The following is a 115,343-nucleotide window of genomic DNA, read 5'->3' on the forward strand; positions in this document are numbered from 1 at the left end:
GTGCCTGTACCAGGGGCACAGGATGGATCCACAAAATCTATATCAAAACTCAAGAAACATGGTGTATCCCCAATGGTCTTCTTGACTTCCTTCAAAACATCCTTGATGCCTCTTTCCTTCAGTTCAGGCGTAGTTATCACGTTGTATCCTAGATCCGTGCTGGAATCTATATCTCCTGGATGATTGAGCGTCCCTCTAATTCCAATTTGGAAAACTTTATCCGTTTGGAGCAAACCTTCCTCATATGCACGGATAAAAGGGGAACCATGCCAATATTTCTCTTCATAATAGGTATCCCAGGTATCAGTATGTGAATCAAAATGGAGCATTGCAACAGGTCCATGTACTTTTGCGGCAGCTCGCAGGTTTGCCAATGTTACTGAATGATCCCCGCCAATACCTATTGGAATGATTCCTTCTTTCATTAAGTCTGTCATTGAACTTTCAATTAGCTCATAGCTTCGGTGTATATTATGGGGAATCACTGAAATATCCCCAATATCAATGGCATTACAATCGTCAAATGGGTACACCTTGTGTATCGGATGGTAAGGAAACAAGGTCATAGATGCCTGGCGGATTGCCTGTGGGGCAAACCGTGCTCCTACCCTGAATGAAGCAGCTGTATCAAAAGGTATACCTAATACTGCCAATTTGGCATTTTCTCTTGAGGCAGGTAAGCGCATAAATGATCCGGTCGTACAAAACTCTGGTTTTACGTCAGGAGATAACGGATATTTCATTTTTGTATTCCTCCATTTTCTTATTTCTTTCATTGTAGAGAAACAATGCAATTATCATGCCAAGTCCCTATTAAGTGATATCTATATGTTCTAACTAGATATTATTTGCAGGAGTTATGAAGGAGCGCATAATCTATGAAAAATTGAATCGCTTATCGGAAGGCGATGTACTACTTCATTCTTGTGAATAAAATTCATTACGCTGTCTAATATTGCATAATTTAAAAGCTTATTATTACGAAATTCATGTATTTAAGTGAACAGTAAACATTTGGCACAGAATTTGCATTTAGATATTTTTGAAAATTTGAAAAATGGGGAGGTCTTTAAATCTATTAAAGATGTGTTAATCCTAATAAATGAAAGCGATTACAAGGAGGAATGATAGGTGGAAAATGGTGCTAAACTGAAAAGAACTCTAAAATTATGGCAAATTGTTATGATGGGGTTAGCTTATATGACGCCTATGGTCGTATTTGATACATTTGGTATTGTATCTGGAATTACGGGGGGGCACGTCCCAACAGCGTATATCGTTGCATTGGTGGGTATGCTTTTTACAGCCGCAAGCTATGGGAAACTTGTAAAAGTTTTCCCGACAGCTGGTTCTGCCTATACTTATACGCAAAAGGCAATTAACCGACATTTAGGATTCCTGGTAGGTTGGTCTTCGTTGTTAGATTATCTATTTTTGCCTATGGTAAATGCATTGTTGACCAAAATCTATCTCACAGCATTATTTCCAGAAGTTCCAACATGGATATGGGTAGTATTGTTTGTAGGGATTGTCACCATTCTCAATCTCCGGAGTGTTAACGTACTTGCTAACTTTAATACCCTTTTTGTTTTAATTCAGATTGTCATCATGGTGGTGTTCATTATTCTTGTTGTCAAAGGCTTGCATAATGGAGAAGGTACAAGCGAAGTATTTACAATTCAGCCTTTCATAAATGGAGGAATGGACAATACGGCAATAATAACTGGAGCAACCATTCTTTGTTTTTCCTTTTTGGGGTTTGATGCAGTAACAACACTTTCAGAAGAAACACCAGATCCGAAAAAAACGATTCCGAAAGCGATCTTTTTAACAGCCCTTTGGGGTGGAATTATTTTCATCACCTCTTCATTCTTTATTCAGCTCTTTTTCCCGGACATGTCCCGTTTTAAGGAACCAGATGCTGCTTTACCGGAAATCGCCCTTTATGTAGGTGGGAAGCTGTTCCAATCCATTTTTCTTTGTGCAACTTTCGTCAACACGCTAGCATCAGGACTAGCTTCACATGCCAGTGTCTCACGTCTTTTATATGTTATGGGCCGGGATAAAGTGTTTCCGGAAAAATGGTTTGGATTTATCCACCCTAAGTGGAAAACACCAGCTATTAATGTTGTCATAGTTGGAGTCATTTCATTGTCGGCTTTGTTTTTTGATTTAGTGACTGCCGCATCACTGATTAACTTTGGTGCATTAATGGCATTTACTTTTGTAAATCTGTCAGTGATCAGCCATTTTGTCTTCAGAGAGAAGAAGCATCGAACTATAAAGGGATGTTTCAATTACTTAATTATGCCTTTAATCGGAGCTATATCAATTGCTATACTCTGGATCAATCTAGAGACTAGCTCACTAATAATGGGGTTAGGCTGGTTTATAATTGGTTTTTGTTATCTAATATTTATCACGAAGGCATTTCGAACAGCTCCACCTCAATATCAAGTTGAAGAAATTCAGTTATAGAGTTTGAAAGGAAAAACGCATTTTAAAAAGGATGCGTTTTTTTCTATTTGTTTATTTCATCATCATATTTTAACATTATGCAAATTTGAATTGCTTATGAATGTATACATATGGTCTGGATGAATGAAGTGTGAAACCATGTAGGAAAGTGGCGATATACTGCCAACCAGCAACATTGGTAAAGCTGGCACGGAAATTGCTTTATACATTTATAAGAATAAAAAATGAGGTGCTAAAATGGCAGTTAAAACTGAGGGGATTAAAAAACGCGAAAAGGATAATTCTCTGCAAGAATTCCAGGATATCTTAAAAGAAGCAATTGATGTTTTGGACTACCCAGATCAGGTTTTTGATTTTTTAAAAACACCAATGCGCTTTTTAGAAGTCTGTATTCCAATCCAAATGGATAACGGTGAGACAAGGATGTTTCAAGGATATCGGGCTCAACATAATGATGCAACCGGTCCAACGAAAGGAGGGATTCGGTTTCATCCGGATGTCACTCCTGAAGAAGTTAAGGCTTTGGCGGGTTGGATGAGTTTGAAATGCGGAATAACAGATCTTCCATATGGAGGAGCAAAGGGTGGCATTGTCTGTGATCCCAGACAGATGAGTTTGTCTGAGCTAGAACGATTAAGCAGAGGGTATGTCAGGGCAGTCAGTCAAATAGTTGGGCCGACCAAGGACATTCCTGCACCGGATATGTATACAAATTCTCAAATAATGGCCTGGATGCTAGATGAATATGATCATATCAGGGAGTTTGATTCACCCGGCTTTATTACGGGTAAGCCATTGTCATTAGGAGGATCGAAGGGCAGAGAAACAGCTACTTCCAAGGGAGTATTATATACTCTTCAAATGGTAAGTGATTTAAAGAAAATGCCTATTCAGGGTATGCGGGTAATTATTCAGGGATTCGGGAATGTTGGCAGTTATTTGGCAATGTATTTGCATGAATTGGGAGCTAAGGTTGTCGGGATATCGGATGAGCTTGGCGGATTATATGACCCAAACGGCTTAGACATTCCTTTCCTTTTGGAAAACAGGGATTCGTATGGAGTCGTTACGAACTTATTTAAAGATTCATTATCCAATCAAGAATTATTGGAAAAAGAGTGTGATGTGCTAATTCCCGCAGCTATTAGCGGAGTGATAAATAAAGATAATGTCGAACGACTGCAATGTAAAATCCTAATTGAAGCAGCAAATGGACCGACAACAAAGGAAACAATCAAAATTCTCGATGAAAAAGGTATATTACTAGTCCCGGATATTTTGGCGAATTCAGGAGGAGTGATTGTTTCATATTTTGAATGGTGCCAAAACAATCAAGGTTATTACTGGACAGAAGAACTTGTAGATAAACGTTTAAAAGAAAAGATAACAGCCAGCTTTTTGAATGTCTATCATACTTCTCAAAAATTTTCCGTGAACATGAAAATTGCTGCTTATATAGAAGGGATTCGTAAAATAGCAGAAGCATCCCGGCTCCGAGGGTGGGTCAGGTTCTAAACTAATTAGGGATTTACAAGAAAGGAGGCAATCAGTTGAATTTTGATATTATTTCCGAAAATAAAGAAAACCAGGCTATTCATCATTATTGCTTATTGTCAAAAAATTATAGATATGATGTGACTATTGCCTACTCGGCTCAGTTTTTAGGTAAAGCAATGGTCACCTCCCTTCAAAGCGGGAGAATGATCCTACTGTGTGCCGATGATATTCATTTAGATCAGTACTGGGCTCCGAAGCTTGGCATTGAACAAGAAGATATTTCTGAATTTCAATACTTTCTCAAGTCAGTCTTACAATCCCAATTTCATTTTGAACAATATTGAAGGAAGGAGTGATATAGATGTACGTTGATGTGATTCTTAGTCCTTGTCATGGTAAAGTTGAAAAAGTTTTAATAACCAAAAATTCCGGATTCTACGAATGGGAACCACTGTTCCATATTAAGACGGCAGAAGGACGTGAGGAAATCATCCATATTGGTGTCAGCGGTGAGGTAGAATCATTGGAGGTACTGGAGGGGGAACAAGTGGAAGCTGGCATGGTCCTCGCCTATTTTAAAGAAGATTTATTCGTGACCGGTAGCGATTAATATATAGATAAAAGAAGATGAACTGAATCATCTTCTTTTTTTTATCTGCTTTCTGGATAAGGGCAGTGTGAAATTACATATGAAGCAATAATGGGGTTGGACATATGTTTGCAATTTCTTGAAGTACTTTCTTTCTGGAAGATATTCTATCTGGATGTGCGGACCAGTAAAACAACCAAACTCCGCCCAGTGGAGTCGTAATTTGATACGACGGACATATAGGATTAATTATTCTAGTGTTATTTTAAAGTTTGATATCTTTTCGTTATCCTTCTGTGATATCTGTCATCGATTCTTTATCTGTTTGTTCTTTGTATAGCAAATAACTATGCTATTATTGAAAAAATTAGCTAACTTACTAGCTTACAAGGAGGTAACAACATATGAAAAAATCAATCTTATCGTTAGCGGCAGCGGCTGCAATATCCGGTGCATTCACTATTCCGGTACAAGCAGAAGATGTCAATGTGAAAGATGGAGACACATTATGGGGGATATCTCAAACGTATAAAGTATCAATAGAAGATATTAAGGGTTGGAACCATTTGTCTTCAGACACGATTTATTCAGGAGAAACATTACATATTTCTCAAGAAAAGCATTATAAGGTCAAGTCCGGGGACACACTATGGGAAATTGCAGACAAATATCATGTATCAGTAAATGACCTTAAATCTTGGAACGGTTTAAATTCAGATACAATCCATCCGAAACAGGAACTAGTTATTAAACCTGGGACAAACAAAGATGAGTCAGCAAGCGTATTGCCTGAACAGAATTCTGAACAAGCAGCGCCAGCTAATAAATCTGAAAAAGAAAAAACAACATCAAAAAGTCAAGCTACGAATCAGTCAGATATAGAAAAAGAGATTACCGTAAGAGCAACTGCATATACTGCTGATTGTCAAGGTTGTAGCGGCACTACAGCTACTGGAATCGACTTAAAAGCAAATCCGGATGCAAAAGTAGTAGCTGTTGACCCATCTGTCATCCCACTTGGATCAAAAGTGTATGTGGAAGGCTATGGCTACGCAACGGCAGAGGATACCGGCAGTGCTATAAAAGGAAATAGAGTAGATATCTTTATTCCTAATGAGCAGGATGCTTTAAATTGGGGCGTTAAAAACGTGAAAATACAAGTCTTGAATTAACTCATTCATATAATTGATTGTTTAGAAAATATCTTTTTCTTCGTTGCGGCGAGGTACAAAAAACGACTCATTTTTTCTAATAGGCTAATATCACTCAATAAATAACATTACATGCGTAATTAAGTGAAAGGGGGAACATCGTGAACACAGATCAAGCATTTGACCTGTTAAAGGATGCAGGAGTAACAGAAAGTATTAGCATTCAAACTGTTAGACGTTGGATGCGTGAAGGTAAAATTAAATACGAGGGGGGAAACAAGAATAGAAAAACTGGATACATAATTGATGACACAGATCAAGCATTTGACCTGTTAAAAGATGCAGGAATAACAGAAAGTATTAGTATTCAAACTGTTAGCCGGTGGCTGCGTGAAGGTAAGATTAAATACGAGGGAAACGGGAATAGGGAAACTGGATATATAATTAATGATACAGTCTCAAAGGTGTCTATAAATGATCGTATTGATCAAAATAAGGACGAGATCATTCACCGATTAAAATTAAAAATACAAGCACAAGATAAGCATTTAGAAGGAATTGAAGAACTTCATGAGACTTCAAAAAAAATATTAATCCAGCAAAGAGATATGTTTAAAAAGGAAGTTGTACTACTAAAAAATGAGAAAAGTAAATTACAAAATGAAACAAAGGATTTATTAAAAGAAAATATTGAATTACGTAATGAATTGATAAAAGTAAAAGAAAACAAAAGAGACAATTACAATTTAGACTCCAATAATCAATCAAATGATTATAGTGAAAAATTAGGACTTGCAAAAATGGCGAGTAATAAAGACGTGATAGCAGAATATAAAGGGTTATTAAAATTAACTCATCCAGATCATGCCGGCAACGCAAAGGTATTTCATTACATTAAGACTGATTACGATAATTTCAGAAAATTTATCAAAGGCAAATGATGAGTAGTGTAGTAGTGTTTAATTTCCTAACATAAATGTTGAATAAGGAAAAGAAAAGAACGAAGTGAAAGTTAATCAGAATTTGAATTTCCATGCTGTTGGATGACAATAAATCTGTTACTTTTTAGTTCTTTATGAAACAGGTGGCGGTTAAAAGAAGTCCGAGATCCGTAATAAAAAAACACCCGATTACTCGGGTGCATACTTAATCATTCCATGTAAATAAACCGAGCACTCTTTTTGAATACATCCTCTTAAATTGATTTTTCCTTCACTTTCTATTTCTTTAACCAATTCTTCAATCTTATTTTAGTATCTTTAGGAATCTCTATTGAAAGAAGCATTCAAAGATGTTTAAATAGTCTATTTTTATTCATTAGACCATCTCCCTTTAACTACTTTCTTTACCATAAAGTAGTTTTTTTCTGTGAATTCCCATTGATTATGTAAAAATGAACATAATATATCAGCATTGGTGACCTAGTAAACATAGTAGAGGGACCTTGCTATTTAATGAATTATTTTAATAACATTTAACAAAGCCTTGTCAATATCTACCTACCAAGTGATAGACGTATATAAGAAATGTTTTGTTGTTATCTCCACATACTATATAAGCATATTGGATGAGGTTTTTGACCAAGAACAAAATGAACTAGTCATAAATAAATAGATAGAGTAACGCTTGTCCAAACATTTGCATAATATATATAAGACGTGAGGAAGCACCTGACGTCACATTAGACTGGCTTTTTATAGTCAGTCTCTTTTTTTGAACTAACCTTACCTAAAACATAAAAGTATAGGCCACCCGTTTTGATAGTGTAGTAATGGTAAGGTATTGTGTGGTGTCATAAATTAGGGTCATAAATAAAGTGTAAAAGTGGGATACGCCAAGAAATATGGACATGCTAGGGTAAGTACAATTAGCTAATATTTGGTAGTTAACTTCAAGAATTAGAAAAAATCAACTCTAAAATTGAATTTGTTTGATATTCAAGTCAGTCTGTCTGAAACCTTTGACTACTAGAGATATAGAAAATCAAACAATTAACGAATACATTAACAATGATGAGGAAGGAAAGCCGCCATTTATGATCTGAACCCTAAATAGTAATCACACAAAGAAAAGCATGTTTAAGCAGTTACATGATAGGGCTGTATATAGCTTGCTAGGAGCCATAAAATAGATATTATTGAGTAGTTATTTGTATTTGTTAATTAAATCTAATATGGCAAGTTCTATTATGTCGGATTTATTAAACTTCTGTTGATCTGCGAACCTATCAAGCAAAGTCCCAACTTCTTCGTTAATGACAATCGTTTTTCTTACTTTGTTGCCTTTTTCTAAAGTGACTACCCTTTGATAAAGATCATCTCTTTGACTATCTTGCTGATCATCAAGAACATATGCCTTTATCAGTTCCTTTAATATCGTAACTTCTTCAGGTGTGAAAACGGTGTGAATATATTTTTCACCTTCATTTCTTACACTCTTCACATCGAGTGTAATAGGTTGTGAACTTCTTGGTAAAGTGTCATTCAGGTCGGGTGAACTTTGTTTAACAATAGGTAAACTATTTTTTGATTCAATGAACTCAAACACTGACTGATAAAGGGGTTCTTTCCCTTCTTTTGCATAAAACCAGCCTTTCGGATTTTTGTTCCTGTATTCATATCCTGCATTGTGTAACGCATTCTTTAATCGTTTCTCTCCAATGCCAACCTTGTCCTGTGCGATTTTTGCTATTGTATTTCCAGTTACGGATAGCTCATCTAACAGCTCTTTTATTTTCATATTTCACACTCCATTATGACTATTATTTACATATTCTCCATACTTGTGTGAATTACCTCCATTTTATTTAACCTCTCCTGTAAATGAACGGTGTACGTGAAACTAAGGAAAATGAGTCGTGAACGGATAGTAAAGGAATCCCAAAGTGGGATATGTTTTATAGCTAGGATCTTCTTTTAAAGCTTTAAGGGTTGTCTCTATTGTTCGTACAACTTATCCTATTCTGTGGTCCTTCTGGTGACTATGTTTGTGTAGCGGTTTCAAAATAAACAGGACATTTGTCGGAAGGGGAATATAAAATCTAAGGGGAATTAGTAAGGTGGATTGAATAAACAAAAAAAGAGGGAGATGGAGCTATGAAGAAATTACTTACTGGTTTGGTAGTATTAGCAATAGCCCTGGGTGTATCATTTTCCACCGCTTCAGCATCTGCTGGAGGATTTCACCACCCGCAAAGCTGGGATAAAAACTCGATTTTGCGGAAGGACTCTCTTGGGGTGGAAGTCAGAAATATGCAGTATATCCTCAATGTAATGGGTTTTTATACTGATTCAGCAGTGGTTGACGTTGATGGGATTTTTGGGCCGAAAACCGAAGCGGGTGTAAAGAAATATCAAAAAGAAAACCATCTCAATGTGGATGGTGTGGTTGGCCCCAAGACATGGGCCAGTTTTTCACAATATATTAAAAAGAATGGCGAGAACACATATGGAGCAGGCGGGAACATGGGTCTCAGAATCAAATGGAAGTACGACGATTCTTCCTATACATCCGGCTCAAAAGCCTATATTTACGGTAATGGAGATACATTAAGTGACCAATATCGATTGTATGCGAATTAAAAACCCAGGAAGAAGGCCCTTTAAAGTTAAATGAAGATAAAACGATGGGGCAGCCTTGCATAAATGGTTTACTAAGCGTAAGCGATCCAGTATCAAAGAAGGAGAGGGGATAGTTCTATTAAATTTCCTCCTTATTATTAGTTTCAGGTTAATTGTAAAAAGCCGATGATTCCTACGTAGGAATCATCGGCTTTATTCATTTAGAAATATGTGTTTTCTGCGTTTGTGAATCAAAAACTCAATGAGTAAAATCTTTATAAAGCGAGGTCTCCCATGCTTAACCACTCCGAGGATTATACCTCAACAGAGTTGAAAATTGAGGTAAATGAAAATAATGCTCATTCGGGGAGTGAACATCACTGAGCACCACCATTCTAGTATAACCTGACTGTTATAATCTAATATTAATGAGATTTATTAGGTAAGCGTTTTAGTTCAGATTCTTTTTTCTTTTAGGGAGCTTGATCTCGAGTTTCGATAGGTATATGGCATCAATCGCTAGCGTCTCAAGTGGTTTCCTGCTTAGATTCCCTTGTAAATAGGAGAAAAACTTGTCAAAAAAAATAGTATGGCTTTGAATAAACGTTTTTAAGGAGAGGTCCACATGCATTAAGGGATGTTATCATTTTTGTAGATTCTTCAGAAATTTACATATCCTGATAAAACAGTTGCCCATGTGCGAATAAAATTTGGGGACAAGAATAAGTTTCTAAACGTTTGATAAGTTGTCTCGAGAGGAGTAAGTATGAGTATCAGGAGGTTCAAAAAAGAATGAGCAAAATGATAGAAGAAAGTATAAGGGGAAGGGTCTGTAGGAACTAATATTATTCGTTTCCAGTATGAATATCCTTCCGTATAACTCACAAATATAGAAAAATATTAAGTAACTGATATATCGACATCGCAGACAATCATTTTAGAAGTAAATTTAACTAGCTTGACAACATACCCCCATAGGTATAATATGAGGTTATAAATTGAAACACAGGTGGTGGATTTGATTTTTTATTTGCTTCTAGTAACTGTCGTGATTTTGGTCCCGAGTTTGTATAAACGTTATGTTCCTGTTAAAAACGTTCCTTGCGAAAAGAATAATAGTAAAGATCATAGCGCTATTTTATTAGATATAAGGGCTTATAATCAAAAACAGGATGATATCAATAGAGATGCTTTGAATATCCCTTATGCATATTTGAAACGTTTTAATAAAGAAATCCCACATGAAAACATTCATGTAATTGCTTCCGATAAATTAGAAGTGAACTTGGGGCTGCGCTTCTTAATTGGAAAAGGAATTAAGGTAACCAGTTATGAGATAAGTGATTGTGTTTGTAAATAGATGGGTGGGTAGAATATGGAATACGATAAAAGCGTCATCAATCGGTTAAAGCGAATTGAAGGTCAAATTAAAGGAGTTCTAGGAATGATGGAGCAGGGAAAAGACTGTAGAGATATCGTCACACAGTTGTCTGCTGCACGAAATGCAATTGATAGGACTATGGGCGTTATTGTAAGTGCAAATCTAGAACAATGTGTTCGGGAAAACATAGAGAAAGGTGAAGGCACTGAACATCTTGTAAAAGAAGCTGTAAATTTATTGATAAAAAGCAGATAAAAGAAGTAAAGTAAGCTGTCAGCAACGGTAAATTTAGGTGATATTCCGGAAAATGTACTAGGTAGTGTCTTTGTACCTCGATTAACACAAAATCTAAACAAAACGAATTTATTAGTTATTTAAAAGGGAGTGTTAAAAATGGCTTATATCTTACAAGTGGATTTTAAAATGGATGGACCATTTGGTAATGACATGGTTGAACAATTTACTGAATTAGCAAAAAGCATCAATGATGAAGAAGGGTTGATTTGGAAAATTTGGACTGAAGATAGCGAGGCAAAGGAGGCTGGTGGTATTTATCTGTTTGAGTCAAAAGAATCAGCTCAAAAATACTTAACTATGCACACTGCTCGATTAAAAGGATTTGGTATTGAGACAGTTAACGGGAAAATATTCGAAGTGAATGAAGGATTAACACAAATCAATCATGGTCCGTTTAAATAAGAGGTGTCTGTTAATCTAATCAAGATAGTTTACCTATATGTATGGTTTAAAACATACAGGAGGATGTGGTTAAGGAACCTATCCTTCTGTATTGTTACTTACTGTTCCAGGGATCTCTCAAAAAAACCTGGTGTATCAGGTTCCTTTTATAACATTTCAAAAGAAGAGGGTTGACGAAATAAACTTTTTACTATAACATATACCCTTCGGGGTATTTGAAACTAAACTACCAAAGTATCCATATAAAAGAATATTTTTTTAATGAAAAATATACCCATACGGGTAATTAGGAATCAAGGGGGAAAACAAATTGACTGAAAAGAAAAAAACAACGATTATTTTATTTAGTGGTGATTATGATAAGGCCATGGCGGCCTATATTATCGCAAATGGTGCAGCGGCTTATGATCATGAAGTAACCATCTTCCATACTTTCTGGGGATTAAATGCTTTACGAAAAGATGAGCCATCGACATTAAAAAAAGGCTTCCTTGAAAAAATGTTTGCAAAAATAATGCCTCGAGGTTCTGATAAGATGGGGTTATCCAACATGAACTTTGCTGGAATGGGCCCTAAAATGATTAAACATGTAATGAAAAAACATAACGCCATGTCACTGCCTCATTTAATTGAGTTGGCTCAAGAACAAGAGGTCAAATTAATAGCTTGTACGATGACAATGGATTTATTGGGCTTGCAACAAGAGGAATTATTAGATGGAATAGAATACGCGGGTGTGGCAGCTTATCTAGCAGACGCAGAAGAAGGTAATGTAAACTTATTCATTTAAGCAATAAAATGTGAAATAGGGTAAATTTCATGGTAAGGAGGGGAGGACATTAAAATGGAAACAGCATTTAATGTCATAATAATTTGGGCAATTGCTTGGTTTTTATTTCAGCGCTTTGTCCCGGCAAAGGGAATTAAGAATATTAATACGAGTGAGTTAAAAGCTCAATTAAGTAACAAAGGAAGTAAGCAATTTATTGATGTCCGTACACCTAATGAGTATAGGGGCAATCATATTAAGGAGTTTAAGAATATTCCCTTATTCGAACTTCATAAAAGAGCACAAGAACTTTCAAAAGATGAAGAAGTCTTTGTCATCTGCCAAAGTGGGATGAGAAGCAGTAAAGCAAGTAAGTCATTAAAAAAACTTGGATTTAAAGAAGTTACCAACGTAAAAGGCGGCATGAGTGCTTGGCACAATTAAAAGGAGGTATTTAATCATGAAAGAAATCTCACCAAATGAAGTGAATGCATTATTAAAGGGAAACTCGACAATTAATATTATAGATGTTCGGGAAGTAGATGAAGTAAAGGCTGGGAAAATACCCAATGCTATGCATATCCCATTGGGCCTCGTGGAATTTCGAATGCAAGATTTGGATAAATCAAAAGAATATATCATGGTTTGCCGTTCAGGAGGCAGAAGTTCAATGGCAGCAAAACTACTTGAAAATCATGGATATAAAGTGCTAAATATGACAGGCGGTATGCTTGAATGGAACGGTCCAATAGAATAATTTTTAAATTCATAAATACCCCCATCTGTATTAGCAAAAAAGGAGGAAAAAAACATGATTAAAACAAATTCCGTATTAGATGCAAAAGGATTAGCATGTCCAATGCCGATAGTAAGAACGAAAAAAGTAATGAACGGCCTGGAAGCAGGAGAAGTGCTAGAAGTCCAAGCGACGGATAAAGGGTCAACTGCCGATATGAAAGCTTGGGCAGAAAGTACAGGTCATCAATATTTGGGTACAGTTGAAGAAGGAACCGTTCTTAAACATTATCTTCGGAAAGCAAGTGGTGAAGAGCATGAAGAAAAAAAGCATGAAAAAGTCATTTCAAATGAAGAACTTCTACAAAAAATAGAAGAAAATCAAAAAACGATAGTACTTGATGTACGTGAATCGGCAGAATATGCGTTTAATCATATTCCATCTGCTAAATCCCTTCCAATGGGTGAATTAGAAGAACGTTTTAGTGAACTGGATAAAGAGTCTGAGATTTTTGTCATATGCCGAACCGGTAGCCGAAGTGACCTGGCTGCACAAAAACTAACAGCTGCAGGATTTAAACAAGTGGTTAATGTTGAACCGGGCATGAGCCAATGGAATGGTCCTACAAAAAAATCAGTGAACGAATAACATATAATCCTAAAAATGGAGGGGCATATCATGTCTAAAAAAGTAGCGATAATAGCTAGTAACGGTGGTTTATTTGACGCATATAAAGTATTTAACATTGCAACAGCAGCAGCAGCAACGGATCAAGAAGTAGCTATTTTCTTTACATTCGAAGGCTTAAATTTAATCCATAAAGTAGCGAATCAACAACTACCGATGCCAGAAGGTAAGGAACATTTTGCAGAAGGATTTGCGAGGGCTAATGCACCTTCTATTCCTGAGTTACTTTCTATGGCACAAGAAATGGACGTCAAGTTTATTGGATGTCAAATGACCATGGATGTTATGGGCTTGGATAAAGAAGCTTTCGTTGATGGCATCGAAGTCGGTGGAGCTGTTACATTTTTAGAATTCGCGAAAGATGCGGATGTAACTTTAACCTTTTAAGTCAGGTAAAAAATTTTGAAACACTAAATACTATAGGGGGTATATTTTATGACGTTAAATGAAATGACAGCCAAAGAGGTTTCAAAGAAAGTAATCAATAAAGCTGAATTATTTATTTTGGATGTTCGAAATGAAAGTGATTTTAACGATTGGAAAATTGAAGGAGAGAACTTTGAATTCCTTAATATTCCTTATTTTGATTTACTGGATGGCGTTGAAGAAATCATCGATAAAATTCCAGCAAATAAAGAAATTTTAGTTGTCTGTGCAAAAGAAGGCTCATCTATTATGATTGCTGAAATGCTATCTGAAGCAGGGCTGGATGTTTCTTATTTGAAAGGCGGAATGAAAGCATGGAGTGAACACTTAGAACCAGTGAAAATTGGGGATTTGAATAATGGCGGAGAAATCTACCAATTTGTACGTCTCGGTAAAGGTTGTTTATCTTACATGATCATTTCTAATGGTGAAGCAGCCGTTATTGATTCTACAAGAATGACTGATATCTACGTTGATTTTGCCGATAGTATTGGAGCGAAGATCACTCATGTATTTGATACGCACTTACATGCTGACCATATTTCAGGTGGAAGAAAAATAGCAGAAAGTGCAAATGCAACTTACTGGCTACCACCAAAAGATGCAACAGAAGTAACTTTTGAATATCAGCCATTAGAAGGCGGTAAAGTGGTTACGATCGGTCACACAGCTATCAATATTCATGCTCTATACTCCCCGGGCCACACGATTGGTTCCACTTCATTTGTAGTCGATGAAAAATACTTGCTTTCAGGAGATATTCTATTCATCGATTCCATTGGTAGACCGGACTTAGCCGGATTAGCTGAGGATTGGGTAGGAGACTTGAGAGAAACACTTTATACTCGCTATAGAGAATTGTCAGACGAGTTGATCGTACTGCCATCTCACTTTATGATCATTGAAGAATTAAATGAAGACGGCAGTGTTGCGAAGAAATTAGGAGAGTTATTTGTAGAAAATCATGGTTTGAACATTGCTGACGAAACAGAATTCAGAGAGTTGGTTACAGGAAACTTACCTCCACAGCCAAACGCATATCAAGAAATCCGTGAAACGAATATGGGGAAAATCACCCCTGATGAGGAAAAACAGCGCGAAATGGAAATTGGACCAAATCGTTGTGCGGTTCGTTAAACTTAAAAAAAGATTATAAATACTACGAAAACAGGAGAGATGTATGATGAATTCAGATAAAATGTTAGATGCTAAGGGACTTGCTTGTCCGATGCCGATCGTTAGAACAAAGAAGGCTATGAATGATTTACAATCTGGTCAAGTGTTAGAAATACATGTGACAGATAAAGGCGCTAAAGCAGATTTAGCTGCTTGGTCAAAATCTGGTGGTCATGAGCTAGTAGAAACTGCAGAAGAAAATGAAGTTCTAAAATTTTGGATTAGAAAAGGCTGATAATGATAAGGGAACCCTATTGGTTCCCTTCTTTTCAAGGAGGCAATAAAAATGGATATTACTTTTATCATAACCATCTTTTTGATAGGATTTATAGGTTCCTACATTTCAGGAATGCTAGGTATAGGCGGATCCATCATTAAATACCCAATGCTTTTGTATATACCACCACTTTTCGGTTTAGCGGCTTTTAGTGCTCATGAAGTCTCAGGAATAAGTGCAGTACAAGTATTATTTGCATCCATAGGTGGTGTCTGGGCTTATCGTAAAGGTGGCTATTTAAATAAGACGCTCATTATCTATATGGGTGTTAGTGTACTAATTGGTAGTGTCATTGGGAGTTTTGGTTCGCAATCCATGTCTGAAGACGGGATAAATATCGTGTATGGCCTACTTGCTCTAATAGCAGCTGTCATGATGTTTATTCCTAAAAAAGGAATAGATGACGTTCCTTTGGATCAAGTAACCTTTAACAAATGGCTTGCTGCAATTTTAGCCTTAATTGTCGGTTTGGGTTCAGGGATTGTCGGTGCAGCCGGTGGATTCTTATTAGTTCCTATTATGCTAGTCGTCTTGAAAATCCCAACTAGGGTAACAATCGCCTCTTCCTTAGCGATTACATTCATTTCATCGATTGGCGCAACGGTAGGGAAAATCTCAACAGGGCAAGTTGACTTCTATCCTGCCTTAATCATGGTTATAGCTAGCTTAATAGCGTCTCCACTAGGAGCGATCTCTGGTAAAAAAATGAATACAAAAATACTTCAAGTCATCTTAGCTTTATTAATTTTGGCAACGGCTATGAAAATTTGGATGGGGATTTTGTCATAAGATTTTTGGGGATATTGGACCCTTAACTTGATAGGGTCGGGGTCCTGAGTTCGAATCCCTCTCAGGTCATCAACTACCAAAGGCTCAAATCCTTGATATCACAGGGGTTTGGGTCTTTTTTTGTTTATAAAAATATAGTTCATTTTGTATTATTTACTCAAGTGATGGCGTATTGGTGGCGGATAGAGAAGCATTTAAATGTATTACAGGACAATGATTTGTAATAATTAATATTTCAAGGAACTTTGGATAAAGCTTTTTGCTTATTCAGCTAAAGATTGTGGTTAAAAATAAGACCATCACCGATTCGGTGTTAGTCTTATTAAAATTAATTGTTAGTGTAGAAAGTGTAAAATCAGCCCAACTTGTCTTCGAATTGTATCGATAATCATATGAGTCAATGCAAAGAGAACTGGAAATTTTTATTCAGAAATTGGTTGAACTTTTTGCTTCCGCTGATGTTTAACTTTTTTGCTTCCAAAATGTGGTGCCTGCAAGAAAAAAGATAATTCCCCGTGAATATACTTATCAACATCTTGACGTAAAAGTGCTCACCATCTGGTATTATGGAAGTGAAATAATCGTTTTCATGTTCATTTTTTTTGAACCGAAAATTTTAGGCAAAAAAGGTGCTCACAATAATGATGAGCGCCTTTTTTGTTATGCCTTTTATGGGTTCCATCTTCTATATAAAAATATCAATGCATTGTTCTACCGTTGTAGCAGTGGCTAACTGTTTAGCTTTTGCTGCCAATACATCTGCCGGTTCTGTATCGAGTATAACACCAAATAAGCTTTCTATTTCATCCAAGCTTTTTTCTAAGCGGGTAGAGATGATTGAAATCGCTATTCCTTTGACAAGTCTGTGTTCTGCCATTTTAATACTCACTTGAATCACCCCATCTAATAAACTTAAATACCTATATTCGCTTATCTAAGTATTGATTCCTTCCTTTTAAGAAAAGAAAATGTCGAAAAATAAATCGACACCATTTACTTAACAATTGGCTATGTTAAAGTTATTGTTTGTTTTTAAATAATACAGAGTCAATTTTGGTATCCTGATTGCATCAAAATAAAAGGGTCAATCTATTATGACTGTGGCGACTATACTATCTGATAATGCTTCATTAAGCGAGGGAAAGAGAATATATATAGGGGTGTTGACTCGCTATTCCGCGCCCCCTACTTCTCAACAAGAAAATTCTTAAAATAAGAAAAGGCTGCGAAAATGTTGAGTTTTACAGATGTTTTTTTGTTGATTTGGTTTTTAACTTTTTTATTCTATTGAAGATTTGAAGAAAATATAATTAATATAAGATTTAAATGAGGTGTTGAAAATAATGAAAAAAGAAGAAATAAAACAAATTATTCGGGATACCGGTGACAAAGGAAACCGGTCATAAGCCATTATTAAATTACCTAGGTGCTCGAACAACGAGGTATTAGCTGTTAGCTCTTTAACCGATAAATAATTTTTTACCAAGTAGAAAGGAGCCTTGCATGGTCCTTTTCTTATGTCTTGTCCGTTCAAAATCAGCAATTTTATAGAATACAGCCTTTAAAACATGTTTATTAAACATCCTCCTCTAAACCATCTGCATATTTTTATCTATCCCAATCTGAATTTGATTTTTTTAAAAGGCTCTTTTCGTAAGGATTGTTGCTTTCTCGATAAAATAAGGTTTTATTTACTTTTTATGGTAGTGCATTTACAGGAGCCTATTCAACTAAAGAGCAGATTTGTTTAAGAAGAAAGGATATTAGGTTAAGAAAGGAGTGGATAGAAATTAGTAAAGACAATGATTCTGTTTTATATCGAGAAGTTCAACGACCAAGACAATTATTATATATCATAGTGATAATTTTGGTTTCAGGCTTTTTTTGGTGGGGGTTTATCCAACAGGTTATTTACGGAATTCAATTCGGAGACAAACCGATGTCGGATATTGGGTTGGTAATAGCTTGGGTTTTGTTCGGTTTGATAATACCCTTGTTAGCGTTCCAAGTTAAGATGATAACTGAAGTACGTGGAGATGGGCTGTATATAAAATTTGTCCCCTTCCATTTTGGATACCGAGACTTTCGTTATCAAAGTATTTGGGATTATAAAAGTGTTTCTCTTAGTTCGCTAAAACGGTTTGGAGGTTGGGGGATTCGTATTAATCTAAATGGAGAACGCCTATATAATATTGCAGGAAGCGAGGGTGTCGAATTAAGGTTAGCTTCAGGAGACATTGTTATAATAGGCTCAAAAAATTCTGATGAGCTCAAAAAGGCATTAGATTTATCTTTCATAGATAATACTAAATAATCTTTGTGATATTTACCAATTATCAAATTTTCAATTTTTCTTCTTAAACAAAAGGAGACTTTTATTGAACGAATACAGCCGTTTCTCAATGGAATGGCTGTTTTTTATACCTCACGCAAAAAATTCTCCGTAATACGATTTGAATTTTGGCAGGCATTAAGCAACATCTGATTTATCTGCTCCTTTTCCGCCATCTTCTTACTATGCTGAAGAGAGCTGAACCAATAGAGGTAATTGTCCAAATACTTGGTGGCTACTCCTTGAAACCTATCCATCCAGATCTTTAAGGTCTCATCACTTTCGACAATCCCTTTTAACGTTTGAAACCCCATAGACCGAAGGGAATACAGGATTTTGTGCCGCCAATAAAAGGTGGTGGATAGGTGGATTTTTAGACGTTTTGCGATTTTTGGCAAGGAATATCCCTCGACCATCAATTGAAAGTATTTCGCCCATTTTCCCAGATACCGTGTTCCTGAGATTGGGGAGCCCTATTGGAGAAGATGATGTAATGGTAGTAGGTAAGAGAAAACCGTTCTTAAATTCTAAAGTTGATGTGAAAAAGTTACAAAAATACGAAGAACAATTCAAAGCGTACCAAGAAAAGTATAAAAATTAAACTAAAAAGCAATGGGAAACCAATTCCATTGCTTTTTCTATTGCTAATTTAATGTTGATACCAATACTGATTTTAATGTTAAATGGGGTTCCAATTAAAGTTTTCTACTTCAAAAAAACCGAACCCGTTAACAATATAAGCGGTCTTCTTTATTTGTTCAAAAATCAACATTAATGTTTAACAAAGCTATCGCAAAAGAAAAATCTACCATAAATTGATTAATTTGTTATAGTTTAAAGTGATTTATTAATTATATAAAGTTATGTATCTGAAAAAATGTTGTTATTGGAAAACATAATAATTCGTTCATTCCCTAAGTAAACTTTTCAGGAGAAATCAACCAATCCGAGGAGGTTCGTTCATTATCGGTGAATTATTATCATTAGCATTAGATTTTTTATTCGTTGCATCATTGTCATTACATAACAATACAAAACATACGGATAAACACATTGAAGAATGCGAATGGTTTACTACTTTGTATTACAACCCTAAATATACGAGGCTTTTTAACCACAACAAACAAATTCGTGGCTATTTAGGACATCGATTTTCAATTTATAGGATGATTAAGAAAAAGAAAGCAAGTGAAACACTTTATCTTGCTTGATAAACAAGCAAAAAACAAAACGTGTAATTGCATATTCGAACCTCATTCAAACACAACATTCCTTAAGAATTTGACCGGGTTCCTTAACAACCATTTATACAAACATATCTATATATAAATAACAAACAAGGGAGAGATTGATATTTTTTTATACGTATATGAAGCAGGCATCATATTAGGTATTGTGATGTGTGGACTCACCTATTTATTCATGAGAAAGATAGAAGAAAACACGCGACTCGTACTTCTATTCTCTCTTGGTATATTGATTTTAGTGGCTTCCTTTAGGATTGGCGGGTTCGAGGGGATGCCGTATGGTGTATTGAGCCTTGGTGTATTGACACTGGCGATTCTATACTTTTTCTTAAAGAGATTTGCTATAGGTAAGAAAATACTCTTTATTGGGGTTCCGCTAATCATCGCTGTTCATATATTCATCGGATTCATCAATCAAGTGGACTATCTAGTAGTGGATAAAGAAAGACTGATGGATGTTGAAACTAAACAGTATATTGGAAAAATTGAAAAAGATACTTCCATTGTTGGTTACAAAAAGTTTAAAGGTGGTGAAGGGGAGGACTTTTTATTAATATCAATGGGCGGTGAAAAAAAGGGAAATACGATTGAGGTTCTGGAAGTGAAAGAAAATTATGATGAGACTATCATCCGCATTCGGACATCTTATAATAAAAACCCTGAGCCAAATCCGTATATAGCTGTAGCACTTACTCGTATAAAATCAAAGGTAGTCATTTTGGATACTGATGGAACAAATTATGGAGATGGTTTATTGGATTAAATCTTTATAATTTGCTCTGTTTAAAGAAGTTGTTGATTTTTGCTTGTTGAATTATTAGGGTGGATAGTTCAACAAGGATTGTATATTTTTTATCATTTAAAAAGAGATATTATTTTGTTTTTGGAGGGAATTATGAGGGAAATTACTTTGTCTAATGGAAAAACAGTTGAAGTCGAATGTTTAAGTTGTGCTTTAACAAGTGGGGAAATAGAACCGGATGGTGGTGTAATAGTCGAAACTGAATATTTTCATGCTCACCAAGACGTTGCATATCCCATTAAAGGTTTAGTAATTTTAGCATCAAAACGCCATATTAAGTGCTTTGACGAATTAAATGATTTAGAAAAGGTTGATTACATAAACTTATTATCTAGGATTAGAAAAGCTCAAAGGGAAGTGTTAGGGATAGAACATGTTTATTACTTTTACAATGAAGATACTACCCACCATTTTTTGGATGGTTCCTCGATATGAATGGATGTACGATTTGGGACGTTCGGTGGAATCTGTTAGACCAGTTTTACTCCACGCAAGAGACAAATTAAATAATGATGAAAATATAAAAAGTGTAATTGACGGGATTAAGGCTTTAAAAAAAGAACTAAACACTTAACCCTTCCTTGTTCCGATAATAGGCGCTTTACTTCAATAACAGTGGTTTCTGCCGTGCCTTTTTCAAATGAAACCAAAGGGGCAGGATAGTTGAAGATGGAAATGGTATAATTTAGAGAATGGTAGAGGAGAAATATGGAAATTTTAAAAAGCACTAAAATATTAAATACAATCTGTATACTTCTTGTTACTATTCATATGCTTGTTTTGTATGCATTGGTTTTTATGACAGATAAATTGGATACAAAGTTTGGACAAATATGGTCTCTAAGTGCATTGGTGTTAGGGATTTTGTTTTGCTATATAGTCTTCAAAATAAAGTCACCATTACGCCATACCTTGCTAATCACAACGTTTTTTATGACGTTATTAGGTGTGCTAATCCTTCTTGTATTCTTGATTGAATGTTTTTAAAAGGAGTGTTAAGCCCCCTTATAGCAACAATCTATACGAAAACACCCAAAATAAAAAGCATAGCTTTTCAACTAACAGATGCGTTAGCTTACGTCAGCCCTTTCTTTATTAAACTATCGGATTTCTTATTAAAATATGGATAGCCAAAACGGTGAAAGGATGATGTAAATATGAAAAAATTTATCTTAATCTTATTGCTCCTGATTAATGTTATCTACATAGCGAATTATCTTATCAATTTTGAAACTTTTACATTAAACAATCTATGGATTGTCTTTTTTATTATCAGTTTAAGCTTATCTATTCTTTATTTGTTTCAGTCGAGAAAGAAATCTGGTTATATTTCTTATTTATCAATTGCGGTTATATTTGCGAGTTTTAGTTCTTTAGGGGCTTATGGTTTTCTATACATTTTATCTAACCTTATGGGATAACGGATATTTAACTGACAGGCGCTCTACTTCAATACGAGGAGGTGTTCAGCAGCTATGGAACTAAGGCGCAGTTTAGTTCAACTAGTGATAATGCATTTGAAATAGAATTTATATTGTACGTCAAATAAAGGGAGAAGGTTAGATGTTGATTAAGATTGATACAGTTTTTTCATATGTTCTTCTCGGTGTGATAGTTTTTTACGCCTTGGAGTGGGTAGCTGTTGGTTCAGGTTTTAAGGTACTTGTTGGCGGGGGTTTTGGTTTACTTTTATATATAGCTAATCATATTAGTAAGAATCAAAAATAATGGGTGATATGGAAGAGCCCGATGACAGGCAATAAAAATTATTTTAATAAGCTAACGGGTTCGGTTTTGAAGTACAAAACTTGAAATTCACAACACGAATAACATTAAGAAACAAATAATTATTAGCAATAGAAAAAGCAGTGGAATCACATCCAACTGCTTTTTTAATTTTAAAATTTCCAATCAATAATACGAAACAATATTTTCGTATTGTTCATCTTTCCGTACAAAACCTTTTCATTAATGAACGAATATTTTTTCTCATGCTCTTACTATTTTTAGTTAAATACACATAGCTTGTACCAGCATTTTGTACCCGCGTTATGTTAAAATATCTGTTTTCTCTTAACTCTCTAACATAGCCATGATTACTAATTTCACATTTTTCATCATAACCTATAATGGATACCATTTATCACCATATGTCATATCACTACAACGTTTACAAACATAACCTTTTTGAACTCTCCCCCTAGTCATATGGTGATTACTATACATATAAAAATCATTTTCAAGTTTTTCTATTTTACAAAAAGAGCATTGTTCCATACTATTTTCCTCTCTTACTTCGTTATAATAGTCTACTGTGTATCTTATTTACCGTTTAATTTTACATTAAATGTACTTTTTGTGATAAAAAATGAGTCTTAAATTTAATATGGTCTACGGATTAACATTCAAATTAATAACCGTTTTATACTAAGTCAGCTGTCTATCAGACTGTTGCCAATTTGTTTGATAATTATGGTGTCGTTTTGTCTATCAAAGCTGAGTAAACATCGATATACCAACAAAAATAAAGTAACGAATTTATATATTAAATCCGTGCTAATACTTATGTGAATTCTCTTTTTGTACTCGAAAACTGAACCCGTTAAACACAAGCGGTCTCTTTTATTTGTACAAAATCAATATTAATGTTTAACAATGCCTAATCAATAATAAATTGGATAAGTTAAAAGGGGACCATCATAATGAGGTCCCCCTTAGATAATAAATTAAGGCAAAAACGTTTTGTATTGTTCCATTAAATCACCATAATATCTGCTTGTTAACATTAAGAAAATTGCGAGTCCAATATATAATGAGAACCAGATGATTTTTGTTTTTAGACTCGATGAGTAATAGGATTGTTCTTTATCCCTGATTTCTGTTTGTTCTTGCACTTCTTCAAAGAAAGTTGCAACCGTTCGTTCATACGTGCCTATATTTTCAAAATCGGTCGGTCCGTACTGATATTCATTCGAATTAGCAGCATCAACTAATGACCTATATATATTTTCTTTTAACTCGTTCAGTTGTCTTTCTTTTAGCTTATTATCTTCTAGGAGTGGGATATGCCAAGTCTTCGTTTTGTTTAGCTTCTGACTTAGTTGATTTAATTCCACATTCCAAATATTAAACAGGCGAATTTTTTCTTCTTCTGTCGCACCTGCATATTCCTCTAGCTGCTCTAAACCAAATTGATTGAATTCGATTACGATATCTCTTTGATTTCTAGTTATCTCGCTGCGGAATTCTTTCCACCACTTAGTAATACCTAATAACAAGAAGAGTATTAAAAATGGATTTGGATGGAGAAACAAATATACAACCATTCCGATAATCCCTAATACCCAAAGCTTTGTGGAGATGACTCCCACTATACGTCCTCCATCAAGAGGATGCACAGGCATTAGATTAAATAGGTTAATCATGGCTCCAAGTGTAATAACTAAAAGCCAAAACGGATTTTCGGTCATCATAAATAGGGGGATGGCTGGTAGAAATGCTAATGTACCTAATAAAGGACCTCCGAAGGCAAGATAAGCTTCTTGGTTAGCATTCTTGGGTTCTTCTTTAAGGGCAATTAAGGCTCCGACAAAAGGGATGAAAATGGCATTGGATGTTTTGATGCCTTTTCTCTTAGCAGCAAGTAAATGCCCCATTTCATGGATGTAAATTAGATAGACTAGGGCTACGGCAAATTTCCAACCGTAAACCAAGGCATACGCTCCTAATGAAACGAAAATAGAAATCAGAGAACCTACTTTTGCTATTTTCAATAGCGCAAACAACCATTTCATTTTTCCTAGGAAAAATAACCCGATTGCCCCCAAGCTTAACCATCCTTTATTCGATTTAGATTCTTTCAAAATGTACCTCCTAGAGTAAATGGGAAAACAGATGACCCCAGTGACACTATGTCTATCTGAGCTCCTTCTTGATTTATCATCTTGCTAATATCCTTATTATATCGTATTTTTTCTTTTCCTTTTAGGAATATTTTTCTAGAATATTAACTTTCAAGTATTACATTTTTTTATAATTAAGATAGAGTGCACCTATCACAGAAATACTAGATGGAAGTAATGAACATGATTTTTGATAAAGAAGCTGTTGATGATTCAGAAGACTATAGAAAATTAGTCCCTGAAAAAGAAGTGCTATAGAAAGTATATTAGAAGAAAAAAGTATGTTTTTCCTACCGGATTATAAGGACGGAGAGTAAAAAAGGCTGAAAAAAATGAGGTTAGCAATGCGAAAAATGGTGAGAAAAAGTAATACAGTCCTGGTATTGTTTAGTGGAGTTATAGATTCTACTGCTGGAGAAGACTTTCCAACATACAAAGACTATGCTGTGGAACCTGTTAGAATGTATAGGACAGCATACCAAGATTGGAAAAGATATTGAACTTATTTTTAATAACTCAAATAAATTTATTGGGATATGTACGAACCGCCGAAACGATTATATTTTCTTTCAGTAAATATATAAGTAAATTCTATAGTTCCCTTTTAACGGGAGACACTACGAGAGTAAATCGTAGCCGGGGCAGACGGGATACCCAACGGAAAGCTTTTACATCATATTACAACCGCATATTTGCCTTTCAAACATACTGCGGAGCGCTTAGCCACATTTATAATTGGGATTAAAATAGTTCAAGATGGATTGTTTTATCCATGTTTATCGTTTTAAAGTAATTAAATACCTGTTCATTTATTGTGTTCATATTCAGTTGGGGGATGATGTTGCATGTTAGTTCAAATCAAAGTAGAAGAAAATGAATCAAGTAAAATGAAAATCAAGAAAAACGAATGTGGAATAGCAAAGGTAACATACAAAAGCTTGGGGCTTGTTGAAAACGCTTTGGAAGAATTCCTGCAAGAGAATATTGAAATATTAACTCAGGAAGAAGATTATGAATTAAAAATTATAGGGAAACAAGTCCGGGATAATTCCAACAAACGGACGGATTTAGTTGGTGTAGATAGCAACGGCAATGTTGTAATTATTGAAATCAAACGCGATGCAGACGACATGAAAATTAGAAGAGATAATTTCGAATCTCAAGCTATAAGATATGCTGCGTCTTTTGCGAAAATCAATAGCATAGAAGAATTAGTGGAGAAAGTCCATGCCGAGTATCTTATACGATATATGGGCGTGGAGGAAGAAAAAGCTGTTGAACAAGGTATAACAGATATTTATACCTTTTTGAAGGAGCATGGAACATTTAATGATTTCAATGCGGACCAAAGAATTATTCTAGTTGCCTCAAGTTTTGAACCTAGTGTCTTATCCGCTTCTGCATGGTTGCTGACAAAGGGTGTTGATATTTCATGTTTTGAAATCGCTCCACAATTGATTGAAAGAGAGACGGAGACGGATAATGAATATTTGTTGGAAATCAAGAAATTATTGCCGTTGGGTTCAGATGACGATTATTTTTCAGAAATTATAAAAAGTGAAAATAAACGACCAACGACTAGGAAGCGAAAAAGTGGTGGCTCAAGAATGAAATACCCAAAACTAAGCCACATGATAGAGGTTGGTCTGGTGTCTGAAGGGGACGATTGCTTTTATAGAAACAAAGAAGAAGAATCGAAGGCGAAAATTTACGGTGGGGACAATGTAGAATTCAATGGAAAAATTATCTCCTTAAATGAGTGGGCGAGTCAATTAAATGGCGGTAAAATAAATGGCTATGAATATTGCATTGTGAAAGAAAAAAACAAAACCTTAGCAGAATTGAGAGTAGAAAATAAAGAGTTATTCTATGGTATGGGTTTTGATTCAATTTACGATATTTAATTTCATAAGGGTTAATGAGTCAGCGGATGCTGGCTTTTTTAGTGTCAATTCACATTTCGAGTTAGTAAAACATGATTTCAACATTCACTATTTCAGCAGTTAATATAAATGGGCTAAATGGTGGCGGATTCCAAAGAATCGGAAAGGATCAGAGGGTAATTTTACTGATGAAAAGTGTAATAAACCCATACGTATCAGTATTCCTTGGAATGATAAAGAACTAGAGGAAAAGAGTGAAATAGTTTTGACTGGGAAGGGGTCGGCGGTTCAAGTCCCTCACAGGTCATCTTCAAAACAGAGTTCAAATCCTTTTCAAGGGTTTGGGCTTTTTCTTTTTTTTGACATCTCCATTTTATCCCTTAATTTTATACATTGCACAAAGACTGCACAGATATTGCACGAGACTGTTGCTCTGTTTTAAAAAGACTATGATAATTTTTTTTTGCGCTGCCCAGTTAATTCATCAATCCCGGCCTCAATTCGAAATGCCCATACTTACCTACTTTTCTGACTAAAAACCTCCATTTTGAGATGGAGCTAGGGTGTGTTAAATAGTATGGGTCTGCAAAACTATTTTCAAATAAGGTGTGTATTTAAATTAATTCAACAAATCTGATTAGGAGTATGATAATATTTTAAAAAAAGAGAGAGGTTATCATATGAATTCAACATACTCACCGACAGAAACAACTAAAACAAAAGCCTTAGTCATCAATGCACTTTTCATCGCACTTACCCTAGTAGCCACAATGTTCATCAACATAAAGCTCCCAATAATGGGTAACGGAGGCCTAATCCATCTGGGTAACGTTCCTCTTTTTATAGCAGCGTTGGTTTATGGCAAAAAAACAGGAGCCATAGCAGGCGCCTTAGGAATGGGCTTCTTCGATCTTATCTCTGGTTGGGCAGCATGGGCACCGTTTACATTCATCATCGTAGGTACAATGGGCTTTTTAGCCGGCCTCATATCCGAAAAGGTACCCGGCAAAAGAGAACTTGTATACACACTGGCAGTTGCCGTTGCACTGATTATAAAAATCGTGGGCTACTATTTTGTCGAAGTTATCCTTTACGGTAACTGGATACAGCCATTCGGCTCCATCCCCGGAAACGTTATGCAGGTCGTATTAGCCGGTATAATTGTAGTACCACTGGCAGGACGTCTAAAGAAAAGAGCTGGACAGGTATTTGAGTGAAACATATTTTGGTTTCTTCTTTTGGTCTTTCAGCTGTGGATCAAACTGATTCCTTTTTTCCTAATTATTAATTATTTTTCTCTATTTTCTTTACCTGTTGTTCAGCTATATGATAGTACCCTTTAGATGATGAACTACGCCCTAAATTTCGGACAGTTTAATAAAAGACACCCTGCTAATTAAGCAGCGATTAAATGAATTCAGTATTGTAAAAAGTACCCTATAGAGTAGATACTTTGAAAAAAGGACTACTCTATAGGGTACTATTTTGTATTATGAGTTAAAAATCGAATTGGGGAATTTCAAATGAAAAACACTTAACTGAAAAAGAAATAACTTTTCGAATAATCCTTGTGTTAAATCTGTTATTTCAAAGTCAATTACATATACAGATGAGTTTATAAGAAAATTTATCGCTGAAAGTGAAAAAGGAAAGCTACCACATCTTATTTTTGAAGAGTATGGATTTGATATTGAAATCATTGTTGTTGACAGGGTTAAAAAAGCAGCCTATAGAAGGCGTACTGCCTATAAAAAATCGGGTGTTTTGGGATTGAGTGATTCACGAATAAACCATTCAGGAAGATCTCGTAAAAAAGAAAAAACATTGGAAGAGAAAAATGCTAGATTAGAAGCTGAAGTACAACTATTTTAGCATTATATGTTTTTCAATTTCTTGTAGGCATTCATCAAGTTCTCCTGCTTCTATAGCTTTTATGAATAACAAACAAAAAATAGTTTTTTAATGCACATTCTGTTGATAGACAAAGTAGGCCACTCACTTTGATTATTAATTTGCTCGTGGGGAGGCATCTTAAAATCTTTTGAATGTCTCGTTCGTTGCATGACGTCAGCCTCTTTGGTACACTATGCAGAAGTACTTTTCACTTTGAGTGCTAGGATTTATTATGGAATGGCATAAATTATATGTTTGATCTTCATAAATCATTTATTAAAGTCCTTGTAAGCAGTGTGGTGCTCCCAAAAGAAACCTGGAAATGTGGAGCATTTTATCCTGTTATTACATTCGCCTAGACTAGTGAAAGAAGTAACGAAGTTTAGTTCAACCGATTTATAGGGGAATAAAGGGATACAGCTTTATAAAAAGAAACACTCCATGTATCACCACATAGACTTCGCACATGTGGAGTGTGTGTCAAAGTTAGTTTTAAAAGTGTAACCCAATAATAACCGCTTCCGATTTTAACTCTAATTTCGTGAAAATAGGCATTTCCGATTTTGGGATCTTTTTTATGTCAATCCCTTTGCCATTCCTATCTTTTCTTTCTCTCCTCTCTCAAAAAAAGTCTTTTGAAATAAAAAAGGAGCAAAATAGGGGTTCAGTCGGAAATCTTTATTTTAATTCGAACGGTGGGAATCGGGGAACTTCGGAGAAATATTTTTTGGTTGTACAAAAACACATTACAATATAATACAAAGACCAATAACACCTTAACAATTTGTTGTGTTTTTAAGAAAAACTGATATGTTCCCTCATACAGCAGGAGTTGTATGGGGGGCTTGTATTTTATCAAGACTTTTCTGTTTAGAAGACTATAAGGTAATAAAATAAGGAGGAAGAAATGAACAATTATAAATTGACAATTCAATATGATGGCGGGCGCTATAAGGGCTGGCAACGACTCGGTAATAGTGATGATACGATTCAAGGAAAAATAGAAAATGTATTAACGGAAATGGTAGGGGAAAAAATTGAAATCATCGGATGCAGCAGAACAGATGCCGGTGTACATGCTCTTGCTCAAATCGCCAATTTTAAGATTGGTGAAAATCTGACTGAATCTGAAATCATGAATTATTTGAATAGATATTTACCCCAAGATATCAGCATTGTGGAGGTTATGTTAGTACCTGAACGTTTTCATGCCCGTTATAATGCTAAGGATAAAACCTATTTATATAAGATCTGGAACGAGCAATATACAAATCCTTTCATGAGAAAGTACAGTATGCATGTTGAGAAAAAGCTAAATATCACAAGAATGAAAAGAGCATGTCAATATTTTATAGGTGAACATGATTTTACTGCTTTTTCAAATGCAAAGTCTAAGAAAAAATCCATGGTGCGTGAAATATATTCTATTGATATAGAAGAAAATGCCGGCTTCATCCAAATTACAGTGCGAGGGGATGGATTTCTTTATAATATGGTTAGAAAGATTGTCGGAACGTTGATAGAAGTTGGGTTGGGTGAAATAGATGCTGAAAATATACCAAGTATTTTAGAGTCAAAAGAAAGAATCCAAACGGGTCGTATGGCGGAGGCAGCTGGGTTGTACTTGGTAAAGGTTGATTTTTAGACCAAATATAGATGCACCGTCTATGCAAAATGCGCCTGGATGGATGTTGTAAACCATTACCGATATTCCGTGTGTTGTAACATACACTCTGGATATGTGGAGTGTTTCGCAAAAAAAATACACCATACCCTCATCTCAATTATTATTCAAAGATAAAAAATTGCACAGAATTTCTAGAAACTTGAATAATTGGAATTAATGTATTCTATTCTTGCAAAAATACTGTTTAAAAGATAGTTTGGAAAATTGACAGGGGTGAGGTCGGGGGTTTAAATCCCTCACAGGCCATCAACTATCTAAGGCTTAAATCCTTACAAGGATTTGAGTCTTTTTTCAAACAATGGAATTAAGAGAATCTATTTGCATAAATAAACATTGTGTTGTTGTATGCTTCGGGCGATTGCGGTTGATTAATGATCTGCTCACATTGTTATTTTTAATTGAAAAGCTATTCGCTAATACAAAATTTTTATATTAACCTATTGAAAGCTGGGCAGGGTCTATGAGAATATGTGGGTTTTTTAGTAGTTATGTTCGCAGTAGGCAGATTAGCATCACGTCTAGTGAAACATAAAACGTCTGGATTCCGGGAGTTTTTTTGTTAATTAAACCTATGGACCAGTTGACATGACAGTCTAAGTGTATTTTTTTTCATGTTTTGCCTTTTTGCAAAACCTTAAGTATCAGGAATTTAGTTCAATTAATTAAACGGAAAACATATTTTGAAAATATTGAAAATTATGAATATAAATGATTTAATATAAATATGTCCTTTTTACTGGTTCGGACGACGTGATGTTGAGGGCGGTAGAGATGCTAGCAAGAATGAAAATGCGCGTGTATGTTCGTCTAAAACTTCTCAATTCATTTAAGAAAGGATGTGTTTTATGGCCACTATTTTCCCTTGAAAAAAAATTCTCCCCGCCAGAGTAACTGCTAATGTAACTGCAGACCATAGTGTCATTGCAAAAGAATCTTAACGGAATGATGAAATATTTAAATTAAAAGAATAGAGGGATTTTTTATGATTAAAATCGATCTTTTATTTAAAAATGCCAATGTACTGACTTTAGATAATAGGAATCGTCGTGCTGGGTCTGTGGCTGTAGCAAATGGCAAAATTGTTGGTATTTGGAGAGAGTGCGAGCCTCCTAAAAGTGCCGTCGAAGTGACAGCAAGTACAAATGTTGTTGATTTAAAGGGATCTACTTTAATTCCAGGATTTATTGATACACATAATCACATTTTGGCGTACGGCCAAATAATGAGACAGGTGAATTGCGGCACACCGCCAAATCAATCCATAAAAGATATATTGGAGGTAATTGGTGCAAAAGCAAAAGAAACTCCCAATAGGGAATGGGTCAAGGGATATGGATATGATGATACCCTTCTGTATGAAAAGCGCCATATAACACGGGAAGACTTAGATAAGGTTTCGCCAAATAAACCTGTTATCATCACACACACCTCAGGACACATATCCGCATTTAATTCACTCGCTTTACAATTATCTGGTTTAACAGATGATGTTTCTGACCCTCAAGGCGGCCATTACGGGCGGGATGAGAAAGGGAGACTGAATGGCGTAATCTATGAACCAGCAGCTATGATACCGATTAATAAACAGATTCCTCAAATGACAGTAAAACAACAGATTGACATGCTAGGGAAGGCTTCAAAAGATTATTTAGCTCAAGGGATTACAACGAATACAGATGCAGCTGTAGGCTTCACTAGTGATTTGCAAGATTTAGAGATTCATCTTAAAGCGGCTGAGCAAGGGATTAATCCGATGCGTACGCAATTAATGATTATGCACCAGCAGCTTCGTGAAGGAGAAGCTTTCGGAGGATATTCTCCTGCTCAACTGGACAAAGAGTTCCAAGAAAGATCTGGAGGTCGGGCTAAATTAGATAGCGCTAAAATGTTCCAGGATGGCTCCATTCAAGGCTTAACAGGAGCATTGCGGGAACCGTATTATCAAAATCCAGATGTTTATGGAGAACTCATCCATCCGCAAGAAGCATTTAACGAAGAAGTTTTAGACCTGCACAGTCGAGGATTTAGAATCACAACCCATGGAAACGGGGATCGTGCCATCGGATCGATTTTAGAAGCATACGAATATGCTTTATCCAAGAGCCCACGTGCAGATCACCGCCATCGAATCGAACATGTCCAAAGCGCCACCGCTGAAGATGTGGTGAAGATGAAAGAACTTGATGTAGCAGGATCCTTTTTCATCAATCATGTATATTTTTGGGGAGACAGGCATAAACAAATTTTCTTAGGACCAGAGCGGGGAAGGCGTATTAGCCCTTTAGCTGAGGCTGTAGCTCATAATTTACTGTTTACCCTGCATTCTGATTGTCCAATTACTCCAATCTCACCGCTGTTTTCTGTGTGGGTAGCAGTAAACCGAATAACGAGAGAGGGCCATGTTTTAGGCCAAGAGCAGCGTATTGATGTCGAAACTGCATTAAAGTCCATGACTATTTATGGAGCAAAACTAAATTTTGATGAAGCGTGTTCAGGAAGCATCGAAATTGGAAAACATGCAGACTTTGCCATTCTCGAGGCTGATCCTACAGCCATTCATCCGGAAGAAATTAAGGACATTTCAGTTCTGGCTACTTTTATTGATGGAAAACCAGTATATGGTCAAGAAACTGTAAGGACTTCTTAACTTTTTATTGCATCTTTAAAAGGCGTTAACAATTGAGCTTAATGTTTAAAATATCAACATCTATAATTATTTGAAGAGTGCGTCATTCTAATTTCCCTTCCATAATATAAATTCTGATCCTAGAAATAATAGAGGAAAACTACTGATTAATAAAAAAGGGTTGATGCCCATTATCGTTTAAATATTTAGCCTCGTTATTAGTAAAATAGTTTTAAAGTCCATTTTCCTGTTGCCCTTAACTAAAGGACTTGTGATGTGAAAATTAATAATTTACTAAGGAGGCTATGCAAGTGAACAAATTAACATACGTTCAAAATCCAAAAATGATTTTGATATTACTTTTTGTAGGTAATTTGTTCTCGGCAATGGATCGTTTTGTCATTAACTATGGGATTGTCCATATTTCCGATGACCTTCAATTGAGCGCATCCTCAACAGGTATGATATTAAGCGTCTTTTTTTTAGGTTATGCGATTATGCAGATTCCCGGCGGGTGGATGGCCGATCGCTTTGGTGCAAGAATCGTCCTTATTTTCTCAGTCTTTAGTTTTACCATTTTCACTAGCTTGACAGGAGTAGCATGGTCTTTAGTCTCGTTATTGATTATTCGTTTTATGTTTGGATTGGGGGAAGGCAGCTTTTTCCCTGCTGGTGCCAAAATGATTTCAGTGGCCATTCCGCAAGAAAAACGTTCCCAGGCAATGTCTGTGTTTCTTTCTGCTCTCACGGTTGCAGGTGTGATTTCCCCTATACTCGCAGCAACTCTGCTCGTTAGTATTGGGTGGAGGATGATGTTTGGTATTATTGGAATTTTCGGGTTTACGATTGGATTATTATATTGGTTCTTATTAAAACCTAAAGTAGGGAGTCAAAGTGAAACGAGCTCGCGAGCAGAAGATTCCCAAACTGAAGTTCCTCCAAAAGGTTCTTTTATAAAGCTGTTTAAAACTCCCTTGGTTCTTAGCTTGATGGTTGCTTCTTTTGCCTTTGGTTTCATCAGCTGGGGAGTCATGTCATGGATGCCGACATACTTGGTGCAGGAACGTGGCCTTAATTTAATATCTATGGGTTTATTACAGATGATTCCGGCCATGACATCGGTTCTTTTCTATATTATCGCTGGATATGTACTAGATAAAGTAAGAAAGGGACGAGAAAAATGGATAGGGGGTTTTAGTGGATTAGGTCTTGCATTATTCGTTTATCTCATGTTTAATGCACAAACGTTAACGGGAGTGATCATCTATCAATCCATTATACCTATATTTTCAGCGGCATTATCTACTATTATTTTTAGCTTGCCACTAAAACGCTTACCAGAAGCAATAGGGGGTTCTGCGGTAGGGGTGGTCAATCTAGGGCTTCAGGTAGCTGGCTTTATTGCTCCTTTAACTCTTGGTTTTGTTATAGACGCTTTTGGAGGATCATTTAAAGGAGCAGTTTGGTTATTGGTTTCATTCGGGGTTGTTTGCTTTATCGCTTTTATGACATTAAATTCGGGTAAGGAAAATTATACTACTGAAAATCCTCCAATAGTTCCTGCTGCAAAATAGAATGATATGAATGAATGCTTGATTTTAAAGTGGAGAATTCACATAAAATGTAATTCTTCATATTTTTTTTTGTTTTTTTAAAAGGCAAGATTATTCAGGAGGCATTTTTCACTACAGGCAATCTGAAGGTCCCTCATTCAACTTCTTCCACTTTTCGGCACTGTTGCAGGCATCCAGACCTAACAATAGTAAGGCGGTAATACATTCTTCAAATTCTTCCTCCTAAAAAAAACAGATAAAATAACTTCTTTCAAACATTTACAAGACAAACAGTTTTTTATCGGGTTTAATATACAACTTTGATATCATTTAGGTGTCTCGGTTAATCATTCACAGTTCATGTCTGAGTGAATTAAATTTCTGATTAAACAACTTCAAGGGATGACGATTTGCATACAAAAGAATTGCATGCAAACGTCTTCTGCCCATACGATAAGTTTTAGAGGTGACCAGTAATTCATCACATTAGAAGTAGCAATATACGGAATCGTTGCAATTAAACCAATCTGAATATTCGTTATAAGCTTCTCTTTACTGCTTTAGTTCGGCATAATTAGTTCTCTACGCATCCCCTGAACGGCCTTTCAAATAGAAGAATGTAATAAACCCTAAATAATGGCCTGGAATCTTCCAACAACGAACAACAATACCATCCGGCTGGATTTTTTTTATGCGATATTCCTATTAAACTTTTTACATTCTATTATTAATAGTAAAATTAACAAATCGTCTCAAGTACATTTTTTAATTGTAAAATATTGTTCTGCTTACTTTCATTCTTCTTATAAATGAAAACGGTATTAAGGACATTGTCAAAGTTTAAATTGTAATAGTGAATGTTTGTATAGTTGTATAAGTCAATAAGCTTAGTATTTAATACAGCAATGGTATTACTGATTTGTAAAAAATCTTGAATACTACTAATAGATTTTATTTCCTTTAAATTATATTGTAGTTGAGTATCCATAAGCCAATCAACTACAGCTCTTGTATACATACAACCTTTACTTAAAACAAGCAATGTAATAGGTGTTTTCTGATCGAAATTGATTATATGATCATTACTTGAAATAATCTCAAATGTTTCAGTGGCAACAATATCGTATGCTAAATCGGGGTATTTTTTAATAGGTTCACTAATTAGTGCACAATCCAATTCGGAATTGTGTACTTTTTGATTTATGGCATTACTAGAATCTACTGCGAAGTCTACATCCAATTGAATGTCTTTCGTATTCAACATATTGGCGAGAGGGGCTCCGTAGATTTTTAAGGTTGTATGTGATGTGCCAAAGTTCACTTTAGAGTTAAGCTGATAGGCACCAATGGATTGTAAAAATTCTTCGTACTCTTGAGTAATAAGTTGAAGATAGTTTTGATACTGGGTACCTACGCTAGTAATTTTCAATCCTTGGGGTGTTCGTTTAAAAACGGGTTTTCCAATTTCTGACTCCATTTTTTTCACTTTAGCAGTAAGTGCGGATTGAGTATAGTTTGTGATTTCTGCGGATTTACTTAAATTTTGTCGATTTAATATTTCAATTTTTAATGCAATTTCTTCGATGTTCATTTTGTTTGTCACACACCCTATAAAAAAAATTTATGGATCCTATCATTTTCCTCCATTTTACGCTTCTCAGTAGTGAGAGTAAACTCTAGTTAGCTTAATAAATAAGGAGTCGAGATGATGCTACAAGTTAATAATAGATTACGAGACTATTCACTCTATAATAAATATCCATAGCCGAATTTTACTGATTGAATACATATGTAATAGCAAGATATTGGAGGGGCATTAATGAATACATATTATAAATGGTTAATCGTATTAGTGGCTACACTATCACAAACTGCAGCAACATTTGTGACATATGGCATGGGACCCATCGCTACATTCTATCAAATTGAATGGAACTTAACACCACTGCAAACAGGCTTTATTGTTTCAGCTGTAAATATTGGTCCGATGTTTTCAATGTTAGTGTTTGGTTACTTAATGGATAAAAAAGGGGAAAAACAAATTATTGGATGGGGGACAATTTTATTAGGGCTCTCAGCATTAACACTCGTTTTTGTTAACAATTACATTGTATTGCTGCTTTTATTATTATTGGTTGGGATATGGTACGGCAGTGCTCAAACTGGTGGTAGTACTGCTATCGTAAAATGGTTTCCCAACAAACATAGAGGTCTAGCTTTAGGAATAAGACAGACCGGTATACCAATAGGAGGGGCTTTAGCCTCTGTAATGCTAACCTATACATTTTATCATTTCAATTTGTCAGTCGCGCATGTTGTACAAGGAGTTGTAGCAATTATAGGAGGTCTACTCTTTTTATTATTTTATCATGAGCCAGAAAGTACTAGTCCTACAGAATCGAAATCGGTATCCTTTAAGGAGAAAATGAATGCTATCAAAAATAATAAAGAATTATATCCGATGTACATTGTAGGTGTTGTAATGATGTCATTACAAATGATTATCATTGCACATTTTATGAGTTATTTTCATCAAGAAGGTAGCTATTCCCTAACAGAGGCAGGGAAATATTTAAGCCTTGTTTTAATAGGTGGAATGATTGGGCGGGTAGTCATCGCATGGATGAGTGATCAATTCTTTGAGCATAATAGAGAAAGATTATTGCTTATTGTGATGGTTTTTACAGTAATTCTTACATTGATGTTGCCACTAATCATTCATGTAGAAATAAAAATATTGATGCTGCTATTCTGTTTTCTATTAGGGTTTGTTGCAATTGGTTGGTATTCAATTTTTATTGCTTGTGTCACAGAGCAATCGGATCCCCGTTATATAGGCTTAACGGTGAGTTCAGCTTTGACATTAAATCAATTATTTATTGTTATAGCACCTTCGTTATTCGGTTTAGTCGTAAATATATTGAATAGTTATCAGCTAGCATTATATATTGCTGGAATCGCTGTAGCTTTAGGAGCGATTAATTTATACAGAGCAAAAATAAAAATAGAATGGTCAAAGGGGTCATCGCAAAAGTGCGATTTTTGAGCGACACAGGTAGAAAATAATTAAACTTTTTATAAAAGAATCATTTAATTGAATATGTTAAGAGCATGTTTTGAATAATCTTCTTTCAAAACATGCTCTTTCTATTTGCCCAAATATCAAGCGGTTTATTTCTAATAATGTGACTTGTTCTTCTTCAATTTGTTGATCTTTTTTCTTTAAAGTTAACGCCAGGGAAAGAGAATTTTAAGCAAATACTAGTGCTACATAGTATACAGTTTGTACACCTTTAAAATAAATTTTTGAATTTTGGAAATGTCTCGGAATGTGGTGTATATAAAGAGTTGAGAGGAGTAATTGGGGTTAAATAATATTAAATTCTGAAAAAAGGGCTTGACCATCGGATGTTATCATACTATAATTTCGTTTATTATTCAAAATATTTAATGAGCGAAGAAAAGAACATTATTAAGCCGGTCTCCCTGTTAATAGAGAATCAGTGGTTGGTGCAAACTGATACAAAGACTTAGGTGAATTTCATTCTTGGAGCTTTTTTATACTGCAACATTGAGAAAGTAGTATAAAACGGATTAAACCGTTATTTTAACAAGTGGGAAACATGTATTGTTTCCAATTAGGGTGGTACCGCGTGAACAGCCACGTCCCTATCGTTAACGATAGAGACGTGGCTTTTTTTGTTCTTTACTTTGTTTTGTAGAGGACGTAATAAAAATAGATTGGATTGATTAGCATTCAAACATCAGAGCAATGGTCATCGAAGATTGGTTTTATTTTATCAGCAGCAGGATCAGCTATAGGAGTAGGCGCAATATGGAAGCTTCCTTATGTAACTGGAATAAGCGGTGGGGGCGCATTCTTTCTTCTGTTTATTTTATTTTCTTTGTTTATAGGTTTTCCATTGTTATTAGCAGAGTTTGTTATTGGTAGAAGTACACAAAAGGAAGCAGTTAGTGCTTATCGCAGTTTAGCTCCTAATAGTAAATGGCATTGGATTGGTAGGTTAGGGGTATTTACCTGTTTTCTTTTATTGTCTTTTTATAGTGTAATTGGTGGTTGGATTGTTATTTATTTTGCAAAAGGTTTATTTGGTGGAATAATTAGTGAGGGCGCAGATTATGGATCTGTTTTTAACGAGACGATTGGAAATCCTATCTTGGTGATTGTAGCTCAATTTGCATTTTTGGCGATTACCGTTTTAGTTGTAGCAAAGGGGATTCAAAATGGCATTGAAAAAGTAAATAAAATTTTGATGCCCGCTTTATTTTTACTATTTTTTGTTCTAATCATTCGCTCACTAACACTCGATAACGCTATGGAAGGTGTGAAGTTCTTTCTAGCACCTGATTTCTCGAATATTACATCTCAAAGTATTCTGTATGCGATGGGTCAAGCGTTTTTCTCCTTAAGTGTCGGCGTATCAGTAATGGTTACTTATAGTTCATATCTTTCAAAAAAAGAAAGCTTAATTCAACCGGCCATTTCAATCGTTACAATGAATTTATTCATTGCTTTATTAGCAGGATTAGCAATCTTCCCAGCTGTATTTTCACTAGGTTTAGAACCAGCTGAAGGACCTGGTTTGTTGTTTGTTGTACTGCCTGCTGTGTTTAATCAAATTGTTTTTGGAGAAGTTTTCTTATTAGGTTTTTTAGCATTATTTTTATTTGCCACATTAACTTCGGCTTTTTCTATGTTAGAAATAATTGTCGCATCACTAATTAAAGGAAAAGTGGAGAAGCGAACAAAATATGCATTTATTATTGGTGTTTTAATTTTTGCAGTAGGAATTCCCTCTGCATTATCCTATAGTGTTTTTGCTGATATGTTAATCTTCTCGAAAAATTTATTTGATTCAGCCGATTATTTAGTTAGTAATATATTAATGCCACTAGGAGTGTTTTTAATCTCTATTTTCGTACCACTTAAGATTAAGAAAAGCACTTTGAGAGAGGAACTATTACAGCATTCTCGTTTAGGGGCTTCTGCATTTAATATATGGTTTTTTATAATGAGGTTCATTATTCCTTTAGTTATTATCATCGTATTTCTTGATAGTATTGGAATACTTGATAAAATAGTTGCGATTTTTTAGTATGAAACCACTCACTTTTTGAGAGCTTATTATGAGTGAATCAAAAGCTCTGAAAGCTAGCAGAGATTCTGCCTAACTTCAGCACTTTTTTATAAAAAAACGGATAAATAAGGGGTATGGCGAAGCCAAAGTGATATGGGCATCAGAAATACCGAAAAAAGCTTAAAAAAATGAAGATGGGAAAGATGGGCTTGGTTATAAGATTGACAAGGTTGGGGTCGGCGGTTCGAGCCCATCACAGTTCATTTAATTGGAAAGGTTGGAATCCTTGATTTATCAAGGGTTACAGCCTTTTTTGTTTGTACTTTTTTGTGGAGGAAATGAGATAGAAAAACTACAATTTTAGATTGTATAGCAGGTTCGTTTAATAGAAATACAAGAACTGTTAGGGAAAATGTGTGTTTTGATAGGGGAATTGGTCAATCTATGGCATAGACGATGATGGCGAATTATTCCAGACCTTTCAGATAAAGAACGTGCTTCAACTTGAGTAGAAATCAAGAATCTTGGGTCAACAAACCATAGGGCTTCTGTTAACATGCATATGGGTTTTCCCTGTAATAATTCCGTGCTGATGCAGTCCTGCTCATTGTAAACTTTCAGCTGTTTTCAAGTGTTACTTTGATTTTCATCCGTGTCCTGCATAGCGGAAAAGGAACCGAATATTTTTGCTGAAATATGATAAAAACAATCTCTGCTTACCTCACGTATTTTCCAATGAATGGTTGGGAATAACAATTTGGATCCCTACGATTGAAGGAACGGCTGCTCATTTTGCCATCTTTGAACCTGAACTTTAGCAAGTTTTGAGCTAAATCGTAAGTTTTTGTTAAAAGATTTACAACCTCAGTTAACTTTGGTAGTTGCTCCACTAAAGTAGTTAGTGATTCTTGAACTTCAGGTTTTAATAATTGATCAAGTAGATCCGTTTTACCAAATGCTTGTTGAGCTTGAGTCAATTCTTCTGACATATCCAATTTTCCTTTTTATCTGTATTTCCGCTAAGCTTATTTGTTTTAATAACTCTTGTAAAACATATTCCGACAATCGATTAGGATTAGATATTAAATTTTTTCTTCCAAGCCATAGTAGGAACGATGACAGAAGAAAGAACCAGAAATCATATACCCTAATCAAGTCGATGAAGAAAAGAACGACATATTCAGGATTGGAGACTGAATATCTCAAAAACCTTATTATGCTTTAGCTTAAGCACTTTGAGATGGCTTTAGCTGTCGACGTTTATGTCCAAATCCACCTGCTTTAGCATGTGGTTGTTTAAGGCGTGTTAGGGGTACATTATGATGCCGACATTTCTAATTACCTAATTATTTCATTTCTTTGAGCAAAAACGTTTTAACCGCTTTTGGACCGTTCAAGACACGCGGGAAGCCTGTATATGGAATCAAGAGCACGACAGTTCCAACAATTTCATTTGGATTGATCCAATGGAAGTCCCGACGCGTTTTTTCCATGTTATTTCATCCCAAATATTATTTGTATTTGACAGAAATAAGTATAACGCAGTTTTTTAAGTCGTCAAATACATATTATTCATTCAAAGTATTCCTATTTTTCATGATTAAAAGGTAAATCTGCAGAAATATACTGGATAAATTCACGAACTGCAGGTGAAGGGTGTTTCTTTTTTTTCGATATCAATTCTAAATTCCAAGGTAAGCGAGGATTATCGATGGGAATGGCCTTGATTAAATCCTGATCGAATTTTTTTGCAATGGGTTTTGGGCAAATCGAAATCCCTAAGTTTTCGCCAATCATTCCATTAATAAAACCCCACTCAGATACTTCAAAAGCAATTTTCGGACGAAAACCGGCTCGTAGGCATTCTTGAATAATAAGGTCATGAATAAGCTCTTGCTTAAATAGAATGAAAGTTTCGTTTTGTAACTCTTTCATTTCAACTTTATCCCTCTGGGCTAATGGGTGGGAATGATGGACGAAGAGCGACAATTCTTCATTCACAAAGGGGACAGCATCAAACTCCTTTTCATCCGCCGGCAACATAACCACACCAAGATCTAAAATCCCGTCTTTGACGTCCTGTTTCACCTTTTTTGAATCATCTTCAGAAATTTTTATTGTGATATCGGGGTATAGATTATTAAACCCCTTAATGATTTTGGGGAAAAATAGAAACCCAATAATTGGAGGTATACCAATTTTTATTTTTCCCTTTTTTAAGTTCATTAAATCATATAGGTGCATCGATAAATCATTTAGCGATTCCATAATTATTTCCCCTTCGGCTAAAACAATTTCGCCTGCGTCCGTTAATTCAATTTTCTTTGCGGAACGGTCAATCAGTTCTACAGTTAATTCTTCTTCCAAACTTTTAACTACTTTACTTATTGTAGACTGCGACAAATGGAGGGATTTGGAAGCCTTAGTAAAACTTTTGTATTTGGCTACTTCTATAAAGTAAGTGAGGTGACGTATATCCATAAAGGTAATCTCCATTCTATGAAATTTATATATTATTTTTATTCCTTTCATTCATTTTACTCATACTAATTTGAGATGTATACAAATAAGAATACATTTTAATCCATCTTTTTCAAAATGGATTCTTTTTATTTCTCTTAAATGCTGGCTTTTGGATATTTTTGTTGTTTCGTTATTCCAAAGCGACACTAGCTACCGCAAGTACTTGCGCTTAAAATGTGAATTTATCTAGTATGTTTCAGCTGAATTCCCTTCTTAATCATGAAAAAAAGGAATGTATGTCATGAATTATATATATTGTACGAATGGTGAAGCCTAAGTTATAGTTGTTTCTGTCAAGTGCACTAGATATTATTTCAATATATCTATATTTATTATTAAAGAAAGGGTATACATGGTGTAACTAAAGCTAGGGAAAAGAGATGAAGTTTTAAGGTTAAATATCATTATAGGTATCTTTGGTTATCGTATATTGAGAAGAAACCTTCCACTAAACAAATAGAGAATAAAGAGGTAGAAACGAAATGGATATATTGGGTATATTTGGGATATTGTTAGGTATATTAACAATTATTCTCTTTATTATTAAAAAGTTCAATATCATAATTGCTGCACCCATAGCGACGATTGTCGTGTTGCTGTTTAACGATGTACCTATACTAGAAACAGTATTTGGCAAAGAAAATTCTTATATGACGGCACTTGCTGGGTTTGTTGAATCAAATTTCGCGATATTCTTATTAGGTTCTATATTAGCGAAATACATGGATAAAAGTGGGGCAACTATTTCAATTGCAAATAAAGTACTGTCCGTGGTAGGAACCAAGAACCCGTACAACGCATTAGTAGCATTATTTATTATTTCTGCAATTCTTACTTACGGTGGTATTAATGTATTCGTCATAATATTCGCATTAATTCCAATGGCTAAACCTATCTTCAAACAACTTAATATTTCGTGGAAATTAGTTACCATTCCTGTGTTTGGTGGGACTTCAACGTTCACTATGACGATGTTGCCTGGGGCACCTTCATTACACAATATTGTGCCTTCAACGGCTTTGGGCACCACATTAACTGCTGCACCGCTTATCGGAATCGTCACTTCCATCGCAGCAATTGTCTTCTTACTAGTATTTATGAAATTTTCGTTGTCCAAAAGCTTGCGTAATAACGAGACATTTAATGTGGATGAGAAGGTTGAAAGTAGTGATGCGACATCTAAACGTAAGCTCCCATCATTCATTATCAGTTTACTGCCTATCATCGTGTTATTAGCCATAATCCTAATATTTAGTTCTGTGAGCAACATTATCATTGTCGCTTTGATTGTTGCGATCTTATTGAGTGCGATCTTATTCGGTAAACAAATCGCTCAGCAAAAAGAGGTATTAAATCAAGGTGCTGCCGAATCGGTATCATCAACGATTACAACTGGTAGTACGATTGCATTTGGTAGCATTGCAACAAGTGTACCGGCGTTTAAGGGTGTATTTCAATTGATTCAATCAATCCCTGGACCTCCCGTACTCTCATTAATGATTGGTACAGGTCTTATAGGCGGTATTACTGCTTCAGCTGTTGGAGCAATTGGCATTTCTGTTGCGAATTTTGCCCCGTACTATCTGGAAATGGGACTAGATCCGGAAACGGTTCACCGCGCAATCGCAATCGGATCTGGAGCTCTATCAATTGTTCCTTACTCTGGATTCTTGATTATATTTAACAATTTAACAGGATTAACTATGAAAGACACTTTCAAAAATGGATTTATCAGTATAAGTGTTACCCACTGGATCGCAATGGCCGTTATCGTTATCATGGCCCTCTTAGGTTTAGCTTAACTATGTAACTGTAGCAAGTTTTCATACTTGTTATGAATGAAACAACTACAACGAAACATTCAAAACTTTATGCTAAAGTTTTTTATGTGATAGATGTAATTACTACGATTAAAAAGTATAAATTAGGAGGAATTTATCATGAGTAAAAAAATTGGATTTGTAGGATTAGGAACAATGGGCTTCCCGATGGCCGTTAATTTAAAGAAAGCTGGTTTTGAAGTAATCGGTTATGATGCCTTTAAAGGTGTTTATGAGAAAGCAAGTGCTGCTGGAATAACAATGGTAGAAACTTTAAAAGAAGTGGCGGAACAAGCTGACGAAGCGATTATCTCAATGGTTCGTGACTATGCCCAAAATGTTGACATTATTTTTGGTGAGAACGCTATATTATCTGCCCAACCTAAAAATAAAACAATTATTGTTATGAGTACACTTGACCCTGATACAATGAATCAATTAGGCAAAAAAGTCGAAGAAGAAAGTGATTTGAGATTAATTAGCGCTGCGGTAAGCGGTGGTGCTTCAGGTGCTCAAGCTGGAACATTATCGATTATGACATCAGGTTCAGAAGCCATCGTGAAATCTTTCCAACCATACTTTGATGCTATTGGATCAAACACATTCTACTATGGCGAGGAACCAGGCAACAGCCAAGTAGCAAAATTAGTTAATAATATGATTTTAGGTATTAACATGAATGCTTTAGCTGAAGGACTTAAATTAGGAGAACACTATAACTTACCTCAAGAAGAGGTATTAAACCTATTACAAGTTAGTACAGGTGATAGTTGGGTAGTTAGAAATTGGAGCGATATTTCTGAATGGACAGCAGACACTGCCTTGGCTGTTTTACTTAAAGACTTAAAAGCGGCTTATAACGAAGGGCTTAAACACAATGTAACTTTACCATTCAATGCCTTATCATCTACACAATTATTTGACTCAATGGGAAAAGAGAAACCAAAAGCCAAATAATCGAATAAAGTTACCACTTAATTGGTTTATTATACATTCTCTCTAATAGGAAAGTGTTCTGTGTTAAACAGAATGCTTTCCTTATTTATTTAGCGTGAATATTAATGAAAAAATAATTAAAATTGCCTTTTAGAAGCAATATAAAAAAATGTCTCTTATGAGATGCTTTTTTTATTAAAAAGTTCAATAGGTATGTTTTTGCCATGCCCTTTTACATGGTAAAGAGCATTAAAAGAAGATAGAATAGGCCTCTCGGAAAGGTATTTCTACCTGTATAGTAACAAAAAGAAGTTAAGGTAGCGTTAGGATAATGATTGACTCGAAAAAGAAGTAACTTTGAAAAACATTTGGGCATGTTTAAAGTCAGGGTTACAAAGAAGTGATATACACCGATTTTGTGTAGATAAATTCAAATATGACAAATGGTGTTATTCATTTAGGAAATCATTGTGATTCGATTTTAAACTTTAATTAATGTTTGGTAAAAACACCAAAACTTCTCCATATAGCCTCCTCTATATCTCCATATAAACTCCTCTATATCTCCATATAGACTCTAGATTAGTCCTGTACATTAGAGATATCAAGGAGGTAATAAAAATGAATTTTATCAAACGCGCACTTTTAAGTGTACGAGCAAGAAAGGGAAAATCCCTTATCTTATTTGCTGTTTTTTTAGTTGTTACTAATTTAGTATTAGCAGGATTCGCCATGCAAAATGTCACAGACACAGCGAGTGATCTCGCTAGAAAAAAATTGGGAGTTGACGTAACGCTAGGATTAAATCAAGAAAAGCTTCCAAAATATATTGAAAAACAGAGAGAAGAAAATCCTAATGAGCCAGTGCAATTTCCAGAAATTTCTTCAGAGGAAGCAGATAAGTTAGCTAAATCACCCTATGTGAAAAATTTCAATTATCTAAAAGAAACTCAGGGTTTAGCAGATGGTTATATTCCCATTAATATTGATGGAAATGAAGACGTGATGAGTGGCTCCATAGCTGGTGGAGGCAACCCTGATAGAGAAATGCCAAATCTATCAATTACCGGCGTGAGAAGCTCTGATTTATTAAAAGAATTTACAGAAGGAACGGAGGAAATCATTAAGGGTCGTGAAATAACAGAAGAAGACAAAGATAAGAAAGTAGCCTTGGTTGAAAAACAGTTAGCTGAACATAACAAACTTAAAGTTGGTGATGAGATAAAAATCAAAAAAGACGATGGGAAATCGACAATAAAGTTAGAAATAATAGGGATTTATGAGACATCCAACATCACTAGCCAAATGGAAACAGCACCACCGCTGTTTCATCCATCTAACAAAATATATGTTTCGTACGAATCGTTAAAAGAATTTTCAGTAAACAAGGATATGAAGGGCACGCCAATTGATAAAGCAATTTATTACTTAACTGACCCGAATCATATCGATGCTTTTAAAGCAAAGGGAAAGAAAACAGACATTGATTTTGACCTTTTTAAACTAGATGCTCATGATGCCTTATATAAAAAAATGATAGGCCCTATTGAGAACATGGCATCCACTTCAAAATGGATTATCTACCTGGTTTCAATTACAGGATCCATAATCTTAGGTCTTATCATTATGTTGACCATAAAAGAACGACGGAAGGAGTTAGGAATCTTACTGTCGATTGGCGAGAAAAAAGGGAAATTAATAGGCCAACTCTTAGTAGAAGTATTATGTGTAGCTGTTCTAGCATTTAGCCTCTCTATATTTACAGGTGGGACAGTGTCTCAAAAAATGGGAGACAGTTTATTGCAGAAAGAAATTACCGCTGAAGAGCAAGAAAATAATCCTAGGGAACAAACATTTATGTTTGGGATGAATGATGACCAAGGTCAAGAAGTGGATCCTATTGATAATATTGATGTAAGTGTAACATCCCAAGATGTGCTGAAAGTAGGTGGATTAGGTCTATTAATCGCAATCTTATCAACCATTATTCCAGCATTATCGATTCTTCGATTGAAACCAAAAGAAATTTTATTAAAAGATTAATAGGAGGGATATACACATGGACACTATTTTACAGTTTAAAGATCTGAATTACCATTATCAAAGCAATAATAAAAAAATCACTATATTAGATAATGTAAACTTTGCGTTTCAAGCTGGACACTTTTATACCATTTTAGGACCATCGGGATCAGGAAAAACAACAACCCTTAGTTTAGCAAGTGGATTAGATATCCCAAGTAGAGGGAATGTAGTATATAAAGGAACAGATATAAGGAAGATAGGTTTGGATTCCTATCGAAACCAACATGTCTCGATTATCTTTCAATCATATAATCTCATTACGTATATGACTGCTCTTCAAAATGTAGTCACTGCGATGGAGATTACAGGAGTCGATGTGAAAGACAAAAAAGCAAAAGCACTTGAGTTATTAGAAAAGGTAGGGCTGACAGAAGGAGAAGCAAAAAGAAAGGTATTACAGCTTAGCGGTGGTCAGCAACAGCGTGTAGCGATTGCTCGTGCATTATCTTGTAATGTAGATTTATTAATAGCTGATGAACCAACTGGGAATCTAGATCAAGAAACTTCCATGGAAATTATCGAGTTATTTAAAGAACTTGCTCATAAAGAAAATAAATGTATCATTGTCGTCACTCATTCACAAGAGGTGGCTAAACAATCTGATAAAGCGGTGTATCTCGAAAAAAGAAATTTAGTAATCAAAGAGTTGTAAGGCAAATAAATAGTAGAAGTTACAACTCGTTTCGGTAACGCTGTTAGATAAAAAAAGAAATATAACTAAGTAATATAAATTTAATTAGAGAAAATGTTCAACTACATGAAAAAGGAATGAGAAGATGTGGATGAAAGTATGGATTAAAATTGCAACATCCATTGGTTTAATAACAATAGGTCTTTTAATTGGTTCGTTTACAAACTTGATGAATTTAGGGGATAATCCAGAATTGGATGACAAAGAAAAAGATAGTTATCAAGATTTATTTCAGGATAATCCAGAGGTGTTTTTCCCTTCCAATCAAGATGAAATGGGACCAAATCAGGGAGACATGTCCCCTCCTAATCAAGGAGGGTCTGAGGAAGGCTCTACAAAGGGGGAAGCAAAGCCCTATTAAGGTTCAGAGGATACGCAAAAATAAAAGAAGAGCATTAGGAAATATTCAGAAGGTAAAAATAATGAAGTCTCCAATGAATGAGTATGAGTAAAAAAATACATGCTTAAAGATTCTATATTTTTAAATATAGAATCCAGACTGTAGACAAACTCGATGAAAATCGAGTTTGTCTACAGTTTTTTTGAGGGGGTGTAAAAATTCGAACGTTGATTGGAACGTAGGGCACTCGCTTTCCGCGGGCGGTCAGGGAGCCTCCTCGGCGCCTTTGCGCCTGTGGGGTCTCCCTTGGACACGCTTTTCCCGCAGGAGTCTCGCACCTTCCGTTCCAATCAACTTTGTTTTAACAATTAGATATAACCACTTTTGCCTACAGTCTTTTTTGTTTTAATATAAGAGTATTAAAACTAGAGGTGATGACGATGCTTTCGAAACATAATTCTATTCAGCGAGATCAACTTGAAATGATTACTTTGGATAACTGGTGCCAGCGAACCATTTGGTTCGTAAAATTGAGGGGGCATTGACTTCACTTTCATTTATGACTTGGTGAAAGAGATGTATTCAGAGATAGGGCGCCCAAGTATTGATCCAGTTATTTTAGTTAAATTGACATTCATTCAGTATACCTTCGGTATTCGTTCAATGCGTAAAACGATTGAAGAAGTTGAAACGAATATGGCTTACCGTTGGTTTTTAGGTTACGGTTTTCATGATAAAGTACCTCACTTCTCAACGTTCGGGAAAAATTATGAGCGTCGCTTTAAAGATACAGACCAATTTAATTCAAATAGACATAACATCACTCATGTTTAGTTATGAGTGTTTATGATTATGTAAATTCATTGAAATTAAATAAAAGTCTGAATCTCATTTCATCCTATAGAAATGAGATTCAGACTCTTTTTTGTTTACTTTATGGATAATGGAATGGTAACTAAAAATTGTACACCCTGTTCAGTATTATTCATAGAATACGTGATAAAAAGGGCTTCAAAAATTTGCTTTACAATATATAACCCTAAGCCACTCCCCCCAGTATTTCGATTTCTTGATTTTTCAATTCGATAAAATGGTTTGAAAATATGTTGTATATCCTCTTCTTTAATTTTTACACCTGTATTGATGACTTGAATTTGGATGTGGTGTTGTTTTGAATCCTGAGTTAGCTTTATATATACTTTCTCGCCATGCGGTGAATACATAATCCCATTATGAATAATGTTTTTACAGGCTTTTTCTAAAAGAGCACGATCTGTAAAAACAGAAAGGTGAGAATCAATCTGTTTTATTATTTGAATGTCTTTTTGAGAAGCAAAAAAACCGAGATTTTTTGTGATTATATTAATTAATTCCGCGAGATTTACTTCTTCTAATTTTAGTTTAAAGGTATGTTGTTCCAATTTGGAAATACCTAGAATCTCACGAACAAGTTGTTCCATATCCTGAACGGTTTGAAAGTTTTTTTGTAAATATGTGTCCCGGTCTTTATAGGGACCGATATTATACATCATTCCTTCTAAGTGTCCTTTCATAACAGTGAGAGGAGTCTTTAATTCATGTGCTACAATTGAAAAAAATTCCCTGCGTTTTTTTTCTATTTCTCTTTCTTTTTCAATGTCGCTTTGTAATTGCTGATTCGCTTTCTGTAAATCAAGCATAGTTTGTTGTAAATTAAGTGACATATCATTTAAACTATTGGATAATTCCCCTAATTCATCATTGGAACGAACCTCAATTTTTTCGGAAAAATCCAAGTTCGCCATCTTTTGTGCCCCTCTATTAATATAAATGAGTGGTCTTGTAATAAACCTCGAATATAAATAAGCACTTCCAACACCAATAACAACTACAATGATACTGATATAAGGAAGGAAACGTACCAAGACCTGTGAAGCTTCATTAATAGGCTGAAATGTTGCGGATACTACGAGTGTTAAGTTACCATCTTGGAATTGAATTGGCATGGTAACATCAAATGAATTGGAAAGGTAATTTGAATTTCTTAATGGCTTTGTATTATCGAATTTTACACCAGGTAATGCTTGAGTACTACCTTGAATAAAAGATAAAAAAGGAGAATAAATTATTGCTCCTTCATTATTTTGAAGGTAGATCATTGCGTTATTTTTTTGAGCGTATTCATCAAAAAGTGGTATTGCATTTTGAAAAGAAAGATCCTTAGATTTATCAATTATTTCTTCTATTCCTGTTTGAAGCTGGTCTGTTTTATACTGCTCATAAAATGTAGGGAGAAAGAAGTATAAAGTTAAATAGATCAGGACTGCAAAGGCTAACAAAATAAGGGATGTAACCAAAAAGAGTTTATAGGTAATCTTCTTCATCTTCATGATTTTTAATATCTTATTCATCGATTTTGTAACCAATTCCCTTTACTGTTTTAATGTAGGGTATTTCTAATTTTTTTCGTATGTTTTTAATATGTGTATCGATAATTCGTGTTTCTCCGTAGTACTCGTATCCCCAAACTTTTTCTACGATGCTTTCTCTTGTGAGTACTTTTTTCTCATTTTGAAGGAGTAGTTGCAGCATCTCAAATTCTTTTGTTGTTAAAGGTATTTCAACTTTATTTACATATACTTTATATGCATCACAATCGACATGAATTTCTTTAAAAACTAAATGATTAGCTGTACTTTGATCATAGCTTCTCCTCAGTACTGCTTCGACTCGTCTAATCAAAACATGAAAAGAAAAAGGTTTAGTTATATAATCATCGATTCCAAGATCAAAACCTTTCATTTGATCTTGTTCTTCTTCTAAAGCGGTTAGCATAATAATTGGTACATTTGACTGGTTTCGAATCATTTTGGCAACTTCAAATCCGTTAAGGTTTGGCATCATCACATCCAAAAGAATTAAATCAAAGGATTGCTTATTATATTGTTTCATTCCCTCTAATCCATCTGATGCAACTTCAACTGTATAGTGTTGTGTCATTAAAAATTGTTTAATTAATTCCTGAATCTCTTGATCATCCTCTACTACAAGAATATGATAGTTCCTCATGGTATCACCTCTTGTATCATTATAACCGTGTTATATGGAGTTAATGTGGAGAAGCATTCGATATTATACATAGAATAAATAAGGAGACTTAATAGGAAAACTATATTTATTTTTTACCAGCTAAATTCTTTCTTTATTAAATGCAAAACTGCTGTTGATGGCTCATCATTAAGATGAGAGTCGAATAAAAGTAGAAAAAATCAGCACCGTATTTAACTAAAGCACTCAATTGTTAATTGGAGAATGCAAAACAAGTTAGTTAATATTAATGAAGAAACTAGGTTCTTAACTCCATCACCACCATAGAAAGGATATGTTTCTTTTCTAGTATTCATCAGTATTATAAGGATGGATGAAGCCAGTACAGAAATCCCCTCTCTTTTTTTAACTAACGGGTGCAAGAGTTTAATAAGTTGCTGCTGATGATCCCTTTCTTATCGAGCTAAAGGGGCAGAAAATTAATTTCATCAAATAACCATTGATTTTAATTGCTGGTTAATATAAAATAATTCAAAATAATCTAATTTTAAAAATTCTATGAAGAGAAAGAGTACGTTATAGTTTCTGTTCCAAAGAGAGCTGGTGTTTTGCTGAAAGCCAGTGTCCAGATAATAACCGAAAATCATCTCTGAGAAGTAAAGCCGAATGTATTAGTAAGCTTTATCGGTTTCCTCCGTTACAAGGAACAACGTATGATTGTACGTTTGTAAGGGTAGTAAAGTGCTTTCGAAGCATTTTATTAAACAAGAGTGGTACCGCGAGTTAATATCTCGTCTCTTAATGAGACGGGATTTTTTGTTTTTTATTCCTTTTTAAATCAATGAAAATAAATGTAAAGAGGTGAAGGTGTAATGAAGACACTATTATTCGTAACAGATTTATACTATGAAGCAAAAGGAAGAAATTATTATGAGGAGGATTTGTTCCTTACTTCGAAGCTTAGAGAAGATTTTCAGGTGGTCATTTGTCATCCTGAAGATACCGAAACGTTTGAAAAAGATTTTGACTTAATTGTATTTCGAAATGCTGGTCCAGTAGCGAATTTTAAGGATAAGTATCAAGCATTCCGAAATAGAGTAGTTTCTGGTTATTTGAAAACATACAATTCATTTAACGGAAAGGCTGATATGAACGGGAAGGAATATTTAATTGAATTAACGAATGCTAAATTTCCTGTTATTCCAACTATCGATACTCTTGATTCTTTAGATAAACTCCCTAATGTAAAAACGTATATTGTAAAGCCGAAAGATGGTGCAGATTCTATCGGTATGGAATTTGTCACGAAAGATGAATTGAGAGATAAAGTTGATTCAGAATCAAAAAAAACATTGGTACAACCATTTATCAACTTTGAGTATGAGGTTTCATTTTATTTTATCGATAAAGAATTTCAGTATGCTCTTTATGCACCAGATAAAGAGCAAAGATGGGAATTAAAAGAATATGTGCCTACTGAAGAAGATTTAACTTTTGCTAACCGATTTATTGAATGGAATAATCTTGATTGGGGGATTCAACGAGTTGATGCTTGTCGGAATGAACAAGGTGAACTTTTATTAGTTGAATTAGAAGATTTAAATCCCTATCTTTCCTTATTAGAATTATCTGATGTAACACGTCAGAACTTTGTAGAAGCAATGAAAAAATCATTACAGAAAGCTCTTCAAGCTTAAATCAAGATGTTTTACCAAGGGACCTTATTAATATGGTCCTTTTTTCTTTGTGAAAAATCAACAGCATGTTATAACAGGTTTTTAAATCTCTTATTCCACTACTGAGTGTTTTCGTATAAAAGCACTTTATGGAGGCGTTCAAATATGTGGCAAGAGTATAAGGTTGTTTTTCCGGATTATCAAATCAGAGCAAATGACACTGTTTTATGTTATGAAGGGTAGATTTTTCCCCTGATGTCCCTGATAAAATTACATAACTCTGAAAAGTATCCGTGAAACACGTTTTGCTTAGGGGAGGGGTCTCGGAGTCATTTATTTATAAGTTCAGTCGAGTATATTTTTTAATTCATACTTGACATATATGTTTAATATAATTTAGTATAAACTTAAATATTCATACTAATAAAATGTGCTGACTAGATTACTAGAGGCTCTCTATTCAAGATGAAGTGTATCTTGGACAGAGGGCCTCTTTTGGCTATAGAAATCAACGGTATGGAAGGAGGTGGAACAGGAAGAAAACGCGTTTTACAACTAAAATTAACGGTATAATTCTTTGTTTTATACCACTATTCAACGAAATGATTTGATTATAAAAGGAGGCTACATCTTGGGGGAATTATTACGTAATGCTCTAAATAATAAAAAGGTTTTCCTGATAAACAAGTTAATAAATGAAGGGATTTATAAGAAAAATAACACTCATTTATTTGAAATGACTATATCTGATTTACAGGAAGAATATAATAAAATTAGTGATAAAAAAAGATGAGCGTTTGAAGCATTAAACGTATTCCGATAATAACCCAGAGTAAGATCATCTAATTTTAGTTAGTTTTAAAGATTATGGGGATATCTACCTTTTGAATTTCAGGTAATTTAGTGGAGTATTTTTTCTTAGGAGTTGTTTGTTTACATGAATTTACTTTGTAAAACTTATTCAGAGAGGTGATGGAAAAGGGCCTTTGAAACTTCTAGCAAAGATTTTTTTAGAATTCCGTGCTACCACAATCTAGTTTAAGGCGTACCTCTCATTCTTGAAGAAGGTTTTTTAAATCCTTTACAATTCTACAAACGATGAAAAGGAGAAGGTCATATGGGGTATAAAATTTGCGAAGATATGGAAGAAATAAGGCGGAAATTAATTAATAAACTGATTGTCTTTAATGTATATAAGAATAAGGAACAACTGTTGAACTTATCTTTAAAAGAGTTAGAAAATGAATACAAAAGAATTCAATTAGATAGTCATCCTCATTGTGATACGGGTTCGATACATTGGACTAATAAAAAATATTAAATGAAGCTGTCGGGTAACAAAGGCAAAAAAAATAAAGAACTGTATCAAAAGATAAAGAGAACAATCCAAATGAATGAGATTTTATTAGTCCTTTCGATGGAAAGTCGGATTTTCTTTGATGGTAGTATTGTACCAATGATTTAGCTTGTTCGCTAATTTTACTATTAGAATATATGATTGGATGTTCATTAGGACTTGTACTTGTTGTTGTTCTATTTGATATGTATCCTTTACATGTTGCTCAATGGTTGTCCGGAGTTATGTCTATAGTTGTTAATTTTTTATTGTTGGATTTTGGGGAAAATTACCTTTTATATGTGCAGCAAAAGTTGAAGAAAAGTGCATAAGGTGTATTGACAACGTGAAGTATGCCCGCTAATATAAAACATAGTAATAACATAGGAATAGTTAATATATAGTTTGCCGGTCAACCGGAGACAATTTCTGATTTTGTAGAAGATGTCTCTGGTTTTTTGTTTTTTTTAAACCTTTTACTATCAAATATTTATTGTATTATCAGTTTTCAAAAAGTCAGAAAAGGAGACAAAAAAAATGAACAAAAAAAGAATCTTATTAAATGCATTTGATATGAATTGTGTTGGCCATCAATCACCAGGTTTGTGGGTACATCCTGAAGATCAATCACATCGCTATAATGAGATTGAATATTGGGTGGAGTTAGCGCAAACATTGGAGAAAGGACGGTTCGATGGTTTGTTTATTGCGGATGTAATCGGGACTTATGATGTGTATGGTAAAGATAAAAAAACTACAGTTCGTGAAGCAACACAAGTTCCGGTAAATGATCCAATTCTGCTCGTTTCAGCAATGGCTAATGAAACTAAACATTTAGGATTTGGAATCACATGCTCGACAACGTTTGAACACCCATATACGTTTGCAAGAAGAATGTCTACATTGGATCATCTAACGAACGGGCGAATTGCTTGGAATATTGTTACTTCCTATTTAGAAAGTGGAACGAAAAATATCGACATCGGTAATAAATTTCAACATGCGGAAAGATACAATATAGCCGATGAATATTTAGAAGTTTGCTATAAATTGTGGGAGGGTAGCTGGGAAGACGATGCAGTTGTGAAAGATAAAGAGAAGCGAATCTATACCGATCCAACAAAAGTTCACGAAATCAACCATCATGGTAATTATTTCGATGTGCCAGGCATTCATTTGTGTGAGCCATCACCACAAAGAACTCCTGTTTTGTATCAAGCTGGTGGATCTGCAAGAGGCCGACAATTTGCAGGCAAACATGCAGAATGTACATTTATTTCTGGTCCTGGAAAAGAAGCGATTTCTATATATGTTAAAGATGTTAGAGCACAAGCTAATTTGCAAGGAAGAGATCCAAAAAGTGTGAAAGTTTTCGCATTACTTACACCAATTGTGGGACGAACAGAAGAAGAGGCATGGGCAAAATATGAAGAGTTATCGAAATATATAAGTTATGAAGGAGCCCTTTCCCTACTAAGTGGGTGGTCAGGAGTTGATTTCTCTGAATATGATCCTGATCAAGAAATTGAATATATTGAAACAAATGCAATTAAATCAATGCTCGAAAGTTTGACAAAAGCAAGTGCAAATAAAAAATGGACAGTACGTGAGTTAGCGAATTTTGCTGGTATAGGTGGAATGGGTCCCGTGGCAATCGGAACACCAGAGCAAATTGCTGATACGCTTGAAGATTGGATTGAGGATACGGATATCGATGGATTTAATCTTGCATATGCGATAACACCAGGAACTTTTAAAGATTTTGTTGAACTTGTCATACCAGAACTTCAACGAAGAGGATTAGTGAAAATGGAATATGAAGAAGGGACTTTCAGAGAAAAGCTATTTGGAAAAAAAGCTCGTTTACCAGAAAACCACGTAGGGAATCAGTATAGAAAAGTTGGTCTTCAAGAGAGCTCAAAATAATTTACTACATAAAAAGTATTTGATTAAACAAAATGATGAACGTCATCCTACTGCATGTTATTGATGCTTTTGTCCTGAAAGGAGCTACACAGTAAGATGAGCAAGCTTAATACTATTTAATTATTTTTTTATAAATAAATACGACTAATATGATGCGAATAATCATATTTAAAATTAAAGGAGTTATTTAAAAAATGTCTAATCAAAAACAATTAAATTTAGGTGTTAACAAAGATCGTTTAACTTCACTAAATTTTACTGAACCAGTAAAAGTTGGCTCTGCTGAATTAGATCAATTGATTACAGATATTGCAATAGATGCTGAGAACCGTCGGAGTTCTGGTAGCGAAGCTCGCCCATATTATGCAATCGATTTAATCAGACGAACCCGACTTGGTGCTCTTCGTTTACCGGTTGAACTAGGGGGTGGCGGTGCTAGTATTCGTGAACTTTTCTATGTCATCATTCGATTAGCTGAAGCCGATCCAGATATCGCGCATAGCCTTCGGTCTCATTTTTCCAATGTGGATGAATTACTTCGAAATCCTGCAAGTGAACAACGTGATACGTGGTTACAAAGAATAGCAGATGGAGCAATCATTGGCAATGCTTTTACTGAGCTTTCATCGAAAAATGTGGGGCATTTGGCCTTTGAAACAACTTTGTCCCCTGAAGGTGAGGGTTACCGATTGAACGGCACGAAGTACTTTAGTACAGGTACCATGTATGCTGACTGGGTACTTGTTACGGCATCTACCTTAGATGGAATACCTGTATCCGTGATCATCCCAACTGATCGTGAAGGTGTCATAATAAAAGACGATTGGGATGGAATCGGACAAAGATTGACTGGGAGTGGCACGACACATTTAAACAATGTTTTCGTTAATAAAGGTGAAGTGACTGTAATCCGTGATGACAGGACGCCATTCAATTCATATTTACAGCTTTATCTCCATGCGGTTATTTCAGGCATATTACGTAATGTAGTGGCAGACGCATCAGCTTTGGTTCATAAACGAACTCGAACATTTAGTTTTGCTGCTGCAGACACTGCATCTGCAGACCCGCAACTACAACAGGTTGTTGGACAGCTCTCAAGTAGTGCGTTCGCGTCCGAAGCGATTGTTCTCGCTGCTGTAGATGCACTGGACATTGCTGTGAATTCAGCGGTCGACGGCGTGATTGACTATGATTTAAGTCATGATGCTTCACTTCGGGCGGCTCAGGCTAAGGTTATTGTGGACGATCTTGCATTGCAAGCTTCTACGTTACTTTTTGAAGTGGGAGGAGCATCTGCAACGAGAAAGTCAGCGAACCTCGATCGTCACTGGCGTAATATCCGTACCATAGCTTCTCATAATCCAACTGTCTACAAAGCACGTGCTATCGGTAATTACGTTGTGAACGGTACTAAGCTTCCGCTGAAGCAAATTTACTTTTAAGTAGATGGGTTGCTATGGACATTAAGCGATCTACTAAAAGTTTTCTCCTTATATTCATTATCATATAGAGTTTGATATAGATAAGTCTATAATTGTGAGTTTTCTATCTATAAACAAAAAGTTGGAGGATATAAAAATGAGCAATGCAGCATTAGAAAAAAATATATATTCAAGAGCGTACATCCAGGAAATTAGAGAAAAAATTAGACCGATTGTTGAAAAAGTAATTAAACCAAATGCAGATATGATTGATAGAGAAGGCATGTTTCCACGAGGGAATTTACAGGCCCTAGCAAAAGAAGGCTGGACCTCGGTAACGATTCCTGAGAGATGGGGGGGCTTAAACTTAGGTTATGTAGGTTTGTCCGTTGTGGCAGAAGAAATTGGCAGGGTAGATGCGTCTACAGGTCTTGTATATGCGATGCATGTTGGTGCAGCTCAAGTAATTAATATTTTTGGTAATGATAATCAAAAAGATCGGTGGTTATTGCCTATTCGTGAAGGTGTTATCGGTACTTTTTCAGTAAGTGAAAAAGCTACTGGGGGGCACGTTTGGTATAACTTAAGTCAGGCAGAACGAGACGGTGAAGATTTTATTCTAAATGCTGAGAAGTCATTTACTACAAGTGGAGGACAAGCGGATTTTTATGTCGTACAAACCCGTACCGCAAATAGTGACGACCCGAGTGATCATAGTTTTTTTATTGTGAATGGTCATGATGAAGGGATAAGAGCAAAACCTTGGAAAGCATTAGGTGTACGCGGAAATCATAGTGGACCACTTACGTTTAAAGATGTGAAAGTAAGTCATCGAGATTTATTGAACGCTGCTAGCGGAGATATATTGAATGGCACCGGTACTGTCCTCGGTTTAAGCGCAGTATGGCTTGGTGTGGCGCAAGGTGCTCTAGATGCCGCGGTAGCACATGTAACAAAAACGATTCATAAAGGTTTCAACAAAAGCCTAGCTGAATATCAAGTAATTCGTCAAAAATTGGCTGAGATTAAAATTCAAATTACAGGACTAAGAGCTTGGCAACTTGATTTAGCTAGACATTATGATGAATTACTTGAGACTAACCAACCGTTAACTCAACTTAATACTGAGGTAACAGAACTTAAAGTTCAATCCACAGAATTAGCAGATTCTGCAGCTCGGGTTGCAATGGATGTAGCAGGTGGTTTTGGTTACATCGAGGGGGTTTTTGAACGAATTTACCGCGATGCTAGAGGTGGAATCCCGATGGCTCCTTCAAATAATTTGGCCCGCGAACAAATAGGTAGGGAGTTAGTTAATTTACCACTTGAGCTGTGGGGAGACGGAAAATAAATTAAAAAATTTGGTAGAAAGAATATGTATTCTAATAGTAGAAAAATCTGCTATTTGGATAGATTTATTTCTTTATGTTTTAACAACTACTAAATTTGGAATTTAATATTTTGTTTACTGGATAACCAGAGACAGTTTCTAAATACGGAATTCGTCTCTGGTTTTTGTTTATTTTCTTCCCAAAATTTGCAAATAGTTTGGCGGATGAAAGCTTTATACCAACATAAAACCATTTATTAATGGCCAGATGAACAACATTTGTTTTGTAATAATTATCTAAAGAATTGGAGGAGCGATAATGGCAAAAGTCCTTGATCGAGTTTATACAGTGAAAGAAGAAATGATCAATGTTCGAAATAAAATTGAAGCTAAGTCAATTGCTTTTGATTATGACGGTGTAGAAATTCTGAAAAATATAGACCTAACGATTAAAGAAGGGGAATTTGTCGTCTTTATGGGTCCTAGTGGTTCTGGAAAAAGTACTCTTCTTCGCTTATTAACAGGGTTAGCTCAACCAAAGAAGGGTGAAATACTTGTCAACGGACATTCAATAGCAAAATCCTTACCAGATAGTGCAGTTGTATTTCAGGATTATTCTTTGTTCCCTTGGCTAACGGCAGAAGAAAATATAATTCTTGCTTTAAAGCAGAAATTAAAAAAATCAAAAACAAAACAGGAATTGGAGCACTTAGCCCAAAGTTATCTTCTATTAGTCCAGTTAGGTCATGCGTTTAAAAAATATCCAGGAGAAATGTCAGGTGGGATGAGGCAGCGTGCAGCAATTGCGAGGGCGCTATCTTTAGGATCAGATTTAATGTTCATGGATGAGCCTTTTGGTGCCTTAGATCCAGTAACAAGAATTCAGCTACAAGATCTGATTCTCCAAGTAAATTATGAACAGCAGCGTACTATCGCATTTGTTACACATGATGCTGAAGAGGCTATTATTTTAGCGGATCGAATTGTGATATTTTCACCAGGACCACCTGGAAGTCTTGTTGAGACTATTAATGTACCTTTTCCTAAGCCAAGAAATCGTAAAAAGTTAATAGAGAGTTTAGAGTTTATTGAATTAAGAAATTATATTTTAGACATTATGAACAAAGGAATCTTTGAAAAATTAGAACAAGGCCATGAAATCCGTTCAGCAGGAGAAGGAATATAAATAATATTAAAAATGATTAGGAGGATGGTTGCGTGAGAAAGCGAAAGTGGTTATTCGGTATTGTGATGCTCTTTGCTTTAACGTTAGTAGCTTGCAATGGTGATGAAGAAAAAGCATCTACGCAAGAGAAAACATATAAATTAAAGGTTGGATATGGTCAATTATATGGAGCTCCTCTAGCAGATATTGCTAGAGCTGAAGGGTTTTTTGAGGATGAAAATTTAGAGGTAGAAATGGTTTCCTTTACTAGTGGGGGATTGGACGCTTTACAAGCTGACAAAATAGATATTGCATTAACATTTGGTACAGCAACACCTTTAAACTATATTGCCCAAGGTGCAGATTTTAAATTTGTTGGAGGTCATATGGAAGGTGGACAGCCGGTTGTCACAAAAAAAGAAAATGCAAGTCAATATAAAATATTAGAAGATTTCAAGGGAAAGAAAATTGCGACTATTCGTTTAGGAACACTTGATGTTGTCTTTAAGTCAGCGCTAGATGATGCTGGAATTGATATTCATAAAGATGTTGATTTTGTAGAAGTAAAAAGTGTGGCAGATGTACTTGAAGCTGTTAATTCTGGAAAAGTAGATGTTGGACTTTCCAATACAGGGCATATGACAAAAACAGAGGCATTAGGATTAACCCCTATTTTTTGGAGTAATGATCTAAGTCCAAATGATCTTTGCTGCCGAGTTACCGTAAGAGGCAATATAACTGGTGATAAGGCAGTTGCTTATAAGAAATTCATGAAAGGGCTAATAAGGGCAGAACGTGTAAAATTAGAAAATCCAAAGAAAAATTTAGAAGCCTCGAAACCTACTTTTAAACAATTACCTGAAGAAAGAGTGAACGAAATAGTTAATGAGAAACATTTAATCAATTCTGCAGACCCAAACAAAAGGGAAGTAATTAACACGTGGAAAAAAATGCAAGATATTGGGTATATTTCAGACGTAGAAACTATTAATCTAGAAAATCACTTCGATCTTTCTATGTATGAAGAAGCATTAGATGAGCTGATTAAAGGGAATCCAAATGATGAATATTATAAACAAGTATTACAAAGATATAATGAGCAAAACTTAGACTTCAAATGATAAGGAGAATATGATGAAAAAGTTTTTTTCTATCTATATATATACAACGATAATTACAATTGCTTTACTCGCCTTATGGTTTTATATAACAAATTTCACGGGATGGTTAAGCCCAATTATCTTCCCATCTCCAGAAATAGTTGTTATGGCATTCTTTAAAGCATTAATTGAACTATTTCAAGGATTTGTAAGTTCTATGAAATTATTAGTCCCAAGTTTTGTGCTAGCTCTAATACTAGGAATTGGCGGGGGACTGTTCTTTGGTCTTCATCCAAAATCAAGGAAAATCTTAACACCATTTTTTAATGCTTTTAGTCCACTGCCTTTAACATTATTTATTCCATATGCTATTGCTTTGTTACCAACATTTGAATTAGCGTCTATTTTCATTCTGTTCCTTGCAGCTTTTTGGCCTATTTTTCTAGGCACGATTCAAGGTGTGTTATTGGTTGATAATCATTTTTGGGATAATGCAAAAACAATCGGGTTACAGCAGAAAGATTTGATTTTAAAAGTAATCATTCCAGCAAGTTCGCCATTTATATTAAGTGGTACAGGAACAGCACTTAATTTATCTTTTCTAATTTTAATGACCGCAGAAATGTTTGGAGCTAAATCGGGGATGGGCTACTTTATCCAGTTCTACACTGATTTTACTCAATATGATTATGTTTTAGCTGGATTAATTTTTAATAGTATCGTTATCTTATTGGTTATGTTTACTTTTGAAAAAATCAAAAAACGTATTCTTTTTTGGACAAACTTGAAAAATGAGGCCAATTAAGAGAAAAGAAAAAATACGAAGAGGAAACGAAGAAGACTAAGAAGTTTAGTTAAAAGAAAGATGATGAGGTTCTCTCTGCAATTTTAATTTTAATAGATTATAGAAGAGAATTTACTTTTGATGAAGGAGCTATTTTGTGAAATCGATAATATTTATACTATCAATTTTTTTGTTAATAGGATGTTCCGATTCAGGTAATAAACAACAATTAGAGCAACCGAAATCGTTGAAGGTATTATTGGAAAGTAATCCTAAAAAAATTAAGATCAATGAAGCTGTCGCTTTTACTGCAGAAGTGAAATATGGGAGCGAAAATGTTAGCAAAGAGGCTGAGGTTCAATTTGAAATTATTGAAAATGGAATATCAATTGGATCAGTCTTTCCTAAAAATAAGGGAGATGGAAAGTATTTGTTAGAAACAAAGTTTTTTGATCAAGGACAGAAAAAAGTGATTGCACATGTTAGCTATAAAACTTTGCATGAAATGCCGGAACTATCTTTCCAGGTAAGTAATTGAGAGGGGCCAGGTCATTCTAATGAGTAAAGAAAAAAAGCCAGTGAACTTCTTTATAAAAAGTTTAGTGACTGCGATTTTAGTGTTAGGACTTGGTTATACAATTTACACGAATTTAATTATTAAAAAAGAAGCAGTAACTATAGATCAAAGTAATCTTGCTCCTGATTTTACTTTGCAAGATTTAAAGGGTAATGAAGTAAAACTTTCGGATTATCGTGGAAAAGGTGTGATACTTAACTTTTGGGCAACCTATTGTCCACCTTGTGAAAAGGAGATGCCTTATTTGAATAACGTCTATCAAGAATATGAAGATAAGGGAATTGAAATTCTAGCTGTAAATGCGCAAGAACCTAGAATCATAGTCAGTCCATTTGTCTTAGAAAAAAAATTGAGTTTTTCCATTTTACTTGATCGGACTGGGGAAGCTATTGAGCAATATAAGGTTAATAATCTCCCCGTTACATATTTAATTAATGAAGATGGTGAGATTACTCAAACCATTTCTGGAGAACTGACAGAAAAGAAGGTTCGTAGTTATGTAGAAAGCATTATTCCGAATTAATGACTAGAGAGATTGTATTGATGCAAACCAAACACGTGTTTTATGGCTTGTGAAAAATGAAATTGTAAAAAATGAATAAATAATTTGAATAATTAGATAGCAGTGGGTAACAAAAGAGAAAAAGTCTCAGAATTATAGATTTCAAATATAAAATGGCGTTTTGAAAATAAAAAAATGAATTTATTTCATAGAATGGAGACGAATTAACATGACTAACCCCCTATCATTTTCTGCTTTTGTTATGAATACAGCATCTCACATCACTCACGGAATGTGGCGTGATGAAGAAGGTCATCAGTTGAACTTTAACGATGTAGATCTTTGGGTATCTTTGGCTAAGCGGCTTGAGGAGGGTGGTTTTGATGCCATTTTTTTCGCAGACGTAATCGGTTTGTACGGTGACCACCGTGGCGGTTGGGATTTTCATGTTGAAACCGGTTTGCAAATTCCCAGTAATGACCCAATAGTATTAATGTCCGCTCTTGCAGTGAATACAAAACATCTAGGATTAGCTTTTACGGCAGCTCCACTGCAGGAACCTCCCTTTAATTTTGCTCGCCGAGTTTCAACGCTAGATCATATCTCTAAGGGTCGCATTGCTTGGAATATGGTTACTAGTTCTTTGGAAAATGCTTTTCGCAACTTTGGTTACGATGAACTTGTCCCACATGATGAGAGATACAAGTGGGCAGATGAATATGTAGATGTATTGTATAAACTTTGGGAAGGTTCATGGGATGAGGGAGCGCTTTTACAAGATCGAGAGAGTGGAATTCATGCAGCTCCAGCAAAGGTTCATAAAATAAACCATGTTGGTGAGCGCTATAAAGTCGAAGGTCCGCATCTTGTTTCACCATCACCACAGCGAACGCCAGTGTTGTTTCAAGCAGGATCATCGCCTGCCGGCCGAGACTTTGCTGCTCGAAATGCTGAGGCTGTCTTTATTGTAGCCCCTGATCCTGAAAATGCTCGTAAGTTAATCAATGATACTCGACATCTAGCTATTCAAAATGGTCGGGATGGTAATGATATTCACTTTTATCAAGGGTTGTCTTTCGTCGTTGGGGAGACCGAAGAAGATGCTCGGCGTAAAGAATTTGAACTAGATAATAAGGTTGATTTCGATATGATGATCGCTCATATGGCAGGAGGTATGGGGGTTGACCTAGGAAACGTTGGGCTTGATACACCGCTTGAAAATATCGAAACTGAGGGAATAAGAAGCACATTCGAATGGTTAAAGCAAAGCACACCAGGACGTACGCCTAATGTTAAAGACATTGCCCAAATGCGTAGTAGAACGACACGTATCGTAGGGACTCCTGAAACAATTGCTGACCAGCTAGAGCTGTGGAGCAATGCAGGCGTCGATGGAATCAATGTAATAAATGCAACCATTCCAGGGTCTTATGAAGAGTTTATCGATCAAGTAATGCCTGTTCTTCGCCAGCGTGGTTTAGCTCGTGCTGAGAACGGTGAACCAGCTACACTTCGTCATAAGCTTTTTGGAGAAAATCGTCTCAGCGAGCGTCACCCTGCTGCACGATATAGAGGTGCTTTTGCCTCTAAAGAAGGTATTCAACAGTAATTAAGGAATTTTCAGATGACATTAGTGCTCAACCGGATGACGCATAAATAAATAGACAATTTTAATTTATAGTCTGAAAAAGGTATGAGGGCAATCACCTCATACCTTTTTTGATTTTATTGCAATTGTTATTATGCTGTTTTTTTTTGAATCCTATTTATTCATATTAACAACATTAAATGTGAACATTGTCATGATTTTAATAAGGGGGCACAAAAAAACCTTGAGTAAGTAGGCGGTGAAACCGTACATTGATACGCCATTTTTTACTCCCAAATCAAAGCAGATATATAAATATTGGACCTGCTGTTAATCAAATTTGCTCATTTTACTAGTAATAAAAAGATAAACAGCAATGCCTCCAAAACTAATAAGTGTACCTACTATTAATTGGGTGTCATCATGAAGTGCAAATTGACTTAGCAAATAATCCGGTAATGTTAAAAGTGCTAAAATAATTATGACGACCCATGATCTAGCCCACCACGAGATTGCAATAAGAAAAACAAAAGTAATAATTGCTGTAATATTCGTCCACGTAGTCCCAAATTGAATCACAGGTGTTTCAATTATTCTATTAAAGAAAATCAAGCCAATATACAGACCAAGCGGAAGCATCCCAAGTACATAATAAATTGCAAATTCTTTTCCTCTGGAAATATTATTTGCAGAAACATACTTAAACGCACTAAAGATGCCCAATATGAAAATCGCAGCAATACATACATGACCGATTAATTCCAGTAGTGAATAGGAAAGGTTTCCTTTGAATAAATCATTGATAATTGTGAAAGAAAAAGCACCAAAAATGATAATGACGATATATTTAAACCAAGATCGGTAATCAGTAGTCATCTCGTTTGATATCTGATCCATGTATTCTTTAGGTGATTGGCCAATAATGTTGTCGATTGACTTCCCTTTTTTCTCTGCTTCCATAAGATGAACCTCTAATTCTTCCACAATACTTTCAATTCCATCTGAATTCTTTCCACTGGAAAATAAATAAACTCGAAGATCCTCTAAGAAAGATTTGCTTTTAGAAGATAGATTTACAGCAGTACTTTTCAACTCTTCATCCCCTTTTTGGATTATTAAAACTAATCATTTTTTGCTTCATGGTTTAAAACCCGATTGACATTGCCCTTCAAATATTCCCATCGTTCCATAAAGTTTATTAATTCCTGTTCTCCTTTTCGGGTCAGGGAATAATATTTTCTTTTAGGCCCAGCAGTTGATTTTTTTAATGTAGATGTTACCAGTTCTTCTTTTTGCATACGCATCAATAAAGGGTAAATGGTTCCCTCACTAAATGAATTAAATCCATATCCCTCTAATTTTTCAGCTAACTCATATCCATATACTTCTTTATCTTTGATGATTGCCAATAAACACCCGTCCAATATCCCTTTCATCATCTGTGTAGTGGTCAAATGAATGTCACCTCTTTCCATGTCTTGCAATACAAGGTATATGATTATTATGAAGATTAATACCTTGTAATGCAAGATAATATTTAATTATTTTTATGTGAATTGCGGTGAGTTACAAAATTACTTACACGCTAAGGATTATTTTATAAGTGGTTTATAAGGTAGTATCGAAACGACAATTAAGGGATACTCAACCATGATATCGTCGTCTGATATAACCAAAATCTTTTTTTGAAAAATAATTAATTATCCGCATTGTACTCATAAAGAAACAGGATTACCTGAAAGTGATTCACTAGGTACGTAAATATTAGATGTGAGGGGATCTTGTGCATTGAAGTTAATTGAAGTTTCTTAATCCCCGAATTCGAAAGAAATGAATAGTACTAAGAAATCTTTTTACACTAGAACCGTGTTTTCTTAATATTCCATATAAGTGTATCAACACCTTTAGAGAAATGAAAAATTGGTTTGACTTCAGTAAGGTCAAAATTAAAGGGAGTAAAAAGTGTATTCCTACATATCTCTGCCTCTACTGTTTGTAACGGCCAAGGACGATGGTGTATTTCTCCGCAATAGATATTGACTCCATTATCCGTACTATACAAGCAATATCGCTCAGTGAGCCAATGGTCTAAAGTTCCTTTTTTAGGAAAAAAAACTTCTGGTAAAGGAGTGTATTTTACATTAAATCTAATTGGAGTATTTGTTTTTCCTTTACGAATACTTTGACAATGAAAGGTTTGTCCTTTTTTTTCAAAAGAGATTTGTGCAGAATAATAGGGCAAACGAAACCATTTCTTGGCTATTGTATAGGAGGCCCAGTCCTCGACATCAAGAGACATGAAAAAGATACCGGGTTTACCATCACATTGAACATATGTTCTTACATTGATTTCTGAAAATTTAGGGGTTAGTGATACAGATGACAATCCACGAGGATAAATTCCCTCCATAACGAAAAGAATAACTCCCAACCAGGCATATCCATTAAAGGTGTCAATTTCTAAATGTGGAGGAATATGTGGTCTCAGTGTTTCAGCTGGAATAGGCCAATGGGAAAACAAAAGATTTCTCCAAGGTTGTCGCATAATCCATTTTTTTGAAGGAATTGGCCAAGGACGGTGAGCGTTATCATCTAGTAAGTTCATGAAAAGTATCTCCTTTATTTTTATATTAACTTAGCTAAGGGTCAAAAAAATTCAGAAAATCATTTGGTGTTGCTTGTAAAAACTACAGGTATTTTTCAATTGCTCGTGACTTACCCCCTATAAAGCGGTGAGTGATATCATTATAAAATAACACAATTTACCTTTTTTCGGAAATAACAACAATATTGAACCGTTTAATTAAATTGAATGTGGAGAAGTGAACATGTCGAACATTCTATCCTATTTATCTTTTGTTATGATTGCAATAATATTTGTCCTATTTTTATTTATGCTAGTTGGTTGGCGTTGGATTATGAAACGTATAGTTAAGAAGATGGGAAAAATCATTTTAACCGACAGCTATCAAGAAAATATTATGGAGTTGATGCCAGGCCTAAGGCATATGGGCGTTCAAAATATGCTTGAAAATAGCTTGCGTGCAGAAACAGGCGACTTACTGCATCGCCCGCTTGGCTCTTCAAAAAAATGGCCACATTTGGATCCAATTACCTTTATCCCTGCACAAACGACACCGTTTCCTATTGATGGTGAAGAAGACGTTGATGTCAAGGTAACCATTGGACCAAAAGCAAAAAAACCAATGAAAATAAAAATTCCTCTTATGATTACAGGGATGGCCTATGGTATCGCACTTAGTGAACAAACGAGGCTTTCTTTGGCGGAAGCAGCAAAAAATGTAGGAACCGCGATTAATTCCGGAGAAGGCGGAGTAATACCTGAAGAATTAGATAAAGCAGGAAAATATATTTTACAATTTTCAAAAACAGAATGGTCAAAGGAAGAAGATCTTATTAAGCGTGCCGACATGATTGAAATTAAGTTCGGACAAGGAGCATTATTTGGGATGGGTGGGAAAATTTCACCCAAAAATTTAACAGGTCGGGCTCGTGAAGTGATGGGGCTAAAAGAAAATGAGGATGGAGTCATTTTTGAACATTTTTTTGAAAATCAAACATTGAAAGATATTAAAAAACTCGTTAACGAACTTCGGAGTATAACTGGTGGTGTTCCCATTGGTGTAAAAATGGGGGCAGGGGGGAAAATTGAAGAAGATATAGATCATTTAATTGAACTTGGTGTTGATTTCATAACGATTGACGGCGGCCAAGCAGCCACACATGGTGCACCACCGATTTTATCCGATGACATGGGAATACCAACATTGCATGCAGTTGTCCGGGCTGTTAATCATTTAGAAAAGAGAAAAATGAAGGGACAAATTAGTTTAATTGTCTCAGGAGGGCTATTAGTACCTGGGCACTTTTTAAAAGTACTTGCCCTCGGTGCTGATGCTGTTTATGTAGGATCTGCTATATTATTTGCTGTCTCCCATAATCAAGCATTGAAGTCTCTTCCCTTTGAACCACCTACACAAGTTGTTTGGAATCAAGGTAAATTCAAGGATCAATTTAAGATAGAAGATGGAGTAAAAGCAGCAGAGAAATTCTTTACAGCAAGTATAGAAGAAATGAAAATCGCATTAAGAGCGATGGGGAAACGCTCTTTAAAAGAGTTGTCAAAAAAAGATTTAGTTTCCTATGATGAATTGACTGCTAAAATGGTTGGAATTCCATTTTCATTTGAACCTTGGGAAGACAAACAAGAGAAATAAGTGAATACGTGCGTATGTACCTATTAGCAAATTTACGAAAAATAGGAAAAGAATTATGTATACCAACTTGTTTCATAAGCTTTTTGGGCAGAGGGATCCTGAACGACCTTATCGGAAAGAAAAAAAAGCTGCCTCCTCGGCAGCTTTTGCTGTTCCATTATAATAACCAACATAGGTTTACCTTTATCATGCATATAAAAACATGGACAAGGTAAAGATGGAATAATTGATGACTAAACAAACTCTTTTTTAGGAACTATGCTTTTTAAAGCCGTATGATTTACAAAGGTATTTGGATTTGTAATTACTATTTTTACTAAGGTTCTGACTGATTATAGATTTTATTTCTTTTTTCAACTATCTTACTAAGTAATTGTAAGCAGTGATATATCTACCCCATCTACTTATAGGTATTTTGATTAAGTAAACTAAAATATCAAATTAGACTAAGGTTTATAGCAAAAGCTTGTCTCCATTCATAGGATAAAGAAAGGCTGTAATCAATGTTATTGGATACAGCTTTCCCAAACGGGTTTTAAGTGTGGATGCCCTCATTTGTCATTACAAAAGGCGGTGTTTCTGCCCGTTCTAGGGTTTATATGAAGGGAGAGGCTAGAATTGCCAAATGTTCAATTAGTACCCTTCCAAGTAGAAGGAATAACAGAAAACACTTCGGAAGTTCCAAGAGGTATTAAAATGATTCGTGCACGCTCTATTTGGAGAGAAGGGTTTAAGGGTGAGAACATAGTAGTAGCCGTAATAGATACAGGATGCCAACCAGATCACCCTGATTTAATTGGTCAAATTATTGGAGGGTATAATTTCACTGAAGATTATTATAGTGATCCTTTCAACTTTGCCGATAATAACGGACATGGGACTCATGTCTGCGGAACCATTGCAGCAGCAGAAAATGGTTTTGGAGTTGTAGGTGCCGCACCTAAAGCGAAGTTGCTGGTACTTAAGGTTTTAACTGGATCAGGAGAAGGAACAACAGAAAACATTACTTCAGCTATTAATTACGCTGTCAATTGGACAGGTCCTAATGGCGAAAAGGTACGGGTTATCTCGATGTCATTAGGGGGACCGGATGATGACCCGGCCTTACATTCGTCGATTATAAACGCCGTTCAATCTAATATAATGGTCGTGTGTGCCGCAGGAAATGAAGGTGATGGAAAGGCCGAAACAAACGAGTACAGTTATCCAGCTGCATACCCGGAAGTTGTGGCAGTAGGCTCAGTTAACCGGCGTGAACGGATTTCTAGATTTAGTAATTCTAATGGTGAAGTGGATTTAGTGGCCCCAGGAGAAAAAGTTGTATCAACCTTTCCTGGTAACCAATTTGCTGTCTTATCAGGTACATCCATGGCTGCCCCACATGTGTCAGGGGCTGTTGCGCTTTTAATAAATAAATTTGAAACAAAACTTGGCCGAAGATTAACAGAGTTAGAAGAATTTAATGAACTCTTAAATAATACAGTTTCGCTGGGGAAACCAAAGACTCAAGAAGGGCATGGAATGCTGAAACTAAATCATCAGAAATTAGAAAAAATAAAAAAAGTTTTAAAGGAGTTTAGCTAGCCTTACAGATAGAGAACAGGTATGTATATGATTCTAATTTCATTGCATATTAGTTTAGGAACTCGCATGCAAAGAAATACAAACCCTCTGGGAGTAACTAAGGGGTTTTTTTTGTGAATTTTTTGTATATTGAACTACCATGAAAATAAAACTCTAGGTCTTACAAGCTGCTTAGAACTATTATTAAACCTAAAAAGCTACTTCAAAGTTTGAACTCTGAAGTAGCGTCTACTTTATAACTTTCTATACTTCTCTGGTACTCTGGAATCGAATATAGGAACTTCTTTTCTTATTTGCGGTACTTTCTCTAAATCTAAAGTGGCCTTTAATTCACCAACTTCTTGATTTAATTTCTGAACAACGTCTCCCCAGGGATCTACAATTTGTGAGGAACCTGCGAATTCTACTCCTAACTTTGTTCCCACCACATTTGATGCAACAACATACATTTGGTTCTCAATTGCACGCGCACGAAGTAATATATTCCAATGTGTTTCCCTTGCGAGTGGCCATTCTGCTACGATATGTAATACTTGAATACCTTGTAATGCTAAGTCACGAATAATTTCAGGGAATCGTAAATCGTAACAAATAATAATCCCCATCTTCACACCTTCAAGTTCGAATACTTTAACTTGATTATGACCGCCCGTTAAAAACTTGGGCTCATCTAACATCGGAACAAGGTGCATCTTGTCATATGTGTGAACAATCTCACCCATTCGATTTACAATAACCGCACGATTAAAGATATCTTTACCGTCTAATACGGCAATCGAGCCACCTACCAAGTTTACATTAAACCTCTTACCCAGTGATTGTAAAAATTCAATCGATCGATTACCATCCTCTTTGCAGATTTCTTTCAATTCTTCTAACGCATAACCCGTAGACCACATTTCAGGAAGTACTACAACATCCAAATCATCACTATAGTTAGCTTCTAACCAGCGTTCAATGATTTTCCTATTCTCTTTTGGATTCCCAACTTCTAAACCCATCTGAAATACTAAATAATTCATATTATTCACTCCTCAATACTATTAAATAATGAAGTAACTGGTTTCACAAACAACCATAAGATAGCTGCAAAAACACAAGGATTACAGTTACTCCTAATGTGATATGCCAACCCAAAATTTCTGCTAACCATCCACATAATAACGGTGAGACAAATGCTCCTAGATTTCTCCACAAGTTCATCCAACCTGATATGGAACACTCTAACTTTAGCGGTTTCGACAAGTTCTCTGTCTTCAAGTATATATTCTTTTTCTTGTTCATTCACTAACTATTAGTACAAACATGAAAATTCAGTCAATTTAAAGTAATAAGATTGTTATACATATCCTTCTTTACATTTATTAAGCAGTTAAAATATATCTTGATCAATTTATGATGCAGATTCTCTCTTTTGTAGGCTAAGGGGTGGTTCGTATTATAATGTTAGAACGTTTTACTTAATGAGCTTTTTAGACCGGTATCGATATCAAATATAGAGGAAATATACATTTTTACTCATCACTTTGAAGACCATACTTTTAAGATTTTATTAAGTCACTCCTATTAAATGATGAAGAAAAGAATGTAAAAAAATATATGATGCAGAAAAGGGAAATAAAGGGAAATGGAGGGATATGGCGTTTACATGCACTGAATGAAGACCAATCGTTCAGAAGCCCGATTATCAGTAAATATAGGTCCAGAGCAGTTTTGCATGTTTTCTCATTCAATGATAGGATGTGTACGATATTAAATATAGAAAGGATTGATTCTTCATTAATTTTCTCGATTTAACGTACACGTTGGCAATGGAAAAAGCTATGTTTCGGGCTCATGGGATCGGTTATGCACAATATGCTCAAAAACTGGAGCAACGTATAAAGGTTGAACAAGAACGGGAACAAGATTATTTACAAAGCAGACGTATATTAGAGGTAATGAGAGCCAATCTTTTTATGAAATGAATAGATTTATATACAAACTCAGTTTGCAAATAGAATATAAAAACTCATAAACAAAAGAGAGAGTAATCTTAAGATTGCTCTTTTTGTCTTGTAGTAAATAGCATCCGGTAAGCTATTTTTAACGCTCAGACCATTGTTGATAATCTTATCGTTCAATAATTGACTCAAGTCCTGAATAAAATCTCAGGATTAAAGAAATCTTGATATATCCTCTTGAAAAGCTATGAAAATGTGTAAAGGAAAAACACAAGGATAGATATTAAATGACAAGTGAAGCCTTGAATGACAAAGGGTTTCGCTTTTTTTATGGCAATGATATTCTTGTTTATACAATCTTTCAATGAGTTATTAGGTTTAAATTTTAAATGTAAATAAATATGAGGCGCTTCTATGTATATAATCGCTAAGAAAATTCGAATAAATCTGTTAACTCAGCTGACTTTGCTCATTACATTTGTTGTGTTTATTAGTACATTTCTCGTAAGCACACTTTTTTCTGGAATGATTGATGAAATAATAGAGCATTACATAGGTCAAGAGGCGATGACCGTTGCAGAATTAACTGCTAATAATAATACGATTATCCAGGCTTTTGATGAACGGTATCCTTCAGAAAAGATTCAGGCTGTTGCAGAACATATTCGTAAAACGACTGGAGCAGATTATGTTACTGTTGCTAATTTGAATGGAATACGCTACTCACATCCTAATCCTAATTACATCGGTAAACATACCGTAACAAGCAATGATGCTACGCTCAAAAGACACGAGTCCGTTATTTATAAGGGTAATGGGATTTCAGGTCCTGCAATTAAAGCAAAGACCCCTATATGGAATAATAAGGGAGAGGTTATTGGCGTTTCTTCCGTAGGATTTTTAGTGAATAATATAGAAAAACAGGTGTTTGAGTATAGGGTGAAGTTTATAAAATTATCCTTGATCCCACTTATATTCGGAGTGATGGGGGCTATATTTATTGCTCGACGCGTTAAAAAACTTATTTTCGGGCTCGAGCCCGAAGAAATCTCCTATCTTTTTAGAGAAAAAGAGGCAACACTTGAATCCATTCGGGACGCAACAGTTACTGTTAACATTGAAGAACGAGTTACTTCAATGAATAAAAGAGCACGTGAATTATTTCGTGATCATTCGCTAGTAGTCGGTGGGATAATTAAAAACGAGCATTTAAATGAACTCATTAAAGAGGTAATTAATAAAAAAGCAGGTCTTGCTAATAAAAACTTATTACTTGGCCATCAGCTCTATATTTTGGACTTATCTCCTATCTTAAAACAAAATGAAGTAAAAGGGATCGTATTAACAATTAGGACGATATCCGAAATTGAACAGTTAACTACTGAAGTTTCAAAGATTAAAACTTTTTCGGAGAATATGAGAGCACAAAATCATGAATTTCTTAACAAATTAAACACAATTTACGGATTATTAATCTTAAAGCAATACGATAGAGCAAGGGAAATAATCTCATCAGAGGTAAAGGAACGGCAAGATATAATTTCTTTCCTTGTATCATCAGTAAAAGATCCATTAATAGCTGCATGTTTGCTTGGTAAGGTCAATCGTTCCAAAGAATTAAAAGTGAGTCTACATTTTGAACATGAAAGCAACTTAACGAGTGTTTTAACTATTGAAGATTCTAAAAACTTAGTCCCTATTATAGGGAATATTATTGACAACGCATTAGAAGCTGCTAGGGTAAAGAATGGAATGAACGGTCAGGTTAAAGTTTCATTTACTGACTTAGGGAAAGATATTATTTTTGACGTTGAAGATAATGGAGCAGGAGTACAAAAAGAAATGGCATCTACTATTTTTATAGACGGATACACAACTAAGAATGGAGAAAACCATGGGATTGGCTTAGCCATTGTAAAAAGTTCAATTGCTTTATTTAATGGTGAAATTTATATCGATAACAGCCCTTTAGGAGGGGCAAGATTTACAATCGTGATACCTAAGAGAACATCGTTGAAAAAGGAAGAGTGATTATGTCTAAAAAGCCTATTACGGTTATGATTGTGGAAGATGATGAAGTTGCAGTAAAGATATACGAGCAATTCACTCGTAAATTAGACCATTTTAGTGTAATTGCCACAGCAAGTTCAGGAGAACAAGCATTAGAGTTATTACAAATTTTTACCCCGGAATTAATTTTGTTAGATGTTTTTTTACCGGACATCAATGGGGTCGAGCTTCTTAGGGAAATTAGAAAGAAGTATCGAGGAATTGATGTCATTCTTATCACAGCTGCAAATGATACTGAAACAGTAAGTGAAGCTATTCGAGGGGGTGCATTTGGTTATTTAATCAAACCTATTATCATTGACAAATTTTTATCTACACTTAAGCAGTACGAGCTTACGAGAATCCACCTCCATAGCGATAAATTAATTGATCAAGATAAAGTGGACTTCTTTTTTGGAAGAAACAATAAGCAGAACAAAAAAGAAGAAATTAACATAGAAAATTTTCCAAAAGGGATCGATAAGCATACCTTAAAGATAGTCAGAAATAAAATTCAAGAGATAACGGGTAGTTTAAATGCAGATGAACTTGGACAAATGGTTGGCATTAGTTATTCAACGATGCGGAGATATTTAGAGTACTTAGTTTCTTGTGATGAAATGGAGATTGAAATCACTTATGGAACCGTTGGTCGTCCAGAAAGAAAATATAAATTGAAAATCACAAAAGAATAGATACTACGAATTATAACTCGAGTAATGGATGACTATAAGTGATCTATTACTCGTTTTTTTTGTATTCAAAATATGCGTTAGTTATTTATTTTACTTTTAGAAACCATCAGAAAACAAATCATAAACCGTTTCATGAAAAAAATAAAAAAAACTATCTTTATAAAAGATAGTAAACTTATTTATCTTTTATATTCATAAAAAATTATCAATGATAATCTTCTTATTAGGAAGCGCTTTCAAGCTAGATGATTGTACTTAATACTCATTATTTTTCATTTTACAAATTTACATTTATTCACTCGGATTTAAAAAGAATGATGTACTAATTAAGTAGAAAAAGTCATCTTGCGTTTTAAAAAAAGAGTACATTTTTATTTTTTTTTGAAAGAGTTATCAACTATAAAGGAGGATATACACTAATGCTATCTTTTTTGGGATTTTCTATGGTTGCAGTTTTTATGTATTTAATTATGACTAAACGACTTACTCCACTTGTGGCCCTTATGCTTGTACCCATAGTATTTGGGTTAATTGGTGGTTTTGCTAAAGGAATGGGACCTATGATGGTGGAGGGAGTGAAAGATATAGCCCCTACAGCCATTATGATATTTTTTGCCATCTTATACTTTGGACTTATGATCGATTCAGGATTATTCGACCCTCTTATTGCTCAAATATTGAAAGTGGTAAAGGGAGACCCTTTAAAAATAGTTGTGGGTACAGCGGTCCTCTCTATGCTCGTTGCCTTAGACGGAGATGGGACCACTACATATATGATTACTGTGTCGTCATTATTACCGCTTTATAAACGGCTTAATATGAACCCGCTAATACTAGCAGCAGTGGCCATGTTATCAATGGGCGTAATGAATATGACACCATGGGGCGGGGCTTCTGCAATGGCCATGAGTTCATTAAATATAGAGGCTTCTGAATTGTTCATTCCACTCATTCCTGTAATGGGCTTTGGTCTTCTATGGGTACTTTTTGTAGCATTTACTTTAGGCAAAAGAGAACGGAAGAGATTAGGAATAATGGAAATACAATATTCCACTCAACAAGATACCAAATTAGAGTTGGCAGCAACAATAGAGCAAATAGATTATCGTCGCCCTAAACTAGTGTGGTTCAACTTTCTATTAACCTTGGTACTAATGGTTTGTTTAATAATGGATTTTATGTCGTTTATGATTTTGTTTATGGTTGCTTTTGCAATTGCTTTGTTGGTGAATTATCCACTTGTAAAGGATCAACAAAAACGTATCTCTTCCCATGCTAGCAATGCAGTAGCAGTAGTTTCAATTGTTATTGCGGCAGGGATTTTTACAGGAATTATGTCAGGAACGGAAATGATTGATGCAATGGCTAATACATTAGTTTCATTAATTCCGGATGCATTAGGACCTTACTTACCAGTAATAGTAGCATTTTTAAGCGCTCCGTTTACCTTTTTTATGTCAAATAATGCTTTTTATTTTGGAGTTCTTCCAATTATAGCTCAAGCAGCCGAGGCTTATGGAATTAGTGCTGCCGAAATTGGGCGTGCCTCTATATTAGGTCAACCCTTACATGTAATTAGTCCTTTAGTTGCAGCTGCACACTTGCTAATAGGGATGGTTGGGATTGAATTTGGAGATCTGCAGAGATTTGCTATAAAGTGGGCGTTAGGAACCACTGCAGTTATGACTATTGCGGCATTAGTTTTAGGGGTTATTTCCATATAAATATAAATATTGCGGAATTGTTATATGTTGAACTTTATAGGTTTTTACAAAGAAAGGTAAGGATATCGTATCCTTACCTTTTAATGGCTAAGTTCCTAATATTGTCTATATACATATGGATCCTTAGGTTCAACGGTTTTATTATATGATGATACTTTGAGTATCGGAATGGTTTTCTTAAATGGCTGATAATAAATGGTTTCTAATTCTCCTGTCACGGAATACCACTCATCATTTTTAGGATTCATCCCTTCCGGAAATTCAATTAACATACCGAATGCCCCAGAATCTGCGACACAGTGAATGATACCGAAACGAAACAGAAATACCTGGTTTTTGGCTACATCCTCTGAATTATAGGAAAATCCGGTTAACGTAATTTGTTTACCGGTGAACTTTCCAGGAGAGTAGTAGATGGCTTCTAAATCGGTAAGGTAGTTTTCGTCGGTTAAATGAATTCTATTATGTTCGACTAAGCTTTTGAGTGACTGGTCCATTAAAGTTAAATAGTCATCCTTACCATAATAAAGACTCGTATCAGGCTGCAGAAATTGATGCTGACTATATTCATCTGTGTCATCGTATACTGGGAAATGAAATCCTTTTTTTTCTACGATATTTGAATCCATCGTGGCAACAGGCAGAAAAAGGCCGGTGAAAATGGGAATCAAAAATAGCGAGTAAGTAAGGATTTTTTTCCATACCTTGTTTTCATGAGAGTGATCATGTCCTTGATGACACTCTTCACACTCTTCTTGATCTCCTTCTTTTAAATAAAGGTAAGAGCCCATTAACGTAAAAATAGCAAGGATATAGATAGCAATCTGTGAAACATAAGAGTACTCCATATTAATATATTTCGATATATTCCCTGAGGCGTGTAAATGCATAAATAAAAAAGTAAGTCCAAGTAATATAAATAAACGAACCATATATAACACCCTCTTTAAGAAATAAACAATAATGTTAAGCCAAGTACGGAAATAAATATATAGGCCATCAAGCATAAAACAAATTTTGTTTTAAACGTACCTAAAAGCATTATCGTATTTTTGATATCGAACATGGCCCCAAATACAAGAAAAGCAACTAGGGAAGAGGTCGAAAAGGTACTTCTAAAAGAACTTGCAACAAAGGCGTCTGCTTGAGAACACAAGGACATGACATAAGACAAAGCCATCATTACTACATTCCCTGATAGATTTCCTTGACCAATTTCAAGCAATAGGGATGTTTTCAAAAAGGTTTGAATGGCGGCTGCCAGAAGTGCGCCAATAATTAAATATTTTCCTACAGAAAAGAACTCTTCAATCGAGTGTCTAAACATTCCTTTTACTTTGTCTGTAAATGTATGAGAATGGTGATGGGTATGTCCTATATGATCATGTTTCAGTTGATTAGTTTTAAATTGAAAGGATAGGATGCATGCAATAATAATGACGACCAAAAATGCAATTCCGCCACGATAGAAAACCATACTCCAACTATTCCCAAACGCAATATAAGTAGAAAACAGAACAATGGGATTAAGAATAGGTGCAGAAAGCATAAAGGCAATGGCCGCTGAAAGAGGAACACCTTTAGCAATTAAGCGGCGGGTAATCGGGACAATTCCACACTCGCATGCAAGAAATAAGACTCCTGCACCTATTGCGTATAAGACAGACAAGACTGGGTTTTTTGGTATAATCTTTGCAATCATCTCTTCAGACACAAACATTTGGATTATTCCAGATATAAGGACTCCCAATAGGATGAAGGGAAGGGATTCAATTAGGATGCTAATAAAAATGGTATTCATTTGCAAAAGTGCCTGATAGTTCATCATAAACCACCTTCCATAAAGCTGACTTATCCATATTAGTTTTGTTATAAAGGGAAGTCAATTTTTTATTTCTGGAATAATAGTCTAGAACTCGATTGAGTAAGAGAATATAGGTAAAGTAGGAATATTGCGGAATGTATCCAGGTTTAAAAGAAAGGTTAACAGGTATACGAGAGAAGCAACTTTTTACCGCTGGAAGGGTCAAAGTGGTATTTCCTACATCAAAGCATAATTTTGCAAAGTTCTGTAAACATTAGGATCAGTCACGCAGAGCCATTTCAACAATCTATGAATCGGGAGGATTATAACATTGGTTAACGTTGAGAATGTATAGAAAAGCTATAATAAAGACGGTAGCTTTTTATGAAGTCTAGACTTACTTTAATGAACTCTATTTATTCAATTCCACTACAGGACTACTTATTGGAAAGGCTGAAATCCTTGATGCATCAAGGGTTTTAGCCTTTTATTTTTAATATTTACTTTCAGCTGATTGTTGCTGACTTTGCTCCTTGGAAGTAATTAACAACTAATATTATTGAGGAGAAGTTGTAATGGCTAACATACTGTAAAGGAGATGAATTGATGGTGGGAAAAATATTTCCTTCGTTAATTATCTGAAAAAATATATTAATATAATAATTCGGATTATAAGAAAGTGTATTGTATTTACAAATAAATTAATTTACAATGTTACTCATTCCTATAAAACGCGTTAAATTAATATCCTTGTATAATATCAGTGTAAATGGTCTGATAGTTTCTACCTGGCTGCCATAAAAATGCCGGACTACAGGGAAGTATGAAATAAAAGAGGCCTAACAGGTATTTAGTCACTCGTTCCATAAGTAAGTTTGATATTGCTGCTTATAAAAGGTTCTTATTTGACTCAAGATACTTTGTTTTTAAAAGCTCTTATTTTTCATTCTTTCTGTCCTGTGGCTGAAAGTGTGAAAAATAAGGGCTTTTTATATTAAATAATGCTTTTTATATTAAAAAATTGGAAAAGATAAATCAAAGGGGATGATAGCATGTATTTTTTGTTGAATATACTAGGTGTTTTAGTTGTGATGGGCATCGTTTACCTTTGTTCACCTAATAAAAGAAATGTTAATTGGAAAGCCATTCTTAGCTTGTTAGTGTTAGAGTTACTTATTACTTGGTTTATGTTATCGACTAAAATAGGGGCATGGGTCATTAATCAAATTGCATCTTTCTTTACTTGGTTGATTTCATGTGCAAATGAAGGGATTTCTTTTGTCTTTCCGTCTGTTATGGCAAATGAGCAAGTTGATTTCTTTTTCAGCGCCTTAATGCCAATTATTTTTATTATAACGTTTTTTGATATTTTATCGTATTTCGGTATACTCACATGGATTATCGATAAAGTAGGATGGCTCATTTCAAAAGTGTCTAGGTTGCCAAAACTTGAAAGTTTCTTTTCCATCCAGATGATGTTTCTTGGAAATACAGAGGCACTTGCCGTTCTCCGGATTCAACTCGCTGCGATTAAAGATCAGCGTTTATTGACATTTGGAATAATGAGTATGAGTAGTATCAGTGGTTCCATTATTGGAGCATATTTATCCATGGTACCTGCAACATATGTATTTGTCGCCATTCCTTTAAACTGTTTAAATGCCTTGCTGATTGCAAACATGCTCAACCCAGTCAGTGTCAGTAAAGAAGAAGATGTCGTTTATGTTCCTACTAAAGAGGAACGTAAAGATTTCTTTTCCACCATTTCTAACAGCATGCTAGTGGGAGCCAAGATGGTTTTCGTCATCATGGCAATGGTTATCGGTTATGTGGCGTTAACAGCAAGCTTGAATGGGATATTTGGTTTCTTTGTGGATGGCCTGACCATTCAAAAAATCTTCTCTGTGATTTTTAGTCCATTTGCATTCCTGCTTGGATTAACTGGACATGATGCCATGTATGTCGCTCAATTGATGGGAATCAAGCTTGCCACGAATGAGTTCGTTGCCTTGCTCGATTTAAAAGATAAAATCAGTACACTACCCCCGCATACAGTAGCTGTTGCTGTCACTTATCTGACGTCATTTGCCAACTTCAGTACAGTAGGCATGATTTATGGAACATTCAATTCCATCCTTAATGATGAGAAATCGAACATCATCGGAAGGAATGTTTGGAAGTTGTTACTTAGCGGGATGGCTGTCTCCTTGTTAAGTGCTATGATTGTAGGATTATTTGTTTGGTAATCAATAAAAAACATATGACTTTGTCGTGTAATCAACTAAAAGGTACGTAGTAAGACCACTCTTTATTTGAAAACAAATATATCTATTAATTTCGGTGTGTTAACTACAATTTTAGAACAGACAACCAACTTGCAGGTGAAAAATAGAAACCCGTTGAACTTAATCGGGATTATTCCAGCCTAGGGTAGTAGGACCTAAAAACACTCATTTCTCCGGAGATGAGTGTTTTTATTTGCATCGCTAGAAGACTCAGGTAGTTCAACCTTTTGTTTAGCTTCACATGGGGTATTTTGTGTGTGGTTTTGTTAAACAGATTTCTAAGGAATAGATATCCTTCAAAAGCAAAGAATAAAGAAATATTAACATAATATTGACACATAAGCTTCTTTCTTTGCATAGGATAGGGGGGTATGGTATTATGATTTAAAGGAGGGGTGAGAGATGGATAAAAAAATAAATGAGCAAGATTCATTCATTGAAAATGAAAATGACGAATGCAGTATTACCTCTTCCCACGGCCGAAAAAGTCATCACTCTGAAGTAGTGAAAAAGAATTTAACGACCCGCTTAAATCGTATCGAAGGTCAAATTCGAGGTATTAAGGGTCTTATCGAAAAAGATACTTATTGTGATGATGTTATTACTCAGATAGCTGCCACACAAAGTGCCATGAATAGTGTGGCAAAGATTTTATTAGAAGGTCATTTAAGAAATTGTGTGGTAGACCGACTGAATGATGGGGATACCGAGGTCATTGACGAAGTGCTAGTAACGATACAAAAATTAATGAAAAAATAAAGGAGAAGTGGTTAGGGTGGAAAACGTAACATTGAAGGTAACAGGAATGTCATGTGGTCATTGTGTGAATGCAGTTGAAGGGAATGTAGGAAAGCTTTCGGGTGTAGAAAGTGTAAAAGTACATTTAGACGCAGGAAAAGTAGATGTTGCGTTTGATAATGAAAAAGTATCACTTGAAAAAATAAAAGAAACCATTGATGATCAAGGCTACGATGTTGAATAAGGAATAAGGGTGCTTTTAAAGCACTTCTTTTTTACAATAAATTATACCCCACGGTGGTATAAAGGGGCGGGAATAAAAGTGAGCAACCATATAAAAGAAACAAGTATGCAAATTTCAGGAATGACCTGCGCGGCCTGTGCAACACGAATTGAAAAAGGGTTAAATAGAATGGAAGGTGTTGAAGAGGCCACTGTTAATTTGGCCCTTGAAAAATCAGTCATTACTTATGATGCAGAAAAGTTAAGTACCCAGGACTTTGAAAAGAAAATTCAAGATCTTGGCTATGATGTGGTAAAAGAGAAAAAAGAGTTTACCATTACGGGAATGACCTGCGCGGCCTGTGCAACACGAATTGAAAAAGGGCTAAATAAGATGGATGGAGTATCCAAGGCCAATGTAAACCTGGCACTTGAAAACGCGACCGTTGAATATGATCCTTCTGAAGCTTCCCCAATTGATATTATTCAACGAGTGGAAAAGTTGGGTTACGGGGCGATCATCAAGGATGACAACAAGGAATCGGTGGATTTTCGCCAGAAAGAAATTCAAAAACAAAAGAGAAAATTTATTTTCGCCGTTATTTTGTCATTCCCGTTGTTATGGGCGATGGTAAGTCATTTTAGTTTTACTTCGTTTATTTATATGCCGGATTTCCTCATGAACCCATGGGTGCAAATGGCGTTCGCAACGCCTGTGCAATTCATCATTGGTAAGCAATTCTATGTAGGGGCATATAAGGCTTTGAAAAACAAAAGTGCGAATATGGATGTTTTAGTTGCAATGGGAACGTCCGCTGCCTATTTTTATAGTGTCTATCAATCGATCATCGCCATTGGAGTCCACCACCATACTGCACAACTATATTTTGAAACTAGTGCCATCCTTATCACCCTCATTCTTTTAGGGAAGCTCTTTGAAGCAAAAGCAAAAGGACGTTCATCAGAAGCCATTAAAAAATTGATGGGACTTCAGGCCAAAACGGCTTTGGTGCTGAGGAATGGTGAAGAGCGCGAAATACCTCTAGAAGAAGTCATTGTTGGAGATACAGTTTTGGTGAAGCCAGGTGAAAAAATCCCGGTGGATGGAGAGGTAGTCGAAGGGAACTCTGCCGTCGATGAATCCATGTTAACAGGAGAAAGCATTCCAGTAGATAAAAGCATGGGAGATACTGTGATTGGATCAACCCTGAATAAAAATGGTTTTCTCAAAATGAAGGCCACAAAAATCGGCAGAGATACCGCTCTTTCACAAATCATCAAGGTGGTAGAAGACGCTCAAGGGTCTAAAGCTCCAATTCAAAGGCTCGCTGACCAAATTTCTGGAGTTTTCGTACCCATTGTTGTCGGAATCGCCCTTTTAACTTTTCTCGTATGGATGATCTGGGTTAATCCTGGTGAATTTACACCAGCTTTTGAAGCGATGATTGCGGTGCTTGTAATAGCTTGCCCCTGTGCTTTAGGTTTGGCTACCCCAACATCAATCATGGCCGGGTCAGGGCGTGCTGCAGAGTTCGGTATTTTATTTAAAGGCGGAGAACACCTGGAAACTACTCACCATATTGATACGGTTATTTTAGACAAAACGGGAACTGTTACTAATGGTACACCAGTGTTAACCGATGTCCTCATCGAAAATGGAATGGGTGAACAACACTTTTTATCTCTTATCGGGGCCGCTGAAAAACAATCTGAACACCCACTTGCACAATCAATTGTTCAAGGAATTCAAGAAAGAAAAATATCACTTGCATTGGCTCAGGAATTCGAAGCTATTCCAGGTTACGGGGTAAAAGCTGTTGTGGATCAAAAAGTGTTACTGGTGGGTACACGGAAATTAATGAAGCAAAACAACGTGGATATTACAAAAGCACTACCGGCCATGGAAGACCTTGAAGGGCAAGGTAAAACCGCGATGCTGGCTAGCATTGATGGTGAATATGCAGGTCTTATTGCTGTGGCGGATACCATAAAAGACACTTCTCAAACAGCCATAAAAAGGTTAAAAGAGATGGATATTCAGGTCATCATGATAACGGGTGATAATCAAAGGACTGCTCATGCCATCGGAAACCAAGTTGGCATTGACCAGGTCATTGCGGAAGTACTTCCTGAAGGGAAAGCGGAAGAAGTGAAAAAACTTCAAGCAGCTGGAAAGAAAGTGGCTATGGTTGGAGATGGAATCAATGATGCACCAGCACTTGCCCTAGCTGATATTGGTATGGCTATCGGGACGGGGACAGACGTGGCCATGGAAGCTGCGGATATTACTTTAATTCGTGGGGATTTAAACAGCATTGCCGATGCTATCCTCATGAGTAGAAAAACCATGCGGAATATTAAACAAAACCTGTTCTGGGCCTTTGCCTATAACGTAATAGGAATACCGATTGCGGCTATTGGGCTACTTGCCCCTTGGTTAGCAGGTGCTGCCATGGCATTTAGTTCTGTATCCGTAGTAATAAATGCACTTCGACTACAAAGGGTAAAGCTTTAAAGATAAAATTAATATTTTGGAGAAGCATTGGTACTTGTATCAATGCTTTTTTTTTAGGCTCTGTTAAATAGTTCTGTTGATATTTGATAGTTGCTTGTTTTCCACTAATTTGACTTACAAGATACTTCGAATATCCTGCCATTAATCACAATTAAGATGTAGTATATAACTTTATGGAGAGTGATATATAAATGAAAGCAAATGAAATTCTTCAAATACTGGATGACTTTGCTGAAGATTATAATTTTCCTGTATTGGATAATTATAATTTCGACTTAGCCCAGGGCAGAATATCAGTTTTTCGAGAAACAGATAACTGGCTCATTGTATTTGAAATAGTAGGTGTGAACAAAAACCAAGATATATCTAATGACCTTTATGTTTACGGTAATGTTACTGAAGAACAAGGAATCATTATAGGTCTTGATAATATTGTAACCTTAGAAAATGAAGAAGATTGGTTTGATGACGAAGATAACTTTTTAGTCAATCCATTCCATTTAAAAATGTTTGTTAATCGAGAACTTATCAATTTAAATCCTAAAGAAGAGGAGTATGCACAAATAGGACTCCAAACTCAATCATTTAATCCAACCAAACTCGTTCGTTTCTTTAGTTCTAAGTATAAAGAAAAATTTTGGCTTGCAACTCCGGATTTATTAAATGAAATTGGTGTAAACACTCACCTAAACCTGTTTTATCAAATAGATGAATGGGAACACACTGATGAAGAAAAGCCAAGTGAAAATAAGTTCTTCCAAAGTCTTGCCAAAGCTATTGAACTAAATGATACAAGTTTAGTACATTCTCACACGCCAAACACTCATTGGTCCAATTGGACGTGGAGTGATTTTGAAAACCAAGATGAGGATTAATCTTCAATACCTAATAAATCAGCACGTTAAAAAAGCCCTTTTCATAAAAGAGCTTTTTTCTTTAAATATTTTTTTAGAAAAAACAACAACGTTCTTTAACAAAGCCTTTTTTTAATATGGAAGGTCGTAAATCTATTCACATTTGGATAAGATACACGCCTTTCACACGTTTCTTTCCAACTGATTTGAATCGATAATATTCCAAGTCTATATAATTTGAATAGATCATAAAGGTACTTTGGGTTAGACCCGTTTGGCTATGGGAAGGGAATTGGTTATCAATTATAGCAATCCATATAAGCGATTGGTTCTGGAATGACTCAAAGGAAAAGGGTTTAATCAAAGTTATGTGTATTTTCCTGAAGCACATACCGACTTTATATTTACAATTGTAGCTGAAGAATTTGGATTCATAGAGGCAGGTTTACTTATATCCACTTATTTCTTTATTATTTATAAAATTGTTACGATAGCATGGAAAAGGAGCAGTAGATTTAGGAATTTAGGGCTTAGTATCCAACCGTTTTCCCGCTATTGAACCATGAAGCCCTATGGTAGAAAGGAGAAAATATGATCAATCAGGCTTCAAGTCTACTTACTTAGAGGAGAAGCACCCTTACATCTTATTGAAGGCCTATTGGAGTTAGCGACTCCTGTTCATGCACAAGTATATTCAAGAGTTTATCAAGTTCTTGGCTCAAATGTAATGTTTTTGGTGAGGAGAATCCATGCTTCAAGGCTGTATTTATTAATTCTTTCCTCATTGTCTCTATTTTATTATGTAGTAGTTCCATACTTTCCAACGAAAATCCCCTCAAAACCTTTCCTTTATTGTAGTATATTTATTATTACATAAATTAGGATGATTTTAAATATTATAGTAAGTAAACAAATTCTGGCGGGAGCAATACAAATCTTCCTCACTATCATTCGATATATGTCGTTACTGATAACTATTTATATATAAAATTATTACTTCCATACATAACGAGCCGTTAAAAAACATCAGGACTTTAATTTGATATAGCATAAATTTGCAATAACGAATATAATTTGTATTAGGTAAACTTTTTTTGATTTTATTTTCATATAGTGAATATCTCCATTTTGAGAGAGTTGTAATCGTAAAACTGTATAATTTAGGAGAATTTAAAATTTGTTGAATTTTAAAGAGAACCTGTTTATTCTCCTTTTTACTAACTGTATTTCGTTTATTGCTAGATGGATAGGTTTAGTAGCTGGGTTTATCAAAAATTACTTAGAGATGAAACTAATAAAGTGTTAAGAAGTAACAAATGGTTTCGACAAAATAATTTTAGGATAGACAAGCTCTATTATTTACTATGAAGATGAGGGAAAATTTCATATAGTATTGGAATGGGTATATTCGTTTAAAAGCGAATATTTAAAAGGGAAGCCGGTGCAAAATCCGGCACGGTCCCGCCGCTGTAATGGTGAGTCCTATGCAAGAAAGTCACTGGATAATATCCGGGAAGACGCATGGAGATGATGAACCTAAGTCAGAAAACCTGCCCGTTCTAAAAATGCTGTTAAACCTACGGGAGATAGGGAGGTGTTAGAGTGCTAGAAGACGAATTTGTTCTTAACCTATAAGCATTTCTGACCGTTAAATCTGGTTGGAAATGCTTTTTTATATTTCGTGATTTTTCAAATAGATAAAATTCCATAATTGAAGGTGAGAAAACATGTTTTTACAACGGTCTAGTTTATTCCATTCTTTTGTTGGACTACTAGTAATTTTCACAATTTTTGTTACTGGTTGCAGCGACACAACAATAGATCAAGAAAATACATCAGATAAAGATAAACAAAAAGTTGTTACTTTTTCATGGCCTGGGGATATAGGAGACTTAAATCCACACACATATTTTCCGAATGAGTTTTTTTCCCAGGCTATGGTATATGAATCCCTTGTTTATTACGGTGAAGGCGGAGAAATTCAGCCTTGGCTTGCAGAGAGCTGGGATATATCGAAAGATGGAAAAGAATATGTATTCCATCTGAGGAAAGATGTTAAATTTTCCGATGGTTCCCTCTTTAATGCTGCAATCGTTAAGAAAAACTTTGATACCATTTTAGATAATCGCAAACAACATGAATGGGTGGAATTAATTAACCAAATCAAAAGTACTGAAATAATAGATGAATATACATTTAAACTTATTTTGAACAACGCGTATTATCCAACTCTTCAAGAACTAACTTACATCAGACCGTTGAGATTTGTAGGAGAAGCTGCTTTCCCTGACAGTCAAAACACATTTAAGGACGGACTCAAGTCTCCGATTGGCACAGGACCGTGGGTATTGAGCGAATATAAGAAAAATGAGTTTGCAGTTTTTAAAAGGAATGAACAGTATTGGGGTACTAAACCTAAAGTAGATAAGGTGGTTGTTAAAGTCATTACTGACGGTGAGTCAAGAGTATTAGCTTTTGAGAAAAAAGAACTCGACTTTATTTTTGGAAAAGGGGTCATAAGCCAAGATTCATTCCAATTTTTGAAGAATTCAGGGCAATATGAAACCAAATTGTCAGAACCTACAGCTACAAGAACGCTGCTTCTTAACTCAAATAGAGAAGCGACTAAAGATCTTAAAGTTCGGTTAGCTCTCCAACATGCTTTTAATAAACAGGCTGTTATTGATAAGATCTTTTATGGTATGGAAAAAAAGGCTGATACTTTGTTTCCACCTACTTTGCCATACACGAAAATTAATATAAAGCCATATGAATATGATGCAGAAAAAGCAACACAGTTATTGGATGAAGCTGGATGGAAACAAGTGAAGGGGAAACCATTTAGAGAAAAAGACGGAAAAGAATTGCAATTGGAATTACTGTTTAATAGTACAGACAACATCCAAAAGTCAATCGCAGAATTTACCCAAGGTGATTTTAGAAAGCTGGGAATAGATGTTAAGTTGACTAGTCAAGAAACTAATACTTTTTGGACAACGGCATTTCAAGGTGAATTTGATTTATTATTTACATCTACTTGGGCTGTACCGTTTGATCCACATTCCTTTTTAGCTTCTATGACGACAAAATCGGAAAATGGTGGTCCAGATTATAACGCTCAATTAGGGCTGCCAATAAAAAAAGAAATAGACCAGAAAATTAAGAAAGTATTATTAACTACAGACGAAGAAGAGAGAAAAATACTATATTCAGAAATATTAACGACATTGCACGAACAAGCAATATATTTACCGATATCTTATCAGTCTAATATAGCAGTGTATCAAAAAAACATTAGTGGAGTAGATTTTTTACCTCAAGAAGCTGAGGTCCCTTTAACTTCAATTGACGTTAATTGAAGTGGGGATACTTAAAAACAACTTAAGGAGTGCTACATGAGTTGGTTTATTTTTAAACGTCTCACAAGTTTAATTCCAATTTTATTAGGAATTTCTCTCATCACTTTTATCTTGCTTCACTTAATTCCTGGAGATCCGGCAGTAGCTTACTTAAGGGCGTCACATATTCCTCCTACGGATGAGACAGTGGCAGCCCTTCGAGTTGAGCTTGGATTAAACAAGCCTTTATATGTCCAGTATTTTGAGTGGCTGGGAAAAGTGTTGCAATTGGATTTAGGGATGTCTTATGTGTCCAATAACTCTGTATGGGAAGAAATTGTGGTACATTTCTTCCCAACAGTTCAATTAACATTTGCTTCGCTTATCTTTATTGTTGTTATTAGTTTACCCTTAGGAATGATTTCTGCTATTTACAAGGGGAAATTTGTTGATCAGTTTAGCAGAATACTAGCCTTTGTAAGTGTCTCTATGCCAACCTTTTGGCTTGGCTTTCTCTTGATCTATTTTTTATCAGTAAAGTTAGATTTATTTCCTGTATTGGGAAGGGGGACTTTGGCTCATCTAGTGCTTCCTTCCTTGACATTGGCTTTTGCGTATATAGGTACGTATATGCGATTGCTTCGGGCTAGTATGCTGGGAAATTTGAATGAGCCATTTGTTGTTTATGCTAGAGCGAGAGGGTTGCGCCAAAGACTAATCGTTATCAGGCATGTCTTAAAAAAGTCCTTACTACCTGTGATAACTGGACTTGGCATGAGCTTCGGTAACATGCTAAGCGGAGCGGTTATTGTTGAAACAATTTTTGCTTGGCCAGGCATGGGACAGTTATTTGTCACATCTATATTAAATCAAGATTATCCGATGATTCAGGGGTGTGTATTATTTATGGGTGTGATCTTTGTGGTCTGTAATCTTCTTGTAGATCTTACATATTCTTTCCTGGATCCTCGTATACGCTGGGAGGGAGAGAAATAAGAGTGGTGCAAAACGTGAAACGAAAGCTGATGAAACATAAGCTCATGATGATCAGCATCATGATTATTTCCTTCCTGACAGTATTGGCTCTTTTTGCTCCTTTTTTGGCTCCTAATGATCCGAACTTGATTGATATCGTTCAGAAGCTGCAAGGGCCCTCCTCTCAGTTTCCATTGGGGACTGATCATTTAGGGAGATGTATTTTGTCCCGATTAATCTATGGAACACGAACCTCGTTGGGAATAGCTTTCCTTGTCATGGGATTAATGATGATTATTAGTATCCCACTTGGTATTTATGCAGGCTTTATAGGGGGGAAGGTTGATTATCTCTTCATGAGAATGTGTGACATACTCATGGCATTCCCAAGCTTTCTTCTGTCCCTTGCTTTAGTCGGAATTTTAGGACCGAGTCTTGGCAATCTGATTTTGGCGATGGTGCTTGTCCAATGGGTTTTTTATGCACGCGTCATTCGAGGTATGGTACTTAGTGTAAAGGAGCAAAACTTTGTCTTAGCAGCCAAAATATGCGGGACACCAAGGAGTATCATTATCATCAAACATATCTTACCTGCCATCATCTCTCAAGTTGTTGTATTAATCTTTATGGACATCGGAGGAGTTATTTTGGCAATTTCTGGTCTCTCTTTTCTAGGTCTTGGCATACAGCCTCCAGATGCAGAGTGGGGAATGATGATCAATGATAGTAAGCCATTTTTTAGAGAAACCCCTTCATTGATGCTGTACCCAGGGATGATGATCTTCATCGTTGTGATTGCTTTTAACTTGTTTGGCGAAGCTTTGAGGGATGCTCTAGACCTAAAAAAGGAATAGAAGGGAGGATGGAAGATGGGACAAGACCCCATTCTAACTGTAGACAATTTGAATGTTATTGTAACGACACCGTATGGAGTGACTCAAACTGTCCATGATGTCAGTTTTAAGCTGGAGGCTGGGAAAGTGTTGGGCCTTGTCGGAGAAAGTGGATCAGGGAAAACGATGACATGCATGTCTTTGTTAAAGCTTTTACCTGAAAAGGCAAAGGTGGTACAAGGGAGTATCAAGTTTAAAAATATTGATCTTTTAAATGTTTCCACAGAAGACTTAAGGAAAGTACGGGGTAGTGAGATCGCTATGATTATGCAAAACCCTATGATCGCTTTTAATCCTGTGAGGACGATAGGGCGGCATTTTATTGAAACACTTAGAACTCATTTGCCCATAACGAAGCGGCAAGCGCGGAAAATGGCTGTGGAGTATTTAGAAAAAACGGACCTGCCTAATCCAGAGAATGTCTTGAAGCAATATCCGTTTCAGCTAAGCGGCGGGATGCTGCAACGGGTTATGATTGCGATTACCATGTCATTAAGTCCATCTATCATCATTGCTGATGAGCCGACGACTGCACTTGATTCGACAAACCAACTCCAGGTTTTGAAACAGTTGGATAAGTTAAGGGAAGAATACAATACATGCATTTTATTAGTATCACATGATCTAGGGGTGATTGCTCAGTTAGCTGACGAAGTAGCTGTGATGTATGGCGGCTATATCGTTGAGAAAGCACCAGTGTTGAAGTTGCTAAATCACCCAATGCACCCGTATACCAAAGTCTTGTTGGAATCCAGACTTGGATTAACAAGAAGAAAGATAAAGGTTGAAAAACGTGAAAGCGTTTCGCGCCCCAATTTAATAAATAGTGAAAAAACATGCCCTTTTTTAGAACGATGTGAGGACGCAGATTATACATGTTCAAGTTATAATCTTGAATTTAAAGAGTATGAAAAAGACCATCTAGTACGATGTGTAAAATCAAGATAAAGAGTTAGGTGGATGAAGAGTGAGCTTGCTTGAATTGAAAGGAATAAAGAAAACATACTTGTTGGGGAACCCTGTTTTTGGGAAGCGTAAATCTGTTGAAGCCATTAAGAGCATCTCTCTAACTATGGAAGAAGGAGTATGTTTAGGCCTCGTTGGAGAAAGTGGATCTGGAAAGAGTACCCTGGGCAAAATTATTCTGGGACTGGAAAAGCCGGATCAGGGAGAGGTATGGTTTCAGGGGAAGAGCCTTTATTGTTTAAAAGCAAAAGAATTAAAGGAGTTACGGCGAAATCTGCAAGTTGTCTTTCAAGATTGTTATAGCGCTGTTAACCCAAGACTAACGGTAGGGGAGATCATTGCTGAGCCGTTAAGAAATTACGAAAGGCTCACGTCTGTTCAAGAGAAAAAGAAAGTACAGGAGCTTTTGGAGATCGTTGGGTTATGCCCGGAAGATATTCGAAAATACCCATATCAGTTCAGTGGAGGACAGCTACAAAGAATCAATATCGCAAGAGCGATTGCCTTAAAGCCAAAGTTAATTGTTCTCGATGAGGCTGTAAGTGCTTTAGATGTTCTTGTTCAAGTACAAATATTAAATCTTTTGGCACAATTAAAAGAAGAGTTTCAACTTTCATATCTCTTTATTTCCCATGATTTACAGGCAGTCAATTACATCGCAGACCGTCTAGCGGTAATGTACAATGGTGAGGTTGTTGAATGGTTAGATGATTTGGAACAACTAGAACGATTAAAACATCCTGTTTCTAAAAAGTTATTGTCTTCTGTACTGCCTCTATATCCGGGAATATTGTGATGCGGGAAATTAGGTTAGTAACGGAATATCTTAAAAATCAAGTGTTTAAGCTCCGGCGTAAAGCCATTCCATCTCTTATACTGGTATTTCTATATGGGATTCCGTTCTCCGTTGTTTTTATCTATAATGTAAGTGCCGATTTATTCTTTAATGGGGTCAAAAGTGAAAAACGCGATAGCGTATAATATCTGTGTTTTGTCGTCAGAATCTATCACCATCAAGTTAAAATTTTATGAAGATTTTAAACCAGTACCTTATTCGAATAAAACAAAGCCACCTATCATTAGAAGGTGGCTTGAATTTTTTTAGAGTTTTCTCCAAGAATAGGAAACCACTATTAACATTCTTTATTCAAAAACAACAGCTTATTCGGTTTGGTATAACGGTACTTCATTAAAAACGTTCAGCAATATACTGTTTAGCTTTTTTCAGTCTTTATAAAAGGGGTCTCGGCAGTTTTTTGCGGAAAACATGCGCTAATCAAATTCTAGAATAAAAAAGTGACATTTATTATACTTTATGACCATTTTTTATGAAACAAAACTATTTTTCTTTTATTTTTCATCTGCTCAAATATGAACGGTTTTATTGAGATATTTCTAACTATATGTGCAGAACTAAACGTAATTATTCCTCAAAAACCTTTTTGCCTAAAACAAACCAGACATTATTGACGCCTTGTCCATTTATATCACCGGCCTGCTTATCTTTCACAAAGTAATAAAGTGGATGCCCTTTATAAGTTGTTTGCTTTTGCCCGTCATCTCTTATGATAGTATTAAACTCTTTTTTGTTGAAACCTTTAGCGGAGATAATGTTATCTGCATGGAAAGGTGGCCAAATTTCACTACATTGACCTTTGCAATTACTGACGCTAGAATCATCTTTTGTGAAATAATAAAGGGTCATTCCTTCTTGGTCTGCTAAATATGTCCCTACTTTGTCTGATCTTAGCCTTTTAAGCTTGTACTTTTTTGACTCATCCTGAATTATATCCGTGATGGAGAAGGTCTTAACATTCACACGTGCAATAGAGAGATCCCGATTTAATACATAAGCCCGGTCCCCGTCGTGGCTAAAGACAATTGCTTGTCTTGGTTCATTGAAACCGTCAATTGTTTTAACTACCCGGTGATCAGCGACATTGATTACGTCAATCGTATTGTCAGCTTTATTGCTTGCATAAAGGAGCTTGTTATCAGGCGAAAGAGAAGCACCATATGGTTCACTACCCACTTTGATTTCACTCTTTATATTGCCGTCAAGTGTATCAACTGCGGAAATGCTGTTACGTCCGCTGTTCGCGGCATACAATGTACCTCCATCAGCAGTGATCGAAATTCCGCGAATCATAGAGAAACCTGATATTTCACGAATGATTTTCTGTGTTGCGGCATCAACGATGGATACTTTATCTCCTTGAAAGTTCGTGACAAAGATGTATTTTCCATCTGGAGAGACTTTTATGCCTTGTCTTGGTTGGGCGAAACCGGTAATGACGGCCATCGGTTTTCGTTTTTCCAAATCCACGACAGTGACAGAATTGTGTGCTTGATTGTTCACATACAATATCTTTCCATCAGGGCTGACAGCAGTCCCGAATGCACCTGGACCAACGACGACTTCATCTTTCAAGGTGAAGTTTTTTGTGCTGTAAAAACGAAGCGTACCGAGCGTGCTGTCTGAGACGACAAACTCGGAGCCGCCATCAATAAACACGATGTTTCTCGGAGAACCAAAGCCGTCGATCTTTTTGCGCAGCTTGCCTTTTGTAAGATCATAGACTAGGACGGATTGTTCACGGCTATCTGAGACAACTGCTATTTGCTCATCTGGACTTACGGCAAGGGAATTGTTGGTGATGTGGGTGTCAAAGCCTGTCTCTGACACTGGAATTTTACTTTTAGTAGAAGAAGCACCAATTACATTTGGTAGAATAACCACAGAAAGTAAGGCTATAATCCATACACTTATAAACTTCATTTTTTTCAACATTTCTTCACCCCGTGAAATTATTTTATTGATAAATGTTAAAATACGATTTTTTAAGCCTTAAGCGAGATTGATAAGCAGGAGAATTAAATACATGTCAATATGCAGCAGATTCTTAACCACCTTCCTTCGAAATTTTTAATCGAGCTGTAATTTTGCTCCCTTTACTATAAATAAACGTATAGAGGAGGATATTGGTTTGATTATTATTAAAAATTTATGATTCATGTGTAGAGTGAATTGTATTGGACCCAGTTTAATTGCGATTTTGATATGTTGATAGACTCTTTCAGGAAACGGTAGCTTCTACACTTATCTGAAAAGGGAAAATAAAGTCACGTACATTTGACCTAAAAATGATATGTGAGTCTGCAATTCTGGCCATGGACTTAAGTTAATGTCATTAAGCGAAATAAAGAAAAAGCAGAAAGCCCAGATTTTGTCGTTTGGGGTGCGAAAATGATTTGCAGATCGAGGGGAATAAAACTTCAACGACGACAGTATCCTTCGGTTTTTGAGATACGATTATCACATAATATGAAGTATTAATAGATGCAACCTAATCGAGCTTAAACCTATTTATTTGTAACGATTAAATAAAGGATTTATAAAGAAAATTAGGAAAAAAGACTGTCAACTTATCTAGGATATTATGGGAATTAATTAATGAATGGTTAAGGTCATATTGTTTTTTTGTTTATAGGATTCCAAAGTCCTGTATCTAAATACCTGATTGGGAAATTAGTGATTTACATTCCTTAATATGTCTTTTAAAAAGTCCCCCTATACTAAAACCAGATTCAAAGAATTATATAGGAGGGAAAGATCAATGAAGAATGAAAAAGCTATGGATGAATTGATAAAAAATTGGAGCGAAGAAAGCTTAGGCAAAAATATGGACCGCCGGAACTTTATCCAGGGAGCGAGTAAGCTTGCCGGACTTTCATTGGGTCTTGCCCTTGCGCAATCAATGGGAGGAATTGAGGTAAATGCTGCCCCAAAATTCAGCGATTATCCATTTACTCTTGGTGTATCGTCTGGTGATCCACTCTCAGATAGTGTTGTTTTATGGACAAGGTTGGCTCCAGATCCGTTGAATGGCGGCGGAATGCCTAATGAAGCTGTTTCAGTTAAATGGGAAATTGCAAAGGATGAGCATTTTAGAAAAATTGTAAAGAATGGCAAGGAAATAGCCAGGCCAGAACTGGGTCACTCTGTCCATGTGGAAGTAAGCGGGTTAAAACCGGACAAGGTTTATTTTTACCGTTTTAAAAGTGGAGGGGAAGTAAGCCAGACAGGGAAAACGAAAACACTTCCGTTATTAGGTTCCAGTGTTTCTAGTCTGACATTCGCTTTTGTTTCATGCCAACAATTTGAACATGGCTATTATACAGCTTATAAACATTTGGCAAAAGAAGATCTTGATCTTGTCTTTCACCTTGGCGATTACATATATGAGTACGGTCCAAATGAATATGTCTCATCTACGGGTAATGTCCGTGTCCATAACAGTCCGGAGATTATTACACTTGAGGACTATCGAAACAGATACGCTCAATACCGTTCTGATATACATTTAAAAGCAGCGCATGCTGCATTCCCATGGGTCGTGACATGGGATGACCATGAAGTTGAAAACAACTATGCAAATGTAATTCCGGAAAAGGGACAATCAGTGGAGGCATTTATCAAACGCAGGGCAGCTGCTTATCAGGCATACTACGAGCATATGCCTCTTCGTAAATCGTCATTGCCAAAGGGGGCTGATATGCGTTTATACCGGAATTTCTCATATGGCGATCTGGCTTCTTTCTTTGTACTTGATTCACGTCAATACCGTGATGATCAGGCAAACGGCGATGGAAGCTCACCGCAAACGCCAGAGTCTCTTGATCCGAAGCGGTCATTACTCGGACCAGAGCAGGAGCAGTGGCTAACTGAGAATCTTTCGAATTCAAAAACAAAGTGGAATGTGCTTCCTCAGCAGATATTCTTTGCACAGCGGAATTATGGAACACCTACTGCTCCAAAATATAGCATGGATTCTTGGGATGGTTATCCGGCTGCACGCGACCGTTTGATAGATGTAGTAAAAAGCAAAAACATTGAAAATCTGGTCGTATTGACAGGTGATGTACATGCTAGCTGGGCTTCCAATTTAAAAACTGATTTCAATGATCCAAACTCAAAGACTTTCGGTGTGGAATTTGTCGGTACATCCATCACATCTGGTGGAAACGGGGCAGACAAACGAGCAGATACTGACAAAATATTAAGCCAAAATCCACATATTAAATTCTTCAATGATTACCGTGGGTACGTCCGATGCAAGGTAACACCAGAGCAATGGAGGGCGGATTACCGTGTGGTTCCATTCGTAACAGAACCAGGGGCAGATATTTCAACAAGAGCATCCTTTGTTTTTGATAAGGATCAAGCTGGACTCAGAAAAGTATCATCAGCCATCGTTGCTGAAGGTGTCCAAAAAACTAATGAAGTCGAAGAAGATCGTACGCGCGCCCATAATCGTGCACATGAAAAACAAAGGATGAACAAGCGGGGGAAAGTCACTAATTAATAGTTATCCAGAGTGATACTTGAAGGTTAATAATAGTTAATATATATAAAATGGAAAAGTATCTAAAAAGGAGTGGGTCTGAGAATGCTTTCAAATATCGGAATTCCTGGGTTGGTCATCGTGCTCGTTATTGCTCTAATCATTTTTGGACCCTCCAAGCTTCCGGAAATCGGTCGGGCTTTTGGACGCACTTTATCAGAATTCAAAGGTGCAACCAAAGGATTAGTATCTGATTCAGATAAAGAGGAAGAAAAAGAGAGTAAGTCTGAAGTGACAGCTGTTAAAAAAGAGGGATAAATAGGAATGATGAGATAGCGGGCGGGGAGACTCGTCTGCTTCTTTGTATGTCAATATTGTAATAGTTGTTGCCAACAAGTTCAAAAGAAATTCAGTCTAGACGGAGCTTAAATAGTATTTCCGCGTTTTTTTTCTTCAAGCTATATTATTGAAATACTTGCCACCACTCGGGGGGCTATTGGTTTGTACGCAAAGTGACCAAAAAAGGAGGAGCAAATATGGAAAGCAAGGATTCGCACGTTATTGAGCATATGGAGGAACTCCGAAGCAGAATTATAAAAACTCTGATAGGTTTTGTTGCTTTCTTCATATTGAGTTTCATATTCGTAAAGGATATATATGAACTGCTTATTAAGGATTTAGAAGGAAAACTTGCAGTTCTCGGTCCAAGTGAGATCCTGTGGGTCTATATGATTATCGCTGCTGTATGTGCAATAGCTGCTACTATTCCGCTAGCTGCATTTCAGGTATGGCGCTTTGTAGCACCTGCATTGAAACCCGAGGAGAGGAAGGTTACATTTCGTTTTATCCCTGGCTTATTCATCTTATTTATCATAGGAATCTCTTTTGGATATTTTGTGTTATTTCCTATTGTTTTAGGGTTTCTGACTTCACTTTCCGCTGGGCAGTTCGAGATGATGTTTACTGCGGAAAAATATTTTCGGTTTATGATTAACTTGATTTTACCATTCGGTATTTTATTTGAAATGCCGCTTGTGGTCATGTTCCTAACAAGATTAGGAATATTAAATCCTACAAGGCTGAAAAAGTCACGTAAGGTTTCTTATTTTGCCCTGGTTATCGTATCAATCCTGATTACGCCCCCGGATTTAATTTCGGACATTTTGGTCATTGTCCCTTTACTTGTTCTTTATGAAGTTAGTGTACAGCTGTCGAATATTGTTTATCGAAAAAGGCTTTTAAGAGAGCAAGCAGCATTTCCTATCACATGAAAGGGAAATTCAGTACTTCCATAATTGAATGGATTATCTTATTCCCATAGTCTCTTAAACCAGCAGGGGAATTCCTAGCTTCTTAGGAAACAGAAGCTAAATCAGAACCTGTTGGTGCAGGTGGCTTGGGCATGCCTAATATGGAGGAATGGGCAGCATAATGTAAGGCTATTAAGCCATGCATCGGAGAAATAGTTAAGACTAAATCTCCCCGGTTTTTCACTTATTTTGTCAAGTTGTCATGTTAATAATTTATATCAATAGCAAAAACCACTTCCTATCATTATCATTAGGGAGTGGTTTTTTTGTAGGGATCAACTATTTGTTGTGAGTGCATCAACTCTAGTTCTTCAATAAATAAAGATAAAGTAGGATTCTTATTTATTTTCTTCCAAGAAGCCAAAACATCAAATTTAAGATTGTCTCCTTCAATGTCAATAAAACGAAGTGTAGGAGGAGCGTATAGCTGTAGATATTTCGGAAGAATGGTAATGCCGATATCTGAATCTACCATCATGTACACTGCTTCAATCCGTGAAGCTGTGCTAACCAAGTTTGGAGAGAAACCATGATTGGCACATACAGCCAGCAATAAATCAAAACCTGGAGGAGCTTCATGCCTGTCCAGCATGACAAAAGGTTCATGGGCTAATTCCGAAATGTTGATACTCGTTCTATTCGCAAGGGGGTGGTCTTGATTTAGGATAATAGAATGGGATTGAGGCCATAAAGTTTTGTATTCCAGTCCACCAATACTTTGTAATCCAAGTGAAAGTGTGAAAGCTATGTCTAGTTCATCGGATTTTAATTTCTCAATCATTTGCCCAACTTGATAATAGCTCAACCTTATTTTTACATTTGGGTGTTTGCGTCTGAATTTTCGAATCAAAAGGGGCAAAAATTCTCTCACGGGTACGCTCAATAAGCCTATATTAAGTGTCCCAATTAACCCTTCCTCAGCTTGCTGGACATTTTCAATCGACTCTTCAAGTTTCTTTATGATCTCCTTTGCATCTTTCAAAAAAACAGCTCCAGCGTTGGTCAATTGAACGGAATGTTTATCTCGAAGGAAAAGTTTTACACCTAATTTTTTTTCTAAAAGGGCGATCTGTTGACTTACAGCAGGTTGTGCTACAAACAATTCCTTTGATGCTACCGTGAAATTTAAGTGTTCAGCAACTGCAATAAAATAACGCAATGGACGAATGTCCATCCCCAATCTCCCCCTGTACTGCTTGAAAATTTATAAGATTATGAATTTATTATAATAGGAATCTGAAAAATAAACAAACGTTATAAGGAAAAGGTTATTACCATGATTATTTTTTGGTATTTCCAAAAATAAGAAGTTTTATATATATTTTAGTTATGGACGAACAAGACGAAAGCTCGATACCTGAGTATGAAGTGGGAGTAAACACGAAACGAGCAATAAGGCATTCATGGATGCTAGCTTACTTTCCTGAAGATACCCAGAGTGAAGTATGGGAGAAAAATCTTGATGCCACGATTGCTTCTTTTTTTGCTCCGTTTCCAAATTCAAAAAACATGGAAAACCGTTGTGCAAAGGGGAACCGGAAGCATTACATTTTTACTTAAAAATGTATACGTTTCCAAACATCGAACAGTTGAAGCTGTTTTATCGGAAAAGAAAGCGATTACACTGAAAAATGACATTCTGGGGAAGGAAAGGCAGTTCACCCCCTCACTTTTTCAAGAGAGAGGTTTTAAATTTTAGTAGAGGAATGCTAAAGGGAATTTGTTGAGTAAACGGGGTTTTAGTAGTGTACCCGATTGTGTCATAAAAATACCAACGGGTATGTTTAAGTGATTCTCTATTCAACTAAATCACCGCCTTCGACACCTCTAAGGTGAAGAACTATTAAATGATAGGAGGTTTTACAATGCTAGATAATTTACAAGAAAAAAGTTCAGGCGTTGTACGTACTGTTCTTGGACTAGTGCCTGCTCAAGAACTAGGTGTTGTGCTCATTCATGAATCACTTCTTTCTGTGATGCCTGGTGCGGAGTATGCACCAGAGATCGATATGGATAGAAGTAAGATATTTGAGGAATTAAAGCATGAGCTTACTGAATTTCGTAGACTTGGTGGAAAAACAATTGTAGATCGTAGCGGTATGTTCCACGGTCGTGACGTAAAGCTTTATGAAACTCTTTCTAGAACAACAGGTATACATATCGTAGCGTCAACAGGTTTAGGACCTGAGCCGATGTTAAGTGGATACTTTGTTACACCACAAAAGAATCCGCCTACACCATGGTCAGCAGAACAATTTGCTGATTTGTTCGCCAAAGAGGTGACAGAAGGAATCGTTGTACCACGTATTGAACGTTCAAGTTCAGCAGGATTAGTGACGTCAATCGCAAGTCAAAGTGGTATTACAGAAAAAGAAATTAATCTTTTCCGTGGATCTGCACAAGCAGCTCTCGCAACAGGAGTACCTGTATCGGTTCAATACGGCGCGGATGCTGTAAATGATCTAGAAATTTTATTAGGTGAAGGCATTGCACCAAACCGTGTCATCATCGGAGGGCTTGACCGTCTAGATGCTGTCCGCCGCAAAGAAGCATTCGCTGTTGCGCGTCATGGTGCTATGGTGGCATTAGACCATGTTGGTTGGGCTACAAACGAAGGCTACGTGAACGATGAAGAACGTGCAAAGTTAATTTTAGCGTTATTTAAAGAAGGTTTTGGTGATTGTGTCCTAATTTCAACAAATGCAATTGGCGTTGCAAAAGGTCATGATGCAAAAGAGCTTGGTTTCGATTACTTACTAACAAAATTTGTTCCAACCCTACGTAGAGTAGGTGTAACTGATGAACAAATTCGCATTTTATTAGAAGAAAACCCACAACGTGTATTTACTGTTGATGCTTCAGCAGCTACAGAAAAAGAATCTGTTTTGGTAACAGAGCAAAACTAAACGTGAGGAGTGAATAAAGGATGGGTAAGGTAAATACGGTTTTAGGGCCAATCGCGACTGAAGACTTAGGGATTACGGCAATGCACGAGCATGTTGGGTTCGGTCTACCTGGATGTGACCTAGATACACAATGGTGGAAAAAACCTGAAGAAGCGTTTGATGTTACAGTACAAAAGTTACGTCGCTTCCGTGAATACGGCGGTAAAACATTCGTAGACTGTACAGGGATTGGAAACGGACGCGATGTCGAATATTTCCAAGTGCTTTCACGAAAAACAGGGGTCAATATTATTGCTGTTACAGGCTTTGTAGCAGGTGACTCAGCTCTACCATATTTCCGTAACAAACCAGTCGAATATCTTACGGATTTATTCATCCATGAAATTACAGTTGGTATTGACGGTACGAGCGCAAAAGCTGGCGCTATTAAAGTAGGGGTAAGTCGCGGTGGTAAACTAAGCGAACTTGATAAACGCATTTACCGTGCAGCTGCACGTGCAGCATTACAAACGGGTGTCCCAATTATTACACATTTATGCGTAGATGCTGAATCTGCAATTGCAATCTTCGATGAAGAAGGCTTACCACTTGATCGCGTACTTATGGGGCATGCTGATGATGGCGGATATCTCGATGAAGACCGTGATACGATGATTGCAGAATTAGGTGGATGGGTAGGCTTCGATACAATTGGCTATGACAGTGAGATGGAAGGTTCACCATATTGGTCACGTCCTCGTCAAGATCGTGTTGAGCATTTCCTTCGTTTCCTTGATAAAGGTTTTGTTGACCGTGCACTTATTTCAGCTGATGCCAACTGCTGTGCTCTTGGCTGGCCAGGATTAAAAGGACATTCAGTAAACTACCTGTTTGAAGAATTCTTACCAGATCTTCGTAAAGCGGGTGTTGGTGAAGAAGTATTTGAACAACTTTTAGTAAACAATCCTGCGAAAATCCTAACTATGCAAAAACCTCGTTCCTTCGTGAAAACGGTAGTGTTAACACAAAAGGCCTAAGAAGGGCAGTTTCTGCTTCTGATTCTAGAAGCCTACACCCACTTTCATTACTCGCTTTGATCTGTGAAAAGTGACGAGATATGATTTCGGAAAATAGTTGAACAACATAGCGGGAGGATAACGAATATGAGTATTAAAGGATTGGCCTATATTGCAGGGGCGTTCGAGCACCCACTGCGTAAGGCACCGAATAAATCCGTTGCTGCTTTACATGCAGAATGTGCGAAAGGTGCATTAGAAGATGCTGGACTAGCATTTGCAGATGTAGACGGATATTTTTGTGCCGGTGACGCTCCGGGTGGTGTGCTGTCTATGGTCGATTATTTAGGTCTCAATGTACGCCATGTAGATGGTACAGACACTGGCGGTTCATCGTACATTGCCCATGTTTCCCATGCTGCACATGCAATCGCAGCTGGCAAATGTAATGTTGCATTAATTACAATGGCGGGTCGTCCACGTTCAGAGGGCAGAAGTGGTGTCAAACAGAAGATCGTTGGTGCAAATGTTCCAGATACACCGTTTGAACTTCCTTTTGGACCGACTGCTGTCAATGAGTACGCGATGGCTACAATGCGTCATATGCATGAATATGGCACGACGAGTGAACAATTAGCATGGGTCAAAGTCGCAGCTTCACATCATGCCAGGCATAATTCAAACGCTATGCTGCGTGATTTAGTGACGGTTCAGGACGTACTTGAGTCCCCTATAATTGCTGATCCATTACATAAACTGGATTGCTGTGTAGTAAGTGACGGTGGCGGTGCTTTAGTTGTCGTAAAACCCGAGATTGCCAAAAGTCTGAAGCGTCCACTTGTCCGAGTGATGGGTTGTGGCGAAGCACCTAAAGGATTACTTGGCGGCAAAACGGATCTTACGTATACAGGCGCTATTTGGTCAGGGCCTAGAGCCTTTGAGGAGGCTGGGGTTACACCTCAAGATATTAAGTATGCGTCCATTTATGATAGCTTCACAATTACGGTGTTAATGCAGCTTGAAGACTTAGGTTTTTGTGAAAAAGGCGAGGGTGGAAAATTCGTCGCTGATGGGAACCTGATTTCAGGAGTGGGTAAGCTCCCAATCAATACGGATGGTGGCGGGTTAAATAACAATCACCCAGCAAGCCGAGGTGGCATCATTAAAGTGATAGAGGCTGTCCGTCAGCTACGTGGCGAAGCACACCCGCAAGTGCAGGTGAAAAATTGTGACATTGCGTTAGCTCATGGTACTGGTGGCGGACTAGCAAGCCGTCACGGTAGTGCAACACTGATCATGGAGAGGGTGTAGTAGAATGGGAACTCAATATCAAGATAGAACGATGGCGATCCCTGAGATTCATCCAGAACACAAGGAATATTGGGATGCTGCTGCAGAAGGAAAGCTTCTGATAAAGCAGTGCGATTCTTGTGGTGAGTATCATTATTATCCACGTGTGTTATGCCCGTATTGTATGACCGAGAAAACGACATGGAAAGAAGCAAATGGCACTGGTAGTATCTACACTTATAGTGTGATGCGACGAGGAGTGTCATATGCCATCGCCTTCGTTGAGCTCGATGAAGGTCCAAAAATGATGACAAATATCGTCGATTGTGACCTAGATACGGTGCATATCAATCAAAAGGTAAAAGTGGTATTCAAGCAAAGTGGCGATGAAGATAATCCAGGTTCTTTTGTACCGTGCTTCACACCTGCCTGAGGATTTTAATGAATAGGCTTTGCTACTTCGCTTTATTAGAACATAGGCGGATGTAATGAATAATAAAAAATCTGATTATTGTGAACGTTGTCAATTTCCTATTGATTGAACTGTCACTATACAGATTCAAAACATACTTAGAAAGACTAAGAGGAGGAGCGAATTTAAATGATTATCACTAAGGACGTACGCATTAAAATGTGTGACGGCGTGCATATCGCTGCAGATATTTACCGTCCTGAAGGCACAGTAAAAGTACCAGCATTACTTGCTCTTAGCCCATACGGTAAAGAACTACAAGCGCAAGCGCTAACATTACCTCCACAAGCACGTCCAAGTCATCTATGGAACGGAGCGATTGAAGCAGGTGACATTCGTGAAGTCGTATCACGAGGTTATGCTCATATTATCGCAGACATACGTGGTACAGGTGGTTCTGAAGGTCAAATGTGCGGTAACTATAATTCTGGTGGTCATGGAGATGGAAAAGATATCTATGACATCGTGGAATGGATGGCTGAGCAAGATTGGTGTGACGGAAATATCGGGATGATCGGTATTTCATACTTTGCATCTGTTCAAATTTTAGGTGCAGCGGAGCAACCACCACACTTAAAAGCAATCTTTGCGAACGGTGGTCACTTCGATCTGTACGAGCTTTGTTATCACGGCGGTATCATGTGGTTAATGCCACGTGCTTCTCGTGAAGGACGCGGCGGCGATAGTGGTAATGCATTCAATAACGTTGCAAGTAAGAGCTCGAAAGTATTTACTCCAGAAGAGCTTAAAGAAAAAACGCAAGAACGCTTAAACGATCCAGATATCGCACATTGGTCAGATTTCGTTCACCTTTTACATTATCAAGATCGGCACGAATTGTGGATAGATTACTTATTAAATCCACTTGATGGCCCATTCTGGCAAAAAAATAGCGCATTAGAAGTAGCCCATAAAGTAGAAATCCCAACTTACTTCCAAGCAAAATGGGGTCGCGGTTGGAACGTTGAAGGCACAATCGAATGCTTCCACAAAGTATCAGGCATTAAAAAGCTTGATGTCCAAGCGCTTCCACCAATGTTAGAGCGTCCATTCCATGAAAGCCATGATGAAATGTTCCGCTGGTATGATTACTGGTTAAAAGGTATTGACAATGGCATTATGGACGAACCAACAGTGCAGTTCTCTGTAGAAGGTTCTTACAAATGGCGAAAAGAGGATCACTGGCCATTGCCATATGAAGAAAAGAAAGAGTTCTACTTACGTCCTCGCCATAAAATTAGCGAGAAACCGGAGCCATTAACATCTGAATATGCACATCCAGATGGCTTCTACCAAGCGCCATTAACAGTAACAACAACATCCGAAACGATTAAATGGACGAGTGATAAATTCCTAGAGCCTGCAGAAATGACAGGTACAGGGGCATTATATATCCATGTAGAAATCGATACAGATGATACAAACTTCATTGCGAAGCTTTATGAGGTAGATCCAGGTGGCAAACGTACGTTAATGACATCAGGTTATTTAAAAGCATCTCATCGGGAACTAAATGAAGAAAAATCAACATACGGTGAGCCTTGGCATCCACACAACCGTGTGGTACCAGTACCACCTGGTGAAATTATCGAGTATGCGATTCGGTTATATCCATTCTCATTCTTAATTAAACCAGGACATCGTATTGAACTAGAGCTTGCATGTAACGAACCACTTGATGGAGAAGATGCAAAATTATTACCACCAGATAGCTACCACTTACCGTGTGGACGTGCGACAGCGCACAAAATCTATCGAGATGCAGAGCACCCATCGCGTTTAGTATTACCGGTAATTCCTAAAGAATTCGACGTTACAAACAAATTAACGAAATAATGGTGTGCTGAATTGGCTGTATCTCCTGCTAAAGAACATCCACAGCACCTCTTCTTAAATAGAAGGAGTTGTGGTCATAAACTAGATTATAGGGGTGAAAAACATGACAAATTCAGTACGTGTTATACCGATCGAATGTAAATTTGGTCGAACATCTGCGTATGCCTACTATATCGACGCACCGGAGCCTGCACTTATTGATACAGGAATTGCATCATCAGCTTCACAGGAAATTGAGACAGTTCTTGCCGAGCATGGCCTACGAATTGAGGATATACGCTGGATTCTTCTGACTCACGGGCACGTTGACCATCTTGGTGGTGCCCGAGCGATTTGGGAGAAAACAAGGGGGTGCGCAGAAGTTGTGATTCCTCAGAAGGAAGCATATTTACTACGTAATCGTAGTGCACACATTACAGATTACAAACAGCTTCAAGGTCAATACTTGGATGCGGAAACGCAGGAAAAGCATACAGCCATCCTGCTCAACGATATCGGAGAAGATCTGGAGCCAACAGTAGAGGTTGTTGGTGGCGATCGATTATTACTTGGTGGTGATGTGTCGATTACGGTAGTGGAAACGCCAGGACACTCTATCGGATCGGTGACATTTGTCCTTGATGGCGTGAACTGGGCTTTTGCAGGCGACGCTGTGCAAATGTATGGTGGGGCGCAAAGTAGGATTCCTACAATTGAACACCCTGCTCACTATCGCCAAAGCTTACAGCATCTTCTTGAAGAAGTGCGTCCGAAGCGCTTGTACTTAGGACATCATTTTAGGAACGCAAACGGAGCGATTGTCAATCCCCAGCTAGATGGAGATGAGGTTGCTTCTGTGATTCGAGCAAGTCTAGAAATGGATGCGAAGCTGGCTGACGTTGTTCAGCGACACTTATCGATAGATGCACAGATCACTGAAAATGATGGACTATATGGACCGTTTGGATCTATTGCTGATGAGATTGGCTATACAGGGGATCCACGGAACTTACCTTGCGCGTATTTTGTGACGATGCATGGTTATAAAGAAGAGCTTATTGTTGCACATAAATGAGAGGGGGAAAATCTAAATGATCCAGAAGAAGTTTGAAAATGCAGCAAAAGCCGTTGCAGATATACAGGATGGAGCAACGTTGCTCGTTGGTGGATTTGGGGGAAGCGGATTACCGTCATATCTTGTTGCCGCCCTTGTGGAGCAGGGAGCTAAGGATCTTACGGTTGTATCAAATAATATTGGCGCAGTTAGCGACGGTGTGGCAGCGCTTATTAGCAACAATCAAGTACGAAAAATTATCTGCTCTTTCCCTGTTGGTCCACACGCTGATGATCTGATTGAGCGTCTCAAAAAAGGAACTATAGAATTAGAAATTGCCCCTCAAGGAACATTAGCGGAGCGAATCCGTGCAGGTGGAGCAGGAGTCCCAGCCTTTTACACTCCAACAGGGGCCCACACCGAACTTGGAGAAGGTAAGGAAACGCGTCTATTCGATGGCCAAATGCACCTCTTAGAGCATGCAATCAAAGGCGATTACGCTTTTATTAAAGCACATCGGGCTGACCGTTGGGGCAATCTTGTTTACCGGAAGACACAGCGCAACTTTAACCCGGTGATGGCGACAGCGGCAAAAACAACAATTGCTGAAGTAAACGAAATTGTAGAAGTCGGAGAAATCGATCCAGAAACAATCGTGACATCGAGTGTCTTCGTACATCGTTTAGTGCAAGCTGAAGCGCAACATGAAGGGAAGGTGTTAGTGAATGAGTAAAGACCAACAACAAGTAATTGGATGGACAATGCCTGAATTGGCTTCTCGAGTAGCGATGGATCTAGAAGATGGATGGTTCGTGAATTTAGGGATTGGTTTACCGACGCTTGTAGCCGATTTCATTCCTGAAGGTCGAGAAATCATTTTCCATAGTGAGAATGGTCTTCTTGGATTAGGTCCAAAACCTGAACCTGGTGAAGAAGATATGGACCTCGTGAATGCCGGAAAAGAACCAATCACATTAAGACCGGGTGGTTCCTATTTCTCGCAGTCAGAATCATTTGCAATGATCCGCGGCGGTCACCTTGATGCAGCAGTACTTGGAGCATTCCAGGTCTCTGAGTACGGTGATCTTGCGAGTTGGAAACTCCCTAACGCTACTCTTGGACGTGTAGGAGGAGCCATGGACCTGACTGTTGGCAGCAAGCGTGTTTTCCTCTTTATGCAACATACTTCAAATAAAGGAGAGGCGAAAATCGTTGAGGAATGTTCGTTTCCACTGACTGCGCCTCGCTGTGTAAATCGTATCTATACAAACCTTGCGGTAATCGATGTGACAGATGATGGCCTTGTCGTACGGGAACTCGCTCCTGGCGTTACATTCGAATACGTGCAGGAATGTACTGCTGCTCCTCTTAAGCTACATGCGTCCAGCGACATGCAATCAGAGGCTCTCAAAGTGCAACAATGACTAGGTACACCATAAAACATACAATTGACCGTAGCTAAAAGTAAACAATCCAGGAATGTCAGGTAGCGGATAAACTCTTTGGTTCGGGATGGGATTTTGGAGTTTGTCTTGCTTTAGGAAATTCCAAGCAATTGGGGAGTAGGCCGGTTATTTAAGATTCAAGCGTGTATCTACTATAAACGGCTGGGGGTTTGGGATGGCTAAAATAAATATTACCGACGTCGTTAATGAAGGTAAATTTAATCGCTTTCATTTGAGGTTATTGATTTGTTGTTGCATCATTATTGTTTTTGATATGTTCGACCTTGTTATATATGGTTCTGTCATACCTATCCTTATGAAGGAATGGTCCATATCACCTGTTCAAGCAGGAGCCATTGGTAGCTACGGATTTTTCGGAATGATGCTAGGGGCCATATTCTTTGGAGTTTTGGCTGATAAATTTGGAAGAAAAAATATCCTTATTTTAAGTGTGGTCCTATTTAGTATCTTTACGTTTTTATGTGCATTCGCACCTGGTCCATTAATGTTTTCTATTTTCCGATTTATTGCTGGAATCGGGATTGGCGGTGTCCTACCAAATGTGATTGCCATCATGACCGATTACGCACCGAAACACTTGCATAACACCATGGTATCAATCGTGATGTGTGCCTTTTCTGTAGGTGGTATTTTGGCAGGTCTTGTAGGTATTTACTTTATACCTCTTATGGGGTGGAAAAGTGTTTACTGGGTAGCAGCGATTCCACTTTTGCTCATTCCTTTTGTGGTCAAGTATTTTCATGATTCACCTGCTATTCTTTTGGTGAAAGGCCGAAAAGACGAACTTCGTTTGGTTCTTTCAAAAGTTAATGACAAGGTATCCTTAACATCAGATATGGAGTTTGTAATAAGTACAGAAACAGAAAAAAATCCTAATTCTCCTGTGATTGCATTGTTTAAAAATAATCGTGCACTTGGTACGGTAATGATTTGGGTTGCCTTTTTTATGTGTTTGTTAATGATTAATGGGATCAGTACTTGGCTTCCTAATTTGATGTTTAGTGCTGGCTATGCTCTTAGTTCAAGTTTATCCTTTATGATTGTTTTAAATATCGGTGCTATTGTTGGAACGTTAATCCTTGGAGGTCTTGCAGATAAATATGGAGTTAAGAAGGTGCTCGTTCCGATGTTTATAATGGCAGCGGTTTCCTTGACGCTTCTTGGTTTTAAAACTAACATGACTATTCTCTATTTAATAGTTTTTATTGCTGGCGCATGTACAATGGGGGCTCAAAATATTTCATACGCTTTTGTATCACAATACTATCCTTCATTAATTCGCTCAACTGCCATAGGTTTTGCTTCGGGAATTGGAAGAATTGGTGGGATTATAGGGCCGACATTTGGAGGCTTCCTAGTTTCACTTAATTTATCTGCGCAAATGAATTTTCTTTCGTTTGCAATTCCAGGTATTATAGCGGCTATTGCTTTTTCATTGGTTCCTTTAAGGCATGCTTATGACAAAAAAACAAAAGAAATCGATATTGCATAGGAGGGGAATATTTATGAAATCAAAATCTGAATTAAGAATTGCAATTATTGGCGGCGGTATTGGTGGTGCATCAGCTGCGAATGCATTAAAAGCGAAAGGAATTCGTGCAGACGTGTATGAGCAAGCACCTGTTTTAAAAGAGGTTGGTGCTGGTATCGGTGTCCGTCCGCCAAGTGTAAACTGCTTTAAAAAATGGGGCTTATATGAAGAGTTAGAAAAAGTAACTGCACGAAGTAACCTCATGGAAATTATCCAGGGAGATGACCAAGTATTAATTAGAGAAACTTGGCCAGTATTAACGGGTGACGAAGCAGATGCTTATGCTCGTTTAATTCACCGTGCAGATTTATTAGATTTATTAGTAGCTCATATTCCAGAAGACCAGCTTCACTTAAACCACTGTTTAACTGAAATAATCGACCACGGTAATTATGTAGAAGTGAAATTTGAAAACGGTAAAACAATCGAAGCTGATATCGTAATTGCAGCTGACGGCATTCGTTCACTAGTTCGCAATCAAGTATTAGGCCATGTTGAGCCAGTCTATTCCGGTTACTTAGCACACCGTGTTTTAATTCCTTTCGAAGAGGCTCTTGGTATGGCTTCAGAAGAAAACGTTTTACGTATATACGTAAACGGTGATGATTCATTCTATTTATTACCATTAGAAAGTCGTCGACAAGTATCTGTAGATATCACAGTACCTGGCGAGTTCGCATTGCGTCCTGTTTTAACAAAAGAACAAATTATGGATAGCTTTAGAGGCTTTGGACCTACACTTCAAAAAATTGTTGAGAATATCAAGCTAGAAGATATCGTAACTCGACCATTAAGTGACCTTGAACCACTCACTAAATGGAGTACAAACACTGTAACATTAGTTGGTGACGCTGCTCACGCAATGCTTCACAACCAAGGCCAAGGTGCAAACATGGCGATCCAGGATGCTGAAGTATTAGCAGAAGCAATTGCTGAAGCAGTTGCTGGAACTATAACACCTGCGGAAAGCTTGCAAAACTATGAAGAGCAGCGTAAACCAATTACAAAGCTTTACCAAGAATTATCTCGTCTATTCCCAACAGACCAAGCAAAGACTGCATTCCCTGAAAAAACTCACTTTTAAAAAAGTGGAGGCTGGTTATTTGCGGCAACATCTAATCAGCCTTCTTGTATAATCCACTTACATTACTAGGAAATATATGGTTTTTAGAACGAGGTATGAACTAATATTCAAGTAGGTAATGCTCTGCTATTTAATTATCTAATAAAACGGAATAAATGAAAGAAGGAGGTTCTCTAAGATGCCTGTACATCCCGAGATAAAAAAAGTGTTAGATTCTATTCCAGTATCTGATGAGAAACAGAAAATCATTCCAGAAGAACATAGAAAAGTGTTCAATGCACCCGTTTTACCTGTTGAAAAACGTGTACAAGTTTATTCTGTTGAAGAAAAAACAATTCCGACTTCTGAAGCGGATATACCAGTAAGAATTTATACGCCGAAGGAAGGTGATTCTTATCCACTTCTAATGTATTTCCACGGTGGAGCATTTTTTTCTGGAAATTTAGAAAGTCATGATGAAATCGTACGCCCGGTTTGCATGGAATCCGGATATAAAGTCATTTCTGTTGATTACCGTCTTGCTCCTGAACACCCATATCCTGCTGCATTAGAAGATTGCTATAACGTCACAAAATGGGCAACAGAACATAAGGATGAATTAAAATGGGATGGGAAGAACCTCGCAGTTGCAGGGGATAGTTCTGGTGGTAACTTAGTTGCTGCCGTTTCTCTAATGACCCGTGACAAACAGGAATTTATCATTACGAAGCAAGTATTGTATTATCCATCACTAGACCTTGACTTCAGTGAATTTCGTTACCCATCATTAGTGGAAAATGGAAAGGGCTATTTTGTAGAAAGTGATCAATTAGCTGAACATAATTCCTTCTATTTATTAGGAAATGTAGATACTGATAATCCGCTTGTTTCACCAATCCGAGAAGAAAATTCAGAAAATCTTCCAACAGCACTTGTCATCACAGCAGAATATGATCCAATGCGAGGTGAAGGGGAACTATTTGCTGAGAATTTAAAAAAATCTGGTGTACATGTTGAAACAAAAAGATACGAAGGTGCAACTCACGGTTTCTTAGGTAAATTCACGCATCTTGATGAATATAAAGACGTTTACAAACGTACAGGTGATTTTTTAAATAAAGAGATCTAATGTGTTAAAGTATTTTGATAAATAAATAGACTGTCGAGGTTTTCTTGACAGTCTGATGCTACTAACTAATAGTCGATTTCCTTTTACAATATCGTAGAAGGTGAATTGTAAACTTCCATTGCCGCCACATATCAGTACATATTTATATCAATTGAATTTGAAAAGTTCAAGTCACCCTCTTTCAGAGAAATTAATTGGATTGACCCCATAATAGAACTTTTTGTACATCTATACTGATGCTACGTAAAATAGATAGATAAATTGATTTCTATAACTACAATATTTTTGAAAGCACTTACAAGTGATCGAACACCCAATGAAAACAATGGTTATCTTTATTAACTCTATTTGACTATGATACCTATAAATAAATGAAAATACTGATAGGAACTGGATGATATACGAAGCAAGTCATGGCTCGTAAAATATATTCGTAATATTTCGAACTTTGTTTTTGAAGAAACACCCATCATTGATTATTTCCTATTTCTTGGATTATTAATGGGGAATCAATATCCATCGCTTTCTTTATAGAAGGTTAGGCAGCCTCATTAGGCCTTGAAATCCAGATGATTGTAATTTTTACTAATCAACTCGGTATCACCGTATTTTATGATTTATTTTATTAGCTATAACAATACGTGATTTTAAGGAAGGGTGTTTTAATAATGGGAAAACCAAAGTTTTGGACTTATGAGAACAAATTGACCGTAATCTTTTTCTTTCTAATTGGATTCGTATTCTTTGACCGTTTAGCGATTAACTACTTATTCCCAATGATCTCTGTAGATTTAGGACTAAACTACACGCAATTGGGCTTGCTTGGAGCAGCTCTTGCGTTAACTTGGTCAGTTGCTGGTCCATTAGGTGGATTTATTTCAGATAAAGTGAATAATAAGAGAGCAATGTTAGCAATTTTAGTATTCGCATTCTCAGTTATTTCATTATTACATGGTTTAGCACAATCATTCGCTATGTTATTCGTACTACGTCTATTAATGGGTATTGTAGAAGGTCCACTGATTCCGCAAACACAATCGATTTTAGCAATGGAATCTTCGGAGCGTCGTCGCGGATTTAACTTAGGTTTCACAATGAACACAAGTAACGCATTATTCGGTAGCATTTTAGCGCCTGTAGCAATCGTTGCGTTAGCAACTAATTTTGACTGGCATATGGCATTCTATTTAACGATTATTCCAGGGATTATTTTAAGCTTAGTCATCTTAAAAGCAGTTAAAAATCCAGATCTAGCGAAATACCATACTATGCATGCTACAAAATCGACTGAAAAAATTAAAGTTAAAGATATTCTTAAGCTCCGTAATATTTGGTTATCCATTATTGTTTTCAGCTTAGTGATGACAGTACTTATGGCATTCCAAATTTTCGGACCAACATATTTAGTCCAAGCAAAAGGTTTATCAGATACGACAATGAGTTTCGTAATGGCTGCATTCGGTGTCGGTTATGCACTTTTCGGTTTCTTAATCCCAATGCTTTCAGAGCGTACTGGTCGTAAATCGGCTTCTTTAGTATCTGGTTTGTTGTTAATTCTCGTACCATTGACAGTAGTATTCGTCGATTCAGTTCCATTAATGATGGTTCTTTTATTCATCGGTGCTGCAGGTTCAGGTGTAATTGGTATGTCGATGTCAGTTATTCCTGTTGAGTCCGTTCCATTACAGTACTCAGGTCTTGCAGTAGGATTAACAATCGGTATTGGTGAATTCTTCGGTGGATTCTTAAATCCAATGGTGAATGGAGCTTTAGCAGACATGTATGGTATCCATACACCATTATTGGTAGCTACTGGTGCGGGTGTGCTGGCATTATTATTCTCATTATTCTTCAAAGAAACAGCACCAGCTAAAGTTGACTCAAAAGAAGTACCATCAACTCCAGAGCAAGAAGTCACATCTAGTATCTAATTTTCTAAAGAACAAATTAGTCCGCCTCATCTTTGAAAGATGTGGACTAATCTTGTTCTTATTCTAATTTCATAACAGATTAGGGGGGAATGTGTTGTTTAAACAAAATAATATGGAGGTAATGCCCATCATTGTCCCTGCTTCCAATAAATTGAAAAGTTATAACTTTTTCTTAGTGAAACATGGGAATTCCTTAACGTTAATTGATACCGGATTGAACACAGACGATTGCTGGAATTCCTTACAAAAGACTTTAAAGAATCATGATTTCACACTTACTGATATCACGAGGATTCTGCTAACACACCATCATCTGGACCATATTGGTTTAGTCAACCGAATTGTATCTACGCATTCCATTCCTGTATACGCTCATCCATATGCCATACTTGTACTGAAAAGAGATAAAGAATATACGAAAATGAGAATAGAGTTTTTCAGAAAACTATACAAGGAGATGGGATGTGGGGAAATCGGGGATCAACAAGTGGATAATTTACGCAATCCTATTATTCTAGGTGAGGATAAAAAAATCCATTGCGAAATCCAAGAAATTACCAATAACCAACTTTTTGGTTTTAATATTTTGGAAATCCCAGGGCACGCTCCAGACCAGGTTGCCTTTTATGGCAAAGAGTGTAAGTGGCTATTTGCTGGAGATTTATTAATTGAAAATATTCCAAGCAATGCCTTCATTGAACCAGATTATGATGGGATCCGTACAAAATCCTTGGTCCAGCAAAAGCAGTCATTAGAGAAATGTTCGTCATTGAATGTTGAACTCGTTTTTTCAGGTCATGGTATAATCATAGAAAATCCTGTTGATTTATTAAAAGAAAGAATAAAAGAGATTGATGAAAAAGCCAACAAATACATAAGCATTATTAAATCCGGAATTTCAACCGCAAGTGGAATTGCCCAATTACGATATAAAGAAAAGTATGAAAAGCAGTTTTTCAATATTATGTCTGAAATTATTGGTTATCTAGATTATCTTGAATTACAAGGGGAAATTAATAAGGAAATGGAGAAAGGAATTTGGCATTATTATTGCAACTAAATCATTGAAGGGCCTTATAATGCCTTTGATTGATGTTGTAAAACCCTTTTCCGATATCTCCAAAACGGGTTTTAGTCATTATGTTTAACCGTTCATACGACCATGATAGTTAATGAATGGGCAGCATGATGTAATAGGGTTTTAAATCCCTTGATATAAAGGAGTTTAACGAGTGTTTAGAAATAAATGCTCACCTATTTGCTCACCTAACATGTAAATATCTTTTAAAGTTGAAGGTCTTCCATCAGTTTACTGAACTGATGGGAGGCCTTTTCTTCCATGTTGTCAGTCATATGAGCATAGATGTTCATAGTTGTTTGAATATCTGTATGTCCTAATCGTTGTTGAATTTCTTTCAACCCCACTCCTGCTTCGATCAGTAATGATGTGTGCGTATGCCTGAACGAATGCAACGTAACTTCCTTGTGGATATGCGGTAACTTCTTAAGAAGACGTTGTAAACGTATTGCTGGCAGTTTTTGCACTAATGGATATCCCTCTGGTGAAGTGAAGACAAAGTTTTCATCCATGTAAGTATGTGTGTTTTGTATTTTCATTTTATTTTGCTGTATTAGATGCTTTTTCAATAACTTCATGACCTGATCGTCCATTTTGATTGTACGGATAGAACCTTTTGTTTTTGGTGTAAGCAAAGTGTAATTCACCTTGTTGTTGGTGGGATTGTATAGAGTCTTGGAAATTCTTATAGATCCTCGCCTAAAATCGATATCAGACCACTTGAGGGCTAACGATTCACCTATCCGAATTCCTGAATACGCTAATAGAGAAAACAGCGTATAATCATTACTAAGACCTTCAGTACGAGCAAGGGATAAGAATCCTATAAGCTCGTTTTTTTCTAGAAATTTCTTTCTGAGATTCTCCTTTTCAACTTCTTCAATAGTAGCTTGTTGTTTAGGAAGGCTATAATTTTCTGTCGGATTCTGTTGTAACCATTCCGACTCTTCGGCAAATTTGAACATCATTCGGCCTGTCGTATGAATGCCAATTGTATAGTTCAGTGAATACACTTTGCTAAGTTCATTTAAATATTCTCGATAAACAGACTTATTAATACTTTTTA

General features: G+C 36.3%; 98 protein-coding genes, 7 pseudogenes, 2 riboswitches and 2 other annotated features (2 of these 109 cut by a window edge). Of the genes and pseudogenes, 83 read left to right on the forward strand and 22 right to left on the reverse strand.

Annotated features, from left to right (window positions below; all coding sequences use genetic code 11):
• A protein-coding gene (gene speB / locus AKG34_RS08155) for an agmatinase (RefSeq protein ID WP_053345617.1) crosses the window boundary here: on the reverse strand, nt 1-743 show its 5' portion. 223 nt of this gene lie to the left of the window's left edge; only the first 743 of its 966 coding nucleotides appear in the window; it begins with the start codon at nt 741-743; its stop codon lies beyond the left edge, outside the window.
• A 388-nt stretch (nt 744-1,131) separates the two neighbouring features.
• On the opposite strand from speB, the gene AKG34_RS08160 reads away from it, so the two are divergent.
• The 6 genes from AKG34_RS08160 (at nt 1,132) to AKG34_RS08185 (ending at nt 6,656) form a co-directional block, all read left to right on the forward strand.
• Nucleotides 1,132-2,478 carry an APC family permease gene (locus tag AKG34_RS08160; RefSeq protein WP_053345618.1) on the forward strand — a complete coding sequence of 449 codons (1,347 nt, stop codon included), beginning with the start codon at nt 1,132-1,134 and terminating at the stop codon, nt 2,476-2,478.
• A 237-nt stretch (nt 2,479-2,715) separates the two neighbouring features.
• Entirely contained in the window at nt 2,716-3,993 is a 1,278-nt protein-coding gene (locus AKG34_RS08165) for a Glu/Leu/Phe/Val family dehydrogenase (RefSeq protein WP_053345619.1), read from the forward strand.
• Between the two features lie 35 nt (nt 3,994-4,028).
• Nucleotides 4,029-4,319: an SAV0927 family protein gene (locus tag AKG34_RS08170; protein WP_053345620.1), complete on the forward strand. Its 291-nt coding sequence runs from the start codon at nt 4,029-4,031 to the stop codon at nt 4,317-4,319.
• Nucleotides 4,320-4,336: 17 nt separating this feature from the next.
• Entirely contained in the window at nt 4,337-4,585 is a 249-nt protein-coding gene (locus AKG34_RS08175) for a biotin/lipoyl attachment domain-containing protein (RefSeq protein WP_053345621.1), read from the forward strand.
• A gap of 383 nt (nt 4,586-4,968) precedes the next feature.
• Nucleotides 4,969-5,736 carry a LysM peptidoglycan-binding and 3D domain-containing protein gene (locus AKG34_RS08180; protein WP_053345622.1) on the forward strand — a complete coding sequence of 256 codons (768 nt, stop codon included), beginning with the start codon at nt 4,969-4,971 and terminating at the stop codon, nt 5,734-5,736.
• Between the two features lie 140 nt (nt 5,737-5,876).
• Nucleotides 5,877-6,656, forward strand: a complete 780-nt coding sequence (locus tag AKG34_RS08185; protein ID WP_053345623.1) for a hypothetical protein — start codon at nt 5,877-5,879, stop codon at nt 6,654-6,656.
• 1,204 nt (nt 6,657-7,860) lie between these two features.
• On the opposite strand, the gene AKG34_RS08190 is transcribed toward AKG34_RS08185, so the two are convergent.
• Nucleotides 7,861-8,454 (reverse strand): hypothetical protein, encoded by a 594-nt coding sequence (locus AKG34_RS08190; RefSeq protein WP_053345624.1) that lies wholly within the window; start codon nt 8,452-8,454, stop codon nt 7,861-7,863.
• 356 nt (nt 8,455-8,810) lie between these two features.
• On the opposite strand from AKG34_RS08190, the gene AKG34_RS08195 reads away from it, so the two are divergent.
• The 12 genes from AKG34_RS08195 to AKG34_RS08250 all read left to right on the forward strand — a co-directional run bounded on the left by AKG34_RS08195 (nt 8,811) and on the right by AKG34_RS08250 (nt 16,215).
• Nucleotides 8,811-9,296 carry a peptidoglycan-binding domain-containing protein gene (locus AKG34_RS08195; RefSeq protein WP_053345625.1) on the forward strand — a complete coding sequence of 162 codons (486 nt, stop codon included), beginning with the start codon at nt 8,811-8,813 and terminating at the stop codon, nt 9,294-9,296.
• Nucleotides 9,297-10,287: 991 nt separating this feature from the next.
• Entirely contained in the window at nt 10,288-10,635 is a 348-nt protein-coding gene (locus AKG34_RS08200) for a sulfurtransferase (protein WP_252433389.1), read from the forward strand.
• 15 nt (nt 10,636-10,650) lie between these two features.
• Complete coding sequence (locus AKG34_RS08205) at nt 10,651-10,911, forward strand: metal-sensitive transcriptional regulator (RefSeq protein ID WP_053345627.1); 261 nt, start codon at nt 10,651-10,653, stop codon at nt 10,909-10,911.
• Between the two features lie 138 nt (nt 10,912-11,049).
• Nucleotides 11,050-11,355, forward strand: a complete 306-nt coding sequence (locus tag AKG34_RS08210) for a monooxygenase (RefSeq protein ID WP_053345628.1) — start codon at nt 11,050-11,052, stop codon at nt 11,353-11,355.
• 310 nt (nt 11,356-11,665) lie between these two features.
• On the forward strand, nt 11,666-12,145 hold the full coding sequence (locus AKG34_RS08215) for a DsrE/DsrF/DrsH-like family protein (protein WP_053345629.1): 480 nt from the start codon (nt 11,666-11,668) through the stop codon (nt 12,143-12,145).
• A 54-nt stretch (nt 12,146-12,199) separates the two neighbouring features.
• Entirely contained in the window at nt 12,200-12,568 is a 369-nt protein-coding gene (locus tag AKG34_RS08220) for a rhodanese-like domain-containing protein (protein WP_053345630.1), read from the forward strand.
• Nucleotides 12,569-12,584: 16 nt separating this feature from the next.
• On the forward strand, nt 12,585-12,881 hold the full coding sequence (locus AKG34_RS08225) for a rhodanese-like domain-containing protein (RefSeq protein ID WP_053345631.1): 297 nt from the start codon (nt 12,585-12,587) through the stop codon (nt 12,879-12,881).
• Between the two features lie 54 nt (nt 12,882-12,935).
• Nucleotides 12,936-13,508: a sulfurtransferase TusA family protein gene (locus AKG34_RS08230; protein ID WP_053345632.1), complete on the forward strand. Its 573-nt coding sequence runs from the start codon at nt 12,936-12,938 to the stop codon at nt 13,506-13,508.
• Between the two features lie 30 nt (nt 13,509-13,538).
• The gene (locus AKG34_RS08235) at nt 13,539-13,934 is read left to right on the forward strand and encodes a DsrE/DsrF/DrsH-like family protein (protein ID WP_053345633.1); all 396 of its coding nucleotides are present in this window, start codon (nt 13,539-13,541) and stop codon (nt 13,932-13,934) included.
• 48 nt (nt 13,935-13,982) lie between these two features.
• Nucleotides 13,983-15,110, forward strand: a complete 1,128-nt coding sequence (locus AKG34_RS08240; protein WP_053345634.1) for an MBL fold metallo-hydrolase — start codon at nt 13,983-13,985, stop codon at nt 15,108-15,110.
• A gap of 46 nt (nt 15,111-15,156) precedes the next feature.
• Complete coding sequence (locus AKG34_RS08245) at nt 15,157-15,384, forward strand: sulfurtransferase TusA family protein (RefSeq protein ID WP_053345635.1); 228 nt, start codon at nt 15,157-15,159, stop codon at nt 15,382-15,384.
• A 51-nt stretch (nt 15,385-15,435) separates the two neighbouring features.
• On the forward strand, nt 15,436-16,215 hold the full coding sequence (locus AKG34_RS08250; protein WP_053345636.1) for a sulfite exporter TauE/SafE family protein: 780 nt from the start codon (nt 15,436-15,438) through the stop codon (nt 16,213-16,215).
• Nucleotides 16,216-16,900: 685 nt separating this feature from the next.
• On the opposite strand, the gene AKG34_RS08255 is transcribed toward AKG34_RS08250, so the two are convergent.
• Nucleotides 16,901-17,104: a hypothetical protein gene (locus AKG34_RS08255; protein ID WP_053345637.1), complete on the reverse strand. Its 204-nt coding sequence runs from the start codon at nt 17,102-17,104 to the stop codon at nt 16,901-16,903.
• 571 nt (nt 17,105-17,675) lie between these two features.
• A complete protein-coding gene (locus tag AKG34_RS29250; protein WP_269083724.1) occupies nt 17,676-17,798 on the reverse strand; it encodes a hypothetical protein in 123 nt (40 codons plus the stop codon).
• 206 nt (nt 17,799-18,004) lie between these two features.
• Here AKG34_RS29250 and AKG34_RS08260 point away from each other — a divergent pair, with 206 nt between their 5' ends.
• Nucleotides 18,005-18,529 (forward strand): DUF6141 family protein, encoded by a 525-nt coding sequence (locus AKG34_RS08260; protein ID WP_053345638.1) that lies wholly within the window; start codon nt 18,005-18,007, stop codon nt 18,527-18,529.
• Between the two features lie 104 nt (nt 18,530-18,633).
• Here the strand turns inward: AKG34_RS08260 and AKG34_RS26700 are convergent.
• Nucleotides 18,634-19,017, reverse strand: a pseudogene (locus AKG34_RS26700) (IS1595 family transposase); the annotation flags it as partial.
• A gap of 20 nt (nt 19,018-19,037) precedes the next feature.
• Between AKG34_RS26700 and AKG34_RS28685 the strand changes: the two are divergent.
• From AKG34_RS28685 to AKG34_RS27905, 4 genes and pseudogenes are all read left to right on the forward strand, one after another.
• Nucleotides 19,038-19,148: pseudogene (locus AKG34_RS28685) on the forward strand (leucine-rich repeat domain-containing protein); the annotation flags it as partial.
• Between the two features lie 782 nt (nt 19,149-19,930).
• Nucleotides 19,931-20,557 carry a YesK family protein gene (locus AKG34_RS08275; RefSeq protein ID WP_269083753.1) on the forward strand — a complete coding sequence of 209 codons (627 nt, stop codon included), beginning with the start codon at nt 19,931-19,933 and terminating at the stop codon, nt 20,555-20,557.
• Nucleotides 20,558-20,689: 132 nt separating this feature from the next.
• Nucleotides 20,690-21,170: pseudogene (locus AKG34_RS08280) on the forward strand (HIT family protein).
• Nucleotides 21,171-22,159: 989 nt separating this feature from the next.
• Entirely contained in the window at nt 22,160-22,324 is a 165-nt protein-coding gene (locus tag AKG34_RS27905; protein WP_161804911.1) for a hypothetical protein, read from the forward strand.
• 998 nt (nt 22,325-23,322) lie between these two features.
• Here the strand turns inward: AKG34_RS27905 and AKG34_RS08295 are convergent.
• Nucleotides 23,323-24,390, reverse strand: coding sequence for a site-2 protease family protein (locus AKG34_RS08295; RefSeq protein WP_407946282.1), 1,068 nt, complete (start codon nt 24,388-24,390; stop codon nt 23,323-23,325).
• 995 nt (nt 24,391-25,385) lie between these two features.
• Between AKG34_RS08295 and AKG34_RS08300 the strand changes: the two genes are divergently transcribed.
• The 6 genes and pseudogenes from AKG34_RS08300 (at nt 25,386) to AKG34_RS08320 (ending at nt 34,161) form a co-directional block, all read left to right on the forward strand.
• A complete protein-coding gene (locus AKG34_RS08300; RefSeq protein WP_161804912.1) occupies nt 25,386-26,402 on the forward strand; it encodes a hypothetical protein in 1,017 nt (338 codons plus the stop codon).
• A gap of 659 nt (nt 26,403-27,061) precedes the next feature.
• The gene (locus AKG34_RS08305) at nt 27,062-27,598 is read left to right on the forward strand and encodes an ECF transporter S component (protein WP_053345645.1); all 537 of its coding nucleotides are present in this window, start codon (nt 27,062-27,064) and stop codon (nt 27,596-27,598) included.
• Nucleotides 27,599-27,938: 340 nt separating this feature from the next.
• Nucleotides 27,939-28,247: pseudogene (locus AKG34_RS28690) on the forward strand (IS3 family transposase); the annotation flags it as partial.
• A 934-nt stretch (nt 28,248-29,181) separates the two neighbouring features.
• Nucleotides 29,182-29,919 carry a tRNA pseudouridine(38-40) synthase TruA gene (gene truA, locus AKG34_RS08310; protein WP_053345646.1) on the forward strand — a complete coding sequence of 246 codons (738 nt, stop codon included), beginning with the start codon at nt 29,182-29,184 and terminating at the stop codon, nt 29,917-29,919.
• A 1,024-nt stretch (nt 29,920-30,943) separates the two neighbouring features.
• Nucleotides 30,944-32,608 (forward strand): amidohydrolase, encoded by a 1,665-nt coding sequence (locus AKG34_RS08315; RefSeq protein WP_053345647.1) that lies wholly within the window; start codon nt 30,944-30,946, stop codon nt 32,606-32,608.
• Between the two features lie 290 nt (nt 32,609-32,898).
• Nucleotides 32,899-34,161 (forward strand): MFS transporter, encoded by a 1,263-nt coding sequence (locus AKG34_RS08320; RefSeq protein WP_053345648.1) that lies wholly within the window; start codon nt 32,899-32,901, stop codon nt 34,159-34,161.
• A 718-nt stretch (nt 34,162-34,879) separates the two neighbouring features.
• Here AKG34_RS08320 and AKG34_RS08325 read toward each other — a convergent pair.
• Nucleotides 34,880-35,731 carry a LysR family transcriptional regulator gene (locus tag AKG34_RS08325; protein WP_053345649.1) on the reverse strand — a complete coding sequence of 284 codons (852 nt, stop codon included), beginning with the start codon at nt 35,729-35,731 and terminating at the stop codon, nt 34,880-34,882.
• A 228-nt stretch (nt 35,732-35,959) separates the two neighbouring features.
• Between AKG34_RS08325 and AKG34_RS08330 the strand changes: the two genes are divergently transcribed.
• Both AKG34_RS08330 and AKG34_RS08335 read left to right on the forward strand, forming a co-directional pair.
• Nucleotides 35,960-37,186: an MFS transporter gene (locus AKG34_RS08330; protein ID WP_053345650.1), complete on the forward strand. Its 1,227-nt coding sequence runs from the start codon at nt 35,960-35,962 to the stop codon at nt 37,184-37,186.
• 402 nt (nt 37,187-37,588) lie between these two features.
• Nucleotides 37,589-37,814, forward strand: a binding site (T-box leader).
• Nucleotides 37,815-37,895: 81 nt separating this feature from the next.
• Nucleotides 37,896-39,257, forward strand: coding sequence for a sodium-dependent transporter (locus AKG34_RS08335; RefSeq protein WP_053348041.1), 1,362 nt, complete (start codon nt 37,896-37,898; stop codon nt 39,255-39,257).
• Nucleotides 39,258-40,057: 800 nt separating this feature from the next.
• Here the strand turns inward: AKG34_RS08335 and AKG34_RS27440 are convergent.
• The 3 genes and pseudogenes from AKG34_RS27440 to AKG34_RS08345 form a co-directional block, all read right to left on the reverse strand.
• Nucleotides 40,058-40,228: pseudogene (locus tag AKG34_RS27440) on the reverse strand (DUF1641 domain-containing protein); the annotation flags it as partial.
• Nucleotides 40,229-40,585: 357 nt separating this feature from the next.
• Entirely contained in the window at nt 40,586-40,732 is a 147-nt protein-coding gene (locus AKG34_RS27910; protein ID WP_161804913.1) for a carboxymuconolactone decarboxylase family protein, read from the reverse strand.
• A 94-nt stretch (nt 40,733-40,826) separates the two neighbouring features.
• Nucleotides 40,827-41,720: a LysR family transcriptional regulator gene (locus tag AKG34_RS08345; protein WP_053345652.1), complete on the reverse strand. Its 894-nt coding sequence runs from the start codon at nt 41,718-41,720 to the stop codon at nt 40,827-40,829.
• 524 nt (nt 41,721-42,244) lie between these two features.
• On the opposite strand from AKG34_RS08345, the gene AKG34_RS08350 reads away from it, so the two are divergent.
• The 6 genes and pseudogenes from AKG34_RS08350 to AKG34_RS27445 form a co-directional block, all read left to right on the forward strand.
• Nucleotides 42,245-43,564 (forward strand): GntP family permease, encoded by a 1,320-nt coding sequence (locus AKG34_RS08350; protein WP_053345653.1) that lies wholly within the window; start codon nt 42,245-42,247, stop codon nt 43,562-43,564.
• A gap of 138 nt (nt 43,565-43,702) precedes the next feature.
• Entirely contained in the window at nt 43,703-44,539 is an 837-nt protein-coding gene (locus AKG34_RS08355) for an NAD(P)-dependent oxidoreductase (RefSeq protein ID WP_053345654.1), read from the forward strand.
• 600 nt (nt 44,540-45,139) lie between these two features.
• Nucleotides 45,140-46,561, forward strand: coding sequence for an ABC transporter permease (locus AKG34_RS08360; RefSeq protein WP_053345655.1), 1,422 nt, complete (start codon nt 45,140-45,142; stop codon nt 46,559-46,561).
• A 16-nt stretch (nt 46,562-46,577) separates the two neighbouring features.
• Complete coding sequence (locus AKG34_RS08365; protein ID WP_053345656.1) at nt 46,578-47,255, forward strand: ABC transporter ATP-binding protein; 678 nt, start codon at nt 46,578-46,580, stop codon at nt 47,253-47,255.
• A 130-nt stretch (nt 47,256-47,385) separates the two neighbouring features.
• A complete protein-coding gene (locus tag AKG34_RS08370; RefSeq protein WP_152952261.1) occupies nt 47,386-47,655 on the forward strand; it encodes a hypothetical protein in 270 nt (89 codons plus the stop codon).
• A 419-nt stretch (nt 47,656-48,074) separates the two neighbouring features.
• Nucleotides 48,075-48,435: pseudogene (locus AKG34_RS27445) on the forward strand (transposase); the annotation flags it as partial.
• A 128-nt stretch (nt 48,436-48,563) separates the two neighbouring features.
• Here AKG34_RS27445 and AKG34_RS08380 read toward each other — a convergent pair.
• Nucleotides 48,564-50,024 carry a sensor histidine kinase gene (locus AKG34_RS08380; RefSeq protein WP_201783546.1) on the reverse strand — a complete coding sequence of 487 codons (1,461 nt, stop codon included), beginning with the start codon at nt 50,022-50,024 and terminating at the stop codon, nt 48,564-48,566.
• The gene (locus AKG34_RS08385) at nt 50,017-50,682 is read right to left on the reverse strand and encodes a response regulator transcription factor (protein WP_053345659.1); all 666 of its coding nucleotides are present in this window, start codon (nt 50,680-50,682) and stop codon (nt 50,017-50,019) included. The genes AKG34_RS08380 and AKG34_RS08385 overlap by 8 nt, the downstream gene beginning before the upstream one ends.
• Nucleotides 50,683-51,210: 528 nt before the next feature.
• Nucleotides 51,211-51,463: a binding site (T-box leader), on the forward strand.
• 70 nt (nt 51,464-51,533) lie between these two features.
• On the opposite strand from AKG34_RS08385, the gene AKG34_RS08390 reads away from it, so the two are divergent.
• From AKG34_RS08390 to AKG34_RS08445, 12 genes are all read left to right on the forward strand, one after another.
• A complete protein-coding gene (locus AKG34_RS08390) occupies nt 51,534-52,358 on the forward strand; it encodes an ATP-grasp domain-containing protein (RefSeq protein WP_053345660.1) in 825 nt (274 codons plus the stop codon).
• Between the two features lie 610 nt (nt 52,359-52,968).
• Entirely contained in the window at nt 52,969-53,130 is a 162-nt protein-coding gene (locus AKG34_RS08395) for a Fur-regulated basic protein FbpA (RefSeq protein ID WP_053345661.1), read from the forward strand.
• A gap of 324 nt (nt 53,131-53,454) precedes the next feature.
• A complete protein-coding gene (locus tag AKG34_RS08400) occupies nt 53,455-53,658 on the forward strand; it encodes a Fur-regulated basic protein FbpA (RefSeq protein ID WP_053345662.1) in 204 nt (67 codons plus the stop codon).
• Nucleotides 53,659-54,210: 552 nt separating this feature from the next.
• Complete coding sequence (locus AKG34_RS08405; RefSeq protein WP_053345663.1) at nt 54,211-55,599, forward strand: LLM class flavin-dependent oxidoreductase; 1,389 nt, start codon at nt 54,211-54,213, stop codon at nt 55,597-55,599.
• A 194-nt stretch (nt 55,600-55,793) separates the two neighbouring features.
• On the forward strand, nt 55,794-57,044 hold the full coding sequence (locus AKG34_RS08410; RefSeq protein WP_053345664.1) for an acyl-CoA dehydrogenase family protein: 1,251 nt from the start codon (nt 55,794-55,796) through the stop codon (nt 57,042-57,044).
• Between the two features lie 136 nt (nt 57,045-57,180).
• The gene (locus tag AKG34_RS08415; protein ID WP_053345665.1) at nt 57,181-58,374 is read left to right on the forward strand and encodes an acyl-CoA dehydrogenase family protein; all 1,194 of its coding nucleotides are present in this window, start codon (nt 57,181-57,183) and stop codon (nt 58,372-58,374) included.
• A 298-nt stretch (nt 58,375-58,672) separates the two neighbouring features.
• Entirely contained in the window at nt 58,673-59,539 is an 867-nt protein-coding gene (locus AKG34_RS08420; RefSeq protein WP_053345666.1) for an ABC transporter ATP-binding protein, read from the forward strand.
• Between the two features lie 32 nt (nt 59,540-59,571).
• Complete coding sequence (locus AKG34_RS08425; protein WP_053345667.1) at nt 59,572-60,639, forward strand: ABC transporter substrate-binding protein; 1,068 nt, start codon at nt 59,572-59,574, stop codon at nt 60,637-60,639.
• A gap of 13 nt (nt 60,640-60,652) precedes the next feature.
• Nucleotides 60,653-61,423 (forward strand): ABC transporter permease, encoded by a 771-nt coding sequence (locus AKG34_RS08430; protein ID WP_053345668.1) that lies wholly within the window; start codon nt 60,653-60,655, stop codon nt 61,421-61,423.
• Nucleotides 61,424-61,559: 136 nt separating this feature from the next.
• On the forward strand, nt 61,560-61,940 hold the full coding sequence (locus AKG34_RS08435; protein ID WP_053345669.1) for a ubiquitin family protein: 381 nt from the start codon (nt 61,560-61,562) through the stop codon (nt 61,938-61,940).
• A gap of 19 nt (nt 61,941-61,959) precedes the next feature.
• Nucleotides 61,960-62,502, forward strand: coding sequence for a thiol-disulfide oxidoreductase ResA (gene resA / locus AKG34_RS08440; RefSeq protein WP_053345670.1), 543 nt, complete (start codon nt 61,960-61,962; stop codon nt 62,500-62,502).
• Between the two features lie 208 nt (nt 62,503-62,710).
• The gene (locus AKG34_RS08445; protein ID WP_053345671.1) at nt 62,711-64,090 is read left to right on the forward strand and encodes an LLM class flavin-dependent oxidoreductase; all 1,380 of its coding nucleotides are present in this window, start codon (nt 62,711-62,713) and stop codon (nt 64,088-64,090) included.
• Nucleotides 64,091-64,399: 309 nt separating this feature from the next.
• Here AKG34_RS08445 and AKG34_RS08450 read toward each other — a convergent pair whose 3' ends face one another.
• From AKG34_RS08450 to AKG34_RS08460, 3 genes are all read right to left on the reverse strand, one after another.
• Nucleotides 64,400-65,161: an HAAS domain-containing protein gene (locus tag AKG34_RS08450; protein ID WP_053345672.1), complete on the reverse strand. Its 762-nt coding sequence runs from the start codon at nt 65,159-65,161 to the stop codon at nt 64,400-64,402.
• Between the two features lie 29 nt (nt 65,162-65,190).
• A complete protein-coding gene (locus AKG34_RS08455; RefSeq protein WP_053348043.1) occupies nt 65,191-65,544 on the reverse strand; it encodes a PadR family transcriptional regulator in 354 nt (117 codons plus the stop codon).
• Nucleotides 65,545-65,927: 383 nt separating this feature from the next.
• Complete coding sequence (locus tag AKG34_RS08460; RefSeq protein ID WP_053345673.1) at nt 65,928-66,674, reverse strand: YqjF family protein; 747 nt, start codon at nt 66,672-66,674, stop codon at nt 65,928-65,930.
• A 223-nt stretch (nt 66,675-66,897) separates the two neighbouring features.
• On the opposite strand from AKG34_RS08460, the gene AKG34_RS08465 reads away from it, so the two are divergent.
• Together AKG34_RS08465 and AKG34_RS08470 are read left to right on the forward strand one after the other, a co-directional pair.
• Entirely contained in the window at nt 66,898-68,307 is a 1,410-nt protein-coding gene (locus tag AKG34_RS08465; protein ID WP_053345674.1) for an FMN-binding glutamate synthase family protein, read from the forward strand.
• A 618-nt stretch (nt 68,308-68,925) separates the two neighbouring features.
• Entirely contained in the window at nt 68,926-69,891 is a 966-nt protein-coding gene (locus AKG34_RS08470) for a S8 family peptidase (protein WP_053345675.1), read from the forward strand.
• A gap of 233 nt (nt 69,892-70,124) precedes the next feature.
• Here AKG34_RS08470 and AKG34_RS08475 read toward each other — a convergent pair whose 3' ends face one another.
• A complete protein-coding gene (locus tag AKG34_RS08475) occupies nt 70,125-70,913 on the reverse strand; it encodes a carbon-nitrogen family hydrolase (protein ID WP_053345676.1) in 789 nt (262 codons plus the stop codon).
• 1,335 nt (nt 70,914-72,248) lie between these two features.
• Here AKG34_RS08475 and AKG34_RS08480 point away from each other — a divergent pair.
• The 3 genes from AKG34_RS08480 (at nt 72,249) to AKG34_RS08490 (ending at nt 76,302) form a co-directional block, all read left to right on the forward strand.
• Nucleotides 72,249-73,865, forward strand: coding sequence for an ATP-binding protein (locus AKG34_RS08480; RefSeq protein WP_053345677.1), 1,617 nt, complete (start codon nt 72,249-72,251; stop codon nt 73,863-73,865).
• Between the two features lie 2 nt (nt 73,866-73,867).
• Nucleotides 73,868-74,578, forward strand: coding sequence for a response regulator (locus tag AKG34_RS08485; RefSeq protein WP_053345678.1), 711 nt, complete (start codon nt 73,868-73,870; stop codon nt 74,576-74,578).
• 419 nt (nt 74,579-74,997) lie between these two features.
• The gene (locus AKG34_RS08490; protein WP_053345679.1) at nt 74,998-76,302 is read left to right on the forward strand and encodes a CitMHS family transporter; all 1,305 of its coding nucleotides are present in this window, start codon (nt 74,998-75,000) and stop codon (nt 76,300-76,302) included.
• Between the two features lie 95 nt (nt 76,303-76,397).
• On the opposite strand, the gene AKG34_RS08495 is transcribed toward AKG34_RS08490, so the two are convergent.
• Both AKG34_RS08495 and AKG34_RS08500 read right to left on the reverse strand, forming a co-directional pair.
• Nucleotides 76,398-77,234, reverse strand: coding sequence for a TIGR03943 family putative permease subunit (locus AKG34_RS08495; RefSeq protein ID WP_053345680.1), 837 nt, complete (start codon nt 77,232-77,234; stop codon nt 76,398-76,400).
• A 14-nt stretch (nt 77,235-77,248) separates the two neighbouring features.
• Nucleotides 77,249-78,130: a permease gene (locus AKG34_RS08500; RefSeq protein WP_387591929.1), complete on the reverse strand. Its 882-nt coding sequence runs from the start codon at nt 78,128-78,130 to the stop codon at nt 77,249-77,251.
• Between the two features lie 706 nt (nt 78,131-78,836).
• Nucleotides 78,837-78,940: riboswitch (purine riboswitch) on the forward strand.
• A 218-nt stretch (nt 78,941-79,158) separates the two neighbouring features.
• Here AKG34_RS08500 and AKG34_RS08505 point away from each other — a divergent pair.
• From AKG34_RS08505 to AKG34_RS29600, 6 genes and pseudogenes are all read left to right on the forward strand, one after another.
• Nucleotides 79,159-80,352, forward strand: a complete 1,194-nt coding sequence (locus tag AKG34_RS08505) for a nucleoside transporter C-terminal domain-containing protein (RefSeq protein ID WP_053345682.1) — start codon at nt 79,159-79,161, stop codon at nt 80,350-80,352.
• Nucleotides 80,353-80,793: 441 nt separating this feature from the next.
• Nucleotides 80,794-81,150 carry a metal-sensitive transcriptional regulator gene (locus AKG34_RS08510; RefSeq protein WP_083450717.1) on the forward strand — a complete coding sequence of 119 codons (357 nt, stop codon included), beginning with the start codon at nt 80,794-80,796 and terminating at the stop codon, nt 81,148-81,150.
• A 16-nt stretch (nt 81,151-81,166) separates the two neighbouring features.
• Nucleotides 81,167-81,373: a copper chaperone CopZ gene (gene copZ, locus AKG34_RS08515; RefSeq protein ID WP_053345683.1), complete on the forward strand. Its 207-nt coding sequence runs from the start codon at nt 81,167-81,169 to the stop codon at nt 81,371-81,373.
• A gap of 105 nt (nt 81,374-81,478) precedes the next feature.
• A complete protein-coding gene (locus AKG34_RS08520; RefSeq protein WP_180320473.1) occupies nt 81,479-83,866 on the forward strand; it encodes a heavy metal translocating P-type ATPase in 2,388 nt (795 codons plus the stop codon).
• Nucleotides 83,867-84,057: 191 nt separating this feature from the next.
• The gene (locus tag AKG34_RS28460; RefSeq protein ID WP_083450718.1) at nt 84,058-84,741 is read left to right on the forward strand and encodes a DUF7003 family protein; all 684 of its coding nucleotides are present in this window, start codon (nt 84,058-84,060) and stop codon (nt 84,739-84,741) included.
• A gap of 334 nt (nt 84,742-85,075) precedes the next feature.
• A pseudogene (locus AKG34_RS29600) lies at nt 85,076-85,279 on the forward strand (FtsW/RodA/SpoVE family cell cycle protein); the annotation flags it as partial.
• A gap of 85 nt (nt 85,280-85,364) precedes the next feature.
• Here the strand turns inward: AKG34_RS29600 and AKG34_RS08530 are convergent.
• Nucleotides 85,365-85,535, reverse strand: a complete 171-nt coding sequence (locus AKG34_RS08530; protein WP_152952351.1) for an aspartyl-phosphate phosphatase Spo0E family protein — start codon at nt 85,533-85,535, stop codon at nt 85,365-85,367.
• Between the two features lie 568 nt (nt 85,536-86,103).
• A riboswitch (cobalamin riboswitch) is annotated at nt 86,104-86,292 on the forward strand.
• A 155-nt stretch (nt 86,293-86,447) separates the two neighbouring features.
• On the opposite strand from AKG34_RS08530, the gene nikA reads away from it, so the two are divergent.
• Genes nikA through AKG34_RS08560 form a run of 6 tightly spaced genes read left to right on the forward strand, consistent with a single transcriptional unit; the run spans nt 86,448 to nt 91,873 of the window.
• The gene (nikA, locus tag AKG34_RS08535; RefSeq protein WP_053345686.1) at nt 86,448-88,079 is read left to right on the forward strand and encodes a nickel ABC transporter substrate-binding protein; all 1,632 of its coding nucleotides are present in this window, start codon (nt 86,448-86,450) and stop codon (nt 88,077-88,079) included.
• A gap of 36 nt (nt 88,080-88,115) precedes the next feature.
• Nucleotides 88,116-89,054 (forward strand): nickel ABC transporter permease, encoded by a 939-nt coding sequence (gene nikB, locus AKG34_RS08540; RefSeq protein WP_053345687.1) that lies wholly within the window; start codon nt 88,116-88,118, stop codon nt 89,052-89,054.
• Between the two features lie 2 nt (nt 89,055-89,056).
• Nucleotides 89,057-89,887: a nickel transporter permease gene (gene nikC / locus AKG34_RS08545; RefSeq protein WP_053345688.1), complete on the forward strand. Its 831-nt coding sequence runs from the start codon at nt 89,057-89,059 to the stop codon at nt 89,885-89,887.
• Nucleotides 89,888-89,902: 15 nt separating this feature from the next.
• Nucleotides 89,903-90,874, forward strand: coding sequence for an ABC transporter ATP-binding protein (locus tag AKG34_RS08550; protein ID WP_053345689.1), 972 nt, complete (start codon nt 89,903-89,905; stop codon nt 90,872-90,874).
• 19 nt (nt 90,875-90,893) lie between these two features.
• Nucleotides 90,894-91,688: a nickel import ATP-binding protein NikE gene (nikE, locus tag AKG34_RS08555; RefSeq protein WP_053345690.1), complete on the forward strand. Its 795-nt coding sequence runs from the start codon at nt 90,894-90,896 to the stop codon at nt 91,686-91,688.
• On the forward strand, nt 91,688-91,873 hold the full coding sequence (locus AKG34_RS08560; protein WP_053345691.1) for a hypothetical protein: 186 nt from the start codon (nt 91,688-91,690) through the stop codon (nt 91,871-91,873). The genes nikE and AKG34_RS08560 overlap by 1 nt, the downstream gene beginning before the upstream one ends.
• A gap of 442 nt (nt 91,874-92,315) precedes the next feature.
• Here the strand turns inward: AKG34_RS08560 and AKG34_RS08565 are convergent, their stop codons facing one another.
• Nucleotides 92,316-93,683 (reverse strand): beta-propeller fold lactonase family protein, encoded by a 1,368-nt coding sequence (locus AKG34_RS08565; RefSeq protein WP_083450720.1) that lies wholly within the window; start codon nt 93,681-93,683, stop codon nt 92,316-92,318.
• Nucleotides 93,684-94,509: 826 nt separating this feature from the next.
• On the opposite strand from AKG34_RS08565, the gene AKG34_RS08570 reads away from it, so the two are divergent.
• The 3 genes from AKG34_RS08570 to tatC all read left to right on the forward strand — a co-directional run bounded on the left by AKG34_RS08570 (nt 94,510) and on the right by tatC (nt 97,508).
• Entirely contained in the window at nt 94,510-96,258 is a 1,749-nt protein-coding gene (locus AKG34_RS08570; protein WP_053345692.1) for an alkaline phosphatase PhoD, read from the forward strand.
• Between the two features lie 84 nt (nt 96,259-96,342).
• Entirely contained in the window at nt 96,343-96,555 is a 213-nt protein-coding gene (locus tag AKG34_RS08575; protein ID WP_053345693.1) for a twin-arginine translocase TatA/TatE family subunit, read from the forward strand.
• 218 nt (nt 96,556-96,773) lie between these two features.
• The gene (tatC, locus tag AKG34_RS08580; RefSeq protein WP_053345694.1) at nt 96,774-97,508 is read left to right on the forward strand and encodes a twin-arginine translocase subunit TatC; all 735 of its coding nucleotides are present in this window, start codon (nt 96,774-96,776) and stop codon (nt 97,506-97,508) included.
• Nucleotides 97,509-97,797: 289 nt separating this feature from the next.
• Here tatC and AKG34_RS08585 read toward each other — a convergent pair whose 3' ends face one another.
• Nucleotides 97,798-98,721 carry a LysR family transcriptional regulator gene (locus tag AKG34_RS08585; protein ID WP_053345695.1) on the reverse strand — a complete coding sequence of 308 codons (924 nt, stop codon included), beginning with the start codon at nt 98,719-98,721 and terminating at the stop codon, nt 97,798-97,800.
• A gap of 288 nt (nt 98,722-99,009) precedes the next feature.
• Between AKG34_RS08585 and AKG34_RS08590 the strand changes: the two genes are divergently transcribed.
• The 14 genes from AKG34_RS08590 to AKG34_RS08655 all read left to right on the forward strand — a co-directional run bounded on the left by AKG34_RS08590 (nt 99,010) and on the right by AKG34_RS08655 (nt 114,259).
• Nucleotides 99,010-99,246, forward strand: a complete 237-nt coding sequence (locus AKG34_RS08590) for a hypothetical protein (protein ID WP_053345696.1) — start codon at nt 99,010-99,012, stop codon at nt 99,244-99,246.
• 166 nt (nt 99,247-99,412) lie between these two features.
• Nucleotides 99,413-100,453, forward strand: coding sequence for a phosphotriesterase family protein (locus tag AKG34_RS08595; protein ID WP_053345697.1), 1,041 nt, complete (start codon nt 99,413-99,415; stop codon nt 100,451-100,453).
• Between the two features lie 20 nt (nt 100,454-100,473).
• Nucleotides 100,474-101,469 (forward strand): phosphotriesterase family protein, encoded by a 996-nt coding sequence (locus AKG34_RS08600; protein ID WP_053345698.1) that lies wholly within the window; start codon nt 100,474-100,476, stop codon nt 101,467-101,469.
• Nucleotides 101,470-101,595: 126 nt separating this feature from the next.
• Complete coding sequence (locus tag AKG34_RS08605) at nt 101,596-102,759, forward strand: thiolase family protein (protein WP_053345699.1); 1,164 nt, start codon at nt 101,596-101,598, stop codon at nt 102,757-102,759.
• Between the two features lie 31 nt (nt 102,760-102,790).
• Nucleotides 102,791-103,171 (forward strand): Zn-ribbon domain-containing OB-fold protein, encoded by a 381-nt coding sequence (locus tag AKG34_RS08610; RefSeq protein ID WP_236694892.1) that lies wholly within the window; start codon nt 102,791-102,793, stop codon nt 103,169-103,171.
• Nucleotides 103,172-103,339: 168 nt separating this feature from the next.
• Nucleotides 103,340-105,046: a CocE/NonD family hydrolase gene (locus AKG34_RS08615; protein WP_053345701.1), complete on the forward strand. Its 1,707-nt coding sequence runs from the start codon at nt 103,340-103,342 to the stop codon at nt 105,044-105,046.
• A 103-nt stretch (nt 105,047-105,149) separates the two neighbouring features.
• Nucleotides 105,150-106,100 (forward strand): MBL fold metallo-hydrolase, encoded by a 951-nt coding sequence (locus tag AKG34_RS08620; RefSeq protein WP_053345702.1) that lies wholly within the window; start codon nt 105,150-105,152, stop codon nt 106,098-106,100.
• Between the two features lie 16 nt (nt 106,101-106,116).
• Nucleotides 106,117-106,812: a 3-oxoacid CoA-transferase subunit A gene (locus AKG34_RS08625; RefSeq protein WP_053345703.1), complete on the forward strand. Its 696-nt coding sequence runs from the start codon at nt 106,117-106,119 to the stop codon at nt 106,810-106,812.
• Nucleotides 106,805-107,503: a 3-oxoacid CoA-transferase subunit B gene (locus tag AKG34_RS08630; protein ID WP_053345704.1), complete on the forward strand. Its 699-nt coding sequence runs from the start codon at nt 106,805-106,807 to the stop codon at nt 107,501-107,503. Before AKG34_RS08625 ends, AKG34_RS08630 begins: the two co-directional genes overlap by 8 nt.
• Before the next feature lie 196 nt (nt 107,504-107,699).
• Nucleotides 107,700-109,037 (forward strand): MFS transporter, encoded by a 1,338-nt coding sequence (locus tag AKG34_RS08635; RefSeq protein WP_053345705.1) that lies wholly within the window; start codon nt 107,700-107,702, stop codon nt 109,035-109,037.
• A gap of 13 nt (nt 109,038-109,050) precedes the next feature.
• The gene (locus tag AKG34_RS08640) at nt 109,051-110,160 is read left to right on the forward strand and encodes an FAD-dependent oxidoreductase (RefSeq protein WP_053345706.1); all 1,110 of its coding nucleotides are present in this window, start codon (nt 109,051-109,053) and stop codon (nt 110,158-110,160) included.
• Between the two features lie 178 nt (nt 110,161-110,338).
• Nucleotides 110,339-111,268, forward strand: a complete 930-nt coding sequence (locus tag AKG34_RS08645) for an alpha/beta hydrolase (RefSeq protein ID WP_053345707.1) — start codon at nt 110,339-110,341, stop codon at nt 111,266-111,268.
• A gap of 668 nt (nt 111,269-111,936) precedes the next feature.
• Nucleotides 111,937-113,199: an MFS transporter gene (locus AKG34_RS08650; protein ID WP_053345708.1), complete on the forward strand. Its 1,263-nt coding sequence runs from the start codon at nt 111,937-111,939 to the stop codon at nt 113,197-113,199.
• A 94-nt stretch (nt 113,200-113,293) separates the two neighbouring features.
• On the forward strand, nt 113,294-114,259 hold the full coding sequence (locus AKG34_RS08655) for an MBL fold metallo-hydrolase (RefSeq protein ID WP_083450721.1): 966 nt from the start codon (nt 113,294-113,296) through the stop codon (nt 114,257-114,259).
• Between the two features lie 224 nt (nt 114,260-114,483).
• Here the strand turns inward: AKG34_RS08655 and AKG34_RS08660 are convergent, their stop codons facing one another.
• Nucleotides 114,484-115,343, reverse strand: partial view of a site-specific integrase gene (locus AKG34_RS08660; protein ID WP_053345709.1) — the 3' portion only. The gene runs 307 nt beyond the window's last position; 860 of the gene's 1,167 nt are visible here — the last part of the coding sequence; its start codon lies beyond the right edge, outside the window; its stop codon occupies nt 114,484-114,486.

The organism is Peribacillus butanolivorans (genome assembly GCF_001273755.1).
In the GTDB taxonomy this organism is placed as follows: Bacteria; Bacillota; Bacilli; order Bacillales; family DSM-1321; genus Peribacillus; species Peribacillus butanolivorans.

What these genes read in the sequence shown, in the direction of transcription:
- AKG34_RS08165 (WP_053345619.1), top strand. Translation starts at nt 2,716, where the DNA reads ATGGCAGTTAAAACTGAGGGGATTAAAAAACGCGAAAAGGATAATTCT.
- AKG34_RS08175 (WP_053345621.1), top strand. Translation starts at nt 4,337, where the DNA reads ATGTACGTTGATGTGATTCTTAGTCCTTGTCATGGTAAAGTTGAAAAA.
- AKG34_RS08180 (WP_053345622.1), top strand. Translation starts at nt 4,969, where the DNA reads ATGAAAAAATCAATCTTATCGTTAGCGGCAGCGGCTGCAATATCCGGT.
- AKG34_RS08190 (WP_053345624.1), bottom strand. Translation starts at nt 8,454, where the DNA reads ATGAAAATAAAAGAGCTGTTAGATGAGCTATCCGTAACTGGAAATACA.
- AKG34_RS08195 (WP_053345625.1), top strand. Translation starts at nt 8,811, where the DNA reads ATGAAGAAATTACTTACTGGTTTGGTAGTATTAGCAATAGCCCTGGGT.
- AKG34_RS08205 (WP_053345627.1), top strand. Translation starts at nt 10,651, where the DNA reads ATGGAATACGATAAAAGCGTCATCAATCGGTTAAAGCGAATTGAAGGT.
- AKG34_RS08210 (WP_053345628.1), top strand. Translation starts at nt 11,050, where the DNA reads ATGGCTTATATCTTACAAGTGGATTTTAAAATGGATGGACCATTTGGT.
- AKG34_RS08220 (WP_053345630.1), top strand. Translation starts at nt 12,200, where the DNA reads ATGGAAACAGCATTTAATGTCATAATAATTTGGGCAATTGCTTGGTTT.
- AKG34_RS08225 (WP_053345631.1), top strand. Translation starts at nt 12,585, where the DNA reads ATGAAAGAAATCTCACCAAATGAAGTGAATGCATTATTAAAGGGAAAC.
- AKG34_RS08230 (WP_053345632.1), top strand. Translation starts at nt 12,936, where the DNA reads ATGATTAAAACAAATTCCGTATTAGATGCAAAAGGATTAGCATGTCCA.
- AKG34_RS08235 (WP_053345633.1), top strand. Translation starts at nt 13,539, where the DNA reads ATGTCTAAAAAAGTAGCGATAATAGCTAGTAACGGTGGTTTATTTGAC.
- AKG34_RS08240 (WP_053345634.1), top strand. Translation starts at nt 13,983, where the DNA reads ATGACGTTAAATGAAATGACAGCCAAAGAGGTTTCAAAGAAAGTAATC.
- AKG34_RS08245 (WP_053345635.1), top strand. Translation starts at nt 15,157, where the DNA reads ATGAATTCAGATAAAATGTTAGATGCTAAGGGACTTGCTTGTCCGATG.
- AKG34_RS08250 (WP_053345636.1), top strand. Translation starts at nt 15,436, where the DNA reads ATGGATATTACTTTTATCATAACCATCTTTTTGATAGGATTTATAGGT.
- AKG34_RS29250 (WP_269083724.1), bottom strand. Translation starts at nt 17,798, where the DNA reads ATGTTTAATAAACATGTTTTAAAGGCTGTATTCTATAAAATTGCTGAT.
- AKG34_RS27905 (WP_161804911.1), top strand. Translation starts at nt 22,160, where the DNA reads ATGTTGATTAAGATTGATACAGTTTTTTCATATGTTCTTCTCGGTGTG.
- AKG34_RS08295 (WP_407946282.1), bottom strand. Translation starts at nt 24,390, where the DNA reads ATGAAATGGTTGTTTGCGCTATTGAAAATAGCAAAAGTAGGTTCTCTG.
- AKG34_RS08300 (WP_161804912.1), top strand. Translation starts at nt 25,386, where the DNA reads ATGAAAATCAAGAAAAACGAATGTGGAATAGCAAAGGTAACATACAAA.
- AKG34_RS08305 (WP_053345645.1), top strand. Translation starts at nt 27,062, where the DNA reads ATGAATTCAACATACTCACCGACAGAAACAACTAAAACAAAAGCCTTA.
- truA (WP_053345646.1), top strand. Translation starts at nt 29,182, where the DNA reads ATGAACAATTATAAATTGACAATTCAATATGATGGCGGGCGCTATAAG.
- AKG34_RS08315 (WP_053345647.1), top strand. Translation starts at nt 30,944, where the DNA reads ATGATTAAAATCGATCTTTTATTTAAAAATGCCAATGTACTGACTTTA.
- AKG34_RS08325 (WP_053345649.1), bottom strand. Translation starts at nt 35,731, where the DNA reads ATGAACATCGAAGAAATTGCATTAAAAATTGAAATATTAAATCGACAA.
- AKG34_RS08330 (WP_053345650.1), top strand. Translation starts at nt 35,960, where the DNA reads ATGAATACATATTATAAATGGTTAATCGTATTAGTGGCTACACTATCA.
- AKG34_RS27910 (WP_161804913.1), bottom strand. Translation starts at nt 40,732, where the DNA reads ATGGAAAAAACGCGTCGGGACTTCCATTGGATCAATCCAAATGAAATT.
- AKG34_RS08345 (WP_053345652.1), bottom strand. Translation starts at nt 41,720, where the DNA reads ATGGATATACGTCACCTCACTTACTTTATAGAAGTAGCCAAATACAAA.
- AKG34_RS08350 (WP_053345653.1), top strand. Translation starts at nt 42,245, where the DNA reads ATGGATATATTGGGTATATTTGGGATATTGTTAGGTATATTAACAATT.
- AKG34_RS08355 (WP_053345654.1), top strand. Translation starts at nt 43,703, where the DNA reads ATGAGTAAAAAAATTGGATTTGTAGGATTAGGAACAATGGGCTTCCCG.
- AKG34_RS08360 (WP_053345655.1), top strand. Translation starts at nt 45,140, where the DNA reads ATGAATTTTATCAAACGCGCACTTTTAAGTGTACGAGCAAGAAAGGGA.
- AKG34_RS08365 (WP_053345656.1), top strand. Translation starts at nt 46,578, where the DNA reads ATGGACACTATTTTACAGTTTAAAGATCTGAATTACCATTATCAAAGC.
- AKG34_RS08370 (WP_152952261.1), top strand. Translation starts at nt 47,386, where the DNA reads ATGAAAGTATGGATTAAAATTGCAACATCCATTGGTTTAATAACAATA.
- AKG34_RS08380 (WP_201783546.1), bottom strand. Translation starts at nt 50,024, where the DNA reads ATGAATAAGATATTAAAAATCATGAAGATGAAGAAGATTACCTATAAA.
- AKG34_RS08385 (WP_053345659.1), bottom strand. Translation starts at nt 50,682, where the DNA reads ATGAGGAACTATCATATTCTTGTAGTAGAGGATGATCAAGAGATTCAG.
- AKG34_RS08390 (WP_053345660.1), top strand. Translation starts at nt 51,534, where the DNA reads ATGAAGACACTATTATTCGTAACAGATTTATACTATGAAGCAAAAGGA.
- AKG34_RS08400 (WP_053345662.1), top strand. Translation starts at nt 53,455, where the DNA reads ATGGGGTATAAAATTTGCGAAGATATGGAAGAAATAAGGCGGAAATTA.
- AKG34_RS08405 (WP_053345663.1), top strand. Translation starts at nt 54,211, where the DNA reads ATGAACAAAAAAAGAATCTTATTAAATGCATTTGATATGAATTGTGTT.
- AKG34_RS08410 (WP_053345664.1), top strand. Translation starts at nt 55,794, where the DNA reads ATGTCTAATCAAAAACAATTAAATTTAGGTGTTAACAAAGATCGTTTA.
- AKG34_RS08415 (WP_053345665.1), top strand. Translation starts at nt 57,181, where the DNA reads ATGAGCAATGCAGCATTAGAAAAAAATATATATTCAAGAGCGTACATC.
- AKG34_RS08420 (WP_053345666.1), top strand. Translation starts at nt 58,673, where the DNA reads ATGGCAAAAGTCCTTGATCGAGTTTATACAGTGAAAGAAGAAATGATC.
- AKG34_RS08430 (WP_053345668.1), top strand. Translation starts at nt 60,653, where the DNA reads ATGAAAAAGTTTTTTTCTATCTATATATATACAACGATAATTACAATT.
- resA (WP_053345670.1), top strand. Translation starts at nt 61,960, where the DNA reads ATGAGTAAAGAAAAAAAGCCAGTGAACTTCTTTATAAAAAGTTTAGTG.
- AKG34_RS08445 (WP_053345671.1), top strand. Translation starts at nt 62,711, where the DNA reads ATGACTAACCCCCTATCATTTTCTGCTTTTGTTATGAATACAGCATCT.
- AKG34_RS08455 (WP_053348043.1), bottom strand. Translation starts at nt 65,544, where the DNA reads ATGGAAAGAGGTGACATTCATTTGACCACTACACAGATGATGAAAGGG.
- AKG34_RS08460 (WP_053345673.1), bottom strand. Translation starts at nt 66,674, where the DNA reads ATGAACTTACTAGATGATAACGCTCACCGTCCTTGGCCAATTCCTTCA.
- AKG34_RS08465 (WP_053345674.1), top strand. Translation starts at nt 66,898, where the DNA reads ATGTCGAACATTCTATCCTATTTATCTTTTGTTATGATTGCAATAATA.
- AKG34_RS08475 (WP_053345676.1), bottom strand. Translation starts at nt 70,913, where the DNA reads ATGAATTATTTAGTATTTCAGATGGGTTTAGAAGTTGGGAATCCAAAA.
- AKG34_RS08480 (WP_053345677.1), top strand. Translation starts at nt 72,249, where the DNA reads ATGTATATAATCGCTAAGAAAATTCGAATAAATCTGTTAACTCAGCTG.
- AKG34_RS08485 (WP_053345678.1), top strand. Translation starts at nt 73,868, where the DNA reads ATGTCTAAAAAGCCTATTACGGTTATGATTGTGGAAGATGATGAAGTT.
- AKG34_RS08490 (WP_053345679.1), top strand. Translation starts at nt 74,998, where the DNA reads ATGCTATCTTTTTTGGGATTTTCTATGGTTGCAGTTTTTATGTATTTA.
- AKG34_RS08495 (WP_053345680.1), bottom strand. Translation starts at nt 77,234, where the DNA reads ATGGTTCGTTTATTTATATTACTTGGACTTACTTTTTTATTTATGCAT.
- AKG34_RS08500 (WP_387591929.1), bottom strand. Translation starts at nt 78,130, where the DNA reads ATGATGAACTATCAGGCACTTTTGCAAATGAATACCATTTTTATTAGC.
- AKG34_RS08505 (WP_053345682.1), top strand. Translation starts at nt 79,159, where the DNA reads ATGTATTTTTTGTTGAATATACTAGGTGTTTTAGTTGTGATGGGCATC.
- AKG34_RS08510 (WP_083450717.1), top strand. Translation starts at nt 80,794, where the DNA reads ATGGATAAAAAAATAAATGAGCAAGATTCATTCATTGAAAATGAAAAT.
- AKG34_RS08520 (WP_180320473.1), top strand. Translation starts at nt 81,479, where the DNA reads ATGCAAATTTCAGGAATGACCTGCGCGGCCTGTGCAACACGAATTGAA.
- AKG34_RS28460 (WP_083450718.1), top strand. Translation starts at nt 84,058, where the DNA reads ATGAAAGCAAATGAAATTCTTCAAATACTGGATGACTTTGCTGAAGAT.
- AKG34_RS08530 (WP_152952351.1), bottom strand. Translation starts at nt 85,535, where the DNA reads ATGGAACTACTACATAATAAAATAGAGACAATGAGGAAAGAATTAATA.
- nikA (WP_053345686.1), top strand. Translation starts at nt 86,448, where the DNA reads ATGTTTTTACAACGGTCTAGTTTATTCCATTCTTTTGTTGGACTACTA.
- nikB (WP_053345687.1), top strand. Translation starts at nt 88,116, where the DNA reads ATGAGTTGGTTTATTTTTAAACGTCTCACAAGTTTAATTCCAATTTTA.
- AKG34_RS08550 (WP_053345689.1), top strand. Translation starts at nt 89,903, where the DNA reads ATGGGACAAGACCCCATTCTAACTGTAGACAATTTGAATGTTATTGTA.
- AKG34_RS08560 (WP_053345691.1), top strand. Translation starts at nt 91,688, where the DNA reads ATGCGGGAAATTAGGTTAGTAACGGAATATCTTAAAAATCAAGTGTTT.
- AKG34_RS08565 (WP_083450720.1), bottom strand. Translation starts at nt 93,683, where the DNA reads ATGTTGAAAAAAATGAAGTTTATAAGTGTATGGATTATAGCCTTACTT.
- AKG34_RS08570 (WP_053345692.1), top strand. Translation starts at nt 94,510, where the DNA reads ATGAAGAATGAAAAAGCTATGGATGAATTGATAAAAAATTGGAGCGAA.
- AKG34_RS08575 (WP_053345693.1), top strand. Translation starts at nt 96,343, where the DNA reads ATGCTTTCAAATATCGGAATTCCTGGGTTGGTCATCGTGCTCGTTATT.
- tatC (WP_053345694.1), top strand. Translation starts at nt 96,774, where the DNA reads ATGGAAAGCAAGGATTCGCACGTTATTGAGCATATGGAGGAACTCCGA.
- AKG34_RS08585 (WP_053345695.1), bottom strand. Translation starts at nt 98,721, where the DNA reads ATGGACATTCGTCCATTGCGTTATTTTATTGCAGTTGCTGAACACTTA.
- AKG34_RS08590 (WP_053345696.1), top strand. Translation starts at nt 99,010, where the DNA reads ATGCCACGATTGCTTCTTTTTTTGCTCCGTTTCCAAATTCAAAAAACA.
- AKG34_RS08595 (WP_053345697.1), top strand. Translation starts at nt 99,413, where the DNA reads ATGCTAGATAATTTACAAGAAAAAAGTTCAGGCGTTGTACGTACTGTT.
- AKG34_RS08600 (WP_053345698.1), top strand. Translation starts at nt 100,474, where the DNA reads ATGGGTAAGGTAAATACGGTTTTAGGGCCAATCGCGACTGAAGACTTA.
- AKG34_RS08605 (WP_053345699.1), top strand. Translation starts at nt 101,596, where the DNA reads ATGAGTATTAAAGGATTGGCCTATATTGCAGGGGCGTTCGAGCACCCA.
- AKG34_RS08610 (WP_236694892.1), top strand. Translation starts at nt 102,791, where the DNA reads ATGGCGATCCCTGAGATTCATCCAGAACACAAGGAATATTGGGATGCT.
- AKG34_RS08615 (WP_053345701.1), top strand. Translation starts at nt 103,340, where the DNA reads ATGATTATCACTAAGGACGTACGCATTAAAATGTGTGACGGCGTGCAT.
- AKG34_RS08620 (WP_053345702.1), top strand. Translation starts at nt 105,150, where the DNA reads ATGACAAATTCAGTACGTGTTATACCGATCGAATGTAAATTTGGTCGA.
- AKG34_RS08625 (WP_053345703.1), top strand. Translation starts at nt 106,117, where the DNA reads ATGATCCAGAAGAAGTTTGAAAATGCAGCAAAAGCCGTTGCAGATATA.
- AKG34_RS08630 (WP_053345704.1), top strand. Translation starts at nt 106,805, where the DNA reads ATGAGTAAAGACCAACAACAAGTAATTGGATGGACAATGCCTGAATTG.
- AKG34_RS08635 (WP_053345705.1), top strand. Translation starts at nt 107,700, where the DNA reads ATGGCTAAAATAAATATTACCGACGTCGTTAATGAAGGTAAATTTAAT.
- AKG34_RS08640 (WP_053345706.1), top strand. Translation starts at nt 109,051, where the DNA reads ATGAAATCAAAATCTGAATTAAGAATTGCAATTATTGGCGGCGGTATT.
- AKG34_RS08645 (WP_053345707.1), top strand. Translation starts at nt 110,339, where the DNA reads ATGCCTGTACATCCCGAGATAAAAAAAGTGTTAGATTCTATTCCAGTA.
- AKG34_RS08650 (WP_053345708.1), top strand. Translation starts at nt 111,937, where the DNA reads ATGGGAAAACCAAAGTTTTGGACTTATGAGAACAAATTGACCGTAATC.